This is a genomic window from Rhizobium sp. 01N424 (assembly GCF_056399485.1).
Genome location: NZ_JBFTRK010000006.1, coordinates 1 through 110549 on the forward strand (window position 1 = coordinate 1; position 110549 = coordinate 110549).

Consider the following 110549-nt stretch of genomic DNA (forward strand, 5'->3'; position numbering starts at 1 on the left):
CCGGTCAAAACTTCCCGCACCCAAACCCGAAAGCCTGGGAATAAATCAGCCTCAAAGGCCAACCTTCAAGAAATCCTAGAGCGAAAGACTTCGTCGCCTGCAGCGCCGCCGCCCTCGTTCAGTGACGCGGCTTATACGGCCATCAACGCAGAGCAGTCAACACTGACACGTAAAGAATTCCAATGTTTCGTGTAACGCATTGCAATTATACGGGAATTCGAAATGGATGTGCCGGAGCCTCGAAACCAAGCTGTTCGCCCCCTCCTAGGAAAGCCGTCCCGTTGATTGCGATCAATGAAGGGGCCGGCGTCATCGCTAGGTTTGGCGCGCGGGCGAACGGTGCCCGCGTCAAGTGGGGCAACTTGGCAGAGACTTGGCCGGTCCAGGGGCATGGCGCCGGGCAAGTCTCCCATGCCCTGAACCCTGACGGCACATCATCGATGCCGTTCCTAGATTGTCGGCCGCTCAGTTTCCAATACTGGCGCGGCGACCCGCAGCTGATCCCGGTAGGCACCGAGGCCGAGGCCTTCGACCAGTGCGCGCACGGCTTTCCGCTTTAGCTCCGACTCGACCTGGCCGTTCAGGGTGATCTCGCCGTTCGTCACCGATACCTGCACCGTCTGCGGCGTCAGACCAAGATCGGACCGCAGCCGCGTCCGGAGCGCAAGCCGGATCGCGCCATCCTCGCGCGGCAGCGCCGTCACAGGCGCATCGACGATCATGCCGAGAATATCCCGGCGGCTGACGATGCCGACCAGCCGGCCATCCTCGACGATTGGCAGGCGCTTGATGCGATGGGCTTGCAGGCTTTCGGCAATGTCGGAGACTTCGCTATCCGGCCGCGCGACGATCACATCGGGCGACATGACATCGCGGACCGACCAGCCATGGCTGCTGATGTAGCGTTGGAGATCGAGCTCGGAGAGCACGCCGGAGGCACGGACCTGGTTCGGCTGCGGGCGGATCTCGCGGCGCAGCAGCAGATCGCCCTCCGTCAGCATGCCGCAGATTCGGGCTTCGTCATCGACCACCGGCAGTCCGCTGATCTTGCCCTGCATCATCACCGCAACAGCGTGGCGGATGCCGGCGGCCGGGCTGATCGAAACCACGTCGGTGGTCATAATGTCTTTTGCCTGCATCGGCCTGCCTCATTCGTGCGGATAGCGACGTTCGGGCAAGGTTAGCGGTCGTCAGGCAGGCACGCTTTGATCTCCGTCAAACAAAAGTGGACGACACGCGGCGAACGGGCAGCGCTACCGCTGCCTGCCGGTGAAGACATAGCCGACGCCGCGCACCGACTGGATCAGCGCCGGTTCGCGCGGATCAGCTTCGATCTTCTTGCGCAGGCGAACGATCTGCGCGTCGATCGCGCGGTCGAACGCTTCGAGGTGACGGTTGCGGGTGAGATCCATCAGCGTCTCACGCGACAAAACCCTGCCGCGATTGCGGACGAAGACCACCAGCATATCGAACTCGCCGGTCGTCAGCGCCACATCGCCGCCATCGGGAGAAGTGAGCCGCCTGCGGGAGACGTCCAGTGTCCAGCCGTCGAACAGCAGGGTTTCATCGGCATCAGAGGCTGCGGATGGATGATCGGACACGGTTCGCCGCCGCAGAATGGTTCTGAGGCGGGCCAGCAGTTCGCGCAGGTGGAAGGGTTTTGCGATATAGTCGTCGGCGCCGATCTCGAGACCCACCACCTTGTCGGTGACGTCGTCCTGGCCTGTCAGCATCAGCACCGGAACGTCGGATGTGCCGCGGATTTCGCGCAGCAGTTCCAAGCCGTTTTCGCCGTTCGGCAGAACGAGATCGAGGAAGACAGCAGCGTAGTGGCCCTTGGCCAGCGCGCTGCGCATCGCGGCGCCGTTTCCGACGGCATTCACCCTGTAGCCCTTGTCCTCGAAATAGCGAACGAGCATCTGTCTGATCCGGGCGTCGTCATCGACGACCAGAATGCGATCTGCTTCCATGTCACCCGTTCGTCCTGCTTTCTTCGTTTTCGTTAGAGATAACGCAGGTTTGTGGGCAGCGCTACCATTGCGGCCTTCGTCCACAATCTTCCGATCGAGATGATCGGGACCGGCGGCAGCCGATCAGGAGCCTGGCGGATCCAGATCATCATCAGCGATCGCCCGCCATGCCGCACCCTGCAGATCATCGTACTGGCCGCTCTTCAGCGACCAGAGAAACGCTGCCAGTCCAATACCACCCATGAAAAGCGCGATCGGAATGAGATAGATCAGCATGTTCATGCCGCCTGCGCCTCACTGGCCTTGCCGGCGGGACGCGCGATCGCGCCGGCGGGGATCGACTTGCCGAAGGCATTCAGCCTCAGCGCGTTCGAGACGACGATGATCGACGAGGTCGACATGGCGACGGCGGCAATCAGCGGGGTTGCCAGCCCGGAAATGGCGATCGGAACCGCCAGAATGTTGTAGCCGATCGCCAGCGCGAAATTCTGGCGGATCAACGCTGACGAGCGGCGGGCAACGGCGATTGCCAGCGGCACGGCATCGAGGCGCTCGTTGAAGAACACCAGGTCTGCAGCCTGCCGGCCGATATCGGATGCAGTCGCCGGTGCCATCGACACATGGGCGGCGGCCAGCGCCGGTGCGTCGTTGATGCCATCGCCGATCATGAAGACCCGGTGGTTGCTACTGTTGAGTGCCTGGCATTGATCGACCTTCTGCTTCGGTGTCAGGGCGCCCAGCGCCCGGGGGATCCCGAGTTCGCGCGCCGTGTTGCCGGCAACGCGCTGGCGGTCTCCCGATATCATCACCGTCCCGAATCCGGCAGCATGGAGCGTAGCGACGGCCTCGCGCGCTCCCGGCCGCAGCGTGTCGTCGAAGAAGAACCGCGCGGAAACGACGCCATCCTGCGATAGGACGACTTCCGAGAACGGGCTGCCCTCGGCCGGCTGAGTTGCCAGACCACGGCAGGCGAAGGATTCGCTGCCCAAACGGTAGAGCGTTCCGCAGCTGACGGCTTCGAGACCGCCACCGGGGATTTCGATGACGCGATCGAAGGGCACCGGGGTGGTACGCGCGCTATGCATCAGTGCCTGCGAGAGCGGGTGGCGCGAGTGGGCTGCGAGACCGGCCGCGATCGAGAGAGCGCTGCCTTCAGGCGGCTCGGCTTTCACCAGCCGGGGCCTGCCCATCGTCAGGGTTCCCGTTTTGTCGAAGGCGACGGTGTCGATCTCCGCCAGCCTTTCGAGCGCCGAACCATCCTTGACCATGATGCCGTTGCGGAACAGTTCGCCTGCCGCCACGACCTGGACGACGGGAACAGCAAGGCCCAGCGCGCAGGGGCAGGTGATGATGAGAACGGCGACCGCGACGAGCATCGCCTGCTTCCAGTCGCCACCGAGGAAGCCCCAGCCGAGAAACGACGCCAGCGCCAGAAGATGAACGACCGGTGAGTAAAGGGCCGCCGCCCGGTCGGCGATCCGGCGGTAGCGCGCCCTGCCCCCTTCGGCGGCCTCCATCAGGGCAATGATTTCAGCAAGCAGCGACTCGCCTGCGCGTTTGCTGGCGCGCAGGATAAGCGAGCCGGTGAGGCTCATCGAACCCGAGCTGACCGGACTGCCGGCTCGAACCGGAACAGGGCTGCTTTCGCCTGTGACGATCGAAAGGTCGAGATCGCTCTCGCCGCTTACAACGACGCCATCAACCGGGACGCGCTCCCCGGCGGCCACCGCGACTTCGTCGCCGATGGCGATGTCCTCGGTGGGCACATAACGGCGCGATCCATCTGGCAGGACCAACAGCGCGCCGCGCGGCGCAATACGCGCCAAACCGTTGATCGCAGCCCGCGCCTTTTCACGCATGACATGATCCAGCGTCCGGCCGATCAGCAGGAAGAACAGCAGTGAGACGGTCGCGTCGAACCAGGCATGTTCGCCGTGATGCATCGTCTCCCAGAGCGAGACGGCATAGGAGAGCGTCACGGCAAGCGAGATCGGCACGTCCATGTTGGTACGCCCATGCTTCAGGGCATTCCACGCCGACTGAAAGAAGAAGCGGCCCGAATAGATCAGCGCTGGCGCGGCGATCATCGCCGATATCCAGTGGAACATGTCTCGCGTTGCCGCATCGGCGCCCGACCAGACGGAGACCGAGAGCAGCATGATGTTGGCAGCGGCAAAGCCGGCGACGCCGACGGCGAGCAACAGCTGGTTGCGGGTCCTGTCGCCCTCGGCGGCAAGCGGCGCGTAGAGATGCGCGCGGTATCCCGCGCCAGCGACCGCAGCTATGATTTCGGCCGGATTTACCGCCTGTGCGCCGATCTTTTCGGCATAGATGCAGGTGACGCGCCGCGAGGTCAGGTTGACGCGCGCCTTGCTGACGAAGGGCAGTGCCGTCAGCGCCCTCTCGATCGTCGAAATGCAGGCGCCGCAGTGGACATCGGGGACGCTGAGATCAAGCTGATGCAAGCCGCCACCGAGCGGATGGCTGGCAAGCGCGATCTCCTCGGCGCTGAAGGCGGTAGTGCTCATCGCCATCACCCCCTCGGCATCGATCGCACAGCAGGTCATCGAACGAACTCCGCGGTGTCGAACCGGATCGCCTCGTGCATGACGAGGCTGCCGCCTTTCTTCGAGATGAACTCGACGATCCAGTCGCCGACCGGGACATGGCGATCGGTCTCGAACGCCCCCTCGCCGCGATTGTCCAGCGCAACGGAAAAGTCCTCGTGGTCGCCGACCGGCCGCTTGAAATTGGCCGTCACGGTATCGATCGCCGCCGGCGATCCGTCCGGATTGGCGATCCGGTAGATGAAGCGGTCGTCCTTCAGCGAGATATGCCCCGCAATACCCGATGCGGTCATCGCCTTCATCTCTGCAGCGCGGTGATTGAACTCCTGGCTGGCGACATAGGTGTTTTCGACCACGAGGCCGCTCCAGCTTGAAGACGCGAACCAGGCCATCGTGACGTTGACGCTGATGACCACGGCGAAGAACGAAGTGATGACGAGCAGCATGTGGCGGCCGGTGAAGCCTTGGACGCGGGTGGTCATTGCGGATCTCCAGGTGCGTTGAACGCTGCGCGATAGGTCGCCCGGTCGCTGCCGCCGGGCTCCTCGATGGTGAAGAGGAATTCGTCGACAGCAGCCGTGCTCGGCTTGCGCGTGACGAAGACCTTGATCGTGGTTGCCGCATCCGGTGCCGCGTCCAGCGTGAAGCTGCGGACATCGTCCTTGCTGAGTTCGGGGATGCGCATGGTGGCGCCATCGAGGCCAGACAGCGTCAGCGCGATCTGCCGCGGCTGCGGCACCATGTTGAGGATGCGGATCGTGTAGCCGTTGCGGATCGAGCCGTCGCTTTCCATGACGAATTGCGGATTGCGGTCGTGGACGACGTTCAGTTCCAGACGCCCGCGCATCGACAGATGGACGAGCATGCCGATGCCGATCGCCGCCCATACGGCCGCGTAGAACACGACGCGCGGGCGAAAAATGATTCGCCAGTTGAAATGCCGGATGCCATCGACGAAGGAGCCGCCGGCATCGCGCACCTTGGCCGGCTGCACCGCCGTCCGTCCGCCATCGGTGGCGATGGCCATGTTGGCGGCATATTCGCTAAGCGTCGCATAGGCGATCAGGCCGCGCGGCTTGCCGATCTTGTCCATGACGCCGTCGCAGGCGTCGATGCAGAGAGCGCAGGTGATACACTCCATCTGCTGGCCATCGCGGATGTCGATGCCCATGGGACAGACGGCAACGCAGGCATTGCAGTCGACGCAATCGCCGACCGGAAGCCCATCCGCCTGCGCCTTCTTGCTGTGTCGCGAACGTTGCTCGCCGCGCCAGTCGTTATAGGTGACGACAAGCGAATTCTCGTCCAGCATGGCGCCCTGGATGCGCGGCCAGGGACACATGTAGGTACAGACCTGCTCGCGCAGCAGCCCGCCGAAGACGTAGGTGGTGGAGGTCAGGATGGCGACAGTGGCATAGGCGACGGCGGGTGCCGCGCCGGTTGCGAGTGCCACCGCCAGAGACGGCGCGTCGGCGAAATAGAAGATCCAGGCGCCACCCGTCGCAACGGCAATCGCCAGCCAGACAGCATGTTTAAGAGCACGCTTGCGCAGCTTGCCCAAGCTCCACGGCGCGGCATCAAGCTTGATCCGGGCGTTGCGGTCGCCCTCTATGGCGCGCTCGACGACGAGAAAGAGATCGACCCAGACCGTCTGCGGACAGGCATAACCGCACCAGGCCCGGCCGACCGCCGAGGTCACGAGGAACAGCCCGAACCCGGCCATGAGGAGCAGCCCGGCGACGTAGTAGAATTCCTGCGGCCATATCTCGATGAAGAAGAAGTAGAAGCGGCGCGAGGCGAGATCGACGAGGATTGCCTGGTCCGGTGCGTAGGGTCCGCGATCCCAGCGGATCCAGGGGGCCAGATAGTAGATGCCGAGTGTAACAAGCATCACGATCCATTTGAAACGGCGGAACTGTCCCTCGGCACGCTTAGGAAAGATCTTTTTCCGCGCCGCATAAAGCGGCTGACGGTTACGGCGGGCGTTCACAGGCTCGACATCGAGCCGCTCCACGCTCTTGGGATCGGGTGCTGTGAAAAGGTTCATAAATAATGTCTTTCGCGTTCGATACGCCTGTTCTCCTCCGGGGGCGGCCGAGCGTCCTTGATAAAGATCAACAAGGATCAACCGGCCGGTCGCCATAAAAAGACGGGCCGCGCTTCGAGGCGAAGGCGCGGCCCGGAAAACAGTGAGAGACTGGGGGTCTTCTCCCAATTTTTAACGGCTCGACGGCTCATCATCACTGAGCGAGGTCAGGCTGACGATCGCGCTACCGATCTTCTCCGGCGCGTCGCCCTTGCAGCCCGGCGGCAGCGACTTGGCACGGACGGAGACACGGGAACGCACGATCGAGCGCGGCATGCCGTAAAGCCCGAGGAGCGGATTGTTCCCGTGTGGCACCATTGTCCCTCTCCTTACTTACCGCCGCCGAGCGAGTGGACGAAGACCGTCAGTTCCTTGACCGTCGTATCGCCGAGACGCGCCGACCATGCCGGCATCACGCCATGCTTGGGCGCCATGACCTGGCGAATGATCGCCTCCTCGCCGCGGCCCTTCAGCCAGATCGCGTCGGCGAGATCGGGCGCGCCCATCTCGGCCTTGCCCTTGGCGTCCTCGCCGTGGCAGGCGGCGCAATTGTCGAGGAAGATCTGCTTGCCGGCAGTGGCCAAAGCCGGATCGGAAGGCGTGTTGGTCAGCCCCCAGACATAGGCGGCCACTTCCTTCGTTTGATCCTTGCTGAGGATATCGCCGAAGGCAGGCATCTCCGAGACATGCGTATCCGCATCCTCGTCGAAGCGGATACCGTGAGCGATCGTCGTCTGGATCGATTGCAGGTCGCCGCCCCAGAGCCAGTCGTCGTCATTCAGGTTCGGAAAGCCCGGTCCGCCGCTGGCGCCCGATCCGTGACAGGTGGCGCAGTTGACCTTGAAGGCCGAGGCACCACCGGCAATAGCGAATTCGCGCAGTGCCGGATCGGCGTCGATCTCTTCGACGCTCTTTGCCGCGATCATTTCGTGGAACTTCGCCTGGCCGGCCTTCGCGTGATCGAGATCCTGCTGCAACTCGGCGCGGCTGGAATAGCCGAAATAACCCTTCGTCGCCGAGGTTACCATAGGGATGGCGGGATAGACGACGACGTAGCCGATCGCCCAGAGGATCGTCACATAGAAGGTCCAGACCCACCATCGCGGCATCGGATTGTTCAGTTCGCGAATGCCGTCCCATTCATGCCCGGTGGTTTCGACGCCGCTGACTTCATCAATATGCTTTTCCGACATCTCAATCGTCCTTCAGGGGAATGTCAGCGGCCTCCTTGGCCGTCTGCTTGCTGCCGGGGCGGAGCGTGTAGGCGACGGCGCAGACGAAGAATGCCGCCATCGCCAGAAGCCCCCAGCTGTCGGCGAAGTGCCGCATTGCCGTGTATGTTTCCATGAGATCACCTCACCGGTAGCCGGTGGCATCGTCATAGGTCGAGAAATCGACCAGCGTGCCGAGCATCTGCAGGTAGGAGACCAGCGCATCCATCTCGGAAAGACGCTGCGGATCGCCGTCGAAATCGCCGGTCTTTGCCTTCGGGTAGCGCTGCAGCAGCGCCGAGGTGTCGGCGTTGGGATCGGCCTGCGCCTTCATGTCGGCTTCCGCATTGGCGAGCATGTCGTCCGTGTAGGGCACGCCGACATCCTCGTTGGCTTTCAGGTCCATGCCGATGTCCTTGACGGTGACCTCCTGCATCTTCAGGAACGCGTATTTCGGCATGATCGATTCAGGCACGACCGCCCGCGGATCGGACAGATGCTGAACATGCCACTCGTTCGAATAGCGGCCGCCGACGCGTGCGAGATCCGGCCCGGTGCGCTTCGAGCCCCATTGGAACGGGTGGTCGTACATGGATTCCGCCGCCAGCGAATAATGGCCGTAGCGCTCGACTTCATCGCGGAACGGCCGGATCATCTGGCTGTGGCAGAGGTAGCAGCCTTCGCGGATGTAGATGTTGCGGCCTGCCAGTTCGAGTGGTGTGTAGGGGCGCATCCCCTCCACTTTCTCGATGGTATTCTGCAGATAGAAGAGCGGCGCGATCTCTACGATGCCGCCGATCGAGACGACCAGCAGCGAGCCGACGAGCAGCAGCGTCGCGTTCTTTTCGAGGATCTTATGTTTGTCCAGTATCGATGCCATGGTTCACCTCACTCGGCAGGCTGTGCCTGAGGCACATAAGCGGTCGGGATAGCGGCTTCGTCGCGCAGACGTCCGCGGATGGTCATGAAGACATTCCAGGCCATGACGAGACCACCGGCAAGATAGAGCGTGCCGCCCAGCGTGCGCAGCACGTAATAGGGGAACATCGCGGAGACGGTTTCTGCGAAGGAATAGACGAGGAAGCCCTGCGAATTGTATTCGCGCCACATCAGGCCTTGCTGGATGCCGGCGACCCAGAGCACGGCGGCGTAGACGACGATGCCGAGCGTGGCGAGCCAGAAGTGCCAGTTGACCATGCGCAGGCTATAGAGCCGTTCGCGGCCCCAGAGCTTCGGCGTCAGGTAATAGATCGCCCCGAAGGTGATCATACCGACCCAGCCGAGCGCACCCGAATGCACGTGACCGATGGTCCATTCGGTATAGTGGCTGAGCGAGTTGACGGTCTTGACCGACATCATCGGCCCTTCGAAGGTCGACATGCCGTAGAAAGCGATGGCGACGATCATCATGCGGATGATCGGATCGGTGCGGATCTTGTCCCAGGCGCCCGAAAGCGTCATCAGGCCGTTGATCATGCCGCCCCACGACGGCATCCAGAGCATGATCGAAAAGACCATGCCGAGCGTCTGCGCCCAATCAGGCAGCGCCGTGTAGTGCAGGTGGTGCGGACCGGCCCAGATATACATGAAGATCAGCGCCCAGAAGTGGATGATCGACAGGCGGTAGGAATAGACGGGGCGGTTCGCCTGCTTCGGGACGAAATAGTACATCATCCCCAGGAAGCCGGCGGTCAGGAAGAAGCCGACAGCATTATGGCCGTACCACCACTGCGTCAGCGCATCCTGGACGCCCGAGAATACCGAATAGCTCTTCGATCCCAGGAACGACACGGGCACGGCGAGATTGTTGACGACGTGCAGCATGGCGATGGTCACGATGAAGCCGAGATAGAACCAGTTCGCCACATAGATATGCGGCTCGCGGCGCTTCAGGATCGTGCCGAGATAGACGACGAGATAGGCGACCCAGACGATGGTCAGCCAGATATCGACATACCATTCCGGCTCGGCATATTCGCGGGCCTGAGTGATGCCGAGCACGTAGCCGGTGGCCGCCATGACGATGAAGAGCTGGTAGCCCCAGAAGACGAACCAGGCGAGACTGCCGCCGAAGAGCCGCGCATGACAGGTGCGCTGCACGACATAGAACGAGGTCATGATCAGCGCATTGCCGCCGAAGGCAAAGACAACGGCCGATGTGTGAACCGGCCGCAGCCGCCCGAAATTCAGATAGGGTGCTAGATTGAGATCGGGACATGCGAGTTGCGCGGCAATGATCACGCCGACGAGGAAGCCGACGACACCCCAGAAGACGGTGGCGATCAGCCCGTAGCGGATGACCTCATCGAAATAACCGGATGCCTCCGGCTTCGGCTGACGTCCCGCCGGCGAGAAATCGACACGGCGCATCAGGATCACCGTTCCGGCAAACAGGCAGAAACACAGGATCCCCATATGTGCGGCAAAAAGCTGATCGTGGGCGAAGGCCGCTCCTAGCAAGGCTAGGAACGCTGCGACCGCGACCATCACGGTCTCGGTTGTGTAGTTCATGGTATCATCCCCAGTGCGCAGCAGGCCGCGTGACGGCGCGCTTTCTCGTACTTTGCAGCAAGGACTGTCATGGAGCTCTCCAGCACTCCTTGATTTACATCAACGAACCGAACGGCTTAGCCGGTGATACCCAGCCTGTTACAAACTGTTACGCAGTCTCACCATTTGGCACCGTCCGCTCATCCTCGTGTGACGCAGCGGCTGTCTATTCCCTCGCGTGCAAACGAGGGGACTACGACGATGCTGATGCAGAACCACCAGGCGTTCGAACATGGAAAGCCCGCCGGTGAAGCGGCAAAGACGGGGCGCTCGCTATCGTCGGTGTTTCATCTCTCGGCGCTCGAACCTGTCGCCGCCGGCAAGGCGCTCTGCTGGGAAGGCGATGCGGCAAAGCATCTGTTTCAGGTGGTCGAAGGCGTTGTCCGCCTGCAACGCATCATCGGCGAGGGCCGCCGGGTGATCACCGGGTTCCATTTTGCCGGAGAAATCGTCGGCGCCTTCCTGCAGGGCGACTTCCTGTTCACTGCCGAGGCTGTCACCGATTGCAAGATCCGCCGCGTCTCGCGCAAGACCTTCCAGGACGAGGTGGCGCGCTCGGATGCGCTACGCCCCGAATATATCGCACTCCTCTGTCACGAGACGGCAGCGGCCCATGATCAGATGGTGCTCCTGTCGAAGAAGAATGCCGAGGAGCGGCTGTGCAGCTTCATCGCCACGCTCGCCGCCCGCCCCGGCGCCCAGCCGCGCCCGGGATTGCTGCGCGTGCCGATGAACCGTCAGGATATCGCCGACTATCTCGGCCTGACGATCGAGACGGTTTCACGCACGATCACCAAGCTCTCGCAGCGCAACGTCGTGGTCCCCGAAGGCCGTCATGACTTGAGGATTCTCAGCAAGGGCAAGTTGATCCAGCTCTCGGGCAACGCAGATGATTTTCCGGAGAAAAACTGCCATAGGGTCAGCGTTCACTGATCGCAGCAGGAAGCAGCCATGCCCCATCGCCTGATCTCGCCGCGCACGGCCTCCCCCCAGGAACTGGACGCGCTTGTGCATGTTCTCGATGGCGCCGATATCATCGTGCATCGCCTCGAAGGCACGATCACCCATTGGTCGATCGGTTGCGAGAACATGTATGGCTGGGCGCGCGAGGAAGCGGTCGGCGAAAAGGTCGATGTACTGCTCGCCACGCGGTTTCCGGAGCCGGTCGAAGATATCCACGCACACCTGAGGTCACGCGGTTTCTGGCAGGGCGAGATCGTCCACCGCCACAAGAGCGGCTACGACCTTCACGTCGCCACCCGCTGCGTGCTCGTCAACCTTCCGGATGGCGAACCAGCCGTCATTCAGGCGAACAGCGACGTCAGTGCTCTCCGGAAAGCCGAAGAGGCCGTCAGCGCCAGAGAAGCGCATCTAAGCTCTATTCTCGAGACGGTGCCCGACGCGATGGTCGTCATCGACCAGAAGGGCACGGTTCTCTCCTTCAGCACAGCAGCGGAAAAGCTGTTCGAGATGACCTCTGACCAGATCTGCGGCAGGAATGTCAGCAATCTCATGCCCTCGCCCTACCGCAGCGCCCATGACGGCTATATCGGCCGTTACCTGGAAACCGGCGAGAAGCGGATTATCGGCTACGGCCGCGTCGTCACCGGTCAGCGTGCGGACGGGTCGCAGTTCCCGATGGAGCTGCATGTCGGCGAAGCGACGGCGAATGGCGAGCGGATTTTTACCGGTTTCGTCCGTGACCTGACCAGCCGCTTCAAGATCGAGGAAGACCTGCGCCAGGCGCAGAAGATGGAAGCGGTCGGCCAGTTGACCGGTGGCCTCGCCCACGATTTCAACAACCTCTTGACTGTGATCAGCGGCAATCTCGAGATGATCGAAGACAAGCTGCCGCCGGGGCCGCTGCGCGATATGCTGCGCGAAGCGCAGGGTGCGGCGACAGACGGAGCGAAGCTGACGGGACAGTTGCTTGCCTTCGGCAGGCGCCAGCCGCTCAATCCCCGGCATGCCGATCTTGGACAGCTTCTCACCGGCTTTTCGGATCTGCTGCGGCGGACGCTCGGAGAGAATATCAAGCTCTCGACCATTCTCTCCGGATCCGAATTCAATGTTCTTGTCGATAGCTCGCAGCTTCAGAACGCCATTTTGAACATCGCTCTCAATGCGCGCGACGCGATGCCGAAGGGCGGCAGTCTGACGACCGAGATCTCGTCCGTGCATCTGGATGCCGACTACGCCAAGATGTATCCCGAAGTCCGCAGTGGAAACTTCGTGCTGATCTCGATGACCGACACCGGTTCGGGGATGACCGAAGACGTGAAGAAACGTGCCGTCGAGCCATTCTTCACCACCAAGGAAACCGGCTCCGGCACTGGGCTCGGATTGAGCATGGTCTATGGCTTCGTCAAGCAATCCGGCGGCCATCTGCAGATCTACAGCGAGGACGGCCGGGGAACGACGATCCGCATCTACCTCCCGGCAATCGGCCCGACGCCGAAAGCATCCGCTGAGGACGGATCCGCCGTCGAAAGCCCGATGCCGCGCGGTCACGAGCAAATCCTGGTGGCCGAGGACGACATTCGCGTCAGACGCGTCGCCGTCGCAAGGCTTTCCGGCATGGGATACACGGTGCTCGAAGCCGACAATGGCCGGCGGGCGCTTGAAATCCTCAAGGACAATCCGGAGATCGCGCTGCTCTTCAGCGACATCGTCATGCCCGGCGGAATGACCGGCGATGAAGCGGCACGCGCCGCCCGCTCTATCCGGCCCGATATCGCCGTGCTCTTCACATCCGGTTACTCGGAACCGGCGCTGGCGGCTAACGAGGTCATCCCCGGCGCCCAATGGCTGCGAAAGCCCTACACGGCCCGCGAGCTCGCCGCGAAGATCCGCGACCTTCTCGACGCCAGGTGATCCCGGGGCAAAACGCCGATTCCGCACCTGAAGTTTGACCGGCATCAAAGAGCACCGCTGGTGGATGACTTAGAACGTCTCCGGGCGAACGGCCCGCAAAACAGGAGACGTGCGATGAATTTGAAATACGGCCTGATCGCCGCAACGGCGGCCATGATCGCCTTGCCAGCGCCGCTGATGGCAGCCGATCACCAGGTCCAGATGCTCAACAAAGGCACTGATGGCGCCATGGTCTTCGAGCCGGACTTCATCAAGATCGCTCCCGGCGATACCGTGACCTTCGTGCCGACCGACAAGAGCCACAATGTCGAGACCTTCAAGGGTCTGATCCCGGATGGCGCTGCGGAATTCAAGTCGAAGCCGAGCGAGCAGTTCCAGACGAAATTCGATATCCCCGGCGGATATGTCGTCAAGTGCACGCCGCATTTTGCCATGGGTATGGTAGCGCTGATTCAGGTGGGCGACCAACCCGCCAATCTCGACGCCATCAAGACGGCCAAGGTTCCGAACCTGGCACGCAAGCGCCTTGACGGTGAACTTGCGAGGGCCGCCGCGCAATAAGGCGTCCATCGTCGGACGGAGCGCGGGTTGCAACCCCTGAATGCGACCCGCGTCCGGCTCCCGGCAATATATGTTGCCTGGCTAATATTTTGTGGCATGCTCATTCCAAACTCCGTTCGATGTTGGGTTCCATGGGTGGAAGAGCGGCCGGGGACGCCATGACGGTGTCCGTTCATCGCAAGTCTGCAGCCTGCTACATGCCACCCATGCCCGTTGGCAGCGTGGTTCATGCGGGCAGGACCAATGGCGAACTTCCCGGCCGGCATCTCATCGCCGATTTCAGCGGCGCCGCACAACTCGGTGACGTCGCACATATCGAGGCAGCGTTCCGTGCAGCCGTGAAAGCTGCGGGAGCTACACTTCTCGGTATGAATTTTCACGTCTTCGACCCCGGCGGCGGCGTGACAGGAACCGTCTCGCTGGCGGAAAGCCACATGTCCATCCACACATGGCCCGAGCACGCGTATGCAGCGCTCGATATCTTCATGTGCGGCGCCTGCGATCCGCTGAATGCCCTGCCGGCACTGGTCGAGGCGCTCTCGCCTGCCCTGGTGGAACTGCGCCAGATCATTCGGAGAGAGGCAACGGATCTGTAATGGTCATTGTCATTTCGGACGATCCGGAAGAAACCGCACTGGAGCCGCTGCCAGCGATTTCGCGGCCCTACCCTCTGCCGGAGCTGCCGCCAGGCCGGGTCTTTGTCGAAGGGCTGGATACCGACGTGCCGCCGCGGAGCGGCAGCGTCTTCGTTCTCGAGGACGCCGATATCTTCGACGAGTATCACTATCGCGCCCAGTCCATCGTCTGCTCGTTTCGAACGCCGTTTCAGAACGTCACGATCGCCGATACCTACAGCTTCGGCCGTGCGCTGTTCCTCGACGGCGCCATCCAGAGCGCGGAGGACGACGAGGCGCTGTATCACGAACTGCTCGTGCATCCGGCCATGCTGATGCATGACAACCCGCGTCAGGTGCTGATCATCGGCGGCGGTGAAGGCGCAACGCTCCGCGAAGTGCTTGCCTATCGCGACGTGACGCGCGCCGTGATGGTCGATATCGACCGGGATGTGGTCGATTGCTGCCGCGAACATCTTGGCACCTGGAACTACGGCGCTTTCACCGATCCCCGGGCGGAATTGCATTATCGCGACGGCCGGGACTATTTGGAGACGACCGACGAACTCTTCGATATCATCATCATCGACGTCGTGGACATGCTGGATAACGGCCCGGCCCAGCACCTCTACACCAAGGAGTTCTATCGCTCGCTGCGCGGCTGCCTGCGCGACGGCGGCATTCTGGTCGTGCAGGCGCTCGAATTTTCGTCCTGCAACTACAAGGGCCACACCGCACTTCGCCGGACGCTGCAGACGGCCTTCACCAAGGTCAGCAGCTATCAGGTGCCGATCCCGTCGTTTCTCGCCGTGTGGGGCTTCATTCTGGCGTCAGACTGGCTCGACCCGGAAGAGGAGAATGCTGTCCGCCTTGACCAGCTGATCGATGCCAGGCTCGGCGATGACTGGCTCGATCACGCGACTGGCGCCTTCATCATGTCGCGCTTCTGCTTCGACAAGGAGACCGGCTTTCTGCTCGGCCTTGCCGGCCCGGTGCTGGAAGACGGCGTGGCATTCATCCCGCCTCCCGATGTCCATACGGTCGATGACGGCATGCGGCAGCTGCCCGCGCTGGCGGACGAGTAGCCGATGGCTGCGAACGGCGCTCAGCATTGCCGGCTGTTCCTGCTTCCTCCGGGTGAAGCCAGCCGCGCCGACGCTCCCCTCCTTTGCAGCCTCTCATATCCACGTCCGGTTTCGCTGCATGCATCGATCACGCCGATCGAGAGCGAGACCGTTCCGGGTGCGCCATTTCCCGATACCAATGATCAGCAGTTTGAAGTCATCTTGCTGCCGAGCGGCTCCCAGACCTCCTTTGCTCTACAGGAAGCGGCAGCAGACTGGCTGCGCAACGCAGCCGCGCAAGACCGATTCGAAAGCCTGTCCGCCGATCTCAAACTTCGCAACGGGCAGATCAGCATCCGCGGTCACCGCGTCGTCATCCAGTCCGCGCCGGAGCTTTTCAGAGACCTGCTCATAGGCATCGGGGCATTCGGCTGGCTCTGGCTTGGTATCGAGGATACCGAGCGGGCATTCGAGACCGCCTGGGATGGGCAATATCGCGATGCCGCGCTTCTTGAGCGCCGTACCTACAGCCGCCAGATCAGCCGTGAGCTCTCCGCCAAGGCGGCTGAAACCGCACGGCTTCGGCAGTGGTTTCTGAAGACCACGCTGCTTCTGGAGCGCGGCGACCGCGGCCTTCCAGCCGCCTCCCGCCGCAGCTTCTTCGAACTTTGCCAGCAGATGGACTTCGGCCGCCGGCTTCAGTTGATCGGCGAGGCGGTCGAAGCGCGGGAGACGCTCTACGGAACCGCTGCCGAACGCAGTTTCGAATACCGCATGTTCCTGGTGTCATGCGTGATCGAAGCGGCCATCCTGGCCGGTATCCTGATCGAAATCGCAATCATGCTCTACGATCTTTGAGGAGGGGTAGATGAGATTCCGCATAGTCCTGGCCGCCATGGCCATAGCAACGCCGGCGCTTGCCCAGGAGGCATCGCTGTCCGGGGCGCAGATCAAGGCCGCCTTCGCCGGCAGGACGGTCTCTGGAACGGAAGATGGCGCAGCCTATCAGGAGAAACTTCTTGCCAACGGTTCGATTCAGGGGCGCTCCAGCCTTGACGGGAGCTATACCGGGGAATGGGAAGTCGATGGCAACGAGATCTGCTTCTACTACGACGATGATGACGAAGACGACGATGAGGATTGCTCGCGCGTCATCCTGAAGGGAGCCAGTGTCACCTTTATCGACGAGGACGGATCCCGTTCGAGGGCGACCTTGCGATAGAGCGGCTGGGCGGCTCAGACGGGCACGGTTTCGCCTTTCCTCTCAAGCTTTTGCACCGCCGGGGCCGTGTCACGCCGATGTCACGCGACGATGATCCGAGGTTGTGATTAGCTTTTTTCCGAGGGGCTGGGGGGCCGCTCATGAAACGGCTTCGCCAGAGTTCGAGTAGCGAAGCGTCCTGTTCAGGAGACCCGCCTTTTTAGGCGGGTCTTTCAATTCGAGGGACCTAAATTGACCAAAATCCATATTTCATTCGGAATAGCTTTTCTCGTGGCGCTGACATCGCTGATCCTGGCACTTCTCGGCTCGCCACTGCCTTTCTGAGCGGCCGCCGCCTGGCCGCCAAAACAAAAATGGCACGGGCGAGCCCGTGCCATTTTTGTTTCATCGCAGCTGATTTCAGCTCAGTGGTTGTCGCGCGGCACGCCCTTGGTCTGGGCAATGCGCTGATACTTGACCGCCGGTTCGAGCACCGCGCCGGTTTCCAGCTGGCCGACGACCGAGCGCTGGATTTCCTGCCATGGCGTCTGGTGGTCGGGATAGCGGTAGCCACCATCGGCCTTGAGAGTCGCATGCCGCTCGGCAAGCTCGGCGTCCGAGATCAGAATATCGGCGCGGCCCTGGCCAACGTCGATACGCACCCGGTCGCCAGTCTTCAGAACCGCGAGCCCGCCGCCCGCGGCGGCTTCCGGCGAAGCGTTGAGGATCGACGGGCTGCCTGATGTGCCAGACTGGCGTCCGTCGCCGATGCAGGGCAGCGACGAGACGCCCTGCTTCAAGAGGTAGTCGGGCGCACGCATGTTGACGACCTCTGCGGCACCCGGATAGCCGATCGGACCGGCGCCGCGCATGAAGAGGATGGTATAGGCATCGATCCCGAGCGACGGATCGTCGATCCGCTTGTGATAATCTTCGGGACCATCGAAGACGACCGCCCTGCCCTCGAAAGCTTCCGGATCCTTGGGATTGGAGAGGTAGCGTTCGCGGAACTCCGGCGAGATGACGCTGGTCTTCATGATCGCCGAGGAGAACAGATTGCCGCGCAGCACGCGGAAACCGGCACGTGGCTTCAGCGGTGTCTCGTAGCGGCGGATGACCTTTTCGTCCTGGATCGTCTGCCCGCGACAGTTGTCGCCCATCGACTTGCCGTTGACCGTCAGCGCGTCTTCCTTGATCAGGCCCTGGCCCATCAGCTCATTCACCACGGCGGGAACGCCGCCAGCGTGATAATAGTCTTCGCCGAGATATTCACCGGCCGGCTGCAGGTTGACGAGCAGCGGCACTTCCTCGCCATAGGTCTGCCAGTCGTCGACCGTCAGCTCGACGCCGATATGGCGGGCCAGCGCGTTGAGATGGATCGGTGCATTGGTCGATCCGCCGATCGCCGAATTGACGCGGATGGCGTTGATGAAGGCATCCTTCGTCAGGATATCCGATGGCTTGAGGTCTTCGCGGACCATATCGACGATGCGCAGGCCGGTGCGATAGGAAATCTCCTGACGGTCGCGATACGGCGCCGGAATGGCGGCCGAACCCGGAAGCTGCATGCCGAGGGCTTCGGCCAGCGAATTCATCGTCGTCGCCGTGCCCATGGTGTTGCAATAGCCGGTCGAAGGGGCCGACGACGCAACAAGCTTCACAAAGCCCGCATAATCGATCTCGCCCTTTGCCAGTAGCTCGCGGGCCTTCCAGACGATGGTGCCGGAGCCGGTGCGCTCGCCGCGGAACCAGCCGTTCAGCATCGGCCCGACGGAGAGCGCGATCGCCGGAATATTGACGGTGGCCGCCGCCATCAGACAGGCCGGCGTGGTCTTGTCGCAGCCGATGGTCAGCACCACGCCATCGAGCGGATAGCCGTAGAGCACTTCGACGAGGCCGAGATAGGCAAGGTTGCGGTCAAGGCCCGCGGTCGGACGCTTGCCGGTTTCCTGGATCGGATGAACCGGAAACTCGATGGCGATGCCGCCGGCTTCGCGAATGCCTTCGCGCAGGCGATTGGCGAGCTCAAGATGATGCCGGTTGCAAGGCGACAGATCGGAGCCTGTCTGGGCAATGCCGATGATCGGCTTGTCCGACTGCAGCTCTTCCTGGCTGAGGCCGAAATTCATGTAGCGCTCGAGATAAAGCGCCGTCATGTCGGCATTATCAGGATTGTCGAACCAGGCGCGGGAACGAAGGCGGGGCTTGCTGTCGTGTTGGGTCATTGCGCTATCCACGTTGTTTATTGACATGCAAATATCCTAAGGCAGGCGGATTGTATAATACCGTTCTCCTATTCTGACTTAGCAAAACCGAATATCAGGAGTGATGATGACAAGGCTTGACGCCTTCAAACTCAAGCATCTGCGCATGCTCGTCGCTCTGGAAGAGCACGGCAAGGTCGGCAGCGTAGCCGGAATGTTCGGCTTGTCCCAGCCCTCGCTGTCGCGAACGCTGGTCGAGCTCGAATCACTGGCCGGGCATCGGCTGTTCGAACGGCACAACCGCGGAACGGCGCTGACGCCGGAGGGCAAGGTTCTGGCGCGCTACGCCCGGACCTTGCTGGCGGAAGCGGCACGCGCCGAATACGACATGAAGGTCATTGCCTCGGGCAAGCGCGGCAGCGTCAGCATCGGCACGGTGATGACGCCCGCTTCCGAGATCGTCGTTCCCGCCCTCAACGATGCGCAGGCTGGGTATCAGGATCTCGACATCAACGTCTCGCACGGCAGCAGCGATGCGCTTCTCGCACAGCTGAGCGCCGGGAGCCTCGATTTCGCGATCTGCCGTCTGCCCGAGAATTTCAACCGGACAATGTTCGACTACGAGCCGCTCGGCGAGGAAACCTTCCGGATGGTGGTGGCGCGCGGGCATCCGCTGGCTGCAAAACCGGCCGTAGAGGAGGCAGATCTCGAGGGGCTCGACTGGGTGCTGCAGCCGGAAGGCTCCTATCTGCGGGATGTGATGGATGATTATCACCGGGCGCATGCCATCGTGCCGCGCAGTGTCATTTCCACTTCGTCGGTGCTCATGACCATCCTGCTCGTCAAGAGCAGCGGCCGGGTCGGGATCTTCGCCAAGACCGTCGCCGAGATGCTCGACCAGCACCAGCTGCTGACGGCGCTGCCGATCCACGCCCGCATCGACATTCCGGGCTTCGGCCTGGTGCAATTGAAGGGCAAGGAGCTTTCGCCGCAGGCTCGAAGCGTGTTCGAGGCATTGCGGCAAAAAGCTCGCGAACGCAAGACGTGGGATTGAGGCGAGCAATCCCTGGCCTAAGGCGCCAGACGCCGCACCAGATGATACGCCGTCGAGATGTCGTCGTTGACGACACGCTTGATGCCTCGCACATTTCCGGCAGCAGCACCTGCCGCCTCGCGCGTTCCCGTGCTTGCCAGCCGCCCCTTGAGGGTGACGACGCCGTTCGCCACGGTCGCCTTCACCACGTCATGTGTCAGCCCGAGTTCCATCTGCAGCCGGCTGCGCACGGCAGTCGATAACGCGTCATCGCCGATCGGCACGATATCGTTCACAAACATCACGGAGCTCCTTCTCTCACCGCGCGAAGTGAACAACGGGCGGGAGCGCTACGCCTTGACGTAGATCAAGCGCCGGCAGGCGTCAGCTTCGCGTCTGATACGAGAGAAGGCACCGCGATCGCCTGGCGGATCTCGCCGATCAGCTGCCGCTCTTCTTTGATATGCCGGCGCGCCGGGCAGCAGAATGAACGGAGCGCATAGGCGATGGCGTCCGCCGAGAGGCTGCTTCGCCCCCTGCTCAAGTCGCACAACACCTTGACGGCGCGCTCTGCCATATCGCGTTGCTCGAGCCGATCGGAAATCCGGCGCTGCTCTTCGTCTCTCGGTGCCGGGACGCTGATAGCGAGGGCAGGATGCCGATCGACGCTGGTCTCTTCCAACTGATGTATCCTCACCAAAAGCGGAACGAGGTCTCGCGTCAGTGTCCTGCACAATCCCTCATCGACATGGCAGGGCAGAAAATCGGCAATCGCCTCGATCAGATCGCACCAAGACGACAATTCGCTAAGGTGCGTTTCCAGTGCATCGAGGCCGCCACGTGTCTCATCTATCATTCCAAGCCCCCTTGAACCGGCGAACACGAGGCCATCGGCGTGTTCGTCCGAAGACGGGCTATAGAGAACAGTCAGGATTTTCTTTGAGATCGATCAACAAGACCGTGATTTGGGCGGCAATGGGCTGTCACTTGACCTTGAAATCGACCAGCAGGGATTTCAGCTCGATCTCGCGAACGCGCCGCGCCGCCTCTTCCGGCTCGACCCAGGCAAGCACCCGCTGGCCTCGCTCCTTGAAGTTCTCGGACTGCTCCAGCACCTCGACCGTATAGACATCGACGATGCAGGGGGCGACGTCGCCATTGTCGAGCCATTTCAGGTACGTGTAGCGGCCGACCGGCTTCTTGCCGACGGTGCCACGCACGCCAGCCTCTTCCCAGGCTTCGGTCGCCGCCGCCTCATAGGGCTTCTTCTTCTTCATCGGCCAGCCCTTGGGGATCACCCATCGCCGGCTTTCGCGCGAGGTCATCACCAGCACTTCGATGCCGGAGCTGCCCGGCGCCTTGCGGTAGCAGAGCGCCCCATATTGCTGGCGGAAGGCGCCGGTGAACAGCTTGTCGGGCGTGGCGGCGAGCTGCTGGAGAAGCGTCTTCGGCTTTTCCGGCGCAAGCTTTCGCTCCTTCTTCTTCGGCACCATCTGAAGGGGCTGGCTCCGCCACCCATCGTGGTGGAGATCTGTGACGAAAAGATTCATTGCTGCTCCGACGGACAGGCACGGCCATCCGTTTTTCATGCCACGTCGGTCGGGCATTAGCAGACAATTTGCAGCCATCGGCCAAAAGGGCAACCCCGCGGGCAGCGCCCACTATGAGATTTTGATCGCAATCCCCGGCTATGGAGGGGTCGCCTCGTCAGAGAGTTGTAGCCGTTTCAGGCAGCCTTGCTATGCGTGCGCCCCGGCGCTCCGAGATAGGCATCGAAGGCAGCGGCCACGGCGCGCACCATGAAGCGTGCTTGCTGCGAAACGGTCAGCCGCCCGTCCGCCAGCGTCACCACGCCGTCGGCCAGCAGTTGCGCCAGCCGCTCGTTGCGGCGCGTCAGGAAGGCAGGGTCATATCCGGCTTCGCCGCTGAGCGCAGCAAGATCGGCCTCGAAGCTGCACATCAGCCTTTCGATGACCTTTGCCCGCAGCCTGTCCTCAGCGCTCAGCACATAGCCTTTCGCAGTCGGCAGGATGCCGGAGGTGACGCGCTCCGCATAGCGGCCGGGGGCGACCTCGTTCTGGACATAGCCTCCGGGAAGCTTGCCGATCGCAGAGGCGCCGAGACCAATCAGCGTTTCGCAGTCGTCGGTGGTATATCCCTGAAAATTCCGCCGCAGCGTTCCCTCATGCGATGCCAGCGCCAGCGGGTCATGCGGCAGCGCGAAGTGATCGAGGCCGATGCGGACATAACCGGCGCCGACGAGTTCGTCGGCGATCGCCTCGGCCTGGGCATTGCGCTGGCTGGCATCCGGCAGCTGCGTCTCGTCGATCAGCCGCTGATGCTTCTTGAAGGACGGGATATGGGCGTAACCGAATACCGAAAACCGTTCCGGCCGGAGCTCGACAGCCATCCTGACCGTCTCAAGACAGGAGCGCACGGTCTGCAGCGGCAGGCCGTAGATCAGGTCGAAATTGATGCTGCGGGTGCCGTTTTCCCTCAAGCCTTCGACGGCTGCTTTCGTCTGATCGAAGGTCTGTATCCTGTTGATCGCATGTTGCACCCGCGGATCGAAACTCTGGACCCCGAGGCTGGCGCGATCGACGCCGTTGTCGCCGAGCGCGCCAATCATTGCTGCGGACAGGGTTCGCGGATCGATCTCGACGGCAACGCTGCAATCCGCCTCGAACCGGAAGGCGCTCCTCAGCTTCGCCATCAATGCGGCAAAGGCCTGAGGCGTCATGATCGTCGGTGTGCCGCCGCCGAAATGGATGTTTCGAACCGGCAGATCATTGCCGGCTGCCTGCGACACCAGTTCGATCTCCTCGCTCAGCACGTCGAGATAATCGGCAACCGGTCCGTCCTGGCGCGTCACCGACGTGTGGCAGCCGCAATACCAGCACATCGAGCGGCAGAACGGGATATGCAGATAAAGCGATACCGGATCGGCCGCACCGAGCCGCGCCAGCCCATCCGCATAGGCCTCCGGGCCGACGGCAGCCGAAAAGGCCGGTGCTGTTGGATAACTGGTGTAGCGCGGCAGGCGGGCTTCACCATATTTGGCGACCAGGGCATCGGACATCGTGATTTCCTTCATCTTCGTCTCGCGGGCTTATGCCGCGCGGCCGCTCACCCTTCCTTGTCCTAGATCAACGAACCGGACACGCCTCAGGCGGTCTTGATCGAAATCAAAGTATCGTCTCCATGCATCGCGTAGACTTGGCGCGTTGCGGGCGTGAGAGGACCATTCGATGCGATACGCGATCATTGCTGCGCGACTGGACGAGAGGGAAAAGTGCGGCCGTATCGAGATGCTCGATGGGGCAGTGGCACGCACCGTCATCATCACCCGGCGCGCGCTGCTCAGCATCGCTTCCCCGCCAAGGGCAACAGAAAGCCGGCTTCTGCAACATCTCGAAGCCTTCTGCGATGTCATCAGGACACAGAATATCGAACCCGACGCCACCGGGATGATCTTCATCAATGCCAACCACGTCCGAAACTGGCGTGGCCTGCGCGCGATGGACGATCCGGCGGACAGCGCTTCGATCCATACGCCAAACGCGGCCGGGCTCCCCTTCCCCAACCGGCCAGCCTTATAAATCCGCGCACGCACCCGCTGGAAATGGCAACGGGCAGGGACTATCGTTGCCTACTGAAACCGCAGGCTTCAAGGACACACAATCAGATGAACCTGCCGACTTTCTCTCTGGGCATCCTGGCACTGCTCATCCTGCCCGGGCCGACGAACGCCGTCCTTGCCATGATGTCACCAGGCCTGACGGTGAAACGCCTGACGTCCCTGCTGCTCGCTGTTGTCTCCGCCTATCTGCTGGTCATCCTGCCGGTATCCGGCATCGCCGGTCCATTCCTTCACGCGCATCCGGCCATTGCGCAGGCAGTGCGGCTGATATCGGCGGTCTGGGTTCTGTTTCTGGCATTGAAGCTCTGGCGGTCGCAATCTGAAGGGGCGGCAGCGCCGGTCGGCATCCGCGAACTTTTCCTCACCACCCTGCTCAACCCGAAAGCCATCATCATCGGCCTGACCATGGTGCCGGCCGTCGAGGCGCCGCTCCTGCTGACAGTGCTGATCTTCGTGGCATCGGTCACGGTGACGTCGACGCTCTGGATTGTCCTTGGCCGGCTGATCATCGGGCGGGGCACCGCCATGCCTCTGCTGGCGCAGCGCTGCGCCTCTGCCGTGCTGATGTTTTTTTCCGTGACCCTGGTGATCAGCGCCGTCGGCTGATCAGGGTTTGGTCTTTGCGGTCGAGGTTCTGACGACGAGCGGACCATCGACCTTGATGGTCATCGGCCGCAGCGTCTTGCCGTGGATGGCCATATCGATGAGCGTCTCCGCCGCCTTCTGCCCCATCTCGTAGTTCGGCAGGACCAGCGTCGAGAGCGGCGGATGGGTGTAGCGCGCCAGCTCCTGGTCGTCATAGCCCATGACGGAGAGATCTTCGGGAACGCGAAAGCCCTTCTCGGCCGCCGCTTTCATCACGCCGATCGCCATCAGATCGTTGCCGCAAAAGATCGCTGTCGGCGGATTGCTCATCGACAACAGGTCGAGACCAGCCTCATAGCCGCGCAAGGGCAGCCAGTCGCCGTCGCGCACCAGCGTCTCGTCGAAGGCGACATCGACGGTGGCGAGCGCCTGCTTGTAGCCCTTGAGGCGATCGACCGCCGCGTCCATCCAGGGTTCGCCGTTGATGAAGCCGATGCGCCGGTGGCCGAGCGAGGTCAGATGCGCCGTCGCGGCAAAGCCGCCCGCCACTTCGCCGGGCACGATCGCCATATGCTGACGCGGCTCGGCATAGCAGTTCAGCAATACGGTCGGGATGTTCTTCAGCAGTTCCGGCACCTTCACCTTGCGGGTGAAGATCGTCGCATAGATGACGCCGACGATCGTCGGGTCGCGCAGGATCGAGCGCAGCACGGCGTCTTCGAGATCCGGATTGGAACGCGTTGCATGCGCCGAGGTCAGGAAACCCTGCTCGAAAGCAAAATCGCGCACGCCGTCGAGGCTGACAACGGGATGCGGGCTGGTGGAGATTTCGTCGACGACGAAGGCGATCGTGTCTTTCTCGATTCGCGTGTCCGGCTGAGCTTCATGACGAACTCCAGGTAATTTATAACCAATTTTATGAGCAGCCTCCAAAACCTTGGCCTGGGTGTCCGGCGAGATGCGTGATCCCGACATTTCATTGAGCACAAGCGACACGCTGGACTGCGAAACGCCCGCAATACGGGCAACATCGGTCATTGTAGGCCGTCCAGCCTCACCGCGGCGCCCGTTTTCCCCGCCGCGGCCATTCTTTTTCGTCATCACAATATCCTCCCGATGACTTGCTGCAGCACAAACCAAAATTTGTGCAATAGCTCATAAAATGACGCTTGACTGCTAATATTATTAGCTACAAGATTAGCTCATGTGAAGCAGTTATTGCTCACTGCCGGTTGGGAAGATACCGGAAAATTCGGGAGGAGAAACTGAGATGTCCGCATTCTCACGTCGTACATTCATGCTTGCTGCAACCGCACTCGGCGCCGTCGCCGTGGCCGGCACAGTTGCCATGGCAGAAGTGCCTGCGCTGAAGCAGAAGGAAAAGTACAAGGTCGGCTTCGCGCAGACCGAATCAAACAATCCGTGGCGCATCGCCCAGACCGAAAGCATGAAGGCGCAGGCTGAAAAGCTTGGCTACCAGCTGGTCTATACCGATGCCGCCGGCTCGGCCGCCAAGCAGGTTGCCGACGTCAACTCGATGATCGCCCAGGGCGTCGACCTGATCTTCCTCTCGCCGCGCGAAGAAAAGCCGCTGATCCCGGCCGTCAAGGCTGCCGAGAAGGCCGGAATCCCGGTCATCCTGCTCGACCGTAGCGTCGATCCGAAGCTCGCCAAGCCCGGCAAGGACTACCTGACCTTCATCGGCTCCGACTTCATCAAGGAAGGCCAGCGCGTTGCCGAATGGCTGGCGAAGAACGCCAACGGCAAGAAGAAGATCATCGAGCTCGAAGGCACGACCGGCTCCTCGCCTGCCAACGACCGCAAGAAGGGCTTCGACGACGCCATCAAGGCCGCTGGCGGCTTCGAGATCGTCGCATCGCAGTCCGGCGATTTCGCCCGCGACAAGGGCCGCCAGGTTGCCGAAGCGCTGCTTCAGGCGCATCCGGATGCGGATATCGTCTACGCCCACAATGACGAAATGGCGATCGGCGCCATCTCCGCCATCGAAGCCGCCGGCAAGGTGCCGGGCAAGGACATCCTAGTGCTGTCGATCGACGGCGGCAAGGAAGCTGTCGGCCTCGTGGCTGAAGGCAAGATCGGCGCAGTCGTCGAATGCAACCCGCGTTTCGGACCGAAGGCTTTCGAAACGATGGCGCGCTATGCAAAGGGCGAGAAGATCGAGCCTTGGGTCATCAACGACGACAAGTTCTACGATGCATCCAACGCCAAGGCCGAGCTCTCCAGCGCCTACTAAACTCCCAGCGTGACCGCTCCGGCCGGTTCGGCAGACGCCGTTCCGGCCGGCTTTTCCTTTATTGAATACGGAGTCGACCGGCATGCTGCTGTCGATGCAGGGTATCTCCAAATCCTTTGCCGGGATCGCCGCGCTGCGCGCCGCTTCCCTCGATATTGCCGCGGGCGAGATTATGGCGCTTGTCGGCCAGAACGGCGCCGGCAAGTCGACGCTGATCAAGATCCTGACCGGCGCCTATCAGCGCGACGAAGGATCGATCTGTTTCAACGGCGAGGACGTCGCCTTCTCGACGCCGGCAGAAAGCCAGGCCGCCGGGATCGCCACGATCTATCAGGAGATCAACCTGGCGCCGCAGCGCTCCGTCGCCGAGAACATCTATCTGTCGCGGGAACCGAAGAAATTCGGCTTCCTTGACCGCCGCGCCATGCGCGATGGCGCCCGCAAGGTGCTTGCCACCTTCAATCTCGATATCGACGTCGATCTGCCGGTTGCGCGCTTCAGCGCCGCCACCCGCCAGATGGTGTCGATCGCCCGCGCCGTGACCCAGAACGCCCGGCTGCTGATCATGGACGAGCCGACCTCATCGCTGGACGAGCGCGAGGTCGCCGTCCTTTTCGAGACGATCCGCACACTGCAGAAAAGCGGCGTCGCAGTGATCTTCATCGGCCACCGCCTCGACGAGCTCTATGCGATTTGCGACCGCGTCACCATCATGCGTGACGGCCAGACGGTTGCCGTCAGCGCCATGAAGGATATCCCCAAAATGGAGCTGGTGCGCCACATGCTCGGCCGCGAACTGGCGGCTTTCGAAGCGCTCAGCCGCGATGCCGACAATGCGATCGAACGGCCGGTGCGCCTTGAGCTGCAGGGCGCCGGTTCGGGCCTGCGCGTCCGCGACGTCGATCTGCTGATCCGCGAGGGCGAGATTTCCGGACTGGCCGGCCTTCTCGGCTCCGGCCGCACGGAGACCGCCCGCATCATCTTCGGCGTCGACAAGCTGGAGCGCGGCAGCCTGAGCTTCAACGGCACCTCGCGCAGCTATGCCGAACCGGCCGCGGCGATCGCCGATGGCATCGGGCTCGTTTCCGAAGACCGCAAGATCGACGGGATCATTCCGGATATGAGTATCCGCGAGAACATGACGCTGGCGCTGCTGCCAAAACTGAAGAAAGCAGGCATCGTCGACCGCGCCCGCCAGGACGAGATCGTCGCCCGCTTCATCAAATCGCTCGGCGTCAAATGTGCCTCTCCGGACCAGCCGATCAAGGAACTGTCGGGCGGCAACCAGCAGAAGGTGCTGCTGGCCCGCTGGCTCTGCACCGATCCGCGAGTGCTGATCGTCGACGAGCCGACACGCGGCATCGATATCGGCGCCAAGTCCGAGATCCTGCGGCTGCTGCGAAACCTCGCAGATGATGGCCTCAGCGTGCTGATGATCTCGTCGGAACTGGAAGAGCTGCTGGCCGCCGCCGATCGCGTCACCGTGCTCAGCGACGGCATGTCGGTCGCGGTTCTGCCGAGACGTGAACTCTCGGAGCAAAGCCTCCTTGCCGCCATGGCGCATCAGGTGAATTGACATGACGATATCGGATACCGCCATCAAGCCGTCAACCATGTCGAAGGCGTCAGCGCTTCGCATCGCCAGCCGCTACGGCACCTTAGCTGCATTCCTGCTCTTGATCGCCGTCAACATTGCGATCACCCCGAACTTCTTCTCGTGGCAGACGCTGAACGTCAATCTGACCCAGGTCGCCACGATCGTCATCGTCGCAACCGGCATGACGCTGGTGATCGCCACCGGCGGCATCGATCTTTCGGTCGGCTCGCTGATGGCAATATCGGGCGCCATCGCGCCGATGATCTTCCTGGGAACCCTGTTCCCGATCGACAACGTCGCGCTTGCCGTTGGCCTTGCTTTCGTGGTGCCGGTCATCGTCGCCATGCTGTTTGGTTGGTTCAACGGCTTTCTCGTCACGCATTTCTCGATCCAGCCGATCGTCGCCACCCTGGTGCTGTTCATCGCCGGGCGCGGCATCGCGCAGGTGATGACCAATGGCAATCTGCAGGTCTTCAAGAACCCGGCATTCCAATGGATTGCCATGGGCCATTTCGCCGGCATCCCGGCGCAGGTGGCTCTGATGATCGTCATTGCCGCCCTCGCCTATGCGCTGATCCGCTTCACTGTCATCGGCCGCCAGATCATCGCCGTCGGCGGCAACGAAAAGGCGGCGCGGCTGACGGGCATTCCGGTCAAGCGGGTGAAGACGCTGGTTTATGTGATCAGCGGTGCGCTTGCCGGTATCGCGGGGCTGATCGTCGTGGCCAGAAACTCCGCCAGCGACGCCAATCTGGTCGGCATGGGCATGGAGCTTGACGCGATTGCCGCCGTCGCCGTCGGTGGATCGCTGCTGACGGGCGGGCGGGCCAATATCTTCGGCACGCTGCTTGGCGCCTTCGTCATTCAGCTGGTGCGCTACACGCTGCTTGCCAATGGCGTGCCCGATGCCGCCGCGCTGATCGTCAAGGCGGGACTGATCGTCATTGCCGTCTTCATCCAGCAGCGCGCCGACAAGACCTGAGGACACCGAGATGCTTTCCGCCCTCTTCAAACCCTTCGCCCCGAAATCCGCCGGTGACCTTGCCCGCCTCGGCGTACTGATCGCGCTGGCCGCGCTCATTCTCTTCGGCGCCCTGCGCTACGAGAATTTCCTGTCGCCCTTCAATATCCTGAGCTTCCTGCGCTACAATTCGATGTTCGCGCTGATCGCGCTCGGCATGGCCTTCGTGATCATGACCGGCGGCATCGATCTCTCCGTCGGCGGGGTTGCGGCGCTGGCAAGCGTCGTTTCCGCACTCGCCTCGCCCTATGGCTGGGCGGCGGGGCTGGTGGCGGGCGTCGGCGCCGGTCTGCTCGTCGGCATGCTCAACGGCTTCGTCATCTCCAAGATGCGGATTCAGCCGTTCATCGCCACACTGGCCGCTATGCTCGCCGCCTATGGCACCGCCTTGCTGCTAGCTGACAATCAATCGGTCTCCGTCGACTACGACACCGCTTTCGTATCGATCGGCCAGGACGATTTCCTCGGCTTTCCGATCCCAGCCTGGATCGCGCTCGCTGCTTACATCGCCGGATGGATTTTCCTCGAACGCCGCCCCTCCGGCCGCCATATTCTGGCGATCGGCGATGGCGAGCACACGGCCGCGCTGATGGGCCTGAAGGTCAATCGCACGCTGTTTGCGATCTATGCTCTCTCGGGCGCGCTTGCCGGACTTGCAGGCGTGATCCTCGCTGCCCAGTTCGGCGCGGGACAGCCGACCGAAGGCGTCGGCTGGGAGCTTTTCGCCATCGCCTCGGTCGTCGTCGGCGGCACGCTCCTGACCGGCGGATCCGGGTCGGTCGGGGCAACGCTGGCAGGCGCGCTGCTGCTAGGCATGGTCTTCAACGTGTTGAATTTCGAGAACGGTCTCGGCTGGATCTCGCTGTCTGCCTATTGGCAATCGGTGATTCGCGGCGCTTTCCTGCTCGTCGTCGTCATCCTGCAGGCACGGCTGACGGCCAAATCGGCCACCTAGGAAACCGCGAGACCGCCATCGACAGGCAGCGACACACCGTTGACCATCGATGCACCGTCGCTGAGCAGAAACAGGATCGCCTCGGCGACCTCGTCCGGATCGAGGAACCGGCCAAGCGGAATGCGGGCCTTGACCGGATCGGCCTTGGCCGGATCGCTCCAGGCAAGCTCGCCCATCGGCGTCAGCGTCACCGTCGGGTTGACGCTGTTAACCCTGATGCCTGACGGGCCGAGCTCGGCTGCCATCACCCGCGTCATCGCATCGAGCGCTGCCTTCGAGGCGCAATAGGCGGTGTGATTGGCGACACCGCGCCGCGCCGCATCGCTGGAAACGTTGACGATCGCGCCCTTGATGCCGCGGGCCAGCCAATCCCGCACCACGATCTGCGACAGCACCATCGGCGCGACCGTGTTGACGTTCATCACCCGGTTGAATTCCGCGAGATCACTGGTCACGAAGCTCTGCAGCACGGTCGTTCCGGCGCAGTTGACGAGCAGATCGACCGGAAGCGCCAGGCGGACCGCCGCTTCAATCGCACCGATCCCGGCAAGGTCGGCGCAGATCGTCTCGCAGGCGATCTCCGCGGCAAGGCTCGCCAGATCATCGGCACTGCGGCTGAGAGCGACGACCTTTGCCCCGCGCTTTGCCAGCATCACCGCCGTCGCCCGGCCGATGCCCTTGCCAGCTCCCGTCACCAGCACGCGGCGCCCATTCCAATCCATTCTGTCGTCCTCCTGCTCCTTCATTGGGCCGGATCATGAATGGCGAGCGAAGCGAAATCCACATCTATCGTGACGCCCGTGCCGGAAATTCTGCCGGGACCGCGCCCCCTCCAACCCTCTGAAATAGCGCTTGCATCCGCATCCGCTAAAGACGCCGCGATAGGCTAAAGCGGACGGGGGCTCCAGCGAACTTAAATATCGCCATTGACTAATTGATACGTAGCAATAAGTTGTTGCTACGTATCAATTATGGATATCTCAGGTGACGGGACGGCGGATTACGCAGAAGGAGGTGGCCGAAAGAGCGGGCGTTGCGCAAGCCACCGTCTCGCTGATCCTCAATGGTGGCCGTGAGAAGGTTACGCCTGAGACCGCCGAACGCATCGAGGCGGCAATCCTGGAACTCGGCTATCAGCCGAACCGGTTTGCGCAGGCGCTGCGGACCAAGCGGACCTATGTGATCGCCTGCGTGGTTCCGGATCTCGCGAACCCCTTTTATCCCTCGCTCGTCGTTGCCGTGCAGAAGGTCGCGCGCGCCGCCGGCTACGAAGTGGTGACGATCGATACCGAGGGCGAGCTGAACAATGAGCGGCAGGTGATCCTAGCCGCGCAGCAGGGCCGCTTCGACGGCGTGGTCGGCGTATTCTTCAAGACCAGCGCCAGGGATCTCGCGCCGCTCGGCAAGACGGGCGTTCCCGTCGTCCGTATCGAAGTCTCCAGGAAGGTCGGCGGCCCGCTGCCGATCGACAACCTGTTCATCGACAACGTCGCCGCCGCCCGGACGCTGACCAAGCACCTTCTGAACCTCGGCCACCGGTCGATCGCCATGATCGCAGCGCCCGGCGGTCCGCAGCAGGTCCGCCTGCAGGGCTATCTCGAGGCGATGGCGACCATGGGTGCCGCGCCGATCGTGCTGGAAGCCGCGCATTTCACGCTGGAGGGCGGGCGCGAGATCGCCGACCGCCTGCTGGAAAGCGGCCGTCCGGTCAGCGCCATCATCGCGGCCAACGACCTGATGGCGATCGGCACCATGCAGAGCCTCGCCGCCCACGGCCTGTCCGTTCCCGGCGACGTTTCGGTTGCCGGTTTCGACGACATTCTGGCGGCAGCGCTGGTGACACCGGCACTGACGACAGTCGCACAGTTTCAGGATCGGATCGGCGCCCGCGCCGCCGAGAAACTGATCGAACGGCTGGCAGACGGGGCCTCCGAACCCGGCCAGGCAGAAGAAATGCCATACGAACTCATCATCCGCGCCTCGGTTGCCCCCTTCAAGGGACAGCCGGAGCACATGCATCAAACCAGGGAGGAAACATTATGACCAGGCTGAAGCTTTTCGCCGCCACCGCATTGATTGCCAGCACGTCGCATATCGCCATCGCGCAGGAGAAGGTCTCTTGGTGGTACGAACAGGCGACCCCGGACCAACAGAAGCTGATCCAGAAAGATATCGTCGAGCCCTTCGCCAAGGCCAATCCCGATTACAGCCTTGTCATCGACTATCGCGGCAACGAACTCGACAAGCAGCTGCGCGTTGCCATGCTCTCCGGCAACGGTCCTGATGTCGTCTATACGGCAGGCCCGAGCTATGTCGCGCCGATGGCCCAGTCCGGCCAGCTGATGCCGCTGGATGACTATGCCGCCAAGTACAAGTGGCAGGACCGTATCCTGCCGGTCTTCCTGAAGATGGGCGAGTATAACGGCAAGATCTACGCCCTGCCAAAGACCTACGAAACGGTCGGCCTGTTCTACAACAAGACGCTGTTTGCCCAGAAGAACTGGCAGGCACCGAAGACGCTGGACGAACTCGAGACCGTCGCCGACGCCATGCTGAAGGACGGCATCACTCCGTTTGCGGCAGGCAATGCCGATTGGCGCGGCGCAAACGAGTGGTTCGTGACACTGGCGCTCAACTCGGTTGCCGGCCCCGAAAACCTGAACAAGGCGCTGCGCGGCGAAATGCCCTGGACCGCCGAGCCCTTCGTCAAATCGATCGACCGGCTGAATTCCTGGTGGCAGAAGGGTTATTTCGGCAAGAATTACTTCTCGGTGACGAGCAGCGAACAGGCAGCAGACGCCATGGCATCCGGCAAGGCCGGGATGATGCCGACCGGCACCTGGCAGTTCCAGAATGTCGATACCTACGGCAAGAAGGCAGGCAGCGAGGCGGGCTTCGTCGGCTTCCCGAGTGCTTCGGGCGACCCGGTCTTCCCGCTCGGCATCGGCTCCACCTTCTCGATCGCCACCAAGGCCAAGAACCCGGATGGCGCGGCAGCGGCGATCAACTATGTCTTCTCGCCTGAAGTCTACGAGACGATGAATTCGGCCTGGCAGGGCGAATGGAACATTCCACTGAAGGATATCTCCAACGTCAAGATGGCGAGCGAAGTGACGCCGCTCTTTACCGAGACGATGAAGAACCTCTCCTCATCGGTAAACGACGGCAAATACGGCTACACGACCTGGACCTTCCTGCCGCCGGCGACAGACAGCTATGTCATCAACGGCATCGAGGAAGTCTGGCTGAAGAAGACAACGACCGCCGACTTCCTCGCCAAGATGGACGCTTCCTTCCAGAAGGAAATGAAGGCCGGAAAGGCGCCTGCGGTCCCGGCCCGCTGATCAAAATGGCCGTGAGGGCGCAGCTTCGGCGCCCTCACCTTCGCCTGCGCCGCGTCGGCGCGGGAGTGGCCTGTTTGCCTTGAAAGGTCTGCAATGCACCGACTTTACGTCCTGCCGACATTGATCATCAATGTCGTCATCATCGCCATACCGGCGCTGCTCACGGTGGCTCTCGCCTTCTTCGAATGGGACGGCATCAGCACGCCCGTGTTCGTCGGCCTCGACAATTTCCAGGCCCTTTGGGACGACAGCGTGTTCTGGACGGCGTTGACCAACAACATCATCTGGACGCTTATCTTCCTGACGGTACCGATCGCCATGGGCCTGCTGGCAGCCACCATGATGCTGGTCGTGCGCCGCGGCTCGAACTTCTTCCAGGTCGTCTATTTCCTGCCTGTTATCATCGCCACGGCGATCACCGGCCGTGTCTGGCAGGGCATGATCTATTCGCCGGTCACCGGCATCACCGGCCTTCTGCAGCGCATGGGTCTCGATATCGCCAATCCTCTGACCGAGACGTCGAGCGCGCTCTATGGTATCGCGGTCGTCGACCTCTGGCATTGGTGGGGCTTCCTCTGCGTCATCTTCTTCGCGGCCCTGCGTCAGGTGCCGAACGAACAGATCGAAGCGTCGCGCATCGAGGGTGCAACCTTCTTCCAGACCATCCGCTATGTCCTCCTGCCAGGCATCATGCCGACCATCACGCTGATGATGATCATGACCGTCATCTGGTCGTTCCTGGTCTTCGACTTCGTCTACATCCTGACCCAGGGCGGCCCGGCCTATTCCTCCGAAGTGCTATCGACCTTCGCCTATCGCTCGGCCTTCTACGACCTTGCTGTCGGCAAGGCGGCAGCGATCTCGGTGGTGATCAGCCTCTTCGGCCTGGCCGCAACCGTCTTCTACATCCGCGCCCAAGCGACGGAGTTCGAACAATGAACATCACCGAAAGCCGCCTCACCTTCGCGATCGTCTACATCACCCTGTCGGTGCTGCTGATCGTCACCCTGTTTCCCATCGCGCTGACCGTGCTCAACGCATTGAAGCCATCGGCAGAGATCGTCCAGAATCCGCTGGCGCTCCCCTCCGTCATCCGCTGGGACAATTTCACCCGCGCCTGGACGGACGCGAATTTCGGCCAGACGCTGCTGAACTCCGCCGTGCTGACGGGCCTGACGATCATCCTCGTCTGCTCGACCGGATCGCTGACCGCCTATGTTCTGGCCCGCCAGAAGATCAAGCGCTGGAAAATCCTGACCTTCTATCTCTTGGCCAGCACCACCGCGCCGATCCAGCTCTTCCTCTTCCCGCTCTATTTCGGCTTTGCCCGCTTCGGGCTGATCAACAACCCTGTCGCCGTCGCCTTCATCTATACGGCGGTCTATTCGCCCTTCGCGATCATGCTGCTGCGGACTTACTTCCTTGCGGTTCCCAAGGAGCTGGAGGAAGCAGCGCTGATCGACGGGGCGACGCATTGGCAGGTGTTCCGCCGCGTCTTCCTGCCGATCGTCTCGCCCGGGATCCTGACGGTGGCGCTGATCATCGGCCTCTATTCCTGGAACGAGTTCCTGATCGCCACGACGTTCCTGCAGGGCCAGGACAGGCTGACGGCCGTCGTCTCGTTCTTCCTGCTTTCCGGCCAATACTCGTCCGACTGGGGTGAGATCATGGCCGCCGCCCTCATCATCATTCTTCCCATCGTAATCCTCTTCGTCCTGCTGCAGCGCCACTTCATCGAAGGAATGGCCGGCGGTTCGGTGAAGGGCTGATCAAGGAGTTCGCATGTCCATTCCCGCAGACTACAACAACCGCGTCTATGCAGGCGTTCTCGGCAAGCTGATCGGCGTCTATCTCGGCCGCCCGTTCGAGAACTGGCGCTACAAGGACATTCTCGAAAAGCTCGGCCCGATCACCTATTACGTCCATGACCGCCTCGGCGATCCGCTGATCGTCACCGATGACGACGTGGCCGGGACCTTCACCTTCCCGCGAGCGCTTGACGACTACGGCATCTCGCCGGATCTGTCGGCCGAAGACATCGGCAAGGCCTGGCTGAACTACATCATCGAGGAACGTTCGATCCTCTGGTGGGGTGGTGCCGGCAATTCGACGGAACACACCGCCTGGCTCAACCTACAGCGCGGCATTCCGGCGCCGGCCTCCGGTTCGATCGCCGTCAACGGCGCCACCGTTGCCGAGCAGATCGGCGCGCAGATTTTCATCGACGGCTGGGCGCTGGTCTCCCCCGGCAACCCGGCGCAGGCCGCCAAGCTGGCACGCGCCGCAGGCTCCGTCAGTCACGACGGAGAAGCGGTGAATGCCGCCGTCCTCTGGGCTGCGATGGAGGCGGAGGCCTTCGTCAGCAAGGATGTGAACCATCTGCTCGATACCGGCCTTGCGCATATCCCGAAGGACAGCCTGATCGCCAGGCTGATCGCCGATATCCGCGGCTGGACATCGGGCAACGAGGATTGGGAAGCGACGCGTCAGAAGATCGAGGACAATTACGGTTACGACAAATATCCGGGCAATTGCCATGTCGTGCCCAACCACGCGCTGATGATCATGGCGCTGTTGCATGCGCCGCACGACTTCCAGCGCGGCCAGATGATCGTCAACACCTCCGGTTGGGATACCGATTGCAACGCCGGCAACCTCGGCTGCCTGCACGGCATCATGCTCGGCCTCGACGGTCTCGATGCCGGTCCCGACTGGCGCGGCCCGGTCGCCGACCGTCTCTACATGTCGACCGCCGATGGCGGCCGCTCGATTGCCGACGCCGCCGACGTCTCGTTGTGGCTGGCCAATCTCGGTCGCAAGCTTGCCGGACAGACAGCCGAACCGGCGCCGAAGAATGGCGCGAAATTCCACTTCTCGCTGCCGGGCTCGGTCCAGGGCTTCCGTCCGCAGGCGGGCCAGACCGCTCTTGACGGGCTGAAGGTGACAGGAACCGGATCGGCGCTGGCGATCGATTACCAGGCGCTTGCCCAAGGTCGTGAGGCTGCGGCCACCACGCCGGTCTTCACGCCGCTCGAAGTCACCAAGATGCGCACCTACGATCTGGTCGCCAGCCCGCGCATCCATGCCGGACAGACGCTGCGCGCAACCATCCGCGCCGAAGCGGCAAACAGCGGCTCCGTCGAGGCGAAGCTCCGCATCCGCCACTATGATGGCAGCGATGCCCTCGTCGATATCGACATGCCCTCCGGCAAGCTTCTCAACCCCGGCAATTCGGCAGCGCTCGAATGGACCGTCCCCGCAACCGGCCACCAGCCGATCGCCGAAATCGGCCTGGTGTTGACGGCACCGCAGGGACGAGCAAACGGGCGGGTCCTGGTCGATGCGCTCACCTGGGATGGTTGCCCTGATGTGACCTTCAAGCGTCCGGAAGGCGCCAGCGACTTCTGGCGCCGCGCCTGGGTCAGCAATGTGCATTTCTTCTCGAAGAACTTCCCGCAGGACTTCCGCATCAGCCAGAACCGCGGTGAAGGATTGATCCTGCAGGGCACGCGCGACTGGACCGATTATGCTATCGAGGCCGACCTGATGCTGCATCTCGGCGATCACGGCGGCCTGGCGATCCGCGCCGAGGGACAGCGCCGCTACTATGCGGCTCTGGTTACCCGCGACGGCAAGCTGCAGATCGTCTGCCGCAAGGATGAGAAGCAGACGGTGCTCGCCTCGACCGCACTCCAGGTCGAATTCGAGACGCGCTTTACGATGAAGCTCTCGGCCAGGGGCGACAAGCTTTCCGCTACGGTCGGCGGCACCACGGTCGAAGCCAATGACCAGACCTTTGCCGGCGGATCGGCCGGACTGATCATTCACGAGGGAGCCCTCTCGGCCACCCGCATCCACATCGGCGCGGCGTAAGGAGATCCCCATGGCAAGTGTCACGATCGACAAGGTCGTCAAGCGCTACGGCAGCGCCGAGGTCATTCACGGGATCGATGCGGCGATCGGTGACGGCGAATTCGTCGTCCTGGTCGGCCCGTCGGGTTGCGGCAAGTCCACGCTGCTGCGGATGATCGCCGGTCTTGAGGACATTTCGGGCGGAACGATCTCGATCGGCGGCAAGGTGGTCAACACCCTACCCCCGAAGAGCCGCGACATCTCGATGGTGTTCCAGAACTATGCGCTCTACCCGCATATGACCGTCGAGGAAAACATGGCCTTCTCGCTGACGCTGGCGGGCGCCGGCAAGGCTGAGAAGGAAAAGAAGGTCCGCGAAGCGGCCGAGATTCTCGGCCTGGAAAGCCTGCTGCAGCGCAAGCCGAAGGCACTGTCCGGCGGCCAGCGCCAGCGCGTCGCGATGGGCCGTTCCATCGTCCGCAATCCGCAGGTCTTCCTCTTCGACGAACCGCTGTCGAACCTCGACGCCAAGCTGCGCGTGCAGATGCGCGGCGAAATCAAGAGCCTGCACCGCCGCCTCGGCACCACCATGGTCTACGTCACCCACGACCAGGTGGAGGCAATGACCATGGCCGACCGGATCGTCGTCATGCAGGCGGGCCGCATCGAGCAGATCGGCACGCCACTGGAACTCTACGACCGCCCGGCCAATGCCTTCGTCGCCCAGTTCATCGGCTCGCCGGCGATGAACCTGTTCCCGGCAACCGTCACCGGCGGCAAACTGATCCTGCAGAATGGCCAACCGTCGGGACTTGCAGCGCCATCAGCTGTTCAGGAAGGCCAGAAGCTGCTGATCGGCAAGCGGCCGGAAGAAATCGGCCTTGGGGCAGAAGGCGACCTGCACGCAACCGTCGAGAATATCGAGCCGACCGGCTCCGAAGCCTTCATCGAGCTCAAGCTCGGCGATCAACTCGTCTCGGTGGTGCTTCGCGAACGGCCATGGTTCGATGTCGGCAGCAAACAGACACTGACCCTCACCAAAGGCGCCGTTCACATCTTCGACGCGGCGTCGGGCAACAGGATCGGCTGAGGAAGCGCGCCGCCGGGAAGGCGGCGCTCATTTCAGCCTGTCGAAATCGCGGTAGCCGAATTCCTCGGCCTGCTTGGCAAGCGTCAGCAGCACTTCGTAACGGGCGTCCGGCAGGATGTCGAAATCGACCAGCCCCATCGTATCGCGCGCCACCGCAAGAAATGGCGCGCGGATCGAGGCCATGAGCGCTTCACGAAGCAGCTCAACCTGTTCGTCGGTTGCACCGCCAGACGTGATGAAGGGCAACCCGGGACTGGCAGGCGTGAGCGCAAGCTGCCGGATTTCAGTCACGCGCTCACGGTCGAAGCGTTGGATATTTGCAAGTGTAACGCAATCGATGGCCGCACAATCGGCGCGGCCCTGGGCAACCGCATCGATGCTGGCGCCATGGCTTCCCGTCTCGATAAAGGCAGCAAAGAAGCGCCCCTCCCGGACAAGAGGAGTAACGGCGGCGCGCAGGAGATTGGCGCCGGAATTGCTGGTCGGGCTATTGATCGCCGCGACTGCGCCACGCAGATCTTCGATCGCAGCAAAAACCGAGTCGCGTCTGACGACGATGACGCTGCGCATCAGCGGCCCGTCGCAGCCCGGATGGCTGTAGACTGGCGTTGCGACGAGGCGGACCCTGCCCCGTAGCTGTGTCACATAGGGATAGCCGCAGGTCTGCGAGAGCAGGAGGTCGGGACGAAGCCAGGCTTCGTCATAGGCCAGATCGGTATCCAGACGATCCGGCAATCCTGAGACACCCGGGCGCGCGAGATATGCGCGCAGGAACTCCCAGAGTTCAGCGGTCGCCGCGGCAAGCGGCGGCGGGGTAACATACATTGCCAGGCAGACAAGATGCATCTTGTGCCTCAGCCGTTCGGGAAGTGCCGCGCAAACGAGAACAGGCCGTGCGGCAGCGCGCTGCCGCCCTCCAGCGCGAGATCCGCCAGAAGTTCGCCGATGACGCTGGTGAATTTGAAGCCGTGGCCGGAGCAGGCGGAGGAGACGACGACATCAGGCGCACCCGGCACATGATCGATCAGGAAGTCCTCGCTCGGCAGCATCGTGTAGCGGCAGGTCGTCGCCCGCACCCGCATCGAAGCCGCATGCGGCAGACGCTTGAGGACGAAGCTGTCAAGAAGCGCGGTATCGGCCTCGTTGACGGGCGGATTGGGAGCACGCGGATCGATCGGCTCGCGGAAATGCGCGTGACGGCCGACCTTGACGCCGTCGATGCCGATATTCGGAAAACCGAAATAGGATCCGCCCTCGCCGTCATCCCGCAGGAAGCAGGGCATGCGCTGCGGCTCGGCAACGAAGCCATCGGATGGCTGATACCAGGCCACCACCTGGCGGATCGGCACGGCACGCGACCGCAGTTGCGGCACGAGCTCGGCGATCCAGGCGCCGGTCGCAACGATGACCTTGCGTGCGCGGTAGGTCGCGGTGCCCGAGACGATCGTCACGCCATTGCCGCTCTGGTCGATCGAAAGCACCGGTTCGCCGAAATGCAGCGCAGCACCGTGTTCGGCGGCCAGCTTCAGGTAGCCCATGATCGCGGCTTCAGGCTTGACATAACCGCCCTGCGGATCGAGCAGCCCGATCTCGCCGTCATCGAGGGCAAAGGCCGGAAACCGCCGCGCCATCTCCTGCTTGTCGAGGATCTGATGCGCCAGGCCATGCATCTCACAGGATGCCTTCGTTCCGCTGACGATCTTGCTGTCCGGTGCGCCGATCTGCAGCACGCCTGTGACGGTCAGGATATCGGTTCGCAGCTGTGCTTCCAGCGCCCGCCAGTTTTCATAGGCACGCTGCAGCAGCGGCACATAGGACGGGTCTTCGAAATAGCCGAGCCGGATGAGACGGCTGTCACCATGCGACGAGCTGAGCGCATGGGCCGGGAAATAGGCTTCGAGCCCGATGACTTTGGCACCGCGCGATGCCGCGAAGGCGGCGGCCGAACTCCCCATGGCACCAAGACCGATGACGGCGACATCGAATTCTGCAGACATGTCCATTCTCTCACTCGGCCGGCTGATGGGTTGATATCAGGGTTCGGAGCGCCTCGATATCGCCATGCAACGGCCGGTCGTCATGGTAATGGCCTGCAACGCCGCGCACCATCGCGTGAATGGCGCCGGTTCCGGTGGCGCGTGCACCGTTGACGGCCACGAAATCATGCGCCTGCGCTGCCGCCATCAGTTCGACGGCCAAGATATATTCGGCGTTATCGATGATGGCGAGCAGCTTGTTTGCCGCCGCCGTCGGATGGGCCAGGAAGTCCTCCTGCAAACCGGAGGTGATGCCGCCGTCGAGCGAGGCGGGTGCCGCGAGACGGCGATTTTCGTTGGCAAGTGCCGCAGCGGTATATTGCGCGATCATGAAGCCCGAATGGCTGCCGGCATCGCTGGCGAGAAACGGCGGCAACCCGCTGACAAGCGGATTGACCAGCCTGTCCGCGCGCCGCTCGCTCATTGCGCCGATCTGCGCGATCGCGATTGCGAGAGCATCGGCGGCCTGCGCCAGGGCGGGCGCCACGGCATGCGCTTCGGAGGACACCACGGGACGATCCGGCGTCCCGGAGATCGCGGGGTTGTCGGTCACGGAAGCCAGCTCCTGATCGACGATCCGGGCCGTCTCCTCGAACACGTCCCACGCAGCGCCGTGGGCGTGGGGCACCGAGCGGAGGCTGAGCGCGTCCTGCGTCCGTTTGCCCTTGGCGGCGTCGACCAGCGCGCTGCCCTTTAACCGGGAGCGTAAGCGCCCGCCTACCTTCGCAATACCTTTGGAAGGACGGAGCGACAGCACTGATTTCTCAAAAGCGGCTATCTGGCAGCCGACAGCTTCGAGCGTCAGCGCTGCGGCGGCGTCGGCCCAATCGAGCAGCCGTTCGGCGCGGGACAGGGCAACGGAAGACAAGCCCGTTGCGCAGGCCGTTCCGTTGACGAGGCTCAGGCCTTCCTTGGCTTGAAGCACAAGCGGCGCGAGCCCGATCGCGAGAAGTGCCTCGCGCCCCGTCATGCGCCGCCCGCCGACGGTTGCATGGCCCTCTCCGATCAGCACTAGAGCCGAATGGGCGTTGTGGGTGAGATATCCGGCCGATCCCCTGGACGGCACATCGGGAATGCAGTCCTTCGCGAGGAATGCCGTGAGATGTTCGAGGATTTCAGGGCGCACGCCGGAATGGCCGTGGCCGAAATTGGCGATCTGCGCAGCGATGATCGCGCGCACTTCGCGCGGCGCCAGCAGAGGACCGACACCGCAGGCATGGCTCAGAATGATATTGCGCGACAGGCGGCTCTGCGAGGTGCGGTCAACGACCGTGTCGGACAACGCGCCGACCCCGGTATTAATGCCATAAGCCCTGACGCCGCTTTCGACGATGCTCTCCACGATCTGTCTGGCGCGGGCGACACGGTCGCGTGCTGCGGCCGACAAGGCCAGAGCTTCACCCTCGCCAACGCGGGCGACATCGCGCCACGACAGACGTTCATGCAGGACGATGGTCATTGCCCGGTTCCGAAATGGCCGATGAACTGGCGGAAGGCCGGCGTGGCCGCACTGCCGAACATATCGTCGGGCGCGCCGCTGCTTTCGATCAGGCCTTCGCGCATGAAGACGACGCGGTTGGAAACGTTGCGGGCAAAGCTCATCTCGTGGGTGACGACGAGCATCGTCATGCCTTCCTCGGCCAGCGCGCGCATGACGCGCAGCACTTCGCCGACCAATTCCGGATCGAGCGCCGATGTCGGCTCATCGAACAGCATGACCTTTGGCTTCATGGCAAGGGCGCGAGCGATCGCGGCACGCTGCTGCTGGCCGCCGGAAAGATGCGCCGGATAGGCATGGCGCTTGTCGGCGATGCCGACCTTTTCCAGAAGCGCCTCGGCCTCGGCAATACACTCGGCCTTCGGGCGCTTCAAAACGTGGACCGGCCCCTCGATGACATTCTGCAGGATGGTCATGTGAGACCAGAGGTTGAAGCTCTGGAACACCATGCCGAGTTCGGAACGGATGTGGTCGACCTGCTTCTGGCTGGCAGGACGGCTGCTGCCGTTCTTGTGCACCATGCGGATTTGCTCGCCATCGACCCAGATCTCGCCATCGCTCGCGGTTTCCAGGAGATTGATACAGCGCAGGAAGGTCGACTTTCCCGAGCCGGAAGCGCCGAGCAGCGAAATAACATCGCCGTCCTGGGCCTCAAGGGAAATGCCGCGCAGGACCTCATGGGTGCCGAAGCTCTTGCGGATGTTGCGAACGGAAAGGCGTGTCACACCGGGCATCGCGGTTGCTCCTTAGGCCTTGAGTGCCGGCGGGATGGCGCGGCGGTGTTTGGAGAGTGAATATTCGAGCAGCGCCATGGCCTGCAGGATGATGAAGTTCAGCACCAGGTAGATGATGGCGGCGCACAGGAAGACTTCCATGGTGCGATAGGTCTGCGAAATCAGCCGCTGCGCGACGCCGGTGACTTCCCAGACGGTGACGAGGCTTGCGAGCGCTGTCGATTTCATCATCAGCACGATCTCGGTGGAATAGGCAGGCAGCGCATGACGGAAGGCGATGGGCGCGATGATCCGCCGGATCATCAGCATGCGCGGCATGCCGATGGCGCGGGCCGCCTCGATTTCCTTTGGCGAGACGGCGCGGATGCCGCTGCGGAAGATTTCCGCAGAGTAGCCTGCCGTGCAGAGCGCCAGCGAAAGCACGGCGCAGACCATTGGCTCGCGCAGGAAGGGCCAGAGGAAGGAGTAGCGGATGACGCCGAACTGACCAAGCCCGTAAAAGACCAGGAACATCTGGATCAGCAGCGGGGAGCCGCGGAAGATGAAGATGTAGCCCTTGGCGAAACCGGCCAGCAACGGATTGCCGCTGACGCGAAGCGAGACGATGACGAGCGCCAGCAGGCCGCCGAAAAAGATCGACAGCGAAAACAGGATCAGCGTCGTCGGCACTGCTTTCAGCAGCGTCACCATGGTGGAGAACAGAAATTCGAAATCCATCACGCTTGCCCCATCGCCGACGCAGGCATACTGCGGTTTGCGCGCCGTTCGGCGGTGTTGAAGATCCGGTCCGAGAGACTGGTGAGCAACAGATAGAGAAGGCCGCCGGCGATGAAAAACAGGAAATACTGACGCGTCGAGCCTGCGGCCACCTGGCTGGTGCGCATCAGCTCGGCGAGACCGGTGACGGAGATCAGCGCCGAATCCTTGAGGCTTAGCTGCCAGACATTGCCGAGACCGGGGATCGCGAAGCGCAGGACCTGCGGAATGATGACGCGCCGCAGGCGCAGCGCGCGCGGCATGCCGATCGCCGAGGCCGCTTCCAGCTCTCCCTTGGAGATCGCCAGAAAGGCGCCGCGATAGACTTCCGCCTGATAGGCGCCGGAGATGATGCCGACGGCAAGGGCGCCGGCGGCAAAGGAGGGCAGGCCGAGGAAGCCCTCGTAGCCTAGCCATTGACCGACGGATGTCACCGCCGCCGAGCCGCCGAAATAGATCAAATAGATGATCAGCAATTCAGGCACGCCGCGAAACACGGTCGTATAGATATTGCCGAGCGTCACCAGCAGCATATTGCCGGAGAGTTTGGTCGAGGCGATGATGGTGCCGAGTACGGCGCCGATCGCCAGCGCAGTCGCGGTCACGGCGAGCGTCATCAAGGTTGCAACAAGCAACAATGCGCCCCATCCGTTCGAGCCGAAGCCCAAGAGTCCCAAGGTTCCCATTGCGTCCGTTCCCGTCGATAGCAGCTTCAGGCGTCGAGATTATCACAGGCGTCTCCGGCAAGGTGCCGGAGACCGTATCGGTGATAGCCCGAAGGTTGCTTATTGCGGGCTGACGTCGACCTTGAACCACTTCATCGAGAGGGTCTTGACGGTACCGTCGGCCAGCGCGGACTTGATGGCTTCGCTGAACTTGTCGCGCAGGTCGGTGTCTTCCTTCCGGATGCCGAGACCTTCGCCCTCGCCCCAGATCGAGCCGGCGATTTCCGGGCCGGTGAAGGCAAGCGTATCGTTTGCCGACGCGAATGCGTTGTTGAAATAGACCGCGTCGTCGAAGCCTAGATCGATACGGCCGTTCTGCAGATCGAGATCGCGGTCGGCGCCGGTCTTGTATTCGCGGATTTCGGCGATCGAGCCGAAGTTGTCATAGACGAACTTCGCATAGACGGTCGCGGCCTGGATGCCGATCGTCTTGCCCTTGAAGGCTTCCTTCAGCGCATCGATTTCCTTCACGCCGGTCTGGCCGGGCGTCATCTTGATCGTCACGCCGGTACCGGCGGCATTTGCCAGCGGGCTATCCTTGGCGGTCGCGAAAGCGGCAGGCGTCGCGGCATAGGGAACGGTGAAGTCGATGATCTTCTTGCGCTCTTCGGTGATCGACAGCGCATCCATGATCACATCGAACTTGCCGGCATTCAGCGCCGGGATCATGCCGTCCCAGTCGGACGCGACAAGCTTGCATTCGATCTTGGCGCGCTCGCAGAGCACCTTGGCCAGTTCCGGCTCGAAGCCGCCTAGCGTGCCGTCGGCATTCGTCATGTTCCAGGGTGCGTAGGCACCCTCGAGGGTAATCGTCGCAGTCTTCCAGTCCTTGCCGAGAACCGGCGTTGCGAGAGCGGAGATTGCCACCGCTCCAGACACGATGATGCTATGCAATTTCATGTTCCAAACTCCTCTGAAATTCGATTGACCGTCTTTCCTGCCGATCTCCGCCGGCTTGCCTTTTGCGAAGATCATATCTCGCCGAAGGTTGTATAGGGTACCATATGAATAATTTTGTGATATGCAAGATGGAAAGTTGAGTTTTGCGGCAATTGCTGTCGATGCCAAGGGATTAGGCAATGAAACGTGCCGGTGAAATGAAGCGGGAATTGGCCGAGAATGACGCGACCCCGCTTTATGCGGGCGTCAAGCAGATCATTCTCGACAGGATTCACAGCGGCGAGTGGCCGCCCAAATACCGCGTACCGTCGGAAAACGAGCTAGTTGTCGAACTCGGCGTCAGCAAGATGACCGCCAACCGGGCGCTTCGCGAGCTTGCCAGCGAGGGCGAACTGGTGCGTATTCAAGGCGTCGGTTCGTTCGTTGCCGAACGCAAGGGCGTCTCCGCCCTCTTCGAAGTGCGCAACATCGCCGAGGAGATCGCCGAGCGCGGCCACGCCCATGAAGCGGCGGTTATCGTGCTGGCGCAGGAGACTGCATCGCCTGAAATGGCGGATGCATTGGGTCTGGAGATCGGCTCGGCGGTGTTCCATTCACTCGTCGTCCACAGCGAAAACGGCGTCCCGGTGCAGATCGAGGACCGCCACGTCCACCCGGATGCCGCCCCTGATTACCTTACTCAGGATTTCCGCAGCAAGACGCCGAACGCTTACCTCTCGGAAGTCGCACCGCTGACGGGCTCGGAACACATTGTCGAGGCGGTCATGCCGCAGCCTTGGGAATGCAAGCTGCTGACGATCCTGAAGTCCGAACCCTGCCTGACAATCCGCCGGCGGACATGGTCTTCACGCGGCGTCGTGTCCGTCGCGCGCCTCATCTATCCTGGCCACCGCTACCGGCTGGAAAGCCGCAACGGCGTAGAAGCCAAGTAGTTGTATATGGGAGTTAACGGTGATTTAACCGTTCACCGCTTGTCGGCGTAGTCGCTGCGAACGATCCCGTGACGCTGCATCTTGTCATAAAACGTCTTTCTCGGGATGCCCAAGGCGGCGATCGTCTGCTGCACGTTGCCACCGAACGAGATCAGTGTATCGCGAATGATCCCGGCTTCGTAGTGATCCAGCCGCTCGGGCAGCGGCACGCCGTTGGAAGCGCCGGGATCGGCCTTCGGCGGTTCGGGCTCGGCGGGCTGCATGCCCAGGACGGTGCGCTCGGCGAAATGCGAGAGTTCGCGGACATTGCCCGGCCAGTCATGATCCCGCAGATGGCGGCTGACGGTTGCGGTGATCTTCGGCACATCGCGATGGAAGCGGCGGGCCGCCCGCTCGGCAAAATAGCTGAAAAGCAGCGGAATATCGTCGCGCCGCTCGCGAAGCGGCGGGATCGCCAGCGTCACCACGTTCAGACGGTAATAGAGATCTTCCCGAAAACTCTGGCGTTGTCCGGGATCGCCGAGATCGACCTTCGCCGCCGCAACGATGCGCAGATCGACGGGGCGCACCTCGTTCGTTCCGAGCGGCGTCACCTGGCGCATCTCCAGAACACGCAGCATCTGCACCTGCGTCGACAGCGGCATGCTCTCGATCTCATCGAGAAACAGCGTACCGCCGCTCGAATGCTCGATCCGCCCGACGCGTTTCTTCTGCGCGCCGGTAAACGCGCCGGGCTCGTGGCCGAAAAGCTCGCTCTCGATGATCTGTTCGGGAAGCGCGCCGCAGTTCAGCGCCACGAAATTGCCTTTCGAACGGCGGCTCCAACCATGCAGCAGGCTCGCCACAACCTCCTTGCCACTGCCGGTTTCGCCGGTGACAAGCACATCGACATCGGTATCGGCGATCTGGCGCAGCATATGGCGCAGGCGCTCCATCACAGGGGTCTGCCCAATCAGAGGCATGCCCGGGTCGGCCTGCTGCGCGGCTTCGCGGAGATTGCGGTTTTCGATCACCAGCGCCCGCTTTTCGGCCGCACGCCGTACGCATTGAATCAGCCGCTCGGTGGCAAACGGCTTTGCAATGAAATCATAGGCACCGTCCTGGATCGCCTTGACGGCCATCTGGATATCTCCGTGGCCGGTCATCAGGATAACGGGTAGCTCGGCGTCGAGCTGGCGGATGCGCTCGAACATCTGCAATCCATCGAGGCCAGGCATGCGGATGTCCGACACCAGCACGCCCGGAAATGTGCGGTCGAGCTTGCCGAGCGCTTCCATCGCCGACGTGCAAAGCGTGACGTCGAAGCCGGCGAGATCGAGCGTCTGCCCGGTGGCGCGCAACAGATCCTTGTCGTCGTCAACGAGAATGACCGGGGCTGCCTTGCTCATGCGGAAACCTCCTTCAGATGGACGATGAAGCGGGTGCCGTCGGCCCCGCTCTCGACATCGATGCTGCCGCCATAGTCGGAGACAATGTCCTTGGAGATCACCAGGCCGAGGCCGAGGCCTTTTTCCTTGGAGGAATTAAAGGGTTCGAACAGGGCTTCGAGAATATCGGGGGCAATGCCCGGACCGTTATCGGCGACCGAAATGGCAACGCCGTCGCCGGAAACACCTGCCGAAACCGTCACCCGGCCGCCATCGCGCGCCTCCACGGCTTCCAGCGCATTCTGAAACAGGTTGATGAACACCTGCTCCAGCCGCAGCCGGGTGCCCATGACCTGCAGGCCTTCAGGGACAGGCTCGACGGTCAGCATCTCAAGCCGGCCGGTGAAACGGCTGCGCAGCAACATCAGCGCGCCGTCTATCATCTCCTCGACGCCAACCGCTTCGGGCGCCGTTCGTCCGCGCCGGGCGAGTGCCTTCAGATCCTCGGTGATGGTCCCGATCCGCTCCGTCAGTCCGGCAATCAGCGCAAGGTTCTCCGCAACCGGTTCGGTCTGCTGGCGCTTGAGATAGACCGCGGAATTGTCGGCATAGGCGCGGATCGTCGCGACCGGCTGATTGATCTCATGGGCGACACCGGCCGCGATCTGGCCGAGGATCGCCAGCCGGTTGGCATTGACCAGATCCTGCTGCACGCTCTGCAGCCGCGCATCGGTCGCCCGGTGACGGGTGATCTCGGCCTCGAGGCTATCGCGCGTCCGGCTGAGATCACGCGTCCGCTCGGCAACACGCTGCTCCAGCTCTTCGCGCGCCAGCTGCTCGCGCACGATGGTCATCAGCGCCACATCCCTGCGGCGCAGCCAGATGGCGGCAATGGCAATCACGGTCAAAAGCGCCAGCGCCGTCACCAGCAGGGCCTCGCGCACGGCCGCAGCCACCGGCAATTCGACCGGCAACAGATACTGAAACGTCCAGTTCGTCGAAGGCACAGGCGCTATGATCTTGAGATAGGTCGCGGCCCGGCCACCCGGAAGGATGGCGCGGATCAGCAGCGCGTCGGCTCCCAGCGCCTTCACCGGCCGGAAAGGCAGAGGCAAAAGCGGCGCATCGCCGAACTGCAGGCTCTCGCGGATCGAAAGCAGGCTATCGGCAGCAAGCGCTTCCGACGTCATGAACCGCCAGGAGGGCACGCTGGTGATCAGCACCACGTTGTTCTGATCGACCACGAAGGCCGGACGCTGCGTGTCGCTCCAATCGCTCTCCAGCTGATCGAACTCCATCTTGACGACAACGACGCCAAGCGGAGCCGATGCAGGCCCGATACGGTGCGAGATATAGAGCCCGGGGCGCTTGCTGACGGAGCCGAGCGCAAAATGCTCGGCCATCCCCTCCCGCATGCCGCGGGTGAAATAGCTGCGGAACGTATAGTCGTTTCCGACGAAACTCGTCGCTTCGTGCCAGTTGCTGGCCGAAACCGCGATACCATCCGCGTTGACCACGTAGATGACGGCGGCATTGGTGCCCTTGACCAGATCTTCCAGCTTGCCGCTCAACGCATCCTTCTTTTCCTGACCGGACTGGGTCAGCGCGTCCTCCACATCGCGGTCACGCGACAGCAGAAGGGGCAGCGCACGCGGCCGTTCCAGAACGGCCTGAAGCAGGGCAACCTTCAGATTGGCATCGGTGCGGCCCTGCTGTTGCAGCGCCGAAAGTGCTGCAGAGCGCCCATAGATCGCCGCAGTGGTCAGTGCGGCAGCCGCGATCAGCGCCGATATCAGCGCAAAGACGACCCACGTCCGGCGAATGCCGAGGCGAAGGCGCGCGTCTTCCGCGGATGGAACGGCTATGGCCATCGCCAATATTGAGCACAAAACCGCACTTCATTCAATATAATCCGTGCGGATTTACGCACATTCCGCATCAGACGACTTGCAGACCAATGTATAGTCTCAAAATAAATCAATGCCTTAGTCAGAATTTCCGAGTCTGGCACGCCGATTGCTGATCGTTCTGCGACGAAACGCAATTCGCCCCGGGAGAGCCAAATCCTTGGTTGGGGCTTCATGGAGGATATCATGGACATTGCACACCAAGACACGCAGCCGCGTGCGCCTCTGCCGTTCTACCGGCATCTTTACGTACAGGTGATCGCCGCCATTGTCGCCGGCATCCTGCTCGGCCACTTCTATCCGGATACCGGTACGGCGCTGAAGCCGCTCGGCGATGCCTTTATCAAGCTCGTGAAGATGATCATCGCCCCGGTTATTTTCCTGACGGTCGCGACCGGCATTGCCGGAATGTCCGATCTGAAAAAGGTCGGACGCGTTGCCGGCAAGGCGATGATCTACTTCCTCGTCTTCTCGACGCTGGCGCTCGCCGTCGGCATGCTGATCGCCAACGTTCTGCAGCCGGGCGCCGGAATGCATATTTCCGCCGCCTCGCTCGATGCGAATGCCGTCTCCAGCTATGCCAGCAAGGCGCATGACGCGACCATCACCGGCTTCCTGATGAACATCATTCCGGACACGATCGTCGGCGCCTTCGCCCAGGGCGACATCCTGCAGGTGCTGTTCTTCTCGGTGCTCTTCGGTATCGCGCTCGGCATGGTCGGCGATCGCGGCAAGCCAGTTCTCGACTTCCTGAACGCGTTGACTGCACCGATCTTCCGCCTTGTCGCCATCCTGATGAAGGCAGCACCGATCGGCGCGTTCGGCGCCATGGCCTTCACCATCGGCAAATACGGCATCGGCTCGATCGCCAACCTCGCCTTCCTGATCGGCACGTTCTACCTGACGTCACTGCTCTTCGTGATCGTCGTGCTCGGCGCTGTTGCCAAGTACAACGGCTTCTCGATCTTCGCGCTGATCCGCTACATCAAGGAAGAGCTTCTGCTGGTTCTCGGCACCTCGTCGTCGGAAGCCGCCCTTCCCGGCCTAATGCAGAAGATGGAACGGGCCGGCTGCAAGCGATCCGTCGTCGGTCTGGTCATCCCGACCGGCTATTCGTTCAACCTCGACGGCACCAACATCTACATGACGCTGGCAGCCCTGTTCATCGCCCAGGCAACCGACACGCCGCTCACCTTCGGCGACCAGATCCTGCTGCTGCTCGTCGCGATGCTGAGCTCCAAGGGTGCCGCAGGCATCACCGGCGCCGGCTTCATCACGCTTGCGGCAACACTCTCTGTCGTCCCGTCCGTCCCAGTGGCCGGCATGGCGCTGATCCTCGGCATCGACCGCTTCATGTCGGAATGCCGCGCCCTCACCAACTTCGTCGGCAACGCGGTCGCAACTGTCGTCGTCGCCCGCTGGGAAAACGAACTGGACGAAGGCATGCTGGCCCGCGCGCTTTCCGGTCAGGCAACCGAAGAGCCGGTCCCGGTTCTTCAGGCCGCCGAATAATTCCTCCCAGGGAAGAGACCCGGTCTCCGGAAGGCCCGCCGCTTGCGGCGGGCTTTTCCGTTTGCGGCTCGCTTTATGCGAGATCGAGTGGGCGCTGAAGAAGATCAAAACCCTCATCGATATAGTACGTGAGCGGATGTGCGCCATTTGCCTGCCGCCAGTTCTCCTTGGCGAAGCGAAGTGTTCCCATTGCGGTGATCGCCGCCAGCCGCAGTGCCGACCGCCCTGCCTCACCCGGCCATAATTCGTACATCGCCTCCGCCAGCACGTCCTCCAACTGAATGTGAAGCGCATCCTTGCGCAGCCGAAGCGTTTCCGTCGAGCGCAGGATCCGGTCGGCGAGAATGGATTCCTTGCTTTCATATCTTGAAGCAAGAATCAGGAATGTCTTGCGAGCAGCCTCCAGCGGCGGCTGGTCCGGTGACTGCGCAAGAAAGGTGGGGCGCAGCATGTCGGGAATGCCGCCGCTCTCGTGCGCCAGGAGAACATCCTCCTTCGACTTCAAATAAGAAAAGAACGTCCGGCGCGATATTCCCGACGCCGCCGCGATCGCGTCAAGCGTGGTGGCCTCGTAGCCATTCTCCATGAACAGTTTCAGGCCTGCTTTTGCGATGCGGTCGAGCGTCGATCTGCGTTTGCTTTCGCGCAAGCCGATGGGGGCGGTGTCAGCGGTTTCCATGACCACAACTCTTACCGCAAAAAAGGCGCTTGCCAAACTTGCACTCAGTGCGATATTTATTTTCTGCACTCAGTGCAATTATATCAACGGAGAAGCGCAATATGACATCGGCCAAAGTTTGGTTCATCACCGGAGCGGCGCGAGGATTTGGGCGTGTCTGGGCTGAAGCCGCCCTGCGGCGCGGCGACAAGGTCGCTGCCACCGCACGAGACATCACATCGCTCGAAGAGCTCGCAGCAGCTCATGGTAATGCAATTCTGGTACTGCCTCTCGATGTTGCGGATCGCGGCGCGGTATTCGAGGCGGTCGGCAACGCGCACAGGCACTTCGGGCGTCTGGACGTCGTTGTGAGCAATGCCGGCTATGGCTATTTCGGGGCCATCGAGGAGATCGAGCCCGAGCAGGCCAAGGCCAATTTTGAAACGAACGTGTTCGGCACGCTGTGGCTGATGCAGGCCACCTTGCCGATCCTGCGGGCGCAGGCCAGCGGTCACATCATAACGGTGTCGAGCATCGGCGGCGTCATCGGCTTTCCGACCGGCGGGACATATACGGCAACCAAATTTGCGGTCGAAGCCATTTCAGAGGGATTGGCCGGTGAAGTCGCAGCATTCGGCATCAAGGTCACGATCCTTGAGCCGGGCCACTTCACCACCGGCTTCGGCTCATCGGCCCGGTCTGCACCGGCGATCGACATCTACAACCCGATACGCCAGGCCATTCGCGCCTCGTTCAAGCCGGAAGACTTCGGCGATCCGGAAGCAACAAGTGCGGCACTGTTTCAGGCCGTGGACGCAGATCAGCCACCGCTCCGCTTGGCGCTCGGCACGGGAACGATCGTGAAATTCAAATCGGTCTACGAGGCGCGGCTGAAAAATTGGGGTGAATGGGAAGCCGTGACGTACGCCGCTCAAGGCCGCCCGGACGCCTAAGCCATATAAGCCCCGGGAATTGCTTGACGCCTTCCGGGGCCAGGGCATTCTCTATGCCTGACAAGGCCGGCGTGATCTCACCCTATGAAAGAGCTGAAGATGAAGCTGCTATTGCTTGGCGCAACGGGACTGGTCGGCAACAAGGCATTGGAGTTGGCACTTGCCAACGCCGCGATCTCCGAAGTCGTCGCGCCGACAAGAACGCCGCTGCCTGCCCGCGACCGGTTGTTGAACCCCGTTGCCCCGCGTCTGGAGGCGCTTGTTCAAACCTCCATATCGTACCAGCCGGACGCAATCCTGTGCGCGCTCGGAACAACACAAGCTAAGGCTGGTTCGAAGGAAGCATTTCGCTACGTCGACCACGAATTACCGGTCGCGTTCGGCCAAGCGGCGTTTGACGCCGGCGTCAAAACCTATGCCATCGTCAGCGCCGTTGGCGCATCGGAAAAGTCCATGAATTTCTATTCGCGGACGAAAGGCGAGGTCGAGCGGGACATCCGGAATATCGGTTTTCGATCCCTGACGATCTGCAGGCCGAGCCTGATCGGCGGAGAGCGTAGCGAGACGCGGCGGGCGGAGAGAGCGGCACTCGCCGTGGTTCGGCTTCTGGCGCCGGTCCTGCCGAAGAAGTTTCATCTCAATCCGGCGGAAAGGATTGCCGCAGCCGCGCTCGACGCGGTCATCGCCGCAAAGCCGGGATGTCATTTCATCTATGCTGAACAGATGCGCTGACATCATTCGATAGCGACAGAATCTATGCCTTCGCCAGTTTCTCTATCGTCTGCAGATTGATCACCGCCTTGATCGGCAGATGATCAGAGGCAACGCGCGACAGCGGCGTATCATGCGCTTCAATCGTCGTCAGAACGCCCTTGCGGTTGGCGATGATGCGATCGAGCGCCAGGATCGGCAGTCGCGCCGGGAAGCTTGGAACAGCCGGCGGCTGCGGCCCGAAAGCCGATTGAAAGCTGTTCAGCGACGAGCGGTCGCCGAGCCGCCATTCGTTGAGATCGCCAAGCAGGATCGTCGGCATCTCGTGCCGGTCGGCCATCAGTTCGACCAGCATCTGCGCCTGACGGGCGCGCGAATGGCGCAGCAGGCCGAAATGCGCGGCGATGATGCGCAGTGCCCCGCCACGCTCCAGCTCGATTTCGGCCACCAACGCGCCGCGCGGCTCAAGGCCGGGGAGCTTGATCTGGTGGACGTCGCGCACCAGGCCTTTCTTGAAAAGCACGACATTGCCGTGCCAGCCATGCGCCTTCGCCATGCCGGTGATCGGCACCGGGATAAGGCCGGTCTCGCGCTCCAGACGGGCAAGATCGAGAATGCCGGTGCGCTCGCCGAAACGCGTGTCGGCCTCCTGAAGCGCGATCAGGTCGGCATCAATCTCGTGGATGACGCGGCTGGTCCGCTCAGGGTCGAACCGCCGGTCAGCGCCGACGCATTTGTGCACGTTGTAGGAGGCGATCAATGTGCCTTCGGCACGCGGCCGCGCTTCGGCAAGGGCGGCGTCAAGCCGCTTCTTCCTGTTGCGGATCGAGGCCAGGATGCTGGCGGGGATACTGTCTTTTCTGGCATGCATCGGAGTGGGCAAAGGCTCCGTTGATCGAAAATAGCTCTCCCGGGATTATAGGCGGCACAACAGAAGCTGCCATAGGGGAAGCGCAGAAAATCAGAGATAGGGCGAGCCGAGCCAGAGAACCTTCTCGACGAGACGAACCAGGAAGGGCCGGGCGCGCAAGCCCTCCAGCGTCACCGGCGTTGCCGTGCGCAGCACCTCTTCGGCGTGCTCGTCGATCTCGGCTGCAAATCCTTCATTGAACACTTCGAGATCGATCTCGAAATTCAGACGCAGCGACCGCGGGTCGATGTTGGAGGAACCGACATAGGCCCAGGCGCCATCGACCGTCATAAGCTTGGAATGGCTGAAGCTGCCGGTCGCCCGCCAGATTCGGCAGTAATTCTTGAGGATCTGGTCAAACTGCGCCGTCATTGCCCGGTCGACCAGCATCAGATTGTTGACGGCGGGAACGATGATATCCACCTCGACGCCGCGCCGCGCCGCCGTCACCAGCGCGCTGATCAGTTCACGATCCGGCAGGAAATAGGGAGACATGATGCGGATCGATTTTCGCGCGACAGAGAAGGCACCCATCAGCATCTTGTGATTGGTTTCGACGCTGCGGTCCGGCCCCGATGCAACGACGCGCATGAACACCGGATCACCCGGCTCGCGCTCCGGCGTGGCGGTCTGCCAGGCCGCGCTGTTCAAAAGCTCTCCCGTCGCAAACCGCCAGTCTTCGGCGGCGACATCGAACAGATCGGCGACGGCCGGACCGGTGACAGAAAAATGCGTGTCGCGGGCATAGCTCTCGCCCGACATCTCCTCGCTGAACCCTTCGCGGATATTCATCCCGCCGGTCAGCGCCAGCCGCCCATCGACAATGACGATCTTGCGGTGGGTCCTGAGATTCGCATAGGGCAGCCTGAGGCCTATGATGACGTTGCCGTTAAAGACCGAGACGGTCACGCCGCCCTCGGCGAGATAGCCGAGGATGCTCGGCACGGAATAGCGGGCGCCGACGGCATCGATCAGGACCCGCACTTCCACGCCGCGCTTGACGGCCGCTATCAGCGCATCGGCGATCCTGAGGCCGATCCTGTCGCGGTCGAAGATATAGGTCTCCAGCAGAACGCTGCGCTCGGCACCATCGATCGCCGCCTTCATTGCACGATAGGCATCGTCACCCGTTTCCAGCATGTCGATCGTGTTGCCCGTTGTCAGCGGATTGCGCGCAACGCGGTCGCCGAGCGTCTGCATGGCGGCAAAGCGGTAGCCATAGCCGCTGATCACCATCTCCGCATCGGCATCGAAGGTCTCGAGCTCGTCCAGCGCTTCATCGGGCAGCAGTTCATCGCGCCGGATACTCAGCGACTTGCGGCGGATGCGATTGACGCCGGCAATGGCATAAAGCACGGCACCGACGATCGGCGACAGGATGATGACGCCGACCCAGCCGATCGCGGCGCGCACTTCCTCCTTGGTCATGGCGGCGTGAATCGCCGCCGCGGCTCCCATGGCGATCGAGATGATGAAAAGAATATGCGGCCAGTAGGTCGAGATGAGATAAAACATCGGTCAGGAATATAGCCGCGAAATGGCAGCGTTCAATTCGCCACTCTTCGCGTCAGGCGTGAATCTTTCATGCGGCTGTGAAATGCGGTCAGGCAATGGCGAAAACCACCGATTCCGGCGGCAATCCCTCCCCATGTACCTCGCGGACCAGCTCGAAGATCGTCTGACCATTGACCGCGGGCAGCGTTATCGATTGCGACGTGAGGTTGGCACGCAGCTGCAGCCGCGCGCCGTCCATCGCCCAATCGATCGCCAGGGCGCCATCGGCGGTTTCCAGTGCCTCGGCCTGCATCCGCGGTGTCCGCTTCAGCAGCGGTACGACATGCTGTTGCCGGATCCGCGCAAGCTCCGCGACGAACGCTTTCCGGCGCCTGCCATCCGAAGTCTCGGCGCGCTGCCATTGCAGGGCTGAGCCATCGAAGGTCGCGCGCGCATTCGGGTCCGGCAGCGTCTCCTTCGATTGGCCTTCCTTCAGACCACCGAAGCCTTCAGCTTCCCTCATGCGGCCTTTGCGGATCATATCGCCGAGTTCGCCGGCGTAGTCGCAGAAGAAATAGAAGGGCTGCGTCTCCCCATATTCCTCGCCCATGAACAGGAACGGGATCTGCGGCGCCAGCATCATGATCGCTGTCAGCGTCTCCACCATCGGCGGCCGGGACAGGCTCAGCAAACGCTCGCCGAAGGCACGATTGCCGATCTGGTCGTGGTTCTGCAGAAAATTCACAAAGGCTTCGGGCGGCAGATAGACACGTTCGTCGCGCGGCAGCACCGGCGGATCGGCACGGTCGGGATAGACGAAGCCATGCTGCAGGGCGAGCTTCGTCTTTTCCCAGAGGTCGCCGGCAAAGGGCTTGTAGTGACCGTTGTCCTCGCCGGTTGCGATGATATGCGCGACATGGTGGAAATCGTCGTTCCATTCGGCCGTGTAGGTCTTGACCTCGCCTTTTTCATCCCGCTCCAGCAGACTGACGAGATTGCGCTGATCCTCGACGATCAGGTGAACCTTTCGGCCCGGAAAAGCGCTACGCACTTCTTTCGACAATTCTTCGAGGACATGGCGCTCCGACAGGTCATGGATCTGTTCGACGGCATCGAGCCTCAGGCCATCGAGCTGAAATTCGCCGATCCAATAGAGTGCGTTGTCGATGAAATAGCGGCGCACCGCGGGCTGAGCGAAATCGATTGCCGCTCCCCACGGTGTCTGGCGGTCGGCGCGGAAGAAATCCGGGGCATAGCCGTGCAGGTAGTTTCCTTCAGGGCCGAAGTGATTGTAGACGACATCGAGCAGCACCATGATGCCGCGGGCATGCGCTGCATCGATGAAGGCGCGAAAGTCATCCGGTGTCCCGTAGGCCGAATGCGGCGCGTAATGCAGCACCCCGTCGTAGCCCCATCCGCGCTCGCCGGAAAACTGCGCCACCGGCATCATTTCGATTGCCGTGATGCCCGCCCCTGCCAGATGATCGAGCTTGGAGATCGCGCTTGAGAACGTGCCCTCGCCGGTGAAGGTGCCGACGTGGATCTCGCTGATGACGGCCTCTTCCCAGTCCCTTCCCTTCCAGTCGGTCCGCCAGCGATAGACGCTGGCAGGCACCAGCGACGGGCCATGCACATCGCCGCGCTGCTGGCGCGAAGCAGGGTCGGGCACGGCGCGTCCATCTCCGAGAACGAAGACGTAATCCTGTCCTTCGAGCGGTCCGGGCACGCGCGTCTCGAACCAGCCATCACCGGTATCTTGCATTGCATGGCCGGCGCCAGCCAGCTGCAGAACAACCGCCGCTTCTCCCGGTGCCCAAAGCCGGAACTTGGTCTCATCGCCGTCCCTGATTGGCCCCCAGGCGTGCTTCGCATTGCCGGTCATGCCGTCCCCTTGTCGCTGATATCCGAACATGTTCCGAAATCCGTGATCGCGCCGGTTGTTCCATCGGTACAGACCCACGAACATTAGCAGTGAGAAAAGCACAAGTTTTGTGCAGTACCTCTCAAAATTGCAGGCTGCCAGCGAGCAAAACTGCCCATTTATATTGCACCGCAAACAATATTTTGCAGTGTGTCAAAATTCTTCTTGAAACTGCATGATTCCTCTGGAACCATCCCATCTAGTCTAGCGTTTGACTGCGGCATGTTGTGACGGGAGATCAGCGATGGCAGAAACTCGCGACGAGTGGATCAAGAAGCGTGCATATTCCCTCTGGGAAGAAGAGGGCCACCCGACGGGGCGCGATTCAGTTCATTGGGAACAGGCAAGGAAAGAGCGCGAAACGCTCGAGACCTCTGCCGCATCCAAGGACGGCACCGAAGTCAAGACCAGGGCAAAGCGGACCACAACGGCCGGTGCCAAGACCAATGGCGCCGTGAAGGCCGTGGCCGCACCCAAGAAGACGGCAAGCCGCAAATCGGCTTAGCCTGACATCATTTATCCGATCTTCGCAGACGCGCGGAAACCCGCGTCTGCCTATTCGTGTCATATATCTGAATTACTTGCGTTTTATGGTGTGATTCATGGAGCAGACAGCTCCCCGGGGGATCGATCAGGCCAAATGAAGACCACAATCTGGCATCTTCAAAATATTGCCGCGAAATGGCCACGAATGGCGGAACCAAAGCCCGCCTGGAATGTTATTGGCGGGAATGGGAGAACCGCCATGAACAAAGGCTATTTCGACGTCATCCTCGTGTCCCTGATCGTAGCCAGCTGCTACATGTTCATAGCGCCGGTGTGAGGGAACAATGCTTGTCCTGACGATCGCCGCGCTGGCCTATTTTCTGCTCGCTATCGGGCTGGTGATTGTCATCGACAATATGGTCGGCTTCGTCTTTCCGGAGCGCCGTCCGGCATCCGGCCGCTTCTTCGATCTGACCAAGGCGATCGCGGTTGCCCAGCGCTTCGGCCGCAAGTAGTTCCCCCATCTCCGGCAGTCCTTCGCGCGCAAGAATACACGCGTGTTAAGCTTATTTTCCGTCAGGCCTTTCCCAATACGTGCGACCCTCTATTTTAGCCTGCAATTGGGCAGAATCGCGCTGCGAAAGCAGCGGCATCGCACGGAAGTGAATTTGAATGACGGGGCAGACTGAAGGCGATTGGCCGAAGGGTGGCGGCGGGATCGGCAAAATGCTTCGGGATCCGGAGTTCCGCGCCTCAGGTCTGGGACCTGTCGATCAATGGCCCGCCTCGCTCCGCTTCATCGTCGACGCCGCCCTCGATTCCCGCCATGCCAAGTTCATCGCCTGGGGTCCGGACCTCGCCTTCATCTACAACGACGCCTATGTGCCGATCTTTTCGGAGCGCCATCCACATGCTCTCGGTCGTCCCTTCAAGGAAGTCTGGAGCGATATCTGGCCGCAGTTCGAGCCGATCGTAAAGGCAACGCTTGACGGCCAGGCGCAGCTTTTCGAAGAGCTGCTGGTTCCGATGCGCCGCGGCGGCAAGCTTGCGGATGCCTGGTTCACCTTCTCCTATACGCCGCTACGCGACGAGACCGGCTCGATCGTCGGCATTCTCTGTGCGACGATGGAGGTCTCCGGCCAGGTCACCGCGAAACGTGGCGAGCGGCGGGCGCTCGATGAACTCCGGATCAAGTCGGATGCGCTATCGATCGTCAATGCGGCGGGATCGGCGATCACCGCCGAGCTGAATGTCGAGCGTCTGACGCAAACCGCAGTCGATGCCGGCGTAGCACTGACCGGCGCCGAGTTCGGCGCCTTCTTCTACAATGTCGATGACGGAGAAGGCGGCAGCTATATGCTCTATGCCCTGTCGGGCGTTGACCGGAAGAACTTCGAGCGCTTTCCGATGCCGCGCAACACCAAGGTCTTCGCGCCGACCTTCAATGGTGAAGGCGTCGTACGCTCCGACGACATCCTGCTCGACCCACGCTATGGCAAGAACGCGCCGCATGCGGGAATGCCGAAGGGCCACCTGCCCGTGCGCAGCTATCTCGCCGTGCCGGTCAAGTCGCGCGACGGCTCGGTGATCGGCGGCCTGTTCTTTGGCCATGCGCAACCCGGCCGCTTCAATGATGCCGCGGAATCGAGCCTTGTTAGCCTCGCCGGCCAGGCCGCCGTGGCGATCGACAATGCGCGCCTCGTTCGCGCCCAGGAGATGGAACTCAATCAGCGCCGCAATGTCGAGGAACAGCTCCGGCGGCTGAACGAGACGCTCGAGGTTCGTGTTGCCGCAGAGATCGCTGATCGCCAGCATGCGGAAGCTGCCCTCCAGCAGGCGCAGAAGATGGAATCGATCGGCAAGCTGACCGGTGGCGTGGCGCATGACTTCAACAACCTGCTGCAGGTGATTTCGGGCAATCTCCAGCTGCTTGGCAAGGATGTCTCCAGCAATACCCGCGCCAAGGAGCGTATCTCCAACGCCCTCACCGCCGTCGATCGCGGTTCACGGCTTGCCAGCCAGCTTCTGGCCTTCGGCCGCCGCCAGCCGCTGGAACCGAAGGTGATCAATATCGGCCGCTTCGTCTCGGGCATGGACGACATGCTGCGCCGCGCGCTGGGTGAGGAAATCGAGGTTGAGACCATCGTCTCCGGCGGGCTCTGGAACACCTTTGCCGATCCGATCCAGATCGAGAATGCCCTGCTCAATCTGGCGATCAACGCTCGCGATGCAATGGATGGCTCGGGAAGGCTGACGATCGAGGTCGGCAACGCGTTTCTCGACGATTCCTACAGCCGCACCCATCCCGAGGTCGTTGCCGGCCAATATGTCGTGCTCGCCGTCAGCGACACCGGTTCGGGCATGACGGCTGATGTCATCGAGCAGGCTTTCGAACCGTTCTTCTCCACCAAGCCGGAAGGCAAGGGCACCGGGCTCGGCCTGTCAATGGTCTATGGCTTCGTCAAGCAATCCGGCGGGCATGTGAAGATCTATAGTGAGATCGGCGAAGGCACGACGCTGAAGCTGTATCTGCCGCGCTCCTTCCAGAGCGAGGATCGTATCGCCAGCATCGAGACCGTGCCTGCCGTAGGCGGCACCGAGACCATTCTGGTCGCCGAGGACGACGAAGGCGTGCGCGCCACCGTCGTCGAGATGCTGACCGATCTCGGTTATTACGTGCTTAAGGCCCGCGATGCGCAGAGCGCGCTGACGGTCATCGAGAGCGGCGTCCATATCGACCTTCTGTTCACAGATGTCGTCATGCCCGGCACGCTGAAGAGCCCGGAACTGGCCCGCATGGCGCGCGAACGGCTTCCGCATGTCGGCGTCCTCTACACATCCGGCTATACCGAAAACTCCATCGTCCATGGCGGCCGTCTGGATCCGGGGCTGGAGCTGCTTTCGAAGCCTTATACCCGCGAAGCGCTGGCCCGGAAGATCCGCCATGTGCTTGCCAATCAGGCCCAGCGCCGCCAGAGCGCCGCAGCGGCAATCAGCGCGCCCGGAACGCCGCCGCGCGAAATCGTCCAGGAAAAGCTCAAGCTGCTGCTGGTCGAAGACGACGCTTTCATCCGCATGGATACAGCCGAGATCCTGCAGGATCTCGGCTATGACGTGATCGAAGCCGAGAGCGGCGAACGCGGCGTCGAAATCCTCGCTGCTGCCTCGGTCGATATCATCGTCGCCGATGTCGGGTTGCCGGGTATGTCCGGCCCCGCCTTTGCCGCCAAGGCGCGTGCGGCATTCCCGTCCGTCGGATTGGTCTTTGCCACCGGCAATAGCAGCCTTCCGGACGCGGCCCGCTTTGCCGGCTCCGTGTTGCTGACAAAACCCTTCAGCAGCACGGCTCTCGACACAGCCATCAAGACCGCGGCCCAGCAGCGCCCGATCGCCTAGAACCCATCGAGCTTGTGGCTGCCGCTGTTGAACTCGGGATATTTGCGGACGATGTCATCGGTGCTGACGCAGCTGTCGTCGCGCGCAATCAGTTCGACCGCCAGACTGTCGCCGATATTGAGCGCGCCGCCAGGGTGATAGACGGGAATACGCGCGCCACTGGCGCTGATCAGCACGGCATCGCTGGCGAAGCCGCGTTGCAGCAGCCAGTCGCGCGACGCCATCAGGCGAACGTTGATCTCAAAGGATTGGCCTGTGCCCTTCCTTACCTTGAGGCTGTAGGCCACAGGCGATAGCTGGCCATTCAGATCGATCTTGCCGTTTCCATCGGCTTCGCTGATGTGGTTGTCCATGTCTGTGCTCCTTCCTTTTTGGTCATGAGGTTTCAGGACTCGCCGCCAAAAACGGGGTCAACGCGATTTTTGTTCCGTTTACGTAAGAATCGTACCGCGCCGCGGAATGGACGGAACTTTTCAAGTTCCGGGCGGTTGAAACTTGTTTGGAGCAACAGGAGGCGATGATGCCCAGAGGCGAAAAATCGGCCTATATCGGCAAGCAGAAGCGCAAGGCGGAGCATATCGAAGAGAGCTACGAGGATCGCGGGCTCTCCCACGAGGAGGCCGAGCGCCGGGCCTGGGCGACCGTCAACAAGGAAGACGGCGGCGGCAACAAATCCGGATCCGGCCGCGGCAAGACGGACACCCACGTCTCCGCGGGAAAGGGCGGCCGGACCGGCGGCAAAGCCTCTGCCTCACGCACGCCCGCCGAGCGCTCCGCTTCCGCCAGCAAGGCAGCGGCAACTCGCAAGCGCAATGCGCAACACGCTCATCACTGATGGTAAAAGCCGCGCCTGTTGACGGATGCGCCAGCCGCTACACTTCAATGGATGAAACATGGCGTATCTGGCCGGGGAGTTGAATGGCATACGAGCTCTATTATTGGGACGGCATACAGGGTCGCGGCGAATTCGTCCGCCTTGCGCTTGAGGAAGCTGGCGCCAGCTACATCGACGTGACGCGGGAGCCCGGCAGAGGCACGGGCGAAATGATGGAAATCATGAAGAGCGGCTCGGGTAGTGACATCCCCTTCGCGCCGCCATTCCTGAAGGACGGCGACCTGATCATTTCCCATGTCGCCAACATTCTGTTCTATCTCGGAGCGAAGCTTGACCTGGCACCGAAGCATGATACGGCGCGCTATGTCCTCAACGGCCTGCAGCTGACGATCACCGATTTCGTCGCAGAGGTGCACGACACGCATCACCCGATCGCAACGTCACTCTACTATGAAGACCAGAAGGAAGAGGCAAAGGCGCGCTCGGGCGAGTTCATCAAGGAGCGCATCCCCAAATTTTTCGGCTATTTCGAGCGCGTCATCGCCAACAACCCGAAGGGGCCGGCGCATATCTCGGGCGACAAGCTAACCTATGTGGACCTGTCGCTGTTTCAGGTGCTCAAAGGACTGCGCTATGCCTTTCCCAAGGCGATGAAGGGCTCGGCGGAGACATATCCGTTGTTGCAGGCGCTGCACGATAGGGTCGAGCAGCGGCCGAATATCGCTGCCTACCTGAAATCCGCTCGCCGCCTCGCCTTCAACGTAAACGGCATTTTCCGCCACTATCCGGAACTGGACAAGGCGGCCTGAGGAGAACCGAGATGCCCCGGCAGACATTCTGGAAAGGCTATCTGAAGCTCTCGTTGGTGACGGCGCAGGTGTCGCTGACGCCGGCGACGACGGACAGCAACAAGGTGCGGTTCAACGTTTTGAACCGCAACACCAAGAACCGCGTCGAAAGCCGCTATGTGGACAGCGTTACCCACCGGGCGGTTGCGGCCAGGGAGCAGGTGAAGGGCTATCCGCGCGGCGAGGACGATTATGTGCTGCTCGAAGATGCCGAACTCGACGAGGTCGGCCTGGAAAGCACGCGGACGATCGATATCGACACGTTCGTGCCGCGCGGCTCGATCGACTGGATCTGGTACGACAAGCCGCATTTCCTGGCACCCGAAGACAAGGTCGGGACCGAGGCTTTCTGCGTCATCCGCGAGGCGATGGCTGCCAATGACGTGGTCGGCATCGCCCGGCTGGTGCTCTATCGCCGCGAACGCGCGGTGCTTCTGGAGCCGCAGGGCAAGGGGATCGTGCTCTGGACGCTGCATTACGGCGACGAGGTTCGCGAGGCTGTGGGAACGGTCGCTATCGACGCCAAGCCCGATGCCAAGGTGCTGGCGATGATGAAGAAGCTGGTGAAGGACCAGACGCAGGACTGGAGCCCCGCCCTGATGCAGGATCCGGTGCAGAAGCGGCTGCAGAGCATTATCCGCGCCAAGCTGAAAACCATGAAAAAGGCGGCACCGGCCAAGAAGGCACCTGCTGTCAAATCGACAGGCAATGTCGTCAATATCATGGATGCCCTGAAGAAGAGCCTGGCGAAAGAAAGCGGCCAGCCGAAGCGGCACTAACAGGCCAATTCCGGACCCAAACCGTCGCATTCGGAACGGTGCCTGTTTGCATATGCTCTAATCTGTGAGCACGGCCCGCAGCGGGAGGAGCCCTGCGGGATGGCGGCATTTTCAACGGAGGAGACGAGAATGAGCAAGAATAGAGGCGTAGTCTATCTGCGGCCCGGCAAGGTCGAAGTCCGCGACATCGACGATCCGAAGCTGGAGGCCCCCGATGGCCGCCGCATCGAACATGGCGTCATCCTGAAAGTCATTTCCACCAACATCTGCGGCTCCGACCAGCACATGGTCCGCGGCCGCACGACAGCCATGCCCGGCCTGGTTCTCGGCCACGAAATCACCGGCGAAGTCATCGAGAAGGGCATCGATGTCGAGATGCTCGAAATCGGCGACATTGTCTCCGTTCCGTTCAATGTTGCCTGCGGCCGTTGCCGCTGCTGCAAGTCGCAGGACACCGGCGTCTGCCTGACGGTCAATCCGTCGCGCGCAGGCGGCGCCTATGGCTATGTAGACATGGGCGGCTGGATCGGCGGTCAGGCCCGCTACGTCACCATCCCCTATGCCGACTTCAACCTCCTGAAGATTCCGGATCGCGACAAGGCGATGGCCAAGATTCGCGACCTGACCATGCTGTCCGACATTCTGCCGACCGGCTTCCATGGCGCGGTCCGCGCCGGGGTGGGCGTCGGCTCGACGGTGTATGTCGCCGGTGCGGGTCCTGTCGGCCTTGCTGCCGCCGCCTCGGCCCGCATCCTCGGCGCTGCCGTTGTCATGATCGGCGACTTCAACAAGGATCGTCTGGCGCACGCCGCCAAGGTCGGTTTCGAACCGATCGACCTGTCGAAAAGCGACCGTCTCGGCGACATGATCGCCCAGGTCGTCGGCACCAACGAAGTCGATAGCGCCATCGATGCCGTCGGCTTCGAAGCCCGCGGCCATGCCGGTGGCGAACAGCCGGCAATCGTCCTGAACCAGATGATGGAGATTACCCGCGCCGCAGGCTCGATCGGTATTCCCGGTCTCTACGTCACCGAGGATCCGGGCGCCGTTGATGCCGCCGCCAAGCAGGGCAGCCTGTCGCTGCGCTTCGGTCTCGGCTGGGCGAAGGCGCAGTCCTTCCACACCGGCCAGACCCCTGTCATCAAGTACAATCGCCAGCTCATGCAGGCGATCCTGCACGACCGTCTGCCGATCGCCGACATCGTCAACGCCAAGGTCATCTCGCTCGAAGATGCCGCACAGGGCTACGAGAGCTTCGACCAGGGCGCGGCGACGAAATTCGTCCTCGATCCGCATGGCGTGGTGTCGAAGGCAGCCTGATTTCGGAAGGGGCGGCGCAAGCCGCCCTTTTCATATGTGCTCGCGATTGACCAGCCCAAGGTTTGCCGCTAGCTCTAGGCAATGATGATCGCAACGGTTCTCGTAGTGGTGATAGGGCGCATGGGCAGGATGGCGTAGCCATCCGGCGAAAGCACCCATGCGCGGTAAGCAGGCTCCCGGCGGGGCCTTTTTTATTGCCTGGATTCCGGGCAGCGGCCTGCCGGACATCCCTCTTCCCATCACCCGAGAGACCGACCGATGACCGGACAATCCGCATCCGAACCCGCGCCCGCAGGGCAACTTCAATCCGTGCCGCCGCGGCTGATCACCCTGATCCTGCTGACCGCCCTCTCCGTCCTACCCGTCAACCTGATCCTGCCGTCCCTGCCGGAGATTGCCGCCGATCTGCGCGCCGATCCGGCACTGGTGGCGCTCTCCGTCGCCGCTTATGCTGCGCTGACCGCCTTTGCCGAGATCATCGGCGGCGCCCTGTCCGATCGCTTTGGCCGCAGGCCGGTCGTGCTTTCCTCGCTGTCTGTCTTCATCCTGGCCTCAGCTGGTTGTGCGCTTGCGGATAACATTCATGTCTTCCTGCTCTTCCGTACCTTGCAGGCGGCCATTGCGGCCTGCTTCTCGATCGCGCTCGTCATCGTCAAGGAAAGCTGGGGCGGGCAGAAAGCGGCCAGCAAGTTCGGCTATCTCGCCATGGGCTGGGCGGTAGCACCAATGATCGGGCCGACGATCGGCGGATCGGTCAGCGAGCTTTTCGGCTGGCGGGCAAATTTCGTGATGTTCGCGGTGCTCGGGGCAATCATGCTGGCGCTCGCCGCCCGTGAGATCCGTGATGAGACCGGGAAGCGGAAAACTCACTCACATGGCTATCTCGCGGCATACCGGCTGCTGCTCGGCTCGCCGCGTTTCCTCGCCTATGCCGCCTGCATGGCCTGCTCGATGGGAACGCTTTACGTCTTCCTCGCCGGCGCGCCGCTGGTCATGAACCAAGCGCTCGGCGGATCAAGCGCCAGGCTTGGCCTCTACATGGGACTGGTGCCCGCGGGCTTCATCCTCGGCAGCTATCTCGCAGGACGGTATGCTGGCCGCATTCCAATCGCCGCCGTATTGGTTGCGGGACGCGCAGTCACGTGCACCGGATTGCTCGGCGGCCTGGCTCTTGCCGTCGGCGGATTGACCGCGCCTCCCGCCTTCTTCGCGGCCTGCATCTTCATCGGCATCGGCAACGGGCTGACCATGCCTGCCGCCAATTCGGGGATACTGGCCGTCCAGCCCGATCTCGCGGGCACGGCTGCGGGGCTAGCGGCGGCCGTCAGCGTTGGCGGCGGCGCCGTCATCGCCTCGATCGCCGGACTTCTCCTCAATGACGCTTCGAGCGGCCGGGATCTGCTCTACGTGATCCTCATCCCAGCGGCATTGGCTCTTGTCAGCGCCGGTCTTGCTTGCCTGCTCGACCGGCGGAAGCCGATCGCGGCATGATCAGACGAGAGCGATCCCGATGCGTCAGGACCGCTTCTTCTTTTCTAGAGGCCTCGCTGCATCGAAGAAATCGGCCCAGGGGTCGCTTGACAGCGCGTTGACCCTCGCCGGCGCGTTGTCGACGGTGAAATAAGCGGGGCCGATCTCGCCTGTCAGCTCGCTCCAATCGATGGGCATCGAGACCGGCGCACCTTTGCGGGCGCGGGCCGAATAGGGCGCGACGGCAGTATTGCCGCGCCCGTTGCGCAGATAGTCGATGAAGATCCTGCCCGTTCGTTCGGCCTTTGTCGCCTTGGCGATGTAGCGGGATGGGTCGGAGGCTTCCATCGTGTCGGCGATCCATTTGGCGAAGGCTTTCACTTCGGTCCAGCCCGCCTTCGGCGCCAGCGGCGCCACGACATGCAGCCCCTTGCCGCCCGAGGTCTTGACGAAGGCAGCCAGCCCCTCGCCTTCCATGAGCGCCTTGATCTCATGCGCCGCCGATATCACCGCGTCCCATGGCACATCATCGGCCGGATCGAGATCCATGGTCACCATATCGGGCCTTTCCCATTTGGCGGTCGTCGCGCCCCAGGGGTGGATCTCCAGGACGGCCGACTGCACCAGCGCGACGAGCCCGTCGAAATCCCTGATCCGTAGCAGCTTCTCGCCGCTGCGATCCTTGGGGTCGGCGATCTCTTCGATATATTCGTTCATTCCCTTCCAGGCGTGTTTCTGGAAGAAACGCTGCTTGCCGGCAATGCCATCGGGAAGGCGCAGCAGCGAGAGCGGCCGGTTGACGACGAACGGCTTCATCAGTTCCCAGACATGGGCGTAGTAATCGGCCAGCCCGGCCTTGGTAATGCCCTCGTCGGGCCAGTAGATGCGATCGGGATGCGTCAACGTCACGCTCGATACCGGCAGTTCTTTTGCAGCAGTTCCACCCATTTCGCGCCCCACATCCTTTGCCGCCTTGTCTTCGCGCAAACCGCGGAAAGCCGCATGGCGGAGATTACCATCGGCTGACCAGGCGCCAAACTCAACCTCGGCAACCATATCAGGCTTGACGAACACCAACCCGCGGCGCTCCTCGGCCGTCAGCTTGCCGTCGAAAGGACTGGCGGATTGCTCGATCTTGGAGAGCTGAGTGTAGAGATTGTGCGAGAGCTTCGCGGTATATCCGGTACCGACGCGCCCGACATGTTTCAGCTTGCCCTTGTCATAATAGCCCATGGCGAGCGAGCCGATGGCGCTCTTCATCGAGGTCGAGGGCACATAGCCGCCAATGACGAATTCCTGGCGCTTGACGCATTTCGATTTGATCCAGTCGCCGGTGCGGCCTGACACATATTTGCTGTCGCGGCCCTTAGAGATGACGCCTTCCAGGCTGAGCTGGCAGGCGTGGTCGAGAACCAGGCCGCCATTCTCGTCGAAATGATCGCTGTAGCGCAACTTGCTACTGCCCGCCGGCAGCAGCTTTTCCAGCAGCGCCTTGCGATCGATCAGCGCTGCATTCTGCAGATCATGGCCGTCGAGATAGATCAGGTCGAAGGCATAGAAGGAGAAGCGGTCGCTACGCCCCTCGCTCAGATCGTGCTGGAGTGCCGAGAAGTCCGATGCACCGTTCTCGCGTTCGACGACCAGTTCGCCGTCGATCAGCGCGGTCTCGACAGGCAGTTCGCCGAAGGCGGCAGCGATCTCTTCCCCGAATTTCTCCGTCCAGTCCAGGCCGGTGCGCGTCAGCATCGCCACCTTCCCGTCGCGGATGCGGATCTGCAGGCGGTAGCCGTCGAACTTGATCTCGTGGATCCAGCCGTCGCCGGCCGGAGGACGCGGCTTCAGCTTGGCAAGCACCGGCTCGACGAAATCGGGCATCGCCGCCTTGCGCACACCCTTCGGCCATTGGTGAGCCTGCGGCTTCGCCTTGGCCTTGGTTGCAAGCCTGGCTGCCGCCTTCCGGCCATTCGGCTTCGAATTCCAGGTATCATCTGGGTTCTTGGCGACCTGTTCGATCGTCCGGCCGCTCTTGGCCGATTCCGGACGCTTCTTGAGGATGTCCTCGCGGCCATGGCGGGCTTCGGCGTCCTCGCCCTTGATCAGCAGCCAGTTCTCGTGCTTTTCGCCCGGCTTGCCGTGCATGCGGACGAGATGCCAGCGGCCTTTCAGCTTGTCGCCGTCGAGCTCGAATTCGATATGGCCCTTTCGATAGGCTTTCTTCGCATCGTAAAGCGGCGTCCAGGTTCCCTGATCCCAGACGATGACGGTGCCGCCGCCATATTGCCCCTTCGGAATGACGCCTTCGAAATCGCCATAGGAGAGAGGATGATCCTCGACATGGACGGCCAGCCGCTTGTCATCGGGGTTCAGGCTGGGGCCGCGCGTCACCGCCCAGCTTTTCAGCACGCCGTCCATCTCCAGCCGGAAATCGTAGTGCAGCCGCGTCGCGTCGTGCTTCTGGATGACGAAGCTGTTGCCCTTGCTCTTGCCTTTTGCGCCGCGCGGTTCGGGAGTGGCCTTGAAGTCGCGCTTCTGCTGATAGGTTTCGAGCGCCATCGTCAGCTCGCCTTCTTGCGGCGGCTGGATGCGCTGGCGGCAGGCTTACCAGATCCGGATTTGCCGCCGATCTTGGCGCTTTGGCGCAGCGCCTCCATGAGATCGACGACCTTGCCCTCCGGCTTCGGCTTGCGCTTCGGCGGCTCCCGGCCCTCGATCTTGGCTTTCACGAGTTCGGTCAGTGCCGCCTCGTAGCGGTCCTCGTATTCGGCCGGATTGAAGCTGCCCTTCTTGGTGCCGATGATGTGGCCGGCAAGCTCCAGCATTTCCTTGTCAAATTTGATATCGGGAATGTCCTTGAAGACTGTCTCGGCGGAGCGGACTTCGTAGTCGAAATTGAGCATGGTGGCGATGACGTGATCGCCCTGCGCGCGGATCAATAGCGTCCGGTTGCGGCGGAACAATACGGCCTGGGCGAGCGCTGCGACCTTGTTGTCGCGCATGCTGCGCATGATCAGGCTAAGCGCTTCGGCATCGTGATCCTCGACTGGCGCCAGATAGTACGGACGATCGAAATAGAGCTTGTCGATCTCTTCCAGCGGGATGAAGCTCTGGACGCCCATCACCTTGTCGCTCTCCGGCATGACGCTGGCGATCTCGTCACCTTCGATGACGATGTATTCGCCATTGTCCATCCTGTAGCCCTTCACCTGGTCTTCGCGGTCCACGGGCTTTCCGGTTTCGCTATCGACAAACTGCCGCTCGACGCGATGGCCGGTCTTCCGGTTGATGATATTGAAGGACAGGCGGTCCGACGATGAAATGGCCGTGTAGAGACCGACGGCGCAGACAAGGTCGCCGATCTTCAGATGGCCTTTCCAGCTTGCCCGCGCCGCCATGTCACTCTCCTACGCTTGTCCCGTCAGAGCCTGCTTCCGCTCTTGTCCGTTTCCAGGGGTTGAAACTGCCAGCCGCCATCCGGCGAGGGATAGGCGAGCGTGGCATCGCCGGCCCCGATCTTCTGCCGCGACGCAGCACTTCGCGCCCGGTCTGCGGCTTCCTCGGCCGTGGCATAGGTCTCGGAAATGGTTTCGCCGAGCTTGTAGGCCCAGCCTTCGTCATGCGGCACGATCTGATATGTAATATCCACCATCTTCAGCTCCTCTTTCTTCAGTCGTAGTCGCGTGGCGCACCTTTGCGGCGCTCATCCAAAGCTATGATCTTTTCGACCGATGCGATCTCGTCGCTGGTCACCGGCCTGACGGGATCGGAGGCGATCGCTTCCAGCACCGCGTCCGACAATCCGCCATTGCGGATGACCCATTCGAGCGTCTCGCGCGTCTCCCGCTCGGCTTTCAGCTGCGCGTAGAGAGCGACGATCAACCGGTCGCGGGGATCGAACTTTCGGTCCTTGTCAGCCGCCTTGCGGACATTCGGCATGGGAGCGCCCTTTCAGAATGACTTCCGATCAAGCTTTTCAACGAGATGTAAGAGAATTTGTTCCGCGGCCACCGCTTTAAAGCCAAGTTTGCAGATCGCGCGTCGCATTTCAGGAACGATCTGGCGCTTGAGTGGTTCTACTTCTGCGACCGCACTGATTGGAGCGCGCATTTACTGCGACATCGGCGCGGCGAGTAGATCGAGGAAGGCCGTCTTTCAGAAGCGGCTGCTTGATAAGACCTCCTGTTATCTTGAGAAGCCCGCGCTCCCGAGCGCGGGCTTTTTTCATCATCTTGAAGAGGGCGTGATGCCCGCTTCGCGCATCAGGAAATCGAGCAGGCGGTTTTCCTCGGCGCGAAGACCGCGCAGCGGCTCCGCCGGCTCCGGCAGTTCTTCCGCCAACGCGCTGCCGCGGTCCGAAAGAGCGATGATGCGCGGGTGGATATAGCTGGAGCGCGAGATGGCCGGCGTGTTGTGCAATACTTCGGCCGAGGCCTCCGCCATCTCTTTCACAGTTGGGTGGCGGCCATCGAGGATTGCGCCGCGTGCCGCGCCGAACCCGGCAAGCGAGCCCGCCCAGGTACGAAAGGTCTTGGCGGAAATCGCGATGCCGGAAATTTCGGCCAGATAGGCGTTGAGCCTGCCGGACTCGACCGGCTTCAGCGATCCCGTCTCGTCCTTCCAGACAAAAAGCTGGCGGCCGGGGAGATCGGCGATTTCTTCCAGGATTTTCTGCAACCGCGGATGCTTGAGGCTGCGCTGCACGCGCTTGCCGCCCTTCGCCCGAAATTTGAGCTCGATTCTGCCGTCGTTCAGCTTGATGTGGCGCTTGAGTAGCGTCGTTGCGCCATAGGTGCCGTTTTCCCTGACATAGGCCTGATTACCGACGCGCAGATGTGCTTCATCGAGCAGCGTCGTCAGCGCCGCAAGGACGCCCCTGACATCGTCGGCGCCGGTGTCGAGATCTCTGAGAGCCTGCCGGCGAATCTTCGGCAGCGCCTGGCCGAATTCGATCAGCTGATGGAATTTCTCGACGCTGCGGAAGCTGTTCCAGTCCTTGTGATAACGGTACTGCTTGCGCCCGCGCGCGTCGTAGCCGGTTGCCTGCAGGTGGCCGTTTTCCTGCAGGCAGATCCAGACACCCTCATAGGCGGGCGGCAGACCGAGCGATGCGATGCGCTTCTTTTGATCCGGATCGGATACCAGCGAACCATCCGGCAGACGGTAGGAAAAGCCCTTGCCCTTCCGGCTGCGGCGGATACCCGGTTCGGTATCGTTCACATAGGTCAGTCCGAGCTCAGTTATCGCGTCCGCATTCATCGCTTTGTTCTGGGCCTGTCACTTCTTCTTGCGGCCGAAACTGAACCAGCGGCGGCGCTCGGCGGTATCGGCATCCTTGGGCGGCTCGGTGGCGCCTTTTGGCGCAAACACCGCGATACTTTCGCGATAGAGCGTGAACGAGTTCTCTGCGTGGATGACCTCGAAGGCATCGTCCGCCCCGGTCTCGACGAGGCGTTGCCATTCCCTGACACCGTTCACCTCCGGCAAATTGATCTCGCAATCGCCACCGGCATTGAAGAGCATGTAGAGACCCTGCATGTCCTCGTTCTCGGGTGCGCTGACGCTGCGCGACAGATAGACCCCAAGCACGCGCAGCTCGCCATCGTTCCAGGCGCCGTCATCCATGAAGCTGCCGTCGGCCTTGAACCACGCGATCTCGATCCGGCCATCCTCGCTGGTTTCGCCGGTCAGGAAGCGCTCCTGGCGCAGCTCGGGATGGGCTTTGCGGAAGCCAATCATCTTCTGGCAGAAGGCCAGGAACGGATCGTCGAGACCGCTCCAGTCGATCCAGCCGATCTCGTTGTCCTGGCAATAGGCGTTGTTGTTGCCATGCTGGCTGTTGCCGACCTCATCGCCGGCGACGATCATCGGCACGCCCTGAGACAGCATCAGCGTCGCCATCATGTTGCGGCGGCGCCGCGCGCGATTGTCGTTGATGCCCTGATCGTCGGTCGCGCCTTCGGCGCCCATATTGTCCGAATGATTGTCGGAATGGCCGTCATTGTTGTCCTCGCCATTCGCTTCGTTGTGCTTGTCGTTGAAGGACACCGTATCCATCAGCGTGAAGCCGTCATGGGCAGCCAGCAGGTTGACTGAAGACGTTGCGCCGCGGTCGGAATGATTGAACTGCACCGAGGAGCCGGTGATGCGCTGCGACAGGCTGGAAACCAGACCGCCGTCGCCCTTCCAGAAGCGCCGGACATCGTCGCGGAACTTGTCGTTCCACTCGCGGAAGGGATGCGGGAAACCGCCGACCTGGTATCCGCCCTCGCCGACATCCCACGGCTCGGCGATCAGCTTGACGCCCGCCAGCATCGGATCCTGACGGATGGCGCTGAAGAAAATGCCGGCACGGTCGAATTCGAGATCCTGGCGGCCTAGCGTGCTGGCGAGATCGAAGCGGAAGCCGTCGATATGCATGACGCCGACCCAATAGCGCAGGCTGTCGAGCACCATGCGCATCACCATCGGGTTGGCAATGTTCAGCGTGTTGCCGGTGCCCGTCGTATCGAACGTATGGCGCGCATCGTCTGGCGAGAGAATGTAGTAGCTCGCATTGTCGAGGCCGCGGAAGGAGAGTGTCGGGCCGCGCTCGCTGCCTTCAGCGGTGTGATTATAAACGACGTCCATGATCACTTCGATGCCGGCCGCATGGAACTTGCGGACCATCGTCTTGATCTCGGTGATCTTGTCGCTCGACATGTCGCGCGACTGCGGCGCGAAGAAGCCGAGCGTCTGGTAGCCCCAGTAATTGGTCAAGTTCTTTTCTTCGAGATACCGGTCGTTCGGGAAGAACTGGATCGGCAGAAGTTCGATGGCGGAAATGCCGAGCTTCGTCAGATGATCGATGATCGGATCGCTCGCCATGCCCAGGAACGTACCGCGCAGATGATCGGGCACCTTGGGATGGGTCATCGTCATGCCGCGCACATGCGCCTCATAGACGATGGTTTCCGTCCATGGCCTGCGGATCGCCTGGTCGCCATCCCAATCGAAATCCGGATCCTGGACGACACCCTTGACCATGAAGGGCGCACTATCGCGCTCGTCGAAGGACAGATCGTCCTTTCCGATCGCATATCCGTAGAGAGCATCATCCCATTTCAGATCGCCCTTCACCTGCTTGGCATAGGGGTCGAGCAGCAGCTTGTTGGGATTGAAACGGTGGCCGTTCTTCGGATCGTAAGGGCCGTGGGCGCGATAGCCATAGACCGTTCCCGGCCCGACGCCGGCGATATAGCCCGACCAGATGTCGCCCTCGCGCTTGGGCAGCGCCAGCCTCGCCTCTTCCTTCTTGCCGTCGGCCGAAAACAGGCAGAGTTCCATCTGTTCGGCATGGGCAGAGTAGACGGCGAAATGCGTCCCGGATCCGGTATATTCCGCACCAAGCTCCGGCTTGAGGAAATCGAGTTCCGAGAACGAATAGCTCATCTTTGTGTCGCCCATCCTTTATGTCGCTTCATTATACGGTTTTCGCTGCCGCGGCAGCTGACGAGGCGGATGGGCAATTCAGCCAGCAGACACAGCAAAGCACTGCGTCCGGCAGCGTTGCCCGGCACAGCGATTGGAGTGGCTTGGCTTGAACATGATCATCCGTCTCAGATAACAAGGAACGGCGATCGCCTTCCCCCGTCTCCGAAACGTCAAGGGAACCCGAAGGTTCCCTTGTGCAGTGCAAAATATCGGGGAGAGAAAATGCCGGATTACGGCATCAGCTGGCCGCCATTCACTTCGATGATCTGGCCGGTGATGTAGCCAGACAGGGTCGGCGAAGCGAGGAAGAGATAGGCGCCGACGCAATCTTCCGAAGTGCCGACAAAGCCCATCGGGATCGACTTGCGCTGCATCTCCATCTGCTCGTCATTGGTATAGCGCTCATGGAACGGCGTGGCGATAACGCCGGGCGCCACTGCATTGACGCGGATACGATCGCCGACAAACTCCTTGGCATGGCCGCGGGTAATCGTCGAGACGAAGCCCTTGGATGCCGCATAGAGGATCGCGCCGTTACCGCCGCCATTGCGGGCGGCGATCGAGGTGGTGTTGATGATGAATCCACCCTGCTTCTTCAGCCAGGGATGAGCGGCGCGCACGGCGGCGAGAACCGAGCGTGCATTGAGGTTCATGACGTTGTCGTAGTGCTCGTCGGTATATTCGGCGGTCGGCTTGCGGCCGAGCATGCCGCCGGCATTGTTGATCAGGCCGTCGAGATGGCCGAAGGTCTTTGCCGTTTCTTCGACGACGCGCTCGGTCTCGCCCTCTTTCGATACGTCACCATGCACGAGATGCACGGTGGCGCCGGTGGCGCGGATTTCCTCGGCGAGTTTTTCGGCCGGTTCGCGGCTGGCATTGTAATGAATGCCGACCTTCATCCCCTGTGCCGCGAAGGCGCGGGCAAGTGCGGCACCGATACCGGTCGAGGCGCCGGTGATGAGCACCGCCTTGCCGACCAGATCCGGCAACTTGATGGACGCGAGTGATTGAGCAAGATCAGCCATGGCTGCAAAGCCTCCCTAAAACCAATGAAGTGTGATTATGGCTGGGAGTCTTAGCAGCAGGCGTCGCTGATCGGCAATGCCGAACACGCGAATTTGTACGATGACCGGCTGTCCCTAGACCCGCTCCAGCGCTACGGCGATCCCCTGCCCGACGCCAATGCACATGGTCGAGAGCGAATAGCGGCCGCCGGTTTCGGCAAGTTCCAGCGCCGCCGTGCCGGTGATGCGGGCGCCCGACATGCCGAGCGGATGACCGAGCGCGATCGCCCCGCCGTTACGATTGACGCGGGCATCGTCATCGGCAATCCCGAGTTCGCGCAAAACTGCCAGACCCTGCGAGGCAAAAGCTTCGTTGAGTTCGATGACATCGAACTGCTCCTGTTTGAGGCCAAGCCGCGCCAAAAGCTTGCGCGAAGCCGGGACCGGGCCGATGCCCATGATCCGCGGCGGCACGCCGGCGGCGGCACCGCCGAGAATGCGGGCGATCGGCCTGAGGCCGTATTTCTTCGCCGCCGCTTCGGAGGCGACGATCAGCGCAGCCGCGCCGTCATTGACGCCGGAGGCATTGCCCGCGGTAACCGTCCCGCCTTCCTTCTTGAAGGGTGTGCCGAGCTTGGCGAGCGTTTCGATCGAGGTGGCACGCGGATGCTCGTCCCGGTCGACGACAACGGCATCGCCCTTGCGCTGTGGAATGGTGACGGCGCTGATTTCCTTGGCCAGCCGGCCGCTTTCCTGCGATGCCGCGGCCTTCGCCTGCGAGCGGACGGCAAAGGCGTCCTGATCCGCGCGGCTGACCTTGTAATCCTCGGCAACGTTCTCGCCGGTCTCCGGCATGGAATCGACACCATACTGCTTCTTCATCAACGGATTAACGAAGCGCCAGCCGATCGTCGTATCGTAGATCTCGGCATTGCGCGAGAAAGCCGTATCGGCTTTCGGCATGACGAACGGCGCCCGCGACATGCTTTCGACGCCACCCGCAATCATCAGCTCTGCCTCGCCGGAACGGATCGCCCGGGCTGCCGTGATGACTGCATCCATGCCCGATCCGCAGAGCCGGTTGATCGTCGTGCCGGATACGCCGAGCGGCAGGCCTGCCAGCAGCAGCGACATGCGCGCCACATTGCGGTTGTCCTCGCCCGCCTGGTTGGCGCAGCCGAAGACGACGTCATCGACGGCCTCCCAATCGACGGAAGCGTTGCGCTCCATCAGCGCCTTCAGCGGCACGGCACCGAGATCGTCAGCGCGGACGGAGGAGAGCGAGCCGCCGAAGCGGCCGATCGGGGTGCGGATGTAATCGCAGATGAAAGCGTCAGCCATCGGTCAGTCCTCAGAGTTCGGGCACGATGAGATCGGCGACCGGGCCTTCGACATGCAGCTTGGCGCCGGTCATTGCCTGCAGTTCCTCGACAGTCATGGCGGCAAGCTTTTCGCGCAGCACGAAGCGGCCCTTGACGATATCGATCACTGCATGGCTCGTGTAGATACGCGTGATGCAGCCGACTCCAGTCAACGGGAAGGTGCATGTTTCGACGAGTTTCGGCTCGCCGTTCTTGGTGACATGCTCGGTGATGACGCAGACCTGCTTGGCGCCATGCACCAGATCCATCGCGCCGCCGACGGCGGGCACGCCCTTCGAGCCGGCGCGCCAGTTGGCGAGATCGCCGTTTTCAGACACCTGATAGGCGCCGAGGATCGCGATATCGAGATGACCGCCACGCACCATGGCGAAGCTGTCGGCATGGTGGAAGAAGGCAGCGCCCGGCTTCAGCGTCACCGCCTTCTTGCCGGCATTGATCAGATCCCAGTCTTCCTCGCCCGCAGCCGGCGCCTCGCCAAAATTCAGGATGCCGTTTTCGGTATGGAAGATCGCCTCGCGGCCCTCGGGCTGATAGCGGGCCACCATCTCAGGAAAACCGATGCCGAGGTTGACATAGGCACCGTCGGTGATGTCCTGAGCGGCGCGCCAGGCGATCTGGGCGTTCGAAAGCTTGATGTCTTCGCGTGTGTCGATCTTGCTTGGTTCAGGGGTCATACGTAAGCCACTCCGGCTCGAATGAGCTCTTCTTCCTGTTGCGGATTGGCGATCTCGACGACGCCATCGACGAAGATGCCGGGTGTCACCACCTGTTCCGGATCGATGCCGCCGGCCGGCACCAATCTCGACACCTGGGCAACGGTCTTGGCCGCCGCCATGCACATCAGCGGGTTAAAGTTGCGGCCCGCCTTGTTGTAGGTCAGATTGCCATGCGTATCGCCGAGATGCGCCTTGACGATCGCAAAGTCGGCTTTCAGCCAGCGTTCCTGCACATATTTCCGGCCGTCGAACTCGGCAATCGGCTTACCCTCGGCAAGCTCGGTGCCATAGGTCGTCGGCGTATAGAATGCCGGGATCCCGGCGCCGCCGGCACGGATGCGCTCGGCAAGCGTGCCCTGCGGCACCAGCTCAAGCTCGATCTCGCCCGCCAGATACTTGTCGGTGAAGGCGCGCGGGTCGGACGAGCGCGGGAAGGAGCAGATCATCTTCCTGACCATCCCGGCATCGATCATCGCCGCAATACCGATCCGGCCATTGCCCGCGTTGTTGTTGATCACGGTCAGGTTCTTCGGCCCCTTGTCGATCAGCGCGTGAATGAGCTCGATCGGTGCGCCCGAACCGCCGAAACCGCCTATCATGACGACGGCGCCATCGCCGATTTCGGAAACGGCATCCGCCGCGCTCCGGATTGTCTTGTCCATGCCGGATATCTCCTCGCCTGGCATCGCGAGGCTCACCGGCCTCGATCTGACTGCTACGGATAAATCCGGGACCTTGGGTCAGGCAAGTTAATTGTGCGGTATTTGATATTTGTTCGTATATCGCACCGATGATTATATGATGTGGTTTGGAAACATTACCCGTTATTTACAATTAGCCCGCATATTTGCTCGCAAAAGAGGTGGCAAATGGCGGTTGCTAGGGCATTTGGCAGATCATCGGTCGAGGCGGCGCAGCGCGAGCTGGAGCGCCTCAATGCGCTTGACGAGCTTGATATGCTCGATACGCCGAGAGACGAGGGCTTCGAACGGCTCGTCCGTCTCCTCAAGCAGGTCTTCTCCGTCGATATCGGCATCGTCTCGTTCATCGATGCGCACCGTCAATGGTACAAGGCCTGCTCAGGCCTGACCAACGACGAGATGCCGCGGGAAGACACCTTCTGCCGCTATGTCGTCGATGACGAACAGCCGATCGTCGTCCAGGATGCCACGCGCGATCCGCGCTTTGCGGCCAATCCTGCGGTCACAGGCGAGGCTCATATCCGCTTCTATGCCGGCGTTCCCTTGAAGACCCGCGACGGCCATACGGTCGGAACGGTCTGCGCCATCGACCGCAGACCGCGTTCTTTCGGCAGCAAGGACCTCGGCATCCTGGAAGAAATCGCCGGTATCGCGATGGATCGCGTCGAGCTGCTACGCTCTGCCGCGACCGACAGCTTGACGGGCGTCCTCAGCCGCCGGGCCTTCAATGAGGAAGCACGCCGCCTTCTCTCGCTTGCCACCCGGCATCAGCATGATGCGGCCTGCATCGTGCTCGATGTCGACCATTTCAAGAAGGTCAACGACACCTATGGCCATTCGGCTGGCGATGCGGTTTTGAAGGCGGTTGCCGCGACCTGCCGGGAACAAATTCGTGCCGGCGATATCCTCGGGCGGCTCGGCGGCGAAGAATTCGCGGTGCTGCTGCCGCATGCCGATCGGGACGCGGCTCTCGCCGTGGCCGAAAAGCTGCGCGGCGCGTTGGAGGCCAGTCCGGTTCCCGTTGCCGACAACGCGATCCGCGTTACGGCGAGCTTCGGAATAACTGGCATGTCGATCATCGCCAAGGACATCGATACGCTTCTGGCGCAGGCGGACGCCGCCATGTACCGGGCCAAGCAGGCGGGCCGGAATCGCTGCGCTTCCTCCGCCCCGGCCTCGTCATCAGAAGCCGGCGAGCGGCGCCGGGTGCTCAAAGCGGGCGTGATCATCTTCAATGACAGGCGCTCGACATTCGATTGCACGATCCGCTCTCTCGGACCTGATGGCGCCAGCCTTGCCGTCTCGAACGCAACGGGCATCCCGCCGGAATTCACCCTAGGCATTCCCGGCGATCGCTTCGAAACCGCCTGCCGGGTCGTCGCGCAAGATCGCCAGCATCTTGAAGTCCACTTCCGATAGCGGGCGCCCAGCTTTGCCGGAGAGCAATGCCGTGCTAGCAAACCGCTAGGCTCGATCGAGCCAGCAACAGAGATTCTGGACCGGATCGAATGCGCGAAACGGACTTCGTCAGCGGCTTTGCGAGAGGCCTGAAGGTCATCGAAGCCTTCGGAGAGATGCATCAGCGGCTATCGATTACCGATGCCGCGAAGCTGACCGGCCTCGACCGCGCAACGGTGCGGCGCTCGCTGCTGACGCTCTCCGAACTCGGCTATGCCGATTACGACGGCAAGTTCTTCACGTTGACGCCGAAGGTTTTGCGCCTCGGCCACGCCTATCTCTCGGCGACGCCGCTGCCCGCCATCCTGCAGCCGCATCTCGATCAGCTGTCGGATAAGGCCGGGCAGAGTGCCTCGGCCTCGGTGCTCGACGGCACCGAGATCCTCTATATCGCACGGGCCTCGCAGAAGCGGGTGATGTCGATCAACCTGACGCCGGGGAGCCGCCTGCCCGCCTATTGCGCCTCGATGGGCCGCGTGCTGCTGGCCGCCTTGCCCGAGCCCGAGGCGCGCGCCGTTCTCGCCCGCAGCGATCTCAAGGCCAGTACGCCGCGCACGATCACCGATCCCGAAAGGCTGATCGCCGAGTTCCAGCGCGTCCGCGCTCAGGGCTATGCGGTTATCGATCAGGAACTGGAGCTCGGCCTGTGCTCGATCGCCGTACCGGTGGAAAACGATCGCGGCCAGCTGATCTGCGCGCTGAACATCGGCGCCCCCGCCGCTCATGTTGCAGCGTCGGAGATGGCAGCGCGCTATCTGCCGCTGCTGAAGGAAACACAGGCCGCCCTTCGCCTGGTCCTGCGCTGATCACATGCCGAGCTTCGCCCGCTCGGCAATCCGCCAGGCCCGCGGCGTCTCGCCCGTCTGCTTCAGGAAAAAGCGGGAAAAATAGGCGGGATCGGCGAAGCCGAGCCGGTAACTGATTTCCTGGACACTGCCGAAGGTGAAGACCAGCTCGCGTTTGGCCTCATCGGTCAGGCGATGCGCAATCATCTCATGCGTGCCCTGCCCGGTCGCTGCCTTGACGATGCGGTTCAGATGCGTTGCGGAGACGCCGAGCTCACCGGCATAGAAGGCGGCCGGCCGGTGGGATCTCAGATGCTGCTGGATCAGGCCGTTCAGCAATTCCATCCGCCGCCCGTTTTCGTCGCCAGCCTGCCCGGCATCACTGCCGGAGAGCCGCATCGTCAGCTGCAGCGCGATCGTCACATAGGCTTCCAGCAGATCGGCGCGGCCACTGCCACGTCCCGCGAACTCGGCACCAAGGCGTGAGAGCGTCTGCCCGGCATAGACTGCGTCCGGATCGTCCCGGTGCAGGCTCGTCAGATGCGGGCGGGCAAGCCATTCGCCAAGCGGGCTGCGGCCACCCGGCAGCGCCTTCAGATGCGACGCAAGCACGGTGATGACGAAGCCGTCGATATCCTTCGAGAACCGGAAGCCATGGTTCAGCCCCGGCGGCACGGTGATCACCGTGTTGGGCGTGATCTCATGCCGCTCTGCGCCAAAGATCGCATCGCCGGATCCGGCGCTGATGTACAAGATCTGAAAGAAGCTCTCATGGCGATGCAGCTTGATCTCCCAATGATGCAAGCTGCTGCGCGATGGTATCGTCTCGCAATGCAGCCAGAAATCGGGATTTCTGCCGGTGTTCTCGCCATAGAGCTCATAGGTCGGGACGAATTTCGTCATGGCCGCATCCTCCTGCCACGTTCGATAAGTGCAATTTCTGGCGCGAAATGTCCATTGCTGCGGGCCACCGCGTTCCGCAAAATCCGGGCAAGAGGATGCAAGGAGGAACCATGCGCACCAAAGTCGCCATTATCGGCTCAGGCCCCGCCGGTCTGCTGCTCGGCCAGCTGCTGACTGATGCCGGGATCGACAACGTCCTCCTCGACCGCGCCGCCAAGGATTATATCCTCGGCCGTGTTCGCGCTGGCGTGCTCGAGGAGGGTACCGTCGGGCTGATGGACCGGGCGAAATCCGGCGCGCGCATGCATGCCGATGGCTTGCCGCATGACGGTTTTTCGCTCGCCTTCGATGGTAGGGATCACCGGATCAATCTCCATGGACTGACCGGCGGCAAGCGCGTCATGGTCTATGGCCAGACGGAGTTGACCCGTGATCTGATGGAACATCGCGAGGCGAGCGGCGCGCTGGCGATCTACGAAGCGGCCAATGTGACGCCTCACGATTTCGACGGTGCCGCGCCCTACGTTACCTATGACAAAGACGGCGTGACGCACCGCATCGACTGCGATTTCATCGCCGGCTGCGACGGCTTTCACGGCGCCAGCCGCAAGGCGGTGCCGGAGAAGGCGATCCGCACCTTCGAGAAGATCTATCCGTTCGGCTGGCTCGGCATCCTGGCCGATGTCGCGCCTGTCAGCCACGAGCTCGTCTATGCCAATCATCCGCGCGGCTTTGCGCTCTGTTCGATGCGATCGGAAAGCCGCAGCCGCTATTACATCCAGTGTCCGCTCGACGAGAAGATCGAGGATTGGAGCGACGAGCGTTTCTGGGACGAGCTGCGCCGCCGCCTGCCTGCCCATCACGCCGAGGCGATGCAGACGGCACCGTCCTTCGAGAAATCGATCGCGCCGCTGCGCTCCTTCGTCGCCGAGCCGATGCGCTTCGGGCGGCTGTTCCTTGCCGGTGACGCGGCCCATATCGTGCCGCCGACCGGAGCCAAGGGGCTGAATCTCGCCGCGAGCGACGTCCATTACCTGTTCTCCGGCATCGCCGAATATTACGCCGAGCATTCAAGCGCCGGGATCGATGTCTATTCGCAGCGCGCCCTGTCGCGCGTCTGGAAAGCCGTTCGCTTCTCCTGGTGGATGACGACGATGCTACACCGCTTCCCGGATACCGGCGATTTCGGCCAGAGGATCCAGGAAGCCGAACTCGATTATCTGACCCATTCGACCGCCGCCTCGACCGCGCTTGCCGAAAACTATGTCGGGTCGCCCTACTGACGACACGCCTTCCGCCATCCACGGAAGGCGGCCCACCGATGAATATGCTCGACAACTGAAATACGATGGCCGATCCTGTCACCCTTGGGTTTTGATATCGATCAGCGGGTGGGGCAGATCGTGGCGACGCGGGAAAAGGAAATATCGACAGCGCGCAAGAACGCGCATCTGATCGGATTGGTGACGCTGATCATGCTCGCCGGCCTGCCGCTTGCGGCCTGGCTTGATGTCAGCACACTGTCGCGCGATGCCGTGCACCGGCAGGCGCAGGACATGAGCTCGCTGATCACGAGTATCCGCTCCTATTACTCGACCAACGTCGTCGGCCGGATTCTCGCAGCCCACGCGGCCGGCCAGGAAAACGGGACGGTCCTCTCCCACAACTACGCCAATATTCCCGGCGCCATTCCGATACCGGCGACGCTATCGCTGGAACTCGGCGACGTCATCAAGGAGCAGCAGGCGAATATCACCTACCGCTTCGTCTCCGATCTTCCCTTCAAAAACCGGGCATCGCACGATCTGGACAAATTCGAGAGCGATGCGCTCACCGCGCTTCGCACCAATCCGAAGCAGACGATGACGGAGAACAAGCGTTCGGGCTTCACCAATATCTTCCGTCTCGTCACGCCCGTGCTGATGGGGCCTGCCTGCGTCGCCTGCCACAACACCCATCCGGAGAGCCCGAAGACCGACTGGAAGGTAGGCGATGTCAGAGGCATTCAGGAAGTGATCATCCGTCAGCCCTTTGCGGCCAATGTCTTTGCCTTCAAATATCTGCTCGCCTATTTCATCTGCGTCGCGGTACTTGGCGCGTCCTTCATCGTCATGCAGCGCCGCCAGGCTTCGGTGCTGCACGCCTTCAACCGCGATCTCGAATCCACCAACGAGTTCCTGGCCAGCATCTCGCTGAAGATCTCGCGCTATCTCTCGCCGCAGATCTACAAGAGCATCTTCAGCGGCCAGCGCGACGTCGTCATCCAGACCGAGCGCAAGCGGCTGACGATCTTCTTTTCCGATATCAAGGATTTCACCGCAACCACCGAGCGGCTGCAGCCGGAAGCGCTGACGGAGATGCTGAACGAATATCTGACGGAGATGTCGAAGATCGCGCTGAGACATGGCGGCACCGTCGACAAGTTCATCGGCGACGCGATCCTGGTTTTCTTCGGCGACCCCGAAACCAAGGGGGCGGCAGAAGATGCAAAAGCCTGTCTGCGCATGGCCGTTGATATGCAGCAACGCCTCGGCGAACTGAAGGCGAAATGGCGACGCGACGGTACGGCCGAGCCCTTCATCGTGCGCATGGGCATCAACAGCGGCTATTGCAATGTCGGCAATTTCGGCAGCACCGATCGCATGGACTACACGATCATCGGCGCCGAGGCCAATCTGGCGGCGCGACTGCAATCGATCGCCGAGGGCGGCAAGATCGTCATGAGCTATGAAACCTATGCGCTGGTGGAGGATATCGTCGACGCCGTACCGCTGGCGCCGATTACGATGAAAGGTATCCAGCGCGATATCGTGCCGTACGAGGTGCAGGGCCTGCTTGTCGGCAACGACGGTCATTCAAGGGTGATGAGCGAGCATTTTGCCGGTCTGGATCTCCACCTCAACATGTCGCAGCTGGAGCCCGGCGAGAGGAGCAAGGTCAAGGCGGCGCTGATGGAAGCGCTGGCGGCCGTGGAAAAACCCACGGAGAAACCGGCCTAGGATTTCGCCGCGCGGGCGACGATCGCCTTGATAACGGCAGCCATGTCGAGCCCTCCGAGACCCATGTCTTCTGTTTCGGCATAAAGCGCGCGGCAGACATCGAGCAGTGGTGAAGCTATCCCCAAGCGCCGTGCGGCCTCGACAACCAGCTGATTGTTCTTCAGCACGTCGGAGATCGCGGCCTGCGGCGAGAAATCGCCTTCGGCAAGCTTGGCGCTCTTGAGCCTGGAGATGCCGCTCGCCATCTGGCCGCCGTCGGCAATCCGCTTGAAGAGCTGCATGTCGAGGCCGTGGCTGGCGGCGAAATTCGCGGCTTCGGCAAGACCTGTCACAGTCGAGATCAGGAAGATGTTGACCGCCAATTTCATCAACAAAGCATTGGGAACCACGCCGCAGACAATCGCATCGCGGCAGAGCGGCTGAAGCAAGGGCTGCACGATTTCCACTGCTTCGGGCGCTCCGGCCAGCATGGCCACAAGCTCGCCAGCCTCGGCCGGAACACGCGATCCTGAGACCGGCGCCTCGACATAGGCACCTCCTGCTGAAAGCACGTCCGCTTCCAGTGTCTTTGAATAATCAGGCGCCGTGGTGCCCATGTGAACGAGGGTGCGCCCGGCAACGAGGCTGGCAAAGGCAGGGGTTCCGCGCTGCAGAACCGCATCGATTGCCACATCCGTCGCCAGCATCAGGATGATCACATCAGCGCTGGCGAAAAGGGCCGCGACGCTTGCCGCCACTTCGACGCCTTCAGCTTCGACAACGGCTGCCTTTTCCGCAGAGCGGTTCCAGACGATGACGTCGCGCCCCGATCGCACCAGATTGAGGGCCATGGGCGTCCCCATGATCCCGAGACCGATGAAGCCTATGCGCATGTGCCCTCCAATCGCCGATAGGCGACAATGGCAGGCGGCGATCGCTTCGTCTTGAAGATTAGTGCTCCGTCAAATTGTCGCGGCACCGGGAAAAGACGTGTAGAACGGCACCATTCACAACTTTAGACCACAATTGAGCGGTAAAAAATACAGCAACCAGTTGTTTAGGACCGGCGCTCATAATATTCATCAGCATCGCCCTTGGTGCTTCGTTAGACAGTGGCCATGACAGTCGTTTTCAAGCGGATCAATAAAAACCAGGCGCTTCAGGGCGCCGCCATCATCGTCGAAGCCTATAGTGCCGCGCCATGGCACGAACACTGGACGATCGAACGGGCCAACGCCCGGATGGTGGAACTGTCGACGACACCGGGCTGGCTCGGGGTCGGCGCGCTTGATGGCGAGGATCTTCACGGTTTTGCCATAGGCTATCCGCACACCGCGGCAACCGGTTGCATGCTCTATATTCCGGAGATCGCCGTCATGCCTGCCCATCAAGGCAAGGGCATCGGCACAGCGCTGCTGAAGCTGCTGGAAGAAGAAGCTCTGGCAGCCGGTTTTTCGAGCACCTGGCTGCTGTCGCAAAATGAGGGTGTCGCCGCGGACTACTACCGGTCAGCCAGCTACCGGCAATCTCCCAATCACCGGATTTACTCGAAGCCGCTCAAGTAGCGGTTTTTTTGGCATCGCCCGGCGCGTCCCATGCGGGCCGGTGGAATAGCGCTCCAAAGCGCACGACCACCCTGTGTGAGCAGCGCCGCTCGCTGCTCACATCGGCGATTTTGATGCTGGTTGTCTTGAGGCGCGACTAGCCGTCGTAGTGGCCGGCCGCGACAGTATCCGCCGACTTGACGGCAACGGCCAGATTGACGCCCTTGGTGATGACGCTGCCCTTGGCGGCAAGCGCCGCAGCCTCGGCGAGTGCGCCAGCCTTCGGCACGCTCAGCGGCGTGACCGTGCCACGGCCGAGATCCGCCACCCAGAGCCCCTTTTCACCCTCAACACTGATTACAACAACTTTGGTCATGCTCTTATTCCCTCTTCCAGAGTTGACGTTAAAAGCCTGCCTTCTTCAGTCCTTCGCGATAAAGGTCCTTGTGCCACTGTTCCTTGCTCGGAACGGCGGACAACCATTTATCGACATCGAAGTTCGGATTGGCCTCGCGGACGCGGCGCACCAGAACGCGCGCCTTGTCCTTGTTGCCAAGCATCGCCCAGCTGGCGGCAGCAAGTCTGTCTGCCAGGCTGGGATCGCTCATCTGGCTGATATAGTCGATCGACGCGGAAAACTCGCCGAGCGCGTAGTTGGCGCCGGCCGCAGTCCAGAGATAGGGATCGGGGCTCAGCGGATTGAGCTCGATTGCGCGCTCGATCTTCTGCAACGCCATGCCGGGGCGCGAGCAGTGCACCAGCGTATCGGCATGGTCGGCAATGACGTCGGCATAGTGCGGCGACAGGGTTTCGGCGATTTCCATCGCCTCTGCGCTGTCGTCGAAAGCGCCCTGCAGCAACTTGGCGACACCAAACTCGCGGTAGCCATCGGCCAGATCGTTGCGGGCTTCAATGGATTTGGTCGCAAATTCCTCTGCCGACTTCAGAAGTTCCATATCGCCGCGGGCCGTCAGCAACCATTCCTTCGAATAGGTTCTGGCGGTCGAGCTCAGCGCCGGGGCGAAATCGGGCGTCGCTTTCAGCGCCGAGCGCATCTCCTTGCGCGCACGGCGCAGGTTGGGCAGCGTCAGGCGCCCGAGGTATTGCTTGCCAACCAGATATTGATGGTAGGCGGCCGGATTGAGCTCAAGATAGGAGCGCGTCGCCTCATGCCGCTCGATCTCGCTGGAAACAGACAGCGCCACGCGCCGTGAGATCACCCGCCTGTCGCGCAAGAGATCGGCCTGATTGAGGCTGAAGCGTTCGGCCCAGACGATCTGGTTGTCGTCGAAGAAGATCAGCTGCGCGAAGAGCTTGACCTCGTCGAAACCGGTGATCTGGGTTTCCAGCACATAATTGACGGCGTGCCGTTCGAAGAAGGCGGCCTGATCCTCGCTCTGATGGCCGATCTGTACGGCCGAATGCGGCGCGATGACCTGCAGACTGTTGAAGGCGCAGAAACCGATGGTGATATCCTCGATCAGCGAGGCGGCAATCATCACCGATTGCGGATTGCTGGAGAGGTTACGCGGCGCGAGCAGCACCAGGCGGGGAATGGCCGGGCGCCCTGCCCTTTCCAGTGATAGACCCTCGATCCCATCCCCTGCTGCGGTACCTACCGGTCTTGCTTCCAGCTTGCTGCTGCCATTGCCAACGGCGGGCGACACGGCATCGAGGCCGCGCGCGATCGAATTTTTCCGCTTCTCGATATAGTCGCGGATATATTCGACCTCTTCCTGCGCATCGAAAATATCGAGCAGCAGGCGCAGCATGTCCGGGTCTTTCGGCTCGTCGCGAAACACCAGAAGCCCGGCTTTCCTCAGAACCTCCCATTCCTCGGTCGTTTCGACGGGAAAAGAAACCGCTTTCAGCGTATCCTGAAGCACGCCGGAATGGCGGTAGTTCTGATCCTTCAGCCAGCCATCGAAAACGTGGCTCTGGCAATTGACCTGCCCCAGGAAAGGCTGGCCCATTGCTTTCGTTAGCTTCGCCAGCCGGGCCATCGGCTCGCCTGTTGCCTGCAGCGCAACGAAGTCGGCGCTCAGCGACGATGGATCGAGGGAGACGGAGCTTTCGGTGAATGTCAGGAATTCGGTGCCGAGCTGCTCCTGGCGGGCCTTGATGCGCGAGATGGTCTTGCGCAGGTTGGACAGCGAGATCGCCTTGTCCTCATTGCCCCACAGAAAGTCGGCAGCCATCGTGCGGTGCGCCGCATGCTTTTCGAGTGTCAGCAGATAGGCGACGAGCAGCAGGCCTTTCTCGGGGAAAGCAATATCGTTGCCTTCCGCGTCGGCAAGCCGCAGACGTCCAAACGTTTCTACGAGAAAAGCCATTTCAACCTTTGAGTTGCGCCGCCCTGATTCGCATCCTTCGTGCGAGATATTAATGCAACCAAAAATACGAATAACGCTCGGCAAAGCAAGCTTTTGCCGAGTGCCCTGGAAATATGAGTTTGGCTTAATGTGCGGGCAAATTCAACTGTTGTGCACCGCACGCGCCACCGCAGCTCAGCCGGGAGTTGGTGAGCCGGCTATTCGGGGCCGGACGCAGCCCGCGTCCGGCCCCGCTGTCTTCATTTTTTAACCGGATATCCGGCGGCTGCGAGGATGAGATTGGCGATCTCGCGCGGATGCGAAATCAGCGACACATGGCTGGAATTGAGCTCGACGGTGGTGGCGTTCATGCGCTTGGCAAGGAAGCGCTCGAGATCCGGATTGGTCGTCCGGTCGCTCTTCGAAACGGCGTACCAGCTCGGCTTTGTCTTCCACGCAGCCTGCGTCGTCTTGGTCGAAAACAGCGTATCGGAGATCGGGCCCTGGACGGCGTAGAGCGCGAGCGCGTCCTTCTTGCTCAGATCACCCGCGAAATCATGGACGAAAGCATCCTCGCTCAGCTGCGCGAAGCCGCCGCTATGCACCAGGCCCTTGCTTGCGGGAGGAGCCGGGAACTTTGCGGCAAGCGCCGGATAGTCTTCACCGGCATCAGGTGCACGGGCGGCGACATAGACCAAGGCCGAGACCTTGGGATCGACGCCCGTCTCGCTGATCACCATGCCGGCATAGGAATGGCCGACGAGCACGGTCGGGCCGTCCTGAAGGGCAAGAGCACGCTTGGTGGCGGCAACGTCGTCGGCAAATGAGGTGAGCGGGTTCTGCACCGCGGTCACATGCAGCCCGGCCTTCTGCAGCAGCGGGATGACTTTCGACCAGCTGGAGCCGTCGGCATAGGCGCCGTGGACGAGCACGACGTTGCGCGCCTTGACCGGCGCCTCACCGGCTGCCGAGGAGGCACCGGCAAAAGAGACCGCAGCAATAAATGTTGCCGCAGCAAAAGCGGCCTTCTGGAAAATGTTCATGATCTGACGTCCGTATCGTTTCGTGATGAAGCACGTCGCTTCAAAAGCCCTATTCGACCGGCATTTCAGGTCCGCAACACTATCACGCTTTTGTGACGGCCTCAATTTTTTCACCAGTCCATGTAACGAAACGCTGACAACAGCGAAAAGACGATCATGACCCCTCGCGAAGACAATTGGGCGGATGCCATGCGCGCTGCTCGCCGCGGCGATGCCGGAGCCTACGAAGCGCTGCTCGAAGATATCGGGCGAACGCTGCGCGTGCTCGTCGGCCGCAAGCTGACAAGGCTCAGCATGGGGACCGACCAGACAGAAGATATCGTTCAGGAAGCCCTGCTCGGCCTGCACATGATGCGCGACCGCTGGGACGATAGCCGGCCCTTCCTACCCTGGCTGCACGCAATCGTCCGCTACAAGATCGGCGACGCCATGCGCAAGCGCAGCCGCGAGGCGCGCCACCGCTGCGACGTGACGCTCGACGAGCTTTCGGATGTCATCGCCGCACCCGATCAGGGCGACCGCCACATGCCTGATATGGACCGGGCGCTTGCGAGCCTTTCTTCCGGCCAGCGCGACGTCGTCTCATCATTGGCGATCGAGGGGCAGTCGGTTCGCGAGACGGCTGCGAGATTGAAGACCAGCGAGGGCGCGGTCCGCGTCACCCTGCATCGCGCGCTTCAGCGCCTGACGGCCTTTGCCGATCCGGGGCCTGGCTACGCAAGAAAAGGCAAATCATGAAATCCGCCCAAGACACATCCGCCTTGATCCGCAGCCTGGCGCGCGAAGCCGCCGAGGAGGAACCGTCGCAGGGCCTGCGCTTCGATCGTCTGCTGATGCTGGCGGGCGGTTTCTCACTGCTGCTGTCGATCGCGCTGGCGCTCGGCCTGTTCGGCATCCGCCCCAATCTGCCTGCCGTTCTGATTGGCGCGCCGTTTCTCTTCAAGTTCGCGACGATGCTGATTCTGGCCGCTGGCGGCTTGGCGCTGGTTCGCCGGGCGGGCGAGCCTGACAGCGGCGGCGCTGCCTGGATGATGCTCATTCCAGGCTTCCTGGTGCTCGCCATGGGGCTGGCACTCGATGGTTCCAGCTTTCCGCTTTTGGGCCGGCATGGCGGCGCGGTGCCGAGCTGCGTCGGCGCTATCGTTCTTCTATCGCTTCCGGCGCTTGCTGCCGCTCTCGGCGTGCTGAAGCGCGGCGTGCCGACGCAGCCCCTGCGCGCCGGTTTGTCGGCAGGATTCCTTGCCGGAACGATCGGCGGGGCGGCCTATGCCTTCGTCTGCAAGAACGACGGCGCACTCTTCGTTGCCGTCTGGTACGGATTGGCGATTGTCATCGTCGCAACGCTTGGAGCACTGATCGGCCGCAAAGCGCTCGCCTGGTAAAAGTCAGGTCTTCGCCGAAACCTCGTCTGCCGCCTCGCGGATCGTCTGCATCAGGATCGACAGCGGCAGAGACGGGATCGCATCGGTGCGCATCGTCAGGCCGACCGGGCCCTTCGTCTCGCTGGTATCGATCGGCAGCACCGCCAGAACCCCATCCTCGATATCCTTGGCGACGACGCCGGTCGAGATGATCCAGACCGCATCGCTCGCACGCACGAAAGCGCGGCCGAAGCTGTCTGAAACGGTCTCGATCTGGTTCGGCAGGCTCGGCACACCGTTGGCGATCAGGAAACTCTCGACGAAGGGCCGGATGATCGAAGCCCGCGTCGGCATCAGCACCGTGTAATCGGCGAGCGCTGCAAAATGCGATTGCCGGGTCTTCAGCAGCGGATGGCCGGCGCGCACGGCAAAGACCACCTGCTCCGAATAGAGATGCTCGAAGGAGAAGCCGGTCATCTTCTCCGGCCCGGCAAGACGGCCGACGACAAGATCGAGATCGCCGACGCGCAACTGCTCCAGAAGCACGGCGTTTTCGCCGGTGACGATCTTCAGCCGGCTCCAGGTATTCTCCTTGAGAAACAGCTCCATGGCCCGCGGCATGATGCGCGTCGACACGGTGGGCAAGGCCCCGACCCGGATCGGCGGTGCGTCGCCGACACGCTCCTGGGTGACGGAATCGAGCCCCTGCCGCAGCGCTGTCAGAGCAGCACCGGCATGCTTCAGAAATACTTCGCCGTAACGGGTGATCTTGATGCCGCGGCCGTCGCGCTCGAAGACCTCGACGCCGAGAACCTCCTCCAGCTCACGGATCGTCTTGGTCACCGCGGGCTGGCTGACATGCAGCAGCTCGGCCGCCTTCATCACGCTTTTCTGCCTGGCGACCTCGACAAAGGTTTGCAGATGGCGGAACTTTATGCGGCTGTCGATCATCGATCACATAACTCCGGAGTTATCGGAAAGCCACGAAATATCATTTTACCTAACCAGATTAAACATTCAATTTCCTGTCCGGAGGAGTTTCCAGTGCAGTTTGCCCGCGTCAACGACATCGCCATTCACTATCAGGTTATCGGCGGCCCCGCCGACAAGCCGGTCCTGGTCTTTGCCAATTCGCTGGGCACCGACTTCCGGATCTGGCGTGATGTCGTCGTCCGCCTGGCAGGCGATTTCGCCATCCTGCTCTATGACAAGCGCGGCCATGGCCTTTCCGATGTCGGCCAGACGCCCTATTCGATCGAGGACCACGCGTCCGATCTCATCGGCCTGCTCGAAACGCTGGATATCAAGAAGGCCATCATCTGCGGCCTGTCCGTCGGCGGACTGATCGCGCAGTCGCTCTACCAGCAGCGTCCCGATCTCGTCAGCGCGCTGATCCTCTGCGACACCGCGCACAAGATCGGCACGGCCGAGAGCTGGAACAACCGCATAGCGGCCGTCGAGCAGAATGGCATAGCCAGCATGTGCGACGCGATCATGGAGCGCTGGTTCACGCCGGCCTTCCGCCGCCCTGAGAACACCGCCTATGACGGCTATTGCAACATGCTGGTCCGCCAGCCGGTGGCCGGCTACGCCGCGACCTGCGCTGCCGTGCGCGACGCCGACTTTACCGAAGCGGCAAAGACCATCGCCGTACCAACGATCTGCATCGTCGGCGCTCAGGACGGATCGACACCGCCAGACCTCGTCAAGTCGCTGGCGCAACTGATCCCCGGCGCGCGCTTCGAAATCATTCTCGATGCCGGCCACATCCCCTGCATCGAGCAGCCCGAAGCGCTGACGTCAGTCATTCGCGCATTCATCGATTTCGCATTGCATGGAGAAAAGAGCCCATGAGTGACAGTTCGCGCGCCTCCGAGCGCTACAAGCAGGGCATGGCGACGCGCCGCGCCGTGCTCGGCGACAGCCATGTCGACCGTGCCGAGGCCGGATCGACGGATTTCGACAAACCGTTTCAGGACCTGATCACCGAAGCCGCCTGGGGTCATGTCTGGTCGCGCCCAACGCTTTCCAAGCGCGAGCGCTCGATCGTCACCATCGCGCTGCTCGCCGCTCTCGGCCAGGACGATGAAGTGGCGATGCATGTGCGCGCCACAGTCAATACAGGCGCCAGCCGCGACGATGTCTGCGAGGCGCTGCTGCATGTGGCGATCTATGCCGGTGTTCCGGCGGCCAATCACGCGATCAAGATTGCCAAGCAGGTCTTCGAACAGATGGACGCTGATAAGGCGGCATAAGAGGAAGCCATGTCCGACATACCGAACCGCAAGCCCGAAACAGGCGCCTTTTTCGCCCGCGACCACGCCTGGCATCCGCCTGCCTTTGCGCCGGGATACAAGACCTCGATCCTGCGTTCGCCGCAGCGCGCCCTGCTGTCTCTCGACGGCACGATCTCCGAGATCACCGGCCCCGTCTTCGGCCACGGCATGATTGGCGAACTCGATAACGACCTGCTCCACAATTATGCCAAGCCCGGCGAGAGCGCGATCGGCGAGCGCATCATCGTTCACGGCCAGGTGCTGGATGAGCGCGGGCGGCCGCAGGCCGGCGTGCTGGTCGAGTTCTGGCAGGCCAATGCCGGCGGGCGCTACCGCCACAAGAAGGAAAGCTATCTGGCAGCGATCGACCCGAATTTCGGCGGCTGCGGCCGGGCGATCACCGACGAGGAAGGCCGATACTATTTCCGCACCGTGCGGCCCGGCGCCTATCCTTGGCCGAACGGCGTCAACGACTGGCGCCCGGCACATATCCATTTCTCGGTCTTCGGCCACGGCTTCTCGCAGCGCCTGATCACCCAGATGTATTTCGAAGGCGATCCGATGATCTGGAAGTGTCCGATCGTCAGCACGATCCCCGACAAGGCGGCGATCGAACAGCTGATCGCCCCCATGGATTGGGGCAACACCATTCCGATGGATAGCCGCGCCTACAAATTCGACATCGTGCTGCGCGGCCGCCGCTCGACGATGTTCGAGAACAAGCTGGAGGGCAACTGATGGCCCGGGAAATCCGTTACCTCAAGGAAACGCCATCGCAGACCGCGGGACCCTATGTCCATATCGGTCTCACGCCGAATTTCTGCGACATATCAGGTGTCTATGACGGCGACCTCGGCACCGCGATGGTCAACGACAAGACGACGGGCGAGCGGATCACCGTGACGGGCCGGATCTTCGACGGTGCCGGCGCTTTGGTGCGCGATGCGGTGATCGAGATCTGGCAGGCCGACAGCGCCGGGCTCTATAACAGCCCCTCGGAAATGCGCGGCGCCGCCGATCCGAATTTCACCGGCTGGAGCCGTTGCCCGACCCGGGCGGAGGACGGCGTCTACAGCTTCGAGACCATCAAGCCCGGCAAGGTGCCGTTCAAGGACGGGCGCAAACAAGCGCCGCACATCACCTTCTGGATTGTCGCACGCGGCATCAATCTCGGCCTGCACACCCGCATGTATTTCCCGGAAGAATCGGAAGCCAACGCCGCCGACCCGCTGCTGCAGCGGATCGAGCACCGCGACCGCGTGGCGACACTTATTGCCGCACGCGATGGCGCAACCTATGCGTTTGACATCCGCCTGCAGGGAGAAAACGAGACAGTCTTTCTCGATATCTGACAAGCATTACTGCTGCTGGATTTTCGCCTGATCTCGGAAATCCGGCAACAGCTGGCTTTCGTTAAGCACGCGCAATTCAAGATACAACCGGGAATGTATTTTCCATGCTGCATCCGCGTAAAGCGGGTTGGCATTCATGCTGCGCCGCGGTATGAAACGGGCGGGCTGAAACGTTGATGGTGGAAACATGCAGAAAACTTTCGGACACGTCCTGGCGGCGCATAGGGGCCTCGGTCCAGGTTTTGATTTCTTGCGAATCGCGCTCGCTTTTTCAATTGTCCTCGCGCACTCCTTCCTACTGACCGGCAATGACGAATTCTTCCGCTCCACGCCACTGTGGTTTGCGGAATATGCGCTGGTGCCGATGTTCTTTGCGTTGAGCGGCTTCCTGATTGCAGGCAGCGCCCAGCGGCTGAGTCTCAAGAACTTCCTCCTGAACCGCGGGCTGCGTATCGTGCCGGCGCTTGCCGTCGATATCGTCGTCTGCGCCCTGATCATCGGCCCGCTGCTGACGCCTGTCGCGCTCAGCGTCTATTTCTCAAGCGCCGATTTCTTCAAATATTTCCTGAACATCATAGGCTGGATCCACTACAGCCTGCCGGGCGTCTTCGATAACAACCCGACGCATCGCGTCAACGGCGCATTGTGGACGGTCCCCTGGGAGATCTTCTGCTACATCATCATGTCCGGCCTGATGATGACCTCGATCATCTCGTCCTGGCGAAAGACGGCGCTGCTGACTGCAGGCTTCATCGCCGCCGGTCTTTTGATCCAGGCCCTGGGACCGCACCTGCCCTACCGCGTCAATCTGGTGCTCGGTACGGTCTTCGTCAGCCGCGGCGCCCAGCTGGTCTTTGCCTTCCTGCTCGGCATTCTTGCCTATCAGCTGCGCGACGTGATCCCGCACAGCCGCATATTGCTTGCCGTCTGCGCCGCGATTGCGATTGCCGCGGTCTTCGTGCTCAACAGCTCGTCGATCGAGACGGTGCCGAACCGCATCATCGTCATCCCGGCGCTGGTCTACATCACCATCTTCATCGGGCTGACACCGGTTCCGTTGCCCTCCGTCTTCCACAAGGGCGATTATTCCTACGGCGTCTACCTCTATCACGACCCCTTCCTGCAGATCCTGATCGGCTTGGCGCCGGGTGTCTTCCTGGTTCCGAAAACCGGAGCGCTGGCGCTTTATGCGATCGGCATCTGCGCGGCGATGGCGGTGGCGGTGATTTCCTGGCACATGATCGAGAAACCCATTCTCGGCATGCGCAAGAAGTTCTCCTTCGTCGCCAAGGCGCGCGGCGTGGATGAGACCAGCGAAACGAAGATCCTGCCCGTCGAGAAGCCAGCCAAGGCATAGGCTGACGCGTGAACGCTATTGACGTCTCGACGGGCTCAAGGCTTTCTGCCGCCATACGGCGGCAGTGGCCGGCCATGAAAGAAGAGACGACAGTGAGCGCAACGGCCTTCGACCATCCCTTCCTCTCCGGCCTACTCGGTGACGAGGAGATATCCGCCTATTTCACCGCCGAGGCCGATATCCGCGCCATGCTGCAGTTCGAGGCGGCGCTGGCGCGCGCTGAGGCGGCTCATGATGTCATACCCCCGCCCGCTGCCGAAGCCATTTCCGCCGCATGCACAAGCTTTGCCGCCGATATCCAGGCCCTGCGCACTGCCACCGCCCGCGATGGCGTCGTCATCCCCGAGCTGGTACGCCAGTTGCGCGCCGCTGCAAGCGAGACCAGCCCTCACGTCCATACTGGGGCTACCAGCCAGGATGTAATCGACACCAGCCTGATGCTGCGGCTGAAACCCGTGGCCTTCATCTTTGCGGCACGGCTCACCGCCATCGAAGTCAGGCTTGCCGCTTTGGAAACCAGCCTCGGTGCGAAGCCTCTGATGGGCCGCACCCGCATGCAGGCGGCAATCCCGATCACCGTTGCCGACCGGCTGCATGCCTGGCGAACACCGTTCGACACCTATCGCGAGAAGCTGACGGAGCTGCGCTTCCCGCTGCAATTCGGTGGTGCTGCCGGCACGCTGGAAAAACTTGGCGGCAAGGCGGCCGCCGTGCGCGGTTCGCTCGCCCAGGAACTCGGCCTCGCCGATCTGCCGCAATGGCAGAGCCAGCGCGCCTTCATCGCCGAATTCGCCGGACTGCTGTCGCTTGTGACTGGCAGCCTCGGCAAGTTCGGCCAGGACATCGCGCTGATGGCGCAAGCGGGGGACGAGATTGCGCTGAGCGGCGGCGGTGGCTCGTCGGCCATGGCGCACAAGCAGAACCCTGTTGCCGCCGAGACGCTGGTGGCGCTGGCGCGCTTTAACGCCACTCAAATCTCGGCGATCCACCAGTCGATGGTCCATGAGCAGGAACGCTCCGGCGCGGCCTGGACATTGGAATGGCTCGTCCTGCCGCAGATGGTTGTGGCGACCGGGGCTGCCCTTCGTCTTGCACGCGAGCTTGCGGATAACATCCAGAGCCTTGGCGCCGCGAATTCATAACCGTTCGATCATGAATTCTGGCATTTATTTCATTTTACATTACCGTTTCGCATGACAAACTAGCGCGAAAAGTTTTAGCTGCGAGCTAATACGGCGCTGGAGTACGCCGAAAAAGGGAGAGAGAAAGAATGAAGAAGCTGCTTCTGGCCGCCGTTGCGGCCATGCTCATGGGCTCGGGCGCCTATGCGGATACGATCAAGGTCGGCGTCGTCGGACCGTTTTCCGGTCCGTTCGCCCTGCAGGGCAAGAACTTCAAGGCAGGCATCGACGCCTATATGGCGACCAACGGCAGCAAGGTCGGCGACAACACCGTCGAGGTCATCTATCGCGACCTGCCCGCCGCCGATCCGGCGCAGTCGAAGGCGCTTGCCCAGGAACTGGTCGTCAAGGAAAAGGTCCAGTACCTGGCCGGCTTCTATTTCACGCCTGACGCCATGGCCGTCACCCCGATCCTGAAGCAGGCCAACACACCGCTGGTTATCATGAACGCTGCGACCTCGGCGATCGTCACCAAGAGCCCGCTCGTGGTGCGTACCTCCTTCACGACGTGGCAGACCTCGACGCCGATGGCGCAGGTCGCCTTCGACAAGGGCGTCAAGAAGGTGATCTCCGTTGTCAGCGACTACGGCCCGGGCGTTGACGCGGAAAATGCCTTCAAGGCCGGTTTCGAAAAGGCTGGCGGCGAGGTCGTGGAAGCGATCCGCATGCCGCTCGCCACCAACGACTTCAGCGCGATCATGCAGCGCATCAAGGACTCCGGCGCGACCGGCGTCTTCGCCTTCCTGCCATCCGGCCCGACGACGCTCGGCTTCGTCAAGGCTTACAACGAAAACGGTCTGAAGACCGGCGGCATCCAGCTCTTCGCCCCCGGCGATCTGACGCAGGAATCCGATCTTCCGGCGCTCGGCGATGCCGCGCTCGGCATGCTGACCACCTTCCACTACGCGGTTTCCCACGACTCGCCCGAGAACAAGGCCTTCGTCGAAGCCGCCGGTAAGGCGATCGGCAACCCGGCCGAACTGACCTTCCCGGCTGTCGGCGCCTATGACGGCATGCATGTCATCTACAAGATGATCGAGGCAACCGGCGGCAAGCAGGACGCGGCAAAGGCTGTTGAAGCGGTGAAGGGTTTCGCCTGGGTGAGCCCGCGCGGCCCGGTCTCGATTGATCCGGAAAGCCGCCACATCACGCAGAACATCTACCTGCGCGAAGTCGCCAAGGATGCCGACGGCAAATACATCAACAAGGAAATCCAGACCTTCGAAAAGCAGGGCGATCCGGGCCTTGCTGCTGTGAAGTAAGGATTTTCGGCTTAGACGTTGTGCCGTGAGCCCCCTCACCCTACCCTCTCCCCGCTGGGGGAGAGGGGAAGCGACCGTAGCGCTCCAATTTCCCTTCTCCCATCGGGGGTCCGAAGGACGGGTCGAGACGAGCGGCTCGACCCCGGGGTGGCCCGAAGGGCGGATGAGGGGGCCACGCGGCGCAAGGGCTGCTAGTCGCCGCTCGTATAGAACAAGGACCACACCAAACCCATGCAAACCGTCTTCAGCATAGCCGTCGATGCGCTGGCCTATGGCATGGTGCTGTTCGTGATCTCGATCGGCCTTTCTATCACCATGGGCCTGATGCGGGTCGTCAATCTCGCCCACGGCGCCTTCGCCATGATCGGCGGCTATATCGCCTCCTACGCGGTGCGCGATCTCGGGCTTGGCTACGGCATCGGCGTCATCGCCGCCGTCATCGGCACGATCATCATTGCCATCCCGATCGAACGCTTCCTCTACCGCCGGATTTACGGCGCGCCCGAGTTGACGCAGGTGCTGATGACGATCGGCATCACGTTCTGCATCATCGGCATCGCCAACTACGTCATGGGGCCGACGCTGAAGACCATTCCGCTGCCGCAGGGGCTGCAAGGTTCGGCCGATCTCGGCTTCCGCACCATCCCGGTTCATCGCCTCTTCGCGATCGTCTGCGGACTGGGCGTTGCCATCGCGCTGTGGTTCACGATCGAACGGACGAGTTTCGGGGTGAAACTGCGCGCCTCCGTCGACAACGCATCGATGGCGGCGGCCCTCGGCGTGCGCACCGAGATCATCTACGCGCTGAGTTTCGCGGTTGCCGTTGGCCTTGCCGCGTTCGGCGGCGTCGTCGGAGCCGAGCTGCTGCCGGTCGAGCCCTACTATGCGCTGCGCTACATGGTGACCTTCCTCGTCGTCGTCTCAGTGGGCGGCGCGGGATCGATCCCCGGTGCGCTGATTGCCTGTCTCGTGCTGGGCGGCATCGATACGACAGGCCGCTACCTGATGCCTGAGTTCGGCGAATTCTTCTTCTATCTCGCCGTTATCGCCATCATCTGCATCTTCCCGCGCGGTTTTGCCGGGAGGGCGAAATAGGATGACGTTCGCCATGAACACCGACACGGCCGCCGCACGCCGTCACCGCTCTGCGGGCAGAGATTTCGCCGGCGTTGCGGCGATCATCGTCCTTGCTGCCACCGGCTACCTGCTCTTTCCTGACAATCTGGCCCTGCTGACCCGCATCATCGCCATCGCGCTGCTCGTCCTGTCGCTCGATCTCGTGACCGGCTATTGCGGCGTCGCGACCCTCGGCCATGCGGCCCTCTTCGGTTCCGGCGCTTATGCCGCCGGTATCGTCTCGGCCCATTACGGGATCACCGATCCGCTGCTGATGACGCTTGCCGGTATCGCCGGCGGCGCGATTGCCGGTCTGATCTGCGGCGCCATCATCCTGCGCGCCCACGGATTGCCGCAGCTGGTGCTATCGATCGCGCTGATCAACCTGTTCCATGAATTCGCCAACAAGGCGTCCTCCTGGACCGGCGGCAGCGACGGCCTCTCCGGCATTTCGGCCGATCCGGTGCTCGGCTATTTCGAATTCGATCTCTACGGGCATACGGCCTATATCTTCGGCTTTGTCCTGCTACTCGCGGTCTTCATCCTGCTTCGCCTCCTGGTGCGCTCGCCTTTCGGCATGCTTTGCCGCGGCATCAAGGAAGATTCGCTGCGCATCCGCGCCATGGGCGCATCGCCGAAGGCTGCGCTGATGAAGATGTATGTCATCTCGGGTGCGGTGGCCGGCATCGGCGGCGCGCTGACGGCGATCTCGACGCAGGTGGTCGGCCTCGACAGCCTGTCCTTCACGCTCTCGGCCGAAAGCCTGGTCATGCTCGTTCTCGGCGGCACCGGCTCGCTGTTTGGCGCACTCTCCGGCACCGTCATCTTCATGCTGTTCGAGGACTATGTCTCGGCCGCCAACCCGTTCCACTGGCTGACGATGGTCGGTGCACTCTTGATCACCGTCGTGCTCTTCGCACCAAAGGGGCTCTACGGCACGGCTGCTGCCTTTCTCTCTCGTCGCAAGGAGGCAGGCGAATGAGCGCCGTGTTCGAAGTCGCCAACCTGAAGAAATCTTTCGGCGGCCTTGCCGTCACCAACGACGTGTCGATTGCAATGCATCCGGGCGACCGGGTGGCGCTGATCGGGCCGAACGGTGCCGGCAAGACCACCTTCGTCAATCTGGTCACCGGCAATCTGGCCCCCGATTCCGGCGAAGTCCGCCTCGGCGGCGAGACGGTGACGAAGGTCGATGCGGCCGGGCGCGTGAAACGCGGTCTGGTCCGTTCCTTCCAGGTGACCCGCCTTTTCCAGGAGATGACGCCAGCCGAACATGTCGCACTTGCCATCCTGCAGCGCGACGGGAAGACCGGCCGGATGTTCGGAAACTTCCTGTCGATGCCCGGCGTCATGAACGAGGTGAGCGGCATGCTGCAGACGCTGGGGCTGACTGCCCTCATGCATCGCAAGGTCAGCGAGATCGCTTATGGCCAGCAGCGCCTGCTGGAGATCGCCGTCGCCATGGCCTTGAAGCCGAAGGTGCTGCTGCTCGACGAGCCCGCCGCCGGCGTGCCGCAGAGCGATACCAGCCGCATCGAGCAGGCGCTGGCCGATCTGCCTGCCGATCTCGCGGTGCTGATGATCGAGCACGACATGGACCTCGTCTTCCGCTTCGCCAGGCGCGTCATCGTGCTTGCCGCCGGCGCCATCATCTTCGACGGCTCGCCCGCCGACGTCACCAAGGATGCCCGCGTGCGCGAGGCCTATCTCGGGAGCTATGCCAATGCCAGCCACGCCGCTTGAGGTGGAAAACCTGTCGGCCGGCTACGGCCCGACCCGCGTTCTCGAAGGCGTGTCCTTTTCGGTCCCGGCAGGCGCCCGCCTCGCCGTGCTCGGCCGCAACGGCATGGGCAAGACGACGCTGCTCGCCACCCTTGCCGGGCAGACGAAACGCTATGACGGCCGCATCCGGCTGGGCTCGACCGACGTGACGGCGATGCCTAGCGCCGCACGCGCGCATCAGGGGCTTGGCTTCGTGCCCCAGGCGCGCTGCGTCTTTCCAACATTGACAGTCGAGGAAAACCTCTTCGTCGGCCTCAAGGGACGGCCGAAAACAGCGCTCGAAGAAGCCTACCAGATGTTTCCGCGTCTGAAAGAACGCCGCCGCAATCTCGGCAACCAGCTTTCCGGCGGCGAGCAGCAGATGCTCTCCACCGCCCGCTCGATCCTCGGCCGTCCCTCGGTGCTGCTGCTGGACGAGCCGCTCGAGGGCCTCGCGCCCGTCATTTGCGAGGAACTGATGGCCGCCTTCGCCGAACTCGCCAAGACCGGAGATATGACCATCCTTCTGGTCGAACAGCGTATTCAGAGCGCGCTCGATTTCGCCGACCAGGTCATCATACTGGAACGCGGAAGGCTCGCCTGGAGTGGCACGCCGGAAGCGCTGTCGGCGGATCATGATGTGGTAGAACGGCTGCTGGGCGTGGGTGGGCTGCACTAACGCTCAGCTCGCGGAAAAGCCCTCGTCGTAGGTCACCTCGCCCGACGGCGTCTCCCCGCTGAATGTCATTGCCTGAAAATATTCAGCCGGGACGCCCGGAAACGTTAGTTTCGAATCTGCCTGGAAGCCGAAGCGGCTGTAGAAAGCCGAATCACCAAGCAGCACGCAACCCCTGGCGCCAAGCGCCCGGATTGCCGCCAGGCCCGCGTCCATAAGCGCGCGCCCAATTCCCTGCCCCTGCCATTCCGGTGCAACGGCGATAGGGCCGAGCCCGTACCAGCCGAGATCGGCGCCATCGATCGCTACTGGAGAGAATGCAACATGGCCGACAACATTCCCTTCATCTTCGGCAATCAGTGAGACACTGAGCTTACCGCGGTCGCGCAAGGCGTCGACAATCGCCGCCTCCGTCTGGCTGCTAAATGCCATCGGCGCAAAGGCACGGGTTATCAGCGCCCGGATGAGCGGAATATCGGCTGCGGTTTCTTCGCGAGGCTTCATCGCTGTCCTCCAATGACAGCAAATCGGGTAGCAAATAGCCTCACTTGCGTCAAAGCCGCGGCTTGCATTGGCGAGCCGACTCCTCTTTGATCGCAGGCCAACGAGGAGTATCCCGCTTGTCCTTTCCCCTATTCGACCTCACCGGAAAACGTGCGCTGATCACCGGCTCAAGCCAGGGCATCGGCTATGCGCTGGCACTCGGGCTGGCCGAGCATGGGGCGTCTGTCGTCATCAACGGCCGCAATGCCAGCAAGGCTTCGGAAGCGGCGGAGGTGATCCGGGGCAAGGGTCATCATGCGCTGAGCGCCGCCTTCGACGTGACGGATGCTCAGGCGGCGCGCGGTGGCATCGCCTATATCGAAGAGGAAATCGGGCCGATCGATATCCTTATCAACAATGCCGGCATGCAGTTTCGCACGCCGCTCGAGGATTTTCCGGTCGAGAAGTGGGACGAGATCTTCAAGACCAATGTCTCCAGCGTCTTCTATGTCAGCCAGCCGGTCGCCAAGGCGATGATTAGCCGCGGGCGCGGCAAGATCATCAACATCGCCTCTGTTCAGGCCGAGCTCGCCCGCCCGAGCATTGCGCCCTATACCGCGACCAAAGGTGCGGTAAAGAATCTGACGCGCGGCATGGCGACGGATTGGGCCAAGCACGGTCTGCAGGTGAACGCGATTGCGCCCGGATATTTCAAGACGCCGCTGAACCAGGCGCTAGTCGATGATCCGAAATTTTCCAGCTGGCTGGAGGGTCGCACGCCTGCCGGGCGCTGGGGTAATGTCGAGGAGCTGGTGGGTGCTGCGGTATTCCTGTCCTCGGAGGCTTCGTCCTTCGTCAACGGCCATATGCTGATGGTCGATGGCGGGATCACCACCAGTCTCTAGTCGGCGGCGATATTTCCGCGCCGCATCAGCCGCATCAGGATGAGCGGCAGCAGCGTGGTGATGCAGATGGCGATGAAGGCCATGGCCATGCCAAGGCCGATCGAACCCTGCTCGAACTGCCGCCAGATGAAGGTGGCGATCGTCTGCATGCCGACCGGCGCGACGACGACCGAGGCGACGAGCTCGCGCGAGGCCAGCGCGAAGACCAGAAGCATCGAAGAGGCAAGGCTCGGGAAGACCAGCGGCAGCAGAATGCGCCGGAAGGCCATGACGCCGCTGGCGCCGCAGACGCGGGCGGCGGCTTCCAGATTGTCACCGATCTGCTGGAAGGCGGCTGCTGTGTAGCGCACAGGCTGCGGCAGCAGGATGCAGCAATAGGCGAGCAGCAGGATGAAGCCGGTATTGTAGGGCGTGAACGGCAGGCCCGGCATGTTCCAGGCGAGGATCAGGCCGACAGCGACGACGATGCCGGGCAGCGCGTTCGGCAGAATGGTCATGATATAGATCGCCATCCGGCCCCGCATCTTCGTCTTCACGACGGTATAGGCGGCAGTGACGCCGACGAGGCCGGTGATAACAGCCGTGCCGATGCCGAGCGAGAAACTGTTGATCAGCGCGGTGACGGCACCGGCACTGTTGCTGAAGACGGCGATGAAATTGTCGAGGTTGACATTGTCGAGCGCAAGACCGCCGGAAATGGTGCGCGCCAGCGCCGTCGCCAGGATCGCCAGGAGCGGCACGCCTGTCGCCAGGAAAGCGATAACGGCAAAGCCGATCATGACCGGAACTTTCAGCGCGCCGAGCGGCCGCTTGTCCTTGGCGGTCGGCTTGCCGCCGACCGTCTGGTAGGAACGGCGTGCCAGAATCCAGCGCTGCAGCAGGAAAGTGGCGAGCGACATGGCGACGAGCACCAGCGAGAGGATCGCAGCGCCCGGCAGATCGATCGGCCAGTCGGTGACGCGCAGGTCGATGCCCGTCACCAGCACTTGGAAACCGGCCCGGCGGCCAAGTGCCGCGGGCGTGCCGTATTCTTCGATCGCTGCGGCGAAGACGAGCATCAGGCTGGCCGTCAGGCCGGGTGCGGAGAGCGGCAGGGTGATGCGCCAGAAGGCGCGCGCCGGGCTGGCGCCGAAGACACGGCCGACATCGGCATAACGGGCGCCGACAGCCTCGACGGTGCGCGACACCGCGAAATAGACAACCGGAAAAGTGTTAAAGGCCATGACGACGGTCATGCCGAACAGCGAAAAGAGATAGGGCGCCAGGTTGAAACCGGCGAGCTGTTCGAGATAGCCGCGCGGCTGCAGCGTCATGATCCAGCCGAGTGTGGCGATATAGGGCGGGATCATGAAGGGGACGAGGAGCACCACATCCCAGAACGTCGCGAAGGGGATGCGGTAGAGGGCGCGAAAGACGCCGAGCGGCACGGCAACGAGCGCCGAAGCCAGGACGACGCAGGCGCCGAGCAGGATGGTATTGCCGCCCATTCGGATCAGCGAGCTATCGGCAAGCGTCGCGTAGAGCGAGGAGAAGGGGTTCGCAAACGAGCCCCGTCCGAGTTCGGGAAAGATGCCTTGCAGGACGACGGCGATGAAGGGAACGGCAACGACGAGGATGAGACCCGCTGTTGCCAGCCAGGCGGTCGGAGCCGTGCCGCCGATGCCGTTCGCTTTCATCTCGTCAGACCTTACTTGGCGCCGTAGAGTTCGGCGAAGGACTTCAGCGTTTCCTTGCGCTTGCCGTAGACGGCGGCCGTATCGTACTTCAGGAGCTTCAGATCGCCGATCAGCGGGCGGGCAGCCGGAATATCGGTGCGCGACGGCATCAGCATCTCACCGGCAACCAGCTTCTGGCCTTCGTCCGAGAGCATGTAGTCGATGAACTTCTTGGCGTCGTCCTGGTTCTTGGACCAGTTCATGATCATGGCTGGGCGCGGCGCGATGACGGTGCCCGAGGCCGGGAACACGACTTCGATATTCTCGCCCTTCTTCTGGGCGGCAAGCGCGATGTAATCGACTGCGCCGAAGACAACGGCCTTGGCACCCTGCAGAACCGGGTTGAGGGCATCGGCATTGGCACCGGCAATGATGGCGCCGTTGGCCTTCAGATCCTTGAAGAGCTTCCAGTCGTCCTGGCCGCCGAGAGCAGCGGTCAGCTCGAAGGACGAGCCAGACTGCGCCGGATCCGGAATGTTGACGAGGTCCTTGTATTCAGGCTTCGCGAGATCGGCCCATTCGGACGGCTTTGGCGTGCCGCTCTTCGAGTTCCAGACGATGCCGAGAGCCGAGATACCCTGCGCCACGGCGCCTTCCGACTTCAAGAAATCAGGCACCTTGGCAGCGTTCGGGCTGGCATAGTTGACGAGCCAGCCGCGTTTGGCAAAATCGTTTGCCGTATCCCAGGACGCCGAGATGACGACGTCGACGACCGGGTTTGCAGCTTCGGCTTCGATGCGGGCCATGACCTTGCCGGTCGTTGCCTGGAAAACATTGACCTTGACGCCCGTCTGGGCCGTGAAGCCAGCCGACAGCTTGTCGATCAGGCTCTGCGGGCCAGCGGTGTAAACGGTGACGTCGGCATGGGCGACGCCCGCCATAAGCGCGGCGGCAACCACGCCAAAAGTGACACTCTTCAAAGACTTAAACATTTTCTAGTCTCTCCTGTTTTGAATTATCGGCAGTCTGTTCAAAAAAGCGGATCTGCGTGGGATCGACGGCAAGGCCTATGCGTTCGCCGGGGCGCAGCTTGAGACGGCTGAGCACCTGCAGCTCGACGCCAGGCAACCCGGCGAGCGAAACCGTGGCCAGATGGCCGTCGCCGCGAAACTGCGAACGCAGCACTTCGGCGCTCAGACGATCGGGGGCGTCTCCAGATGCGGAAATCCCGGCGGTCGGGATCAGGATGCGGGCGCTGCGCGCCGCCGCCTCTTCGGCCGGCATCAACGCCACATCGCTGTCCTTGAAAAACCAGATCGCACCGCGGCGCTCGATATCGGCCAGACAGCCGAGCCGCAGGAAGTCGGCAACCTCAGGCGTCGCAGGGCGCTCGATCAGCATATCGGGTGAAGCAAGCTGCTCGATCAGCCCGCCGCGCATCACCGCAACGTGATCGGCAAGCGTCAGCGCCTCGCTGTGATCGTGGGTGACGTAGATCGCCGTCAGCCCCAATGTCGCAATCAGATCAGCAAGCTCACCGACCATGTTTTCGCGCAGCTCGCGATCGAGGTTCGAAAGCGGCTCATCGAAAAGGATCAGCTGCGGCTCGGCAACGATGGCACGGGCGATCGCCACGCGCTGCTGCTGGCCGCCGGAAAGATCGCTCGGACGGCGGTCGGCAAAGGCTGCAAGCCCGACCTTGTCCAGCGCCCGCATCGTCCGCTCCCGGCGCTCGGCCTTTCCGACGCCGCGCATTTCAAGCGGAAACGAGACATTGCCGCCAACCGTCAGATGTGGCCAGAGCGCATAATCTTGGAAGACCATGCCCAGCCCGCGGCGCTCCGGAGGCACGAAGGTGCCCTCGCCTGCAACGCGCTGCCCGGTAATGGCGATATGGCCCCTCGTCGGCGCCAGCAGGCCGGCGACAAGCCTGAGCAGCGTGGTCTTGCCGCAGCCTGATGGGCCAAGCAGCGCCAGTGTCTCACCCTTGCGAAGAGAGATGTCGATCCCCTTGAGGATGCGCGTCTGCCCATAGCTCAATTCGAGCCCGGCCGCGGAAACGGCGGTATTCGACGGAATTGCGGGGGCGTTCATGGGGAACCGGATGTCGCTTCAGAAATTACGGCGACATTTAGGCAGGCCGGATGACAGCTTTGCGACAGTTCGATTTCAGTTTCATGACAATGGGTTGATGCGCTCTTGGACGCGAGGTCCGGTGGTCAGCGATCCAGCAATTCGATCGGTCCCAATGTCTTGCCCGATATCTTGCTGGCGGCGACCGCATAGCCGCCGCTGGCGCCGTCGATGAAATGGATGTGGTCGCGCGACATCGGCGTCGGCACGAAACAGGTCATCAGCGCCGAATCCTGCCGGTGCAGGCCGTAACGGGCGATCCCCTTGCTCTGCGCCTCCTTGAGCAGGGCTTCGATCCGCTCGAACCGCGCGCTATCGACATCGATCGTCATTTTCAGTCCGTCGTCGAATTTGCGGAAATCGGAATTTCCGGCGACGTCGCGCTTGTATTGATGCGCGTCGAACCTGCCGAAGGGGATGCCCAGCTTGAAGAAAATCACGGTCAGTGCCAGCTGCAGCATGATGAACAGTTTTTGGCGCCATTGCCTGCCAGCCGCCGCGGTTGCCTTGGCCTCGCGCTCGATGCCCTTCCTCGAGAAAGACAGGTCCGGGCCGTCTGCAGGCACTGGATGGCCGCCGCGGCCTTGTTCCGACGAGATGGCGACGATGGCGGTGACCAGCGACTGGAACTCCGGACCGGAGCCCGCTTCACCGGGAACGGCGATGATCGAGACGATTTCCCCGTTCTCGGCCTCGATCGGGTTCCAGCGGCAGGAGAGACCGGCCAAATCCGGCCGGGTGCCCGCGGGGGCTGCGGCAACGCCGTAGCGTCCCGATTTCATCTGCTTTTCGGCCCAACTGTTGCCCCCGCCGGCAAACATGGCGTAGGTCACGTAGGGGCTTGCCGAATAGCGGGCAACGCGCACATCCAGCCCTTCCTTGCGGATATCGGCAACGGGAACGATCGCGGTCCGCAGGTCGAGGCCGAGGTCTTCCCTCACCCAGACCTGGACTGCGGCAAGGGCCGCGCGGGCAGCATCCTCATGCGATGCAGGCAGGGCGATCATCGCGCCATCGCCGCCGAAGACGAAGGGAAAATCACCTTTTCCGACAGCGTTCAGCACGGCGGAAATCACCGAGGCGCCCGCCATGTTGACGTCCTTGTAGCGCCCGTCACCGATCGCCCTGGTGGAGCCGACGATGTCGGCCAGCGCCAGGATCCATCCCTCGGGCAGGGGGCGGTAATTGCCAGTATCGGCCACACCCTTGAACTCGGCAAAGACCGGCACGGAAGCAAAGAACTTATCGTTGGAAGCGGCGCTCATGATCCGACCTTATCACAGACAGTTGTAGCGGCGGCAACGCCATTTCAGGAGTTACGGCAATCGACTTCGCACAGTTTCGTGTGATAGCACCGCAAGATAAAAATGAATGACGGACAAGGACATAGATGAGCCGCCTCGACAGCTTCATCCGCCGCCTGACGGCTCAGCGCGATATCTTGAATTCGATCGTCGGTCTGGTCGGGCCGCTTGAGGGTCCGGTCATCGAATTCGGTCTCGGCAACGGGCGAACTTACGACCATCTGCGCGAGATTTTCGCCGGCCGCCGCATCATCGCCTTCGACCGCGAGGTCCGTTCCTATTCCGCCTCGACGCCGCCCGCCGAAGATATGGTGACCGGCGATATCCGCGAGACGGGGCAGCGTTTTCTCGGCGTCAACGCGGCGCTTGCGCATGCCGATATCGGCACCGGTCACGACGATATCGATGCCGTGACCCTGACCTGGCTGCCGCAGCTGATGGCCGGCGTTCTGCGCTCCGGCGGCATTGCCGTCTCCGGCCTGCCGCTCGACCGGCCGGAGCTTGAACCCCTGCCGCTGCCTGACGGCATCAAATCCGGGCGTTATTTCCTCTACCGCCGTACATAGCGTTCAGTCGCTGCAGATCTCCGGCATCGGGCCGGACGCGCCGAGCTTCGCATAGCGGCGCTCGAATTCGCCGGCGAGATCGCCAAGCGTCACCGCTTTCAGCCGGGAGAGGATCAGCGCCTCGGCCTCCCGCAAGGTATCGCCGACGGCATTGTTGACCGCCTGCTCGACCAGACATTCCGGATGATCGGATGCCGGGCCGATGGCGAACAGCTCCGGCTCGCCGATCGCCTGGTAGACATCGAGCAGGGCGATCTCGGCCAGTGGCTTGACCAGCGTCCAGCCGCCGTGATGGCCCTTTTCCGAGCGCACATATCCCTGATCCCTGAGCCCCGCCATGGTGCGGCGGACGACAACAGGATTGGTGCTCAGCATCCCGGCGATCATTTCGGATGTCACCGGTTTCTGATGCCGGTCCATGTGGATCAGCACATGCAGCATGCGGGACAGGCGGCTGTCACTTCTCATCGTGATCCTCGTAAGCGTCTGCTCCGCACTATCCCATGCCATTCGTAACAACACAAGTGACGTAAGGCTTGACGGGCCATATCACGTAACTTATGTAGGTGCGTGAAATACGAAAAGGAGCGACATCATGCATTACGAGGCAATCGTCATCGGCGGCAATTTTTCAGGGCTCTCCGCCGCCATGCAGCTTGCCCGTGCCCGCCGCCGCATCCTGCTGATCGATGCCGGGCGTCCGCGCAATCGCTTCGCCGAGGCATCGCACGGGTTTCTCGGCCAGGACGGCGTGGCCCCGGTTGCGATCATGCAGGAAGGCAAGCGTCAGCTTTCCGCCTATCCGACGGTAAGCTTCGCCGATGGGGAAGCGACCGCGGCCGAAAAGACCGGTGGCGGATTCAATGTGGCGCTGGCGGATGGACGGCAGTTCAGCGCCGACCGGTTGCTGCTGGCGACAGGCGTCAAGGATACGCTGCCGGATATTCCGGGCCTTGCAGAGCGTTGGGGCCGCTCGGCGCTTCATTGCCCTTATTGCCACGGATACGAGGTGCGCGACCGTGCGCTCGGCGTGCTCGGCAGCCACCCCTTCTCGATCCACGCAGCGCTGCTGATCCCGGATTGGGGTCCGGCCACCTATTTCTCGCAGGGGCTCGTCGAGCCTGATCAGGAGCAGCTGGCGCAACTGGCGGCCCGTCAGGTTCGCGTCGAAAGCAGCCCGATCGTCGAATTCCTCGGCACCGCGCCGGATCTCGAGGCTGTCAGGCTTGAGGATGGCCGTGTCCTGCCGCTCTCAGCGATCTTCGTCGCGCCCAAAGTATCGATGGCCACCCCGCTTGCCGAACAGCTCGGCTGCGAATTCGATGATGCACCGCTTGGCCCTGTCATTCGTCTCGATGAGCGCAAGGAAACCACAGTGAAAGGCGTCTATGCCGCAGGCGACGCGACGAACCCGATGCACAACGCCACACTGGCCTCAGCCTCCGGCGTGCTTGCCGGCGTCCATTGCCACCAGTCGCTGGCGCTGGGTATGGCGCATTAGGGTAGAAACAGCACGTCGTACTGATCGATCCCGCCGGGCATCTCGCGCACTTTCATCTGCTGCTCGCCCTCCTCGAAAAACACGAGGCAGTTCTCGTAGAAGGAGGCCAGGGTGGCGATGAAATCGCGGGTCTGTTCCGGGCCGTAAAAAAGCGGCGTGAACTCCATGTAGAGGGGCACGCGCCGCTTCATCAGCTCGGTCATCGAGCGGCAGGCGACGGGCTCGTATCCCTCGATATCCATCCAGACCAGACCGACGGCGCTCTGTTCGAGGCCGAGATCGCCAAGGATTGCCGCGACCGGGCGGACGGGAACGCTGATCCTGGTATCGGACGGGCTCTGCCTGATCGCGCTGCTCTTGCCGTGATTGGCGGCATTCATGAAGAAGTCGATCTCACCTGCCGTCTCTCCTGCGGCGCAATTGACCGGTGTGACGATCCCGTCCAGCCGGTTCTGGCGGATATTCGTCTGCAGCAGGGGAAAGTTGCGCGGATCCGGCTCGACGCTGACGATGCGGGAATAGGCGCCGCTCAGCGCGAAATAGACGGTCTGCGTGCCGATATTGCCGCCGAGTTCCAGCAGCACGCTGTCCTTGCGCGATAGGCCGCGCTCCCGGAGCACGGCCAGCAGCCGGTCGACATGATCACGATCGAAATGCCCCTTCCGGAAGACCTTGCGGCCGATATAGTCGGATGGCGAAAAGGTCATGCGGTGGTCTCCGGCATCGACGGTCATCGTCAGCACTCGCGGTCCGATGCTTTCGATCAAAAGACGGCGGCCGAAGCGGGTATCGAAGAAGCGGGCAGCGGCGGCATTGCGCATCTTGCGGAGCCGCTTCATCCAGTATTTCTGCGTCAGCAGCGCATTGGCGGCCATCAGGCTTTTCCTTGCAGCGGCAGCGCCGCCTTGTCCTTGGGAATCACGAAGACCTTCAGCGGCAGCGCCCG

Annotated in this window: 110 protein-coding genes (1 of these 110 running past the window's edge); 54 read left to right on the top strand and 56 right to left on the bottom strand. The window is 62.2% G+C overall.

Translation table 11 applies throughout. The features are described from left to right. Positions 1 to 195 (top strand): hypothetical protein (locus AC1DNK_RS16430; protein ID WP_477941391.1); only part of this gene is annotated, 195 nt, incomplete at its 5' end. A 254-nt stretch (positions 196 to 449) separates the two neighbouring features. On the opposite strand, the gene AC1DNK_RS16435 is transcribed toward AC1DNK_RS16430, so the two are convergent. From AC1DNK_RS16435 to ccoN, 11 genes are all read right to left on the bottom strand, one after another. Then, positions 450 to 1139 carry a CBS domain-containing protein gene (locus AC1DNK_RS16435; RefSeq protein ID WP_112597776.1) on the bottom strand — a complete coding sequence of 230 codons (690 nt, stop codon included), beginning with the start codon at positions 1137 to 1139 and terminating at the stop codon, positions 450 to 452. Between the two features lie 114 nt (positions 1140 to 1253). Further along, complete coding sequence (locus AC1DNK_RS16440; RefSeq protein ID WP_112516617.1) at positions 1254 to 1970, bottom strand: response regulator; 717 nt, start codon at positions 1968 to 1970, stop codon at positions 1254 to 1256. A 123-nt stretch (positions 1971 to 2093) separates the two neighbouring features. Next, positions 2094 to 2252 carry a cbb3-type cytochrome oxidase assembly protein CcoS gene (ccoS, locus tag AC1DNK_RS16445; protein ID WP_112389759.1) on the bottom strand — a complete coding sequence of 53 codons (159 nt, stop codon included), beginning with the start codon at positions 2250 to 2252 and terminating at the stop codon, positions 2094 to 2096. Further along, positions 2249 to 4537 carry a cation-translocating P-type ATPase gene (locus AC1DNK_RS16450; RefSeq protein ID WP_477942205.1) on the bottom strand — a complete coding sequence of 763 codons (2289 nt, stop codon included), beginning with the start codon at positions 4535 to 4537 and terminating at the stop codon, positions 2249 to 2251. Before AC1DNK_RS16450 ends, ccoS begins: the two co-directional genes overlap by 4 nt. Then, positions 4534 to 5019: a FixH family protein gene (locus tag AC1DNK_RS16455; RefSeq protein WP_112516615.1), complete on the bottom strand. Its 486-nt coding sequence runs from the start codon at positions 5017 to 5019 to the stop codon at positions 4534 to 4536. The genes AC1DNK_RS16450 and AC1DNK_RS16455 overlap by 4 nt, the downstream gene beginning before the upstream one ends. Continuing rightward, the gene (gene ccoG, locus AC1DNK_RS16460) at positions 5016 to 6584 is read right to left on the bottom strand and encodes a cytochrome c oxidase accessory protein CcoG (protein ID WP_477942207.1); all 1569 of its coding nucleotides are present in this window, start codon (positions 6582 to 6584) and stop codon (positions 5016 to 5018) included. The genes AC1DNK_RS16455 and ccoG overlap by 4 nt, the downstream gene beginning before the upstream one ends. Positions 6585 to 6755: 171 nt before the next feature. Beyond that, positions 6756 to 6941: a hypothetical protein gene (locus tag AC1DNK_RS16465; protein WP_442208989.1), complete on the bottom strand. Its 186-nt coding sequence runs from the start codon at positions 6939 to 6941 to the stop codon at positions 6756 to 6758. Positions 6942 to 6952: 11 nt separating this feature from the next. Continuing rightward, entirely contained in the window at positions 6953 to 7816 is an 864-nt protein-coding gene (gene ccoP, locus AC1DNK_RS16470; protein ID WP_442208991.1) for a cytochrome-c oxidase, cbb3-type subunit III, read from the bottom strand. Position 7817: 1 nt separating this feature from the next. Then, positions 7818 to 7970, bottom strand: coding sequence for a cbb3-type cytochrome c oxidase subunit 3 (locus AC1DNK_RS16475; protein ID WP_112389764.1), 153 nt, complete (start codon positions 7968 to 7970; stop codon positions 7818 to 7820). Positions 7971 to 7979: 9 nt separating this feature from the next. Beyond that, positions 7980 to 8714 (bottom strand): cytochrome-c oxidase, cbb3-type subunit II, encoded by a 735-nt coding sequence (gene ccoO, locus AC1DNK_RS16480; RefSeq protein WP_477942211.1) that lies wholly within the window; start codon positions 8712 to 8714, stop codon positions 7980 to 7982. 8 nt (positions 8715 to 8722) lie between these two features. Further along, the gene (gene ccoN, locus AC1DNK_RS16485) at positions 8723 to 10345 is read right to left on the bottom strand and encodes a cytochrome-c oxidase, cbb3-type subunit I (protein WP_112516610.1); all 1623 of its coding nucleotides are present in this window, start codon (positions 10343 to 10345) and stop codon (positions 8723 to 8725) included. A gap of 240 nt (positions 10346 to 10585) precedes the next feature. Between ccoN and AC1DNK_RS16490 the strand changes: the two genes are divergently transcribed. The 7 genes from AC1DNK_RS16490 to AC1DNK_RS16520 all read left to right on the top strand — a co-directional run bounded on the left by AC1DNK_RS16490 (position 10586) and on the right by AC1DNK_RS16520 (position 16719). Continuing rightward, positions 10586 to 11317 carry a Crp/Fnr family transcriptional regulator gene (locus AC1DNK_RS16490; protein ID WP_112386738.1) on the top strand — a complete coding sequence of 244 codons (732 nt, stop codon included), beginning with the start codon at positions 10586 to 10588 and terminating at the stop codon, positions 11315 to 11317. An 18-nt stretch (positions 11318 to 11335) separates the two neighbouring features. Beyond that, positions 11336 to 13258 carry a PAS domain S-box protein gene (locus AC1DNK_RS16495; RefSeq protein WP_477942213.1) on the top strand — a complete coding sequence of 641 codons (1923 nt, stop codon included), beginning with the start codon at positions 11336 to 11338 and terminating at the stop codon, positions 13256 to 13258. Between the two features lie 114 nt (positions 13259 to 13372). Next, positions 13373 to 13819: a pseudoazurin gene (locus AC1DNK_RS16500; protein ID WP_442208997.1), complete on the top strand. Its 447-nt coding sequence runs from the start codon at positions 13373 to 13375 to the stop codon at positions 13817 to 13819. 158 nt (positions 13820 to 13977) lie between these two features. Further along, positions 13978 to 14415, top strand: a complete 438-nt coding sequence (speD, locus tag AC1DNK_RS16505) for an adenosylmethionine decarboxylase (protein WP_442208998.1) — start codon at positions 13978 to 13980, stop codon at positions 14413 to 14415. Beyond that, on the top strand, positions 14415 to 15518 hold the full coding sequence (locus AC1DNK_RS16510; protein WP_112386734.1) for a fused MFS/spermidine synthase: 1104 nt from the start codon (positions 14415 to 14417) through the stop codon (positions 15516 to 15518). Before speD ends, AC1DNK_RS16510 begins: the two co-directional genes overlap by 1 nt. 3 nt (positions 15519 to 15521) lie before the next feature. Further along, a complete protein-coding gene (locus AC1DNK_RS16515; protein WP_112386733.1) occupies positions 15522 to 16355 on the top strand; it encodes a hypothetical protein in 834 nt (277 codons plus the stop codon). A 10-nt stretch (positions 16356 to 16365) separates the two neighbouring features. Next, positions 16366 to 16719 (top strand): hypothetical protein, encoded by a 354-nt coding sequence (locus AC1DNK_RS16520; RefSeq protein ID WP_112386732.1) that lies wholly within the window; start codon positions 16366 to 16368, stop codon positions 16717 to 16719. 404 nt (positions 16720 to 17123) lie between these two features. Here AC1DNK_RS16520 and AC1DNK_RS16525 read toward each other — a convergent pair whose 3' ends face one another. Then, positions 17124 to 18923, bottom strand: coding sequence for an IlvD/Edd family dehydratase (locus AC1DNK_RS16525; protein ID WP_112386731.1), 1800 nt, complete (start codon positions 18921 to 18923; stop codon positions 17124 to 17126). A 103-nt stretch (positions 18924 to 19026) separates the two neighbouring features. Between AC1DNK_RS16525 and AC1DNK_RS16530 the strand changes: the two genes are divergently transcribed. Beyond that, positions 19027 to 19956, top strand: coding sequence for a LysR family transcriptional regulator (locus AC1DNK_RS16530; RefSeq protein ID WP_477942216.1), 930 nt, complete (start codon positions 19027 to 19029; stop codon positions 19954 to 19956). A 17-nt stretch (positions 19957 to 19973) separates the two neighbouring features. On the opposite strand, the gene AC1DNK_RS16535 is transcribed toward AC1DNK_RS16530, so the two are convergent. From AC1DNK_RS16535 to hemN, 4 genes are all read right to left on the bottom strand, one after another. After that, positions 19974 to 20237, bottom strand: a complete 264-nt coding sequence (locus tag AC1DNK_RS16535) for a BON domain-containing protein (protein WP_112386730.1) — start codon at positions 20235 to 20237, stop codon at positions 19974 to 19976. 65 nt (positions 20238 to 20302) lie between these two features. Then, positions 20303 to 20791 carry a hypothetical protein gene (locus tag AC1DNK_RS16540; protein WP_112386729.1) on the bottom strand — a complete coding sequence of 163 codons (489 nt, stop codon included), beginning with the start codon at positions 20789 to 20791 and terminating at the stop codon, positions 20303 to 20305. Between the two features lie 127 nt (positions 20792 to 20918). Further along, positions 20919 to 21428 (bottom strand): NUDIX hydrolase, encoded by a 510-nt coding sequence (locus AC1DNK_RS16545; RefSeq protein WP_112386761.1) that lies wholly within the window; start codon positions 21426 to 21428, stop codon positions 20919 to 20921. 233 nt (positions 21429 to 21661) lie between these two features. Further along, positions 21662 to 23014: an oxygen-independent coproporphyrinogen III oxidase gene (gene hemN, locus AC1DNK_RS16550; RefSeq protein ID WP_477942218.1), complete on the bottom strand. Its 1353-nt coding sequence runs from the start codon at positions 23012 to 23014 to the stop codon at positions 21662 to 21664. 169 nt (positions 23015 to 23183) lie between these two features. On the opposite strand from hemN, the gene AC1DNK_RS16555 reads away from it, so the two are divergent. Further along, positions 23184 to 23534 (top strand): hypothetical protein, encoded by a 351-nt coding sequence (locus AC1DNK_RS16555; protein ID WP_112386728.1) that lies wholly within the window; start codon positions 23184 to 23186, stop codon positions 23532 to 23534. Positions 23535 to 23620: 86 nt separating this feature from the next. Beyond that, on the top strand, positions 23621 to 24181 hold the full coding sequence (locus AC1DNK_RS16560) for a LysE family transporter (RefSeq protein WP_112386727.1): 561 nt from the start codon (positions 23621 to 23623) through the stop codon (positions 24179 to 24181). On the opposite strand, the gene AC1DNK_RS16565 is transcribed toward AC1DNK_RS16560, so the two are convergent. Then, positions 24182 to 25261 (bottom strand): LacI family DNA-binding transcriptional regulator, encoded by a 1080-nt coding sequence (locus AC1DNK_RS16565; RefSeq protein ID WP_310290085.1) that lies wholly within the window; start codon positions 25259 to 25261, stop codon positions 24182 to 24184. It lies immediately after the preceding gene. A gap of 169 nt (positions 25262 to 25430) precedes the next feature. Here AC1DNK_RS16565 and AC1DNK_RS16570 point away from each other — a divergent pair, with 169 nt between their 5' ends. From AC1DNK_RS16570 to AC1DNK_RS16585, 4 genes are all read left to right on the top strand, one after another. Further along, positions 25431 to 26414, top strand: a complete 984-nt coding sequence (locus tag AC1DNK_RS16570; protein ID WP_112386726.1) for an ABC transporter substrate-binding protein — start codon at positions 25431 to 25433, stop codon at positions 26412 to 26414. 82 nt (positions 26415 to 26496) lie between these two features. Next, on the top strand, positions 26497 to 27990 hold the full coding sequence (locus AC1DNK_RS16575; RefSeq protein WP_477942220.1) for a sugar ABC transporter ATP-binding protein: 1494 nt from the start codon (positions 26497 to 26499) through the stop codon (positions 27988 to 27990). 37 nt (positions 27991 to 28027) lie between these two features. Continuing rightward, positions 28028 to 28993: an ABC transporter permease gene (locus AC1DNK_RS16580; RefSeq protein ID WP_405049562.1), complete on the top strand. Its 966-nt coding sequence runs from the start codon at positions 28028 to 28030 to the stop codon at positions 28991 to 28993. A gap of 10 nt (positions 28994 to 29003) precedes the next feature. Next, positions 29004 to 29987 (top strand): ABC transporter permease, encoded by a 984-nt coding sequence (locus tag AC1DNK_RS16585; protein ID WP_112386724.1) that lies wholly within the window; start codon positions 29004 to 29006, stop codon positions 29985 to 29987. Here AC1DNK_RS16585 and AC1DNK_RS16590 read toward each other — a convergent pair. Continuing rightward, positions 29984 to 30709 carry an SDR family oxidoreductase gene (locus AC1DNK_RS16590; protein ID WP_112386723.1) on the bottom strand — a complete coding sequence of 242 codons (726 nt, stop codon included), beginning with the start codon at positions 30707 to 30709 and terminating at the stop codon, positions 29984 to 29986. The genes AC1DNK_RS16585 and AC1DNK_RS16590 overlap by 4 nt on opposite strands. Positions 30710 to 30971: 262 nt before the next feature. Here AC1DNK_RS16590 and AC1DNK_RS16595 point away from each other — a divergent pair, with 262 nt between their 5' ends. The 6 genes from AC1DNK_RS16595 (at position 30972) to AC1DNK_RS16620 (ending at position 38273) form a co-directional block, all read left to right on the top strand. Further along, on the top strand, positions 30972 to 32030 hold the full coding sequence (locus tag AC1DNK_RS16595) for a LacI family DNA-binding transcriptional regulator (protein ID WP_112386722.1): 1059 nt from the start codon (positions 30972 to 30974) through the stop codon (positions 32028 to 32030). Further along, on the top strand, positions 32027 to 33331 hold the full coding sequence (locus AC1DNK_RS16600; RefSeq protein WP_112386721.1) for an ABC transporter substrate-binding protein: 1305 nt from the start codon (positions 32027 to 32029) through the stop codon (positions 33329 to 33331). Before AC1DNK_RS16595 ends, AC1DNK_RS16600 begins: the two co-directional genes overlap by 4 nt. 93 nt (positions 33332 to 33424) lie before the next feature. Next, complete coding sequence (locus tag AC1DNK_RS16605) at positions 33425 to 34270, top strand: carbohydrate ABC transporter permease (protein WP_112386720.1); 846 nt, start codon at positions 33425 to 33427, stop codon at positions 34268 to 34270. Next, entirely contained in the window at positions 34267 to 35100 is an 834-nt protein-coding gene (locus AC1DNK_RS16610; RefSeq protein ID WP_112386719.1) for a carbohydrate ABC transporter permease, read from the top strand. Before AC1DNK_RS16605 ends, AC1DNK_RS16610 begins: the two co-directional genes overlap by 4 nt. A 13-nt stretch (positions 35101 to 35113) precedes the next feature. Further along, positions 35114 to 37204, top strand: coding sequence for an ADP-ribosylglycohydrolase family protein (locus tag AC1DNK_RS16615; protein ID WP_112386718.1), 2091 nt, complete (start codon positions 35114 to 35116; stop codon positions 37202 to 37204). 10 nt (positions 37205 to 37214) lie between these two features. After that, the gene (locus tag AC1DNK_RS16620; protein WP_112386717.1) at positions 37215 to 38273 is read left to right on the top strand and encodes an ABC transporter ATP-binding protein; all 1059 of its coding nucleotides are present in this window, start codon (positions 37215 to 37217) and stop codon (positions 38271 to 38273) included. Positions 38274 to 38300: 27 nt separating this feature from the next. Here AC1DNK_RS16620 and AC1DNK_RS16625 read toward each other — a convergent pair whose 3' ends face one another. From AC1DNK_RS16625 to AC1DNK_RS16655, 7 genes are all read right to left on the bottom strand, one after another. Next, positions 38301 to 39119 (bottom strand): phosphate/phosphite/phosphonate ABC transporter substrate-binding protein, encoded by an 819-nt coding sequence (locus tag AC1DNK_RS16625; RefSeq protein ID WP_477942222.1) that lies wholly within the window; start codon positions 39117 to 39119, stop codon positions 38301 to 38303. An 8-nt stretch (positions 39120 to 39127) separates the two neighbouring features. Then, the gene (gene solA, locus AC1DNK_RS16630; protein ID WP_112386715.1) at positions 39128 to 40270 is read right to left on the bottom strand and encodes an N-methyl-L-tryptophan oxidase; all 1143 of its coding nucleotides are present in this window, start codon (positions 40268 to 40270) and stop codon (positions 39128 to 39130) included. A 10-nt stretch (positions 40271 to 40280) separates the two neighbouring features. Continuing rightward, complete coding sequence (locus AC1DNK_RS16635; protein WP_477942224.1) at positions 40281 to 41768, bottom strand: HAL/PAL/TAL family ammonia-lyase; 1488 nt, start codon at positions 41766 to 41768, stop codon at positions 40281 to 40283. Continuing rightward, entirely contained in the window at positions 41765 to 42541 is a 777-nt protein-coding gene (locus AC1DNK_RS16640) for an ABC transporter ATP-binding protein (RefSeq protein ID WP_112386713.1), read from the bottom strand. Before AC1DNK_RS16640 ends, AC1DNK_RS16635 begins: the two co-directional genes overlap by 4 nt. Before the next feature lie 12 nt (positions 42542 to 42553). Then, a complete protein-coding gene (locus tag AC1DNK_RS16645) occupies positions 42554 to 43258 on the bottom strand; it encodes an ABC transporter permease (RefSeq protein ID WP_112386712.1) in 705 nt (234 codons plus the stop codon). Then, positions 43258 to 43983, bottom strand: a complete 726-nt coding sequence (locus AC1DNK_RS16650; protein WP_112386711.1) for an ABC transporter permease — start codon at positions 43981 to 43983, stop codon at positions 43258 to 43260. The genes AC1DNK_RS16645 and AC1DNK_RS16650 overlap by 1 nt, the downstream gene beginning before the upstream one ends. Before the next feature lie 99 nt (positions 43984 to 44082). Then, on the bottom strand, positions 44083 to 44922 hold the full coding sequence (locus AC1DNK_RS16655; RefSeq protein ID WP_112386756.1) for a transporter substrate-binding domain-containing protein: 840 nt from the start codon (positions 44920 to 44922) through the stop codon (positions 44083 to 44085). Between the two features lie 179 nt (positions 44923 to 45101). On the opposite strand from AC1DNK_RS16655, the gene hutC reads away from it, so the two are divergent. Beyond that, positions 45102 to 45854, top strand: a complete 753-nt coding sequence (gene hutC / locus AC1DNK_RS16660) for a histidine utilization repressor (protein ID WP_112386710.1) — start codon at positions 45102 to 45104, stop codon at positions 45852 to 45854. Positions 45855 to 45886: 32 nt separating this feature from the next. Here hutC and AC1DNK_RS16665 read toward each other — a convergent pair whose 3' ends face one another. Together AC1DNK_RS16665 and AC1DNK_RS16670 are read right to left on the bottom strand one after the other, a co-directional pair. Next, positions 45887 to 47242 carry a sigma-54-dependent transcriptional regulator gene (locus tag AC1DNK_RS16665; RefSeq protein WP_477942225.1) on the bottom strand — a complete coding sequence of 452 codons (1356 nt, stop codon included), beginning with the start codon at positions 47240 to 47242 and terminating at the stop codon, positions 45887 to 45889. Continuing rightward, positions 47239 to 49092, bottom strand: a complete 1854-nt coding sequence (locus tag AC1DNK_RS16670; protein WP_310290109.1) for a sensor histidine kinase — start codon at positions 49090 to 49092, stop codon at positions 47239 to 47241. The genes AC1DNK_RS16665 and AC1DNK_RS16670 overlap by 4 nt, the downstream gene beginning before the upstream one ends. 222 nt (positions 49093 to 49314) lie before the next feature. Here AC1DNK_RS16670 and AC1DNK_RS16675 point away from each other — a divergent pair, with 222 nt between their 5' ends. Then, entirely contained in the window at positions 49315 to 50640 is a 1326-nt protein-coding gene (locus AC1DNK_RS16675; RefSeq protein ID WP_405049552.1) for a dicarboxylate/amino acid:cation symporter, read from the top strand. Between the two features lie 73 nt (positions 50641 to 50713). Here the strand turns inward: AC1DNK_RS16675 and AC1DNK_RS16680 are convergent, their stop codons facing one another. Beyond that, positions 50714 to 51319, bottom strand: coding sequence for a TetR/AcrR family transcriptional regulator (locus AC1DNK_RS16680; RefSeq protein WP_112386707.1), 606 nt, complete (start codon positions 51317 to 51319; stop codon positions 50714 to 50716). A 47-nt stretch (positions 51320 to 51366) separates the two neighbouring features. Here AC1DNK_RS16680 and AC1DNK_RS16685 point away from each other — a divergent pair, with 47 nt between their 5' ends. Together AC1DNK_RS16685 and AC1DNK_RS16690 are read left to right on the top strand one after the other, a co-directional pair. Continuing rightward, a complete protein-coding gene (locus AC1DNK_RS16685; protein ID WP_477942505.1) occupies positions 51367 to 52251 on the top strand; it encodes an SDR family NAD(P)-dependent oxidoreductase in 885 nt (294 codons plus the stop codon). 99 nt (positions 52252 to 52350) lie between these two features. Then, positions 52351 to 52983, top strand: a complete 633-nt coding sequence (locus tag AC1DNK_RS16690; RefSeq protein WP_112444406.1) for a Rossmann-fold NAD(P)-binding domain-containing protein — start codon at positions 52351 to 52353, stop codon at positions 52981 to 52983. Between the two features lie 22 nt (positions 52984 to 53005). Here the strand turns inward: AC1DNK_RS16690 and AC1DNK_RS16695 are convergent, their stop codons facing one another. The 3 genes from AC1DNK_RS16695 to treZ all read right to left on the bottom strand — a co-directional run bounded on the left by AC1DNK_RS16695 (position 53006) and on the right by treZ (position 57248). After that, positions 53006 to 53833, bottom strand: coding sequence for an endonuclease/exonuclease/phosphatase family protein (locus AC1DNK_RS16695; RefSeq protein ID WP_112386705.1), 828 nt, complete (start codon positions 53831 to 53833; stop codon positions 53006 to 53008). Positions 53834 to 53923: 90 nt separating this feature from the next. After that, entirely contained in the window at positions 53924 to 55387 is a 1464-nt protein-coding gene (locus AC1DNK_RS16700) for a phospholipase D-like domain-containing protein (protein ID WP_112386704.1), read from the bottom strand. 88 nt (positions 55388 to 55475) lie between these two features. Further along, entirely contained in the window at positions 55476 to 57248 is a 1773-nt protein-coding gene (gene treZ, locus AC1DNK_RS16705; RefSeq protein ID WP_477942227.1) for a malto-oligosyltrehalose trehalohydrolase, read from the bottom strand. Between the two features lie 283 nt (positions 57249 to 57531). Between treZ and AC1DNK_RS16710 the strand changes: the two genes are divergently transcribed. The 3 genes from AC1DNK_RS16710 to AC1DNK_RS16720 all read left to right on the top strand — a co-directional run bounded on the left by AC1DNK_RS16710 (position 57532) and on the right by AC1DNK_RS16720 (position 61169). Beyond that, entirely contained in the window at positions 57532 to 57792 is a 261-nt protein-coding gene (locus tag AC1DNK_RS16710; protein ID WP_112386702.1) for a DUF2934 domain-containing protein, read from the top strand. 325 nt (positions 57793 to 58117) lie between these two features. Continuing rightward, entirely contained in the window at positions 58118 to 58288 is a 171-nt protein-coding gene (locus tag AC1DNK_RS16715) for a hypothetical protein (RefSeq protein ID WP_162698734.1), read from the top strand. A gap of 157 nt (positions 58289 to 58445) precedes the next feature. Next, positions 58446 to 61169, top strand: coding sequence for a hybrid sensor histidine kinase/response regulator (locus AC1DNK_RS16720; protein WP_477942228.1), 2724 nt, complete (start codon positions 58446 to 58448; stop codon positions 61167 to 61169). Here the strand turns inward: AC1DNK_RS16720 and AC1DNK_RS16725 are convergent. Further along, positions 61166 to 61522 carry a hypothetical protein gene (locus tag AC1DNK_RS16725; protein ID WP_112386699.1) on the bottom strand — a complete coding sequence of 119 codons (357 nt, stop codon included), beginning with the start codon at positions 61520 to 61522 and terminating at the stop codon, positions 61166 to 61168. The two genes, AC1DNK_RS16720 and AC1DNK_RS16725, sit on opposite strands and share 4 nt — an antisense overlap. A 167-nt stretch (positions 61523 to 61689) precedes the next feature. Between AC1DNK_RS16725 and AC1DNK_RS16730 the strand changes: the two genes are divergently transcribed. The 5 genes from AC1DNK_RS16730 to AC1DNK_RS16750 all read left to right on the top strand — a co-directional run bounded on the left by AC1DNK_RS16730 (position 61690) and on the right by AC1DNK_RS16750 (position 66442). Then, a complete protein-coding gene (locus AC1DNK_RS16730) occupies positions 61690 to 62004 on the top strand; it encodes a plasmid stabilization protein (protein WP_112386753.1) in 315 nt (104 codons plus the stop codon). An 83-nt stretch (positions 62005 to 62087) separates the two neighbouring features. After that, a complete protein-coding gene (locus AC1DNK_RS16735; RefSeq protein ID WP_112386698.1) occupies positions 62088 to 62813 on the top strand; it encodes a glutathione S-transferase in 726 nt (241 codons plus the stop codon). An 11-nt stretch (positions 62814 to 62824) separates the two neighbouring features. Continuing rightward, complete coding sequence (ku, locus tag AC1DNK_RS16740; protein ID WP_112386697.1) at positions 62825 to 63631, top strand: non-homologous end joining protein Ku; 807 nt, start codon at positions 62825 to 62827, stop codon at positions 63629 to 63631. Between the two features lie 129 nt (positions 63632 to 63760). Continuing rightward, the gene (gene fdhA, locus AC1DNK_RS16745; protein ID WP_112386696.1) at positions 63761 to 64951 is read left to right on the top strand and encodes a formaldehyde dehydrogenase, glutathione-independent; all 1191 of its coding nucleotides are present in this window, start codon (positions 63761 to 63763) and stop codon (positions 64949 to 64951) included. A gap of 258 nt (positions 64952 to 65209) precedes the next feature. Beyond that, entirely contained in the window at positions 65210 to 66442 is a 1233-nt protein-coding gene (locus tag AC1DNK_RS16750; RefSeq protein WP_112386694.1) for an MFS transporter, read from the top strand. A gap of 24 nt (positions 66443 to 66466) precedes the next feature. On the opposite strand, the gene ligD is transcribed toward AC1DNK_RS16750, so the two are convergent. The 10 genes from ligD to AC1DNK_RS16800 form a co-directional block, all read right to left on the bottom strand. Then, the gene (gene ligD / locus AC1DNK_RS16755) at positions 66467 to 68974 is read right to left on the bottom strand and encodes a DNA ligase D (protein ID WP_477942231.1); all 2508 of its coding nucleotides are present in this window, start codon (positions 68972 to 68974) and stop codon (positions 66467 to 66469) included. Between the two features lie 2 nt (positions 68975 to 68976). After that, the gene (gene ku, locus AC1DNK_RS16760; RefSeq protein ID WP_112386692.1) at positions 68977 to 69813 is read right to left on the bottom strand and encodes a non-homologous end joining protein Ku; all 837 of its coding nucleotides are present in this window, start codon (positions 69811 to 69813) and stop codon (positions 68977 to 68979) included. Positions 69814 to 69836: 23 nt separating this feature from the next. Then, the gene (locus AC1DNK_RS16765) at positions 69837 to 70067 is read right to left on the bottom strand and encodes a DUF2188 domain-containing protein (RefSeq protein WP_112386691.1); all 231 of its coding nucleotides are present in this window, start codon (positions 70065 to 70067) and stop codon (positions 69837 to 69839) included. A 17-nt stretch (positions 70068 to 70084) separates the two neighbouring features. Beyond that, positions 70085 to 70354 carry a hypothetical protein gene (locus AC1DNK_RS16770; RefSeq protein WP_112386690.1) on the bottom strand — a complete coding sequence of 90 codons (270 nt, stop codon included), beginning with the start codon at positions 70352 to 70354 and terminating at the stop codon, positions 70085 to 70087. Between the two features lie 288 nt (positions 70355 to 70642). Continuing rightward, positions 70643 to 71674, bottom strand: a complete 1032-nt coding sequence (locus tag AC1DNK_RS16775) for a DNA topoisomerase IB (protein ID WP_112386689.1) — start codon at positions 71672 to 71674, stop codon at positions 70643 to 70645. Positions 71675 to 71692: 18 nt separating this feature from the next. Further along, on the bottom strand, positions 71693 to 73846 hold the full coding sequence (gene glgX / locus AC1DNK_RS16780; protein ID WP_477942233.1) for a glycogen debranching protein GlgX: 2154 nt from the start codon (positions 73844 to 73846) through the stop codon (positions 71693 to 71695). Positions 73847 to 74118: 272 nt separating this feature from the next. Continuing rightward, positions 74119 to 74913: an SDR family NAD(P)-dependent oxidoreductase gene (locus AC1DNK_RS16785; protein ID WP_112386688.1), complete on the bottom strand. Its 795-nt coding sequence runs from the start codon at positions 74911 to 74913 to the stop codon at positions 74119 to 74121. Between the two features lie 114 nt (positions 74914 to 75027). After that, positions 75028 to 76233, bottom strand: coding sequence for a 3-oxoadipyl-CoA thiolase (pcaF, locus tag AC1DNK_RS16790; protein WP_112386687.1), 1206 nt, complete (start codon positions 76231 to 76233; stop codon positions 75028 to 75030). Positions 76234 to 76243: 10 nt separating this feature from the next. After that, positions 76244 to 76948 carry a CoA transferase subunit B gene (locus AC1DNK_RS16795; protein ID WP_112386686.1) on the bottom strand — a complete coding sequence of 235 codons (705 nt, stop codon included), beginning with the start codon at positions 76946 to 76948 and terminating at the stop codon, positions 76244 to 76246. Next, a complete protein-coding gene (locus AC1DNK_RS16800) occupies positions 76945 to 77652 on the bottom strand; it encodes a 3-oxoacid CoA-transferase subunit A (protein ID WP_477942234.1) in 708 nt (235 codons plus the stop codon). Before AC1DNK_RS16800 ends, AC1DNK_RS16795 begins: the two co-directional genes overlap by 4 nt. Before the next feature lie 207 nt (positions 77653 to 77859). Here AC1DNK_RS16800 and AC1DNK_RS16805 point away from each other — a divergent pair, with 207 nt between their 5' ends. Both AC1DNK_RS16805 and AC1DNK_RS16810 read left to right on the top strand, forming a co-directional pair. Then, on the top strand, positions 77860 to 79110 hold the full coding sequence (locus AC1DNK_RS16805) for a sensor domain-containing diguanylate cyclase (protein WP_112444353.1): 1251 nt from the start codon (positions 77860 to 77862) through the stop codon (positions 79108 to 79110). Between the two features lie 89 nt (positions 79111 to 79199). Beyond that, complete coding sequence (locus tag AC1DNK_RS16810) at positions 79200 to 79955, top strand: IclR family transcriptional regulator (RefSeq protein ID WP_112386683.1); 756 nt, start codon at positions 79200 to 79202, stop codon at positions 79953 to 79955. Here the strand turns inward: AC1DNK_RS16810 and AC1DNK_RS16815 are convergent, their stop codons facing one another. After that, positions 79956 to 80837, bottom strand: a complete 882-nt coding sequence (locus AC1DNK_RS16815) for a helix-turn-helix domain-containing protein (protein ID WP_112386682.1) — start codon at positions 80835 to 80837, stop codon at positions 79956 to 79958. A 110-nt stretch (positions 80838 to 80947) separates the two neighbouring features. Between AC1DNK_RS16815 and pobA the strand changes: the two genes are divergently transcribed. Continuing rightward, positions 80948 to 82120, top strand: a complete 1173-nt coding sequence (gene pobA, locus AC1DNK_RS16820) for a 4-hydroxybenzoate 3-monooxygenase (protein ID WP_477942236.1) — start codon at positions 80948 to 80950, stop codon at positions 82118 to 82120. A gap of 192 nt (positions 82121 to 82312) precedes the next feature. Next, the gene (locus AC1DNK_RS16825; protein ID WP_477942507.1) at positions 82313 to 83836 is read left to right on the top strand and encodes an adenylate/guanylate cyclase domain-containing protein; all 1524 of its coding nucleotides are present in this window, start codon (positions 82313 to 82315) and stop codon (positions 83834 to 83836) included. On the opposite strand, the gene AC1DNK_RS16830 is transcribed toward AC1DNK_RS16825, so the two are convergent. Continuing rightward, complete coding sequence (locus tag AC1DNK_RS16830) at positions 83833 to 84708, bottom strand: NAD(P)-dependent oxidoreductase (RefSeq protein WP_477942238.1); 876 nt, start codon at positions 84706 to 84708, stop codon at positions 83833 to 83835. The genes AC1DNK_RS16825 and AC1DNK_RS16830 overlap by 4 nt on opposite strands. 225 nt (positions 84709 to 84933) lie before the next feature. On the opposite strand from AC1DNK_RS16830, the gene AC1DNK_RS16835 reads away from it, so the two are divergent. Then, a complete protein-coding gene (locus AC1DNK_RS16835) occupies positions 84934 to 85380 on the top strand; it encodes a GNAT family N-acetyltransferase (RefSeq protein ID WP_442209072.1) in 447 nt (148 codons plus the stop codon). A 136-nt stretch (positions 85381 to 85516) separates the two neighbouring features. On the opposite strand, the gene AC1DNK_RS16840 is transcribed toward AC1DNK_RS16835, so the two are convergent. The 3 genes from AC1DNK_RS16840 to AC1DNK_RS16850 form a co-directional block, all read right to left on the bottom strand. Next, a complete protein-coding gene (locus tag AC1DNK_RS16840; protein ID WP_112386678.1) occupies positions 85517 to 85735 on the bottom strand; it encodes a hypothetical protein in 219 nt (72 codons plus the stop codon). Positions 85736 to 85763: 28 nt separating this feature from the next. Further along, positions 85764 to 87692, bottom strand: coding sequence for a hypothetical protein (locus AC1DNK_RS16845; protein WP_477942239.1), 1929 nt, complete (start codon positions 87690 to 87692; stop codon positions 85764 to 85766). Between the two features lie 239 nt (positions 87693 to 87931). Further along, entirely contained in the window at positions 87932 to 88714 is a 783-nt protein-coding gene (locus AC1DNK_RS16850; RefSeq protein WP_477942241.1) for an alpha/beta fold hydrolase, read from the bottom strand. Positions 88715 to 88870: 156 nt separating this feature from the next. Here AC1DNK_RS16850 and AC1DNK_RS16855 point away from each other — a divergent pair, with 156 nt between their 5' ends. Together AC1DNK_RS16855 and AC1DNK_RS16860 are read left to right on the top strand one after the other, a co-directional pair. Beyond that, positions 88871 to 89452 (top strand): sigma-70 family RNA polymerase sigma factor, encoded by a 582-nt coding sequence (locus AC1DNK_RS16855; RefSeq protein ID WP_477942242.1) that lies wholly within the window; start codon positions 88871 to 88873, stop codon positions 89450 to 89452. Next, positions 89449 to 90096, top strand: a complete 648-nt coding sequence (locus AC1DNK_RS16860) for an NrsF family protein (RefSeq protein WP_477942244.1) — start codon at positions 89449 to 89451, stop codon at positions 90094 to 90096. The genes AC1DNK_RS16855 and AC1DNK_RS16860 overlap by 4 nt, the downstream gene beginning before the upstream one ends. Before the next feature lie 3 nt (positions 90097 to 90099). On the opposite strand, the gene pcaQ is transcribed toward AC1DNK_RS16860, so the two are convergent. After that, a complete protein-coding gene (pcaQ, locus tag AC1DNK_RS16865; RefSeq protein ID WP_477942246.1) occupies positions 90100 to 91026 on the bottom strand; it encodes a pca operon transcription factor PcaQ in 927 nt (308 codons plus the stop codon). Positions 91027 to 91119: 93 nt separating this feature from the next. Here pcaQ and pcaD point away from each other — a divergent pair, with 93 nt between their 5' ends. From pcaD to AC1DNK_RS16920, 11 genes are all read left to right on the top strand, one after another. Continuing rightward, entirely contained in the window at positions 91120 to 91929 is an 810-nt protein-coding gene (pcaD, locus tag AC1DNK_RS16870; protein ID WP_477942248.1) for a 3-oxoadipate enol-lactonase, read from the top strand. Beyond that, complete coding sequence (gene pcaC / locus AC1DNK_RS16875; protein WP_112386671.1) at positions 91926 to 92330, top strand: 4-carboxymuconolactone decarboxylase; 405 nt, start codon at positions 91926 to 91928, stop codon at positions 92328 to 92330. The genes pcaD and pcaC overlap by 4 nt, the downstream gene beginning before the upstream one ends. Positions 92331 to 92339: 9 nt before the next feature. Then, entirely contained in the window at positions 92340 to 93089 is a 750-nt protein-coding gene (pcaH, locus tag AC1DNK_RS16880) for a protocatechuate 3,4-dioxygenase subunit beta (RefSeq protein ID WP_477942250.1), read from the top strand. Continuing rightward, a complete protein-coding gene (gene pcaG / locus AC1DNK_RS16885) occupies positions 93089 to 93703 on the top strand; it encodes a protocatechuate 3,4-dioxygenase subunit alpha (protein ID WP_477942252.1) in 615 nt (204 codons plus the stop codon). The genes pcaH and pcaG overlap by 1 nt, the downstream gene beginning before the upstream one ends. A 187-nt stretch (positions 93704 to 93890) precedes the next feature. Further along, positions 93891 to 95060, top strand: a complete 1170-nt coding sequence (locus AC1DNK_RS16890) for an acyltransferase family protein (protein ID WP_477942253.1) — start codon at positions 93891 to 93893, stop codon at positions 95058 to 95060. A gap of 92 nt (positions 95061 to 95152) precedes the next feature. Beyond that, the gene (locus AC1DNK_RS16895; RefSeq protein ID WP_477942254.1) at positions 95153 to 96202 is read left to right on the top strand and encodes a 3-carboxy-cis,cis-muconate cycloisomerase; all 1050 of its coding nucleotides are present in this window, start codon (positions 95153 to 95155) and stop codon (positions 96200 to 96202) included. Between the two features lie 128 nt (positions 96203 to 96330). Then, positions 96331 to 97503, top strand: coding sequence for an ABC transporter substrate-binding protein (locus AC1DNK_RS16900; RefSeq protein WP_477942256.1), 1173 nt, complete (start codon positions 96331 to 96333; stop codon positions 97501 to 97503). A gap of 231 nt (positions 97504 to 97734) precedes the next feature. Then, a complete protein-coding gene (locus AC1DNK_RS16905; protein WP_477942257.1) occupies positions 97735 to 98598 on the top strand; it encodes a branched-chain amino acid ABC transporter permease in 864 nt (287 codons plus the stop codon). A 1-nt stretch (position 98599) separates the two neighbouring features. Continuing rightward, positions 98600 to 99601 carry a branched-chain amino acid ABC transporter permease gene (locus AC1DNK_RS16910; RefSeq protein ID WP_477942259.1) on the top strand — a complete coding sequence of 334 codons (1002 nt, stop codon included), beginning with the start codon at positions 98600 to 98602 and terminating at the stop codon, positions 99599 to 99601. Beyond that, positions 99598 to 100362 (top strand): ABC transporter ATP-binding protein, encoded by a 765-nt coding sequence (locus AC1DNK_RS16915; RefSeq protein WP_477942261.1) that lies wholly within the window; start codon positions 99598 to 99600, stop codon positions 100360 to 100362. The genes AC1DNK_RS16910 and AC1DNK_RS16915 overlap by 4 nt, the downstream gene beginning before the upstream one ends. Then, the gene (locus AC1DNK_RS16920; protein ID WP_477942263.1) at positions 100343 to 101059 is read left to right on the top strand and encodes an ABC transporter ATP-binding protein; all 717 of its coding nucleotides are present in this window, start codon (positions 100343 to 100345) and stop codon (positions 101057 to 101059) included. The genes AC1DNK_RS16915 and AC1DNK_RS16920 overlap by 20 nt, the downstream gene beginning before the upstream one ends. 3 nt (positions 101060 to 101062) lie before the next feature. On the opposite strand, the gene AC1DNK_RS16925 is transcribed toward AC1DNK_RS16920, so the two are convergent. Beyond that, positions 101063 to 101560, bottom strand: coding sequence for a GNAT family N-acetyltransferase (locus AC1DNK_RS16925; protein WP_477942265.1), 498 nt, complete (start codon positions 101558 to 101560; stop codon positions 101063 to 101065). A 116-nt stretch (positions 101561 to 101676) separates the two neighbouring features. Here AC1DNK_RS16925 and AC1DNK_RS16930 point away from each other — a divergent pair, with 116 nt between their 5' ends. Continuing rightward, entirely contained in the window at positions 101677 to 102444 is a 768-nt protein-coding gene (locus AC1DNK_RS16930; RefSeq protein ID WP_477942267.1) for an SDR family oxidoreductase, read from the top strand. On the opposite strand, the gene AC1DNK_RS16935 is transcribed toward AC1DNK_RS16930, so the two are convergent. The 4 genes from AC1DNK_RS16935 to AC1DNK_RS16950 all read right to left on the bottom strand — a co-directional run bounded on the left by AC1DNK_RS16935 (position 102441) and on the right by AC1DNK_RS16950 (position 107497). Beyond that, a complete protein-coding gene (locus AC1DNK_RS16935; RefSeq protein ID WP_477942269.1) occupies positions 102441 to 104120 on the bottom strand; it encodes an ABC transporter permease in 1680 nt (559 codons plus the stop codon). The genes AC1DNK_RS16930 and AC1DNK_RS16935 overlap by 4 nt on opposite strands. Before the next feature lie 11 nt (positions 104121 to 104131). Further along, entirely contained in the window at positions 104132 to 105091 is a 960-nt protein-coding gene (locus tag AC1DNK_RS16940) for an ABC transporter substrate-binding protein (RefSeq protein WP_477942270.1), read from the bottom strand. Next, positions 105084 to 106193, bottom strand: coding sequence for an ABC transporter ATP-binding protein (locus AC1DNK_RS16945; RefSeq protein WP_112386658.1), 1110 nt, complete (start codon positions 106191 to 106193; stop codon positions 105084 to 105086). Before AC1DNK_RS16945 ends, AC1DNK_RS16940 begins: the two co-directional genes overlap by 8 nt. 125 nt (positions 106194 to 106318) lie before the next feature. After that, positions 106319 to 107497: a DUF3095 domain-containing protein gene (locus tag AC1DNK_RS16950; protein ID WP_477942271.1), complete on the bottom strand. Its 1179-nt coding sequence runs from the start codon at positions 107495 to 107497 to the stop codon at positions 106319 to 106321. A 125-nt stretch (positions 107498 to 107622) separates the two neighbouring features. On the opposite strand from AC1DNK_RS16950, the gene AC1DNK_RS16955 reads away from it, so the two are divergent. After that, positions 107623 to 108102 (top strand): class I SAM-dependent methyltransferase, encoded by a 480-nt coding sequence (locus AC1DNK_RS16955; RefSeq protein WP_477942273.1) that lies wholly within the window; start codon positions 107623 to 107625, stop codon positions 108100 to 108102. Positions 108103 to 108105: 3 nt separating this feature from the next. Here AC1DNK_RS16955 and AC1DNK_RS16960 read toward each other — a convergent pair whose 3' ends face one another. Continuing rightward, the gene (locus AC1DNK_RS16960) at positions 108106 to 108570 is read right to left on the bottom strand and encodes an Rrf2 family transcriptional regulator (protein ID WP_477942275.1); all 465 of its coding nucleotides are present in this window, start codon (positions 108568 to 108570) and stop codon (positions 108106 to 108108) included. Positions 108571 to 108697: 127 nt separating this feature from the next. Between AC1DNK_RS16960 and AC1DNK_RS16965 the strand changes: the two genes are divergently transcribed. Beyond that, the gene (locus AC1DNK_RS16965) at positions 108698 to 109603 is read left to right on the top strand and encodes an NAD(P)/FAD-dependent oxidoreductase (protein ID WP_477942276.1); all 906 of its coding nucleotides are present in this window, start codon (positions 108698 to 108700) and stop codon (positions 109601 to 109603) included. On the opposite strand, the gene AC1DNK_RS16970 is transcribed toward AC1DNK_RS16965, so the two are convergent. Further along, the gene (locus tag AC1DNK_RS16970; RefSeq protein ID WP_477942278.1) at positions 109600 to 110478 is read right to left on the bottom strand and encodes an FkbM family methyltransferase; all 879 of its coding nucleotides are present in this window, start codon (positions 110476 to 110478) and stop codon (positions 109600 to 109602) included. The two genes, AC1DNK_RS16965 and AC1DNK_RS16970, sit on opposite strands and share 4 nt — an antisense overlap. Continuing rightward, on the bottom strand, positions 110478 to 110549 hold the final stretch of the coding sequence (locus AC1DNK_RS16975; protein WP_112386653.1) for an adenylate/guanylate cyclase domain-containing protein. Its footprint extends 1647 nt past the window's final position; the window shows 72 of its 1719 coding nt (coding positions 1648–1719); its start codon lies off the right edge, out of view — the gene reads right to left on this strand; it ends in the stop codon at positions 110478 to 110480. The genes AC1DNK_RS16970 and AC1DNK_RS16975 overlap by 1 nt, the downstream gene beginning before the upstream one ends.

Excerpts from the sequence above, each read along its gene's own strand:
- ku (WP_112386697.1), top strand. The coding sequence starts at position 62,825 with ATGCCCCGGCAGACATTCTGGAAAGGCTATCTGAAGCTCTCGTTGGTG.
- AC1DNK_RS16520 (WP_112386732.1), top strand. The coding sequence starts at position 16,366 with ATGAGATTCCGCATAGTCCTGGCCGCCATGGCCATAGCAACGCCGGCG.
- AC1DNK_RS16860 (WP_477942244.1), top strand. The coding sequence starts at position 89,449 with ATGAAATCCGCCCAAGACACATCCGCCTTGATCCGCAGCCTGGCGCGC.
- AC1DNK_RS16690 (WP_112444406.1), top strand. The coding sequence starts at position 52,351 with ATGAAGCTGCTATTGCTTGGCGCAACGGGACTGGTCGGCAACAAGGCA.
- AC1DNK_RS16810 (WP_112386683.1), top strand. The coding sequence starts at position 79,200 with ATGCGCGAAACGGACTTCGTCAGCGGCTTTGCGAGAGGCCTGAAGGTC.
- AC1DNK_RS16495 (WP_477942213.1), top strand. The coding sequence starts at position 11,336 with ATGCCCCATCGCCTGATCTCGCCGCGCACGGCCTCCCCCCAGGAACTG.
- AC1DNK_RS16635 (WP_477942224.1), bottom strand. The coding sequence starts at position 41,768 with ATGACCATCGTCCTGCATGAACGTCTGTCGTGGCGCGATGTCGCCCGC.
- ligD (WP_477942231.1), bottom strand. The coding sequence starts at position 68,974 with ATGGCGCTCGAAACCTATCAGCAGAAGCGCGACTTCAAGGCCACTCCC.
- AC1DNK_RS16960 (WP_477942275.1), bottom strand. The coding sequence starts at position 108,570 with ATGAGAAGTGACAGCCGCCTGTCCCGCATGCTGCATGTGCTGATCCAC.
- AC1DNK_RS16465 (WP_442208989.1), bottom strand. The coding sequence starts at position 6,941 with ATGGTGCCACACGGGAACAATCCGCTCCTCGGGCTTTACGGCATGCCG.
- AC1DNK_RS16590 (WP_112386723.1), bottom strand. The coding sequence starts at position 30,709 with ATGGATTGGAATGGGCGCCGCGTGCTGGTGACGGGAGCTGGCAAGGGC.
- AC1DNK_RS16765 (WP_112386691.1), bottom strand. The coding sequence starts at position 70,067 with ATGGTGGATATTACATATCAGATCGTGCCGCATGACGAAGGCTGGGCC.
- AC1DNK_RS16500 (WP_442208997.1), top strand. The coding sequence starts at position 13,373 with ATGAATTTGAAATACGGCCTGATCGCCGCAACGGCGGCCATGATCGCC.
- AC1DNK_RS16815 (WP_112386682.1), bottom strand. The coding sequence starts at position 80,837 with ATGACGAAATTCGTCCCGACCTATGAGCTCTATGGCGAGAACACCGGC.
- speD (WP_442208998.1), top strand. The coding sequence starts at position 13,978 with ATGACGGTGTCCGTTCATCGCAAGTCTGCAGCCTGCTACATGCCACCC.
- pcaQ (WP_477942246.1), bottom strand. The coding sequence starts at position 91,026 with ATGATCGACAGCCGCATAAAGTTCCGCCATCTGCAAACCTTTGTCGAG.
- AC1DNK_RS16620 (WP_112386717.1), top strand. The coding sequence starts at position 37,215 with ATGGCAAGTGTCACGATCGACAAGGTCGTCAAGCGCTACGGCAGCGCC.
- AC1DNK_RS16510 (WP_112386734.1), top strand. The coding sequence starts at position 14,415 with ATGGTCATTGTCATTTCGGACGATCCGGAAGAAACCGCACTGGAGCCG.
- AC1DNK_RS16515 (WP_112386733.1), top strand. The coding sequence starts at position 15,522 with ATGGCTGCGAACGGCGCTCAGCATTGCCGGCTGTTCCTGCTTCCTCCG.
- AC1DNK_RS16545 (WP_112386761.1), bottom strand. The coding sequence starts at position 21,428 with ATGGTGCCGAAGAAGAAGGAGCGAAAGCTTGCGCCGGAAAAGCCGAAG.
- AC1DNK_RS16540 (WP_112386729.1), bottom strand. The coding sequence starts at position 20,791 with ATGATAGATGAGACACGTGGCGGCCTCGATGCACTGGAAACGCACCTT.
- AC1DNK_RS16730 (WP_112386753.1), top strand. The coding sequence starts at position 61,690 with ATGCCCAGAGGCGAAAAATCGGCCTATATCGGCAAGCAGAAGCGCAAG.
- AC1DNK_RS16560 (WP_112386727.1), top strand. The coding sequence starts at position 23,621 with ATGAACCTGCCGACTTTCTCTCTGGGCATCCTGGCACTGCTCATCCTG.
- AC1DNK_RS16490 (WP_112386738.1), top strand. The coding sequence starts at position 10,586 with ATGCTGATGCAGAACCACCAGGCGTTCGAACATGGAAAGCCCGCCGGT.
- AC1DNK_RS16700 (WP_112386704.1), bottom strand. The coding sequence starts at position 55,387 with ATGTTTTATCTCATCTCGACCTACTGGCCGCATATTCTTTTCATCATC.
- AC1DNK_RS16850 (WP_477942241.1), bottom strand. The coding sequence starts at position 88,714 with ATGAACATTTTCCAGAAGGCCGCTTTTGCTGCGGCAACATTTATTGCT.
- AC1DNK_RS16925 (WP_477942265.1), bottom strand. The coding sequence starts at position 101,560 with ATGAAGCCTCGCGAAGAAACCGCAGCCGATATTCCGCTCATCCGGGCG.
- treZ (WP_477942227.1), bottom strand. The coding sequence starts at position 57,248 with ATGACCGGCAATGCGAAGCACGCCTGGGGGCCAATCAGGGACGGCGAT.
- AC1DNK_RS16945 (WP_112386658.1), bottom strand. The coding sequence starts at position 106,193 with ATGAACGCCCCCGCAATTCCGTCGAATACCGCCGTTTCCGCGGCCGGG.
- ccoN (WP_112516610.1), bottom strand. The coding sequence starts at position 10,345 with ATGAACTACACAACCGAGACCGTGATGGTCGCGGTCGCAGCGTTCCTA.
- AC1DNK_RS16795 (WP_112386686.1), bottom strand. The coding sequence starts at position 76,948 with ATGACCCCTGAACCAAGCAAGATCGACACACGCGAAGACATCAAGCTT.
- AC1DNK_RS16625 (WP_477942222.1), bottom strand. The coding sequence starts at position 39,119 with ATGCATCTTGTCTGCCTGGCAATGTATGTTACCCCGCCGCCGCTTGCC.
- AC1DNK_RS16830 (WP_477942238.1), bottom strand. The coding sequence starts at position 84,708 with ATGCGCATAGGCTTCATCGGTCTCGGGATCATGGGGACGCCCATGGCC.
- AC1DNK_RS16710 (WP_112386702.1), top strand. The coding sequence starts at position 57,532 with ATGGCAGAAACTCGCGACGAGTGGATCAAGAAGCGTGCATATTCCCTC.
- AC1DNK_RS16965 (WP_477942276.1), top strand. The coding sequence starts at position 108,698 with ATGCATTACGAGGCAATCGTCATCGGCGGCAATTTTTCAGGGCTCTCC.
- AC1DNK_RS16530 (WP_477942216.1), top strand. The coding sequence starts at position 19,027 with ATGATGACAAGGCTTGACGCCTTCAAACTCAAGCATCTGCGCATGCTC.
- AC1DNK_RS16655 (WP_112386756.1), bottom strand. The coding sequence starts at position 44,922 with ATGAAATTGCATAGCATCATCGTGTCTGGAGCGGTGGCAATCTCCGCT.
- ccoS (WP_112389759.1), bottom strand. The coding sequence starts at position 2,252 with ATGAACATGCTGATCTATCTCATTCCGATCGCGCTTTTCATGGGTGGT.
- AC1DNK_RS16580 (WP_405049562.1), top strand. The coding sequence starts at position 28,028 with ATGTCGAAGGCGTCAGCGCTTCGCATCGCCAGCCGCTACGGCACCTTA.
- AC1DNK_RS16855 (WP_477942242.1), top strand. The coding sequence starts at position 88,871 with ATGACCCCTCGCGAAGACAATTGGGCGGATGCCATGCGCGCTGCTCGC.
- AC1DNK_RS16640 (WP_112386713.1), bottom strand. The coding sequence starts at position 42,541 with ATGCCCGGTGTGACACGCCTTTCCGTTCGCAACATCCGCAAGAGCTTC.
- AC1DNK_RS16665 (WP_477942225.1), bottom strand. The coding sequence starts at position 47,242 with ATGAGCAAGGCAGCCCCGGTCATTCTCGTTGACGACGACAAGGATCTG.
- ccoG (WP_477942207.1), bottom strand. The coding sequence starts at position 6,584 with ATGAACCTTTTCACAGCACCCGATCCCAAGAGCGTGGAGCGGCTCGAT.
- fdhA (WP_112386696.1), top strand. The coding sequence starts at position 63,761 with ATGAGCAAGAATAGAGGCGTAGTCTATCTGCGGCCCGGCAAGGTCGAA.
- AC1DNK_RS16775 (WP_112386689.1), bottom strand. The coding sequence starts at position 71,674 with ATGAATGCGGACGCGATAACTGAGCTCGGACTGACCTATGTGAACGAT.
- AC1DNK_RS16785 (WP_112386688.1), bottom strand. The coding sequence starts at position 74,913 with ATGGCTGATCTTGCTCAATCACTCGCGTCCATCAAGTTGCCGGATCTG.
- AC1DNK_RS16670 (WP_310290109.1), bottom strand. The coding sequence starts at position 49,092 with ATGGCCATAGCCGTTCCATCCGCGGAAGACGCGCGCCTTCGCCTCGGC.
- AC1DNK_RS16715 (WP_162698734.1), top strand. The coding sequence starts at position 58,118 with ATGCTTGTCCTGACGATCGCCGCGCTGGCCTATTTTCTGCTCGCTATC.
- AC1DNK_RS16900 (WP_477942256.1), top strand. The coding sequence starts at position 96,331 with ATGAAGAAGCTGCTTCTGGCCGCCGTTGCGGCCATGCTCATGGGCTCG.
- AC1DNK_RS16735 (WP_112386698.1), top strand. The coding sequence starts at position 62,088 with ATGGCATACGAGCTCTATTATTGGGACGGCATACAGGGTCGCGGCGAA.
- AC1DNK_RS16835 (WP_442209072.1), top strand. The coding sequence starts at position 84,934 with ATGACAGTCGTTTTCAAGCGGATCAATAAAAACCAGGCGCTTCAGGGC.
- AC1DNK_RS16565 (WP_310290085.1), bottom strand. The coding sequence starts at position 25,261 with ATGACGAAAAAGAATGGCCGCGGCGGGGAAAACGGGCGCCGCGGTGAG.
- AC1DNK_RS16585 (WP_112386724.1), top strand. The coding sequence starts at position 29,004 with ATGCTTTCCGCCCTCTTCAAACCCTTCGCCCCGAAATCCGCCGGTGAC.
- pobA (WP_477942236.1), top strand. The coding sequence starts at position 80,948 with ATGCGCACCAAAGTCGCCATTATCGGCTCAGGCCCCGCCGGTCTGCTG.
- AC1DNK_RS16725 (WP_112386699.1), bottom strand. The coding sequence starts at position 61,522 with ATGGACAACCACATCAGCGAAGCCGATGGAAACGGCAAGATCGATCTG.
- hutC (WP_112386710.1), top strand. The coding sequence starts at position 45,102 with ATGAAACGTGCCGGTGAAATGAAGCGGGAATTGGCCGAGAATGACGCG.
- AC1DNK_RS16825 (WP_477942507.1), top strand. The coding sequence starts at position 82,313 with ATGCTCGCCGGCCTGCCGCTTGCGGCCTGGCTTGATGTCAGCACACTG.
- AC1DNK_RS16450 (WP_477942205.1), bottom strand. The coding sequence starts at position 4,537 with ATGACCTGCTGTGCGATCGATGCCGAGGGGGTGATGGCGATGAGCACT.
- AC1DNK_RS16650 (WP_112386711.1), bottom strand. The coding sequence starts at position 43,983 with ATGGGAACCTTGGGACTCTTGGGCTTCGGCTCGAACGGATGGGGCGCA.
- ku (WP_112386692.1), bottom strand. The coding sequence starts at position 69,813 with ATGGCGGCGCGGGCAAGCTGGAAAGGCCATCTGAAGATCGGCGACCTT.
- glgX (WP_477942233.1), bottom strand. The coding sequence starts at position 73,846 with ATGAGCTATTCGTTCTCGGAACTCGATTTCCTCAAGCCGGAGCTTGGT.
- AC1DNK_RS16845 (WP_477942239.1), bottom strand. The coding sequence starts at position 87,692 with ATGGCTTTTCTCGTAGAAACGTTTGGACGTCTGCGGCTTGCCGACGCG.
- ccoP (WP_442208991.1), bottom strand. The coding sequence starts at position 7,816 with ATGTCGGAAAAGCATATTGATGAAGTCAGCGGCGTCGAAACCACCGGG.
- pcaH (WP_477942250.1), top strand. The coding sequence starts at position 92,340 with ATGTCCGACATACCGAACCGCAAGCCCGAAACAGGCGCCTTTTTCGCC.
- AC1DNK_RS16970 (WP_477942278.1), bottom strand. The coding sequence starts at position 110,478 with ATGGCCGCCAATGCGCTGCTGACGCAGAAATACTGGATGAAGCGGCTC.
- AC1DNK_RS16695 (WP_112386705.1), bottom strand. The coding sequence starts at position 53,833 with ATGCATGCCAGAAAAGACAGTATCCCCGCCAGCATCCTGGCCTCGATC.
- AC1DNK_RS16475 (WP_112389764.1), bottom strand. The coding sequence starts at position 7,970 with ATGGAAACATACACGGCAATGCGGCACTTCGCCGACAGCTGGGGGCTT.
- AC1DNK_RS16905 (WP_477942257.1), top strand. The coding sequence starts at position 97,735 with ATGCAAACCGTCTTCAGCATAGCCGTCGATGCGCTGGCCTATGGCATG.
- AC1DNK_RS16535 (WP_112386730.1), bottom strand. The coding sequence starts at position 20,237 with ATGTTTGTGAACGATATCGTGCCGATCGGCGATGACGCGTTATCGACT.
- AC1DNK_RS16800 (WP_477942234.1), bottom strand. The coding sequence starts at position 77,652 with ATGGACAAGACAATCCGGAGCGCGGCGGATGCCGTTTCCGAAATCGGC.
- AC1DNK_RS16600 (WP_112386721.1), top strand. The coding sequence starts at position 32,027 with ATGACCAGGCTGAAGCTTTTCGCCGCCACCGCATTGATTGCCAGCACG.
- AC1DNK_RS16840 (WP_112386678.1), bottom strand. The coding sequence starts at position 85,735 with ATGACCAAAGTTGTTGTAATCAGTGTTGAGGGTGAAAAGGGGCTCTGG.
- AC1DNK_RS16920 (WP_477942263.1), top strand. The coding sequence starts at position 100,343 with ATGCCAGCCACGCCGCTTGAGGTGGAAAACCTGTCGGCCGGCTACGGC.
- pcaG (WP_477942252.1), top strand. The coding sequence starts at position 93,089 with ATGGCCCGGGAAATCCGTTACCTCAAGGAAACGCCATCGCAGACCGCG.
- AC1DNK_RS16440 (WP_112516617.1), bottom strand. The coding sequence starts at position 1,970 with ATGGAAGCAGATCGCATTCTGGTCGTCGATGACGACGCCCGGATCAGA.
- AC1DNK_RS16910 (WP_477942259.1), top strand. The coding sequence starts at position 98,600 with ATGACGTTCGCCATGAACACCGACACGGCCGCCGCACGCCGTCACCGC.
- AC1DNK_RS16645 (WP_112386712.1), bottom strand. The coding sequence starts at position 43,258 with ATGGATTTCGAATTTCTGTTCTCCACCATGGTGACGCTGCTGAAAGCA.
- AC1DNK_RS16805 (WP_112444353.1), top strand. The coding sequence starts at position 77,860 with ATGGCGGTTGCTAGGGCATTTGGCAGATCATCGGTCGAGGCGGCGCAG.
- pcaC (WP_112386671.1), top strand. The coding sequence starts at position 91,926 with ATGAGTGACAGTTCGCGCGCCTCCGAGCGCTACAAGCAGGGCATGGCG.
- hemN (WP_477942218.1), bottom strand. The coding sequence starts at position 23,014 with ATGTCCGATGCCCTGGTCGCCAAATATGGTGAAGCCCGCCTGCCGCGC.
- AC1DNK_RS16720 (WP_477942228.1), top strand. The coding sequence starts at position 58,446 with ATGACGGGGCAGACTGAAGGCGATTGGCCGAAGGGTGGCGGCGGGATC.
- AC1DNK_RS16940 (WP_477942270.1), bottom strand. The coding sequence starts at position 105,091 with ATGTTTAAGTCTTTGAAGAGTGTCACTTTTGGCGTGGTTGCCGCCGCG.
- AC1DNK_RS16890 (WP_477942253.1), top strand. The coding sequence starts at position 93,891 with ATGCAGAAAACTTTCGGACACGTCCTGGCGGCGCATAGGGGCCTCGGT.
- AC1DNK_RS16555 (WP_112386728.1), top strand. The coding sequence starts at position 23,184 with ATGCGATACGCGATCATTGCTGCGCGACTGGACGAGAGGGAAAAGTGC.
- AC1DNK_RS16915 (WP_477942261.1), top strand. The coding sequence starts at position 99,598 with ATGAGCGCCGTGTTCGAAGTCGCCAACCTGAAGAAATCTTTCGGCGGC.
- AC1DNK_RS16455 (WP_112516615.1), bottom strand. The coding sequence starts at position 5,019 with ATGACCACCCGCGTCCAAGGCTTCACCGGCCGCCACATGCTGCTCGTC.
- AC1DNK_RS16615 (WP_112386718.1), top strand. The coding sequence starts at position 35,114 with ATGTCCATTCCCGCAGACTACAACAACCGCGTCTATGCAGGCGTTCTC.
- AC1DNK_RS16950 (WP_477942271.1), bottom strand. The coding sequence starts at position 107,497 with ATGAGCGCCGCTTCCAACGATAAGTTCTTTGCTTCCGTGCCGGTCTTT.
- AC1DNK_RS16935 (WP_477942269.1), bottom strand. The coding sequence starts at position 104,120 with ATGAAAGCGAACGGCATCGGCGGCACGGCTCCGACCGCCTGGCTGGCA.
- ccoO (WP_477942211.1), bottom strand. The coding sequence starts at position 8,714 with ATGGCATCGATACTGGACAAACATAAGATCCTCGAAAAGAACGCGACG.
- AC1DNK_RS16575 (WP_477942220.1), top strand. The coding sequence starts at position 26,497 with ATGCTGCTGTCGATGCAGGGTATCTCCAAATCCTTTGCCGGGATCGCC.
- AC1DNK_RS16675 (WP_405049552.1), top strand. The coding sequence starts at position 49,315 with ATGGACATTGCACACCAAGACACGCAGCCGCGTGCGCCTCTGCCGTTC.
- solA (WP_112386715.1), bottom strand. The coding sequence starts at position 40,270 with ATGTCTGCAGAATTCGATGTCGCCGTCATCGGTCTTGGTGCCATGGGG.
- AC1DNK_RS16570 (WP_112386726.1), top strand. The coding sequence starts at position 25,431 with ATGTCCGCATTCTCACGTCGTACATTCATGCTTGCTGCAACCGCACTC.
- AC1DNK_RS16610 (WP_112386719.1), top strand. The coding sequence starts at position 34,267 with ATGAACATCACCGAAAGCCGCCTCACCTTCGCGATCGTCTACATCACC.
- AC1DNK_RS16435 (WP_112597776.1), bottom strand. The coding sequence starts at position 1,139 with ATGCAGGCAAAAGACATTATGACCACCGACGTGGTTTCGATCAGCCCG.
- AC1DNK_RS16605 (WP_112386720.1), top strand. The coding sequence starts at position 33,425 with ATGCACCGACTTTACGTCCTGCCGACATTGATCATCAATGTCGTCATC.
- AC1DNK_RS16680 (WP_112386707.1), bottom strand. The coding sequence starts at position 51,319 with ATGGAAACCGCTGACACCGCCCCCATCGGCTTGCGCGAAAGCAAACGC.
- AC1DNK_RS16955 (WP_477942273.1), top strand. The coding sequence starts at position 107,623 with ATGAGCCGCCTCGACAGCTTCATCCGCCGCCTGACGGCTCAGCGCGAT.
- AC1DNK_RS16770 (WP_112386690.1), bottom strand. The coding sequence starts at position 70,354 with ATGCCGAATGTCCGCAAGGCGGCTGACAAGGACCGAAAGTTCGATCCC.
- pcaF (WP_112386687.1), bottom strand. The coding sequence starts at position 76,233 with ATGGCTGACGCTTTCATCTGCGATTACATCCGCACCCCGATCGGCCGC.
- AC1DNK_RS16750 (WP_112386694.1), top strand. The coding sequence starts at position 65,210 with ATGACCGGACAATCCGCATCCGAACCCGCGCCCGCAGGGCAACTTCAA.
- AC1DNK_RS16525 (WP_112386731.1), bottom strand. The coding sequence starts at position 18,923 with ATGACCCAACACGACAGCAAGCCCCGCCTTCGTTCCCGCGCCTGGTTC.